Origin of the sequence: Micromonospora sp. WMMA1923 (assembly GCF_049179195.1) — a bacterium.
In the GTDB taxonomy this organism is placed as follows: domain Bacteria; phylum Actinomycetota; class Actinomycetes; order Mycobacteriales; family Micromonosporaceae; genus Micromonospora; species Micromonospora yangpuensis.
Map to the genome: position 1 here is coordinate 1426239 of NZ_JBMHLZ010000001.1, position 115343 is coordinate 1541581.

General features: G+C 72.4%; 95 protein-coding genes and 1 pseudogene (2 of these 96 cut by a window edge). 55 read left to right on the forward strand and 41 right to left on the reverse strand.

Features of this window, described 5'->3' with window-relative positions; translation table 11 throughout:
• Positions 1–554: the 5' portion of an ABC transporter permease gene (locus ACN28G_RS06470; RefSeq protein ID WP_091436164.1), read on the reverse strand. It extends 343 nt beyond the left edge of the window; 554 of the gene's 897 nt are visible here — the first part of the coding sequence; its start codon is at positions 552–554; the stop codon falls past the left edge of the window.
• A gap of 253 nt (positions 555–807) precedes the next feature.
• Between ACN28G_RS06470 and ACN28G_RS06475 the strand changes: the two genes are divergently transcribed.
• A complete protein-coding gene (locus ACN28G_RS06475; RefSeq protein ID WP_091436167.1) occupies positions 808–1404 on the forward strand; it encodes a TetR/AcrR family transcriptional regulator in 597 nt (198 codons plus the stop codon).
• Between the two features lie 37 nt (positions 1405–1441).
• Here the strand turns inward: ACN28G_RS06475 and lhgO are convergent, their stop codons facing one another.
• Complete coding sequence (gene lhgO / locus ACN28G_RS06480) at positions 1442–2638, reverse strand: L-2-hydroxyglutarate oxidase (protein ID WP_091436169.1); 1197 nt, start codon at positions 2636–2638, stop codon at positions 1442–1444.
• A 134-nt stretch (positions 2639–2772) separates the two neighbouring features.
• Here lhgO and ACN28G_RS06485 point away from each other — a divergent pair, with 134 nt between their 5' ends.
• The 9 genes from ACN28G_RS06485 (at position 2773) to ACN28G_RS06525 (ending at position 11404) form a co-directional block, all read left to right on the forward strand.
• Positions 2773–3912: a DegT/DnrJ/EryC1/StrS family aminotransferase gene (locus tag ACN28G_RS06485; protein ID WP_421478687.1), complete on the forward strand. Its 1140-nt coding sequence runs from the start codon at positions 2773–2775 to the stop codon at positions 3910–3912.
• 26 nt (positions 3913–3938) lie between these two features.
• Positions 3939–4871: an NAD-dependent epimerase/dehydratase family protein gene (locus ACN28G_RS06490; RefSeq protein ID WP_091436175.1), complete on the forward strand. Its 933-nt coding sequence runs from the start codon at positions 3939–3941 to the stop codon at positions 4869–4871.
• Positions 4868–5329: a DapH/DapD/GlmU-related protein gene (locus ACN28G_RS06495; protein ID WP_421478688.1), complete on the forward strand. Its 462-nt coding sequence runs from the start codon at positions 4868–4870 to the stop codon at positions 5327–5329. Before ACN28G_RS06490 ends, ACN28G_RS06495 begins: the two co-directional genes overlap by 4 nt.
• A 19-nt stretch (positions 5330–5348) precedes the next feature.
• A complete protein-coding gene (locus ACN28G_RS06500; RefSeq protein WP_091436177.1) occupies positions 5349–6536 on the forward strand; it encodes a glycosyltransferase family 4 protein in 1188 nt (395 codons plus the stop codon).
• A gap of 148 nt (positions 6537–6684) precedes the next feature.
• Complete coding sequence (locus ACN28G_RS06505; protein WP_091436180.1) at positions 6685–6924, forward strand: acyl carrier protein; 240 nt, start codon at positions 6685–6687, stop codon at positions 6922–6924.
• Entirely contained in the window at positions 6917–7672 is a 756-nt protein-coding gene (locus ACN28G_RS06510) for an SDR family NAD(P)-dependent oxidoreductase (protein ID WP_421478689.1), read from the forward strand. The genes ACN28G_RS06505 and ACN28G_RS06510 overlap by 8 nt, the downstream gene beginning before the upstream one ends.
• Positions 7669–9090: an AMP-binding protein gene (locus ACN28G_RS06515; RefSeq protein ID WP_421478690.1), complete on the forward strand. Its 1422-nt coding sequence runs from the start codon at positions 7669–7671 to the stop codon at positions 9088–9090. Before ACN28G_RS06510 ends, ACN28G_RS06515 begins: the two co-directional genes overlap by 4 nt.
• Positions 9087–10133, forward strand: coding sequence for an acyl-protein synthetase (locus ACN28G_RS06520; protein ID WP_091436188.1), 1047 nt, complete (start codon positions 9087–9089; stop codon positions 10131–10133). The genes ACN28G_RS06515 and ACN28G_RS06520 overlap by 4 nt, the downstream gene beginning before the upstream one ends.
• Positions 10130–11404 carry an acyl-CoA reductase gene (locus ACN28G_RS06525; protein ID WP_421478691.1) on the forward strand — a complete coding sequence of 425 codons (1275 nt, stop codon included), beginning with the start codon at positions 10130–10132 and terminating at the stop codon, positions 11402–11404. Before ACN28G_RS06520 ends, ACN28G_RS06525 begins: the two co-directional genes overlap by 4 nt.
• Positions 11405–11464: 60 nt before the next feature.
• On the opposite strand, the gene ACN28G_RS06530 is transcribed toward ACN28G_RS06525, so the two are convergent.
• Positions 11465–12529: a lysylphosphatidylglycerol synthase transmembrane domain-containing protein gene (locus ACN28G_RS06530; RefSeq protein WP_091436192.1), complete on the reverse strand. Its 1065-nt coding sequence runs from the start codon at positions 12527–12529 to the stop codon at positions 11465–11467.
• 202 nt (positions 12530–12731) lie between these two features.
• Between ACN28G_RS06530 and ACN28G_RS06535 the strand changes: the two genes are divergently transcribed.
• From ACN28G_RS06535 to ACN28G_RS06550, 4 genes are all read left to right on the forward strand, one after another.
• Positions 12732–13832 (forward strand): DegT/DnrJ/EryC1/StrS family aminotransferase, encoded by a 1101-nt coding sequence (locus ACN28G_RS06535; protein WP_091436194.1) that lies wholly within the window; start codon positions 12732–12734, stop codon positions 13830–13832.
• Positions 13829–14800 carry a Gfo/Idh/MocA family protein gene (locus ACN28G_RS06540; RefSeq protein ID WP_421478692.1) on the forward strand — a complete coding sequence of 324 codons (972 nt, stop codon included), beginning with the start codon at positions 13829–13831 and terminating at the stop codon, positions 14798–14800. Before ACN28G_RS06535 ends, ACN28G_RS06540 begins: the two co-directional genes overlap by 4 nt.
• 58 nt (positions 14801–14858) lie before the next feature.
• Positions 14859–17018 carry a DUF6077 domain-containing protein gene (locus ACN28G_RS06545; protein WP_421478693.1) on the forward strand — a complete coding sequence of 720 codons (2160 nt, stop codon included), beginning with the start codon at positions 14859–14861 and terminating at the stop codon, positions 17016–17018.
• A gap of 215 nt (positions 17019–17233) precedes the next feature.
• Positions 17234–18997, forward strand: coding sequence for a CDP-glycerol glycerophosphotransferase family protein (locus ACN28G_RS06550; protein WP_421478694.1), 1764 nt, complete (start codon positions 17234–17236; stop codon positions 18995–18997).
• A 108-nt stretch (positions 18998–19105) separates the two neighbouring features.
• On the opposite strand, the gene ACN28G_RS06555 is transcribed toward ACN28G_RS06550, so the two are convergent.
• Positions 19106–19648, reverse strand: coding sequence for an acyltransferase (locus ACN28G_RS06555; RefSeq protein WP_091436203.1), 543 nt, complete (start codon positions 19646–19648; stop codon positions 19106–19108).
• Between the two features lie 211 nt (positions 19649–19859).
• Here ACN28G_RS06555 and ACN28G_RS06560 point away from each other — a divergent pair, with 211 nt between their 5' ends.
• Positions 19860–20516, forward strand: a complete 657-nt coding sequence (locus ACN28G_RS06560; RefSeq protein WP_091436205.1) for a response regulator transcription factor — start codon at positions 19860–19862, stop codon at positions 20514–20516.
• 9 nt (positions 20517–20525) lie between these two features.
• Positions 20526–21896, forward strand: coding sequence for a sensor histidine kinase (locus ACN28G_RS06565; RefSeq protein ID WP_091436208.1), 1371 nt, complete (start codon positions 20526–20528; stop codon positions 21894–21896).
• Between the two features lie 29 nt (positions 21897–21925).
• Here the strand turns inward: ACN28G_RS06565 and ACN28G_RS06570 are convergent, their stop codons facing one another.
• The 4 genes from ACN28G_RS06570 to yaaA form a co-directional block, all read right to left on the reverse strand.
• Positions 21926–22558, reverse strand: coding sequence for an NAD(P)-dependent oxidoreductase (locus ACN28G_RS06570; RefSeq protein ID WP_421478695.1), 633 nt, complete (start codon positions 22556–22558; stop codon positions 21926–21928).
• A 26-nt stretch (positions 22559–22584) separates the two neighbouring features.
• The gene (locus ACN28G_RS06575) at positions 22585–23535 is read right to left on the reverse strand and encodes a TAXI family TRAP transporter solute-binding subunit (RefSeq protein WP_268239681.1); all 951 of its coding nucleotides are present in this window, start codon (positions 23533–23535) and stop codon (positions 22585–22587) included.
• 60 nt (positions 23536–23595) lie between these two features.
• Complete coding sequence (locus ACN28G_RS06580; protein ID WP_421478696.1) at positions 23596–24312, reverse strand: hypothetical protein; 717 nt, start codon at positions 24310–24312, stop codon at positions 23596–23598.
• 117 nt (positions 24313–24429) lie between these two features.
• A complete protein-coding gene (yaaA, locus tag ACN28G_RS06585) occupies positions 24430–25227 on the reverse strand; it encodes a peroxide stress protein YaaA (RefSeq protein WP_091436213.1) in 798 nt (265 codons plus the stop codon).
• 63 nt (positions 25228–25290) lie between these two features.
• On the opposite strand from yaaA, the gene ACN28G_RS06590 reads away from it, so the two are divergent.
• The 3 genes from ACN28G_RS06590 (at position 25291) to ACN28G_RS06600 (ending at position 29098) form a co-directional block, all read left to right on the forward strand.
• On the forward strand, positions 25291–26337 hold the full coding sequence (locus ACN28G_RS06590) for an App1 family protein (RefSeq protein ID WP_091436215.1): 1047 nt from the start codon (positions 25291–25293) through the stop codon (positions 26335–26337).
• Positions 26338–26456: 119 nt separating this feature from the next.
• The gene (locus ACN28G_RS06595) at positions 26457–28283 is read left to right on the forward strand and encodes an asparagine synthetase B family protein (RefSeq protein WP_091436218.1); all 1827 of its coding nucleotides are present in this window, start codon (positions 26457–26459) and stop codon (positions 28281–28283) included.
• A 161-nt stretch (positions 28284–28444) separates the two neighbouring features.
• Positions 28445–29098, forward strand: coding sequence for a hypothetical protein (locus ACN28G_RS06600; protein ID WP_091436220.1), 654 nt, complete (start codon positions 28445–28447; stop codon positions 29096–29098).
• Between the two features lie 30 nt (positions 29099–29128).
• Here ACN28G_RS06600 and glgB read toward each other — a convergent pair whose 3' ends face one another.
• A complete protein-coding gene (glgB, locus tag ACN28G_RS06605; protein WP_421478697.1) occupies positions 29129–31231 on the reverse strand; it encodes a 1,4-alpha-glucan branching protein GlgB in 2103 nt (700 codons plus the stop codon).
• Positions 31219–33402, reverse strand: coding sequence for a maltotransferase domain-containing protein (locus ACN28G_RS06610; RefSeq protein ID WP_421478698.1), 2184 nt, complete (start codon positions 33400–33402; stop codon positions 31219–31221). The genes glgB and ACN28G_RS06610 overlap by 13 nt, the downstream gene beginning before the upstream one ends.
• A gap of 85 nt (positions 33403–33487) precedes the next feature.
• Between ACN28G_RS06610 and ACN28G_RS06615 the strand changes: the two genes are divergently transcribed.
• From ACN28G_RS06615 to ACN28G_RS06625, 3 genes are all read left to right on the forward strand, one after another.
• Positions 33488–33943, forward strand: a complete 456-nt coding sequence (locus ACN28G_RS06615; protein ID WP_421478699.1) for a type II toxin-antitoxin system VapC family toxin — start codon at positions 33488–33490, stop codon at positions 33941–33943.
• Between the two features lie 414 nt (positions 33944–34357).
• Positions 34358–35221: a helix-turn-helix domain-containing protein gene (locus ACN28G_RS06620; RefSeq protein ID WP_421478700.1), complete on the forward strand. Its 864-nt coding sequence runs from the start codon at positions 34358–34360 to the stop codon at positions 35219–35221.
• Positions 35222–35378: 157 nt separating this feature from the next.
• Positions 35379–36740, forward strand: a complete 1362-nt coding sequence (locus ACN28G_RS06625) for an O-antigen ligase family protein (RefSeq protein WP_421478701.1) — start codon at positions 35379–35381, stop codon at positions 36738–36740.
• Positions 36741–36760: 20 nt separating this feature from the next.
• On the opposite strand, the gene glgA is transcribed toward ACN28G_RS06625, so the two are convergent.
• On the reverse strand, positions 36761–37960 hold the full coding sequence (gene glgA / locus ACN28G_RS06630) for a glycogen synthase (RefSeq protein ID WP_421478702.1): 1200 nt from the start codon (positions 37958–37960) through the stop codon (positions 36761–36763).
• A 72-nt stretch (positions 37961–38032) separates the two neighbouring features.
• On the opposite strand from glgA, the gene glgC reads away from it, so the two are divergent.
• From glgC to ACN28G_RS06650, 4 genes are all read left to right on the forward strand, one after another.
• Positions 38033–39265: a glucose-1-phosphate adenylyltransferase gene (gene glgC, locus ACN28G_RS06635; protein WP_091436233.1), complete on the forward strand. Its 1233-nt coding sequence runs from the start codon at positions 38033–38035 to the stop codon at positions 39263–39265.
• Positions 39266–39296: 31 nt separating this feature from the next.
• Positions 39297–40940, forward strand: a complete 1644-nt coding sequence (gene pgm, locus ACN28G_RS06640; RefSeq protein WP_421478703.1) for a phosphoglucomutase (alpha-D-glucose-1,6-bisphosphate-dependent) — start codon at positions 39297–39299, stop codon at positions 40938–40940.
• A gap of 94 nt (positions 40941–41034) precedes the next feature.
• On the forward strand, positions 41035–43221 hold the full coding sequence (locus tag ACN28G_RS06645; protein ID WP_421478704.1) for an acyltransferase family protein: 2187 nt from the start codon (positions 41035–41037) through the stop codon (positions 43219–43221).
• A gap of 10 nt (positions 43222–43231) precedes the next feature.
• Positions 43232–44782, forward strand: coding sequence for an oligosaccharide flippase family protein (locus ACN28G_RS06650; protein WP_421478705.1), 1551 nt, complete (start codon positions 43232–43234; stop codon positions 44780–44782).
• 112 nt (positions 44783–44894) lie between these two features.
• Here ACN28G_RS06650 and ACN28G_RS06655 read toward each other — a convergent pair.
• A pseudogene (locus ACN28G_RS06655) lies at positions 44895–45917 on the reverse strand (O-antigen ligase family protein); the annotation flags it as partial.
• A 198-nt stretch (positions 45918–46115) separates the two neighbouring features.
• Positions 46116–49223, reverse strand: a complete 3108-nt coding sequence (locus ACN28G_RS06660) for a M14 family zinc carboxypeptidase (RefSeq protein ID WP_421478706.1) — start codon at positions 49221–49223, stop codon at positions 46116–46118.
• 210 nt (positions 49224–49433) lie between these two features.
• Here ACN28G_RS06660 and ACN28G_RS06665 point away from each other — a divergent pair, with 210 nt between their 5' ends.
• Positions 49434–50690: a glycosyltransferase family 4 protein gene (locus ACN28G_RS06665; protein WP_421478707.1), complete on the forward strand. Its 1257-nt coding sequence runs from the start codon at positions 49434–49436 to the stop codon at positions 50688–50690.
• On the opposite strand, the gene ACN28G_RS06670 is transcribed toward ACN28G_RS06665, so the two are convergent.
• The 3 genes from ACN28G_RS06670 to ACN28G_RS06680 all read right to left on the reverse strand — a co-directional run bounded on the left by ACN28G_RS06670 (position 50643) and on the right by ACN28G_RS06680 (position 54148).
• A complete protein-coding gene (locus tag ACN28G_RS06670) occupies positions 50643–52001 on the reverse strand; it encodes a polysaccharide biosynthesis C-terminal domain-containing protein (protein ID WP_091436247.1) in 1359 nt (452 codons plus the stop codon). The genes ACN28G_RS06665 and ACN28G_RS06670 overlap by 48 nt on opposite strands.
• Positions 51998–53203: a glycosyltransferase gene (locus ACN28G_RS06675; protein WP_175440498.1), complete on the reverse strand. Its 1206-nt coding sequence runs from the start codon at positions 53201–53203 to the stop codon at positions 51998–52000. The genes ACN28G_RS06670 and ACN28G_RS06675 overlap by 4 nt, the downstream gene beginning before the upstream one ends.
• Before the next feature lie 105 nt (positions 53204–53308).
• Positions 53309–54148: an FkbM family methyltransferase gene (locus tag ACN28G_RS06680; RefSeq protein ID WP_091436251.1), complete on the reverse strand. Its 840-nt coding sequence runs from the start codon at positions 54146–54148 to the stop codon at positions 53309–53311.
• Between the two features lie 186 nt (positions 54149–54334).
• Here ACN28G_RS06680 and ACN28G_RS06685 point away from each other — a divergent pair, with 186 nt between their 5' ends.
• From ACN28G_RS06685 to ACN28G_RS06710, 6 genes are all read left to right on the forward strand, one after another.
• Positions 54335–55417 (forward strand): glycosyltransferase family 4 protein, encoded by a 1083-nt coding sequence (locus ACN28G_RS06685; protein WP_421478708.1) that lies wholly within the window; start codon positions 54335–54337, stop codon positions 55415–55417.
• Positions 55418–55485: 68 nt separating this feature from the next.
• A complete protein-coding gene (locus ACN28G_RS06690) occupies positions 55486–56919 on the forward strand; it encodes a hypothetical protein (protein ID WP_139135636.1) in 1434 nt (477 codons plus the stop codon).
• Positions 56920–56942: 23 nt separating this feature from the next.
• Complete coding sequence (locus ACN28G_RS06695; protein WP_091436257.1) at positions 56943–57983, forward strand: polysaccharide biosynthesis protein; 1041 nt, start codon at positions 56943–56945, stop codon at positions 57981–57983.
• Positions 57977–59104, forward strand: coding sequence for an NAD-dependent epimerase/dehydratase family protein (locus ACN28G_RS06700; protein WP_091436258.1), 1128 nt, complete (start codon positions 57977–57979; stop codon positions 59102–59104). Before ACN28G_RS06695 ends, ACN28G_RS06700 begins: the two co-directional genes overlap by 7 nt.
• 52 nt (positions 59105–59156) lie before the next feature.
• The gene (gene wecB / locus ACN28G_RS06705; protein WP_091436260.1) at positions 59157–60281 is read left to right on the forward strand and encodes a non-hydrolyzing UDP-N-acetylglucosamine 2-epimerase; all 1125 of its coding nucleotides are present in this window, start codon (positions 59157–59159) and stop codon (positions 60279–60281) included.
• 504 nt (positions 60282–60785) lie between these two features.
• The gene (locus ACN28G_RS06710) at positions 60786–61064 is read left to right on the forward strand and encodes a hypothetical protein (RefSeq protein ID WP_421478709.1); all 279 of its coding nucleotides are present in this window, start codon (positions 60786–60788) and stop codon (positions 61062–61064) included.
• A gap of 18 nt (positions 61065–61082) precedes the next feature.
• Here the strand turns inward: ACN28G_RS06710 and ACN28G_RS06715 are convergent, their stop codons facing one another.
• Entirely contained in the window at positions 61083–61775 is a 693-nt protein-coding gene (locus tag ACN28G_RS06715; protein WP_091436263.1) for a sugar transferase, read from the reverse strand.
• Positions 61772–62926, reverse strand: coding sequence for a DegT/DnrJ/EryC1/StrS family aminotransferase (locus ACN28G_RS06720; protein ID WP_421478710.1), 1155 nt, complete (start codon positions 62924–62926; stop codon positions 61772–61774). The genes ACN28G_RS06715 and ACN28G_RS06720 overlap by 4 nt, the downstream gene beginning before the upstream one ends.
• A 119-nt stretch (positions 62927–63045) precedes the next feature.
• Between ACN28G_RS06720 and ACN28G_RS06725 the strand changes: the two genes are divergently transcribed.
• Together ACN28G_RS06725 and ACN28G_RS06730 are read left to right on the forward strand one after the other, a co-directional pair.
• Positions 63046–64287, forward strand: coding sequence for a glycosyltransferase family 4 protein (locus tag ACN28G_RS06725; protein WP_091436266.1), 1242 nt, complete (start codon positions 63046–63048; stop codon positions 64285–64287).
• On the forward strand, positions 64284–64913 hold the full coding sequence (locus ACN28G_RS06730) for a GNAT family N-acetyltransferase (protein ID WP_091436268.1): 630 nt from the start codon (positions 64284–64286) through the stop codon (positions 64911–64913). Before ACN28G_RS06725 ends, ACN28G_RS06730 begins: the two co-directional genes overlap by 4 nt.
• Positions 64914–64939: 26 nt before the next feature.
• Here ACN28G_RS06730 and ACN28G_RS06735 read toward each other — a convergent pair whose 3' ends face one another.
• Both ACN28G_RS06735 and ACN28G_RS06740 read right to left on the reverse strand, forming a co-directional pair.
• Positions 64940–65371 (reverse strand): hypothetical protein, encoded by a 432-nt coding sequence (locus tag ACN28G_RS06735; RefSeq protein WP_421480870.1) that lies wholly within the window; start codon positions 65369–65371, stop codon positions 64940–64942.
• A gap of 76 nt (positions 65372–65447) precedes the next feature.
• A complete protein-coding gene (locus tag ACN28G_RS06740; protein WP_421478711.1) occupies positions 65448–67979 on the reverse strand; it encodes a Tex family protein in 2532 nt (843 codons plus the stop codon).
• Positions 67980–68028: 49 nt separating this feature from the next.
• On the opposite strand from ACN28G_RS06740, the gene ACN28G_RS06745 reads away from it, so the two are divergent.
• Positions 68029–69540, forward strand: a complete 1512-nt coding sequence (locus tag ACN28G_RS06745) for a deoxyguanosinetriphosphate triphosphohydrolase family protein (RefSeq protein WP_421478712.1) — start codon at positions 68029–68031, stop codon at positions 69538–69540.
• Between the two features lie 207 nt (positions 69541–69747).
• On the opposite strand, the gene ACN28G_RS06750 is transcribed toward ACN28G_RS06745, so the two are convergent.
• The 7 genes from ACN28G_RS06750 to ACN28G_RS06780 all read right to left on the reverse strand — a co-directional run bounded on the left by ACN28G_RS06750 (position 69748) and on the right by ACN28G_RS06780 (position 77784).
• Entirely contained in the window at positions 69748–70887 is a 1140-nt protein-coding gene (locus ACN28G_RS06750; RefSeq protein WP_421478713.1) for an MBL fold metallo-hydrolase, read from the reverse strand.
• A gap of 143 nt (positions 70888–71030) precedes the next feature.
• Positions 71031–72101: a serine hydrolase gene (locus tag ACN28G_RS06755; protein ID WP_091436272.1), complete on the reverse strand. Its 1071-nt coding sequence runs from the start codon at positions 72099–72101 to the stop codon at positions 71031–71033.
• 51 nt (positions 72102–72152) lie between these two features.
• On the reverse strand, positions 72153–73055 hold the full coding sequence (locus tag ACN28G_RS06760) for an SDR family NAD(P)-dependent oxidoreductase (RefSeq protein ID WP_421478714.1): 903 nt from the start codon (positions 73053–73055) through the stop codon (positions 72153–72155).
• Complete coding sequence (locus ACN28G_RS06765; RefSeq protein WP_091436274.1) at positions 73052–74236, reverse strand: zinc-dependent alcohol dehydrogenase; 1185 nt, start codon at positions 74234–74236, stop codon at positions 73052–73054. Before ACN28G_RS06765 ends, ACN28G_RS06760 begins: the two co-directional genes overlap by 4 nt.
• A 160-nt stretch (positions 74237–74396) precedes the next feature.
• Positions 74397–75158 carry a succinate dehydrogenase/fumarate reductase iron-sulfur subunit gene (locus ACN28G_RS06770; protein ID WP_091436275.1) on the reverse strand — a complete coding sequence of 254 codons (762 nt, stop codon included), beginning with the start codon at positions 75156–75158 and terminating at the stop codon, positions 74397–74399.
• Positions 75155–77092: a fumarate reductase/succinate dehydrogenase flavoprotein subunit gene (locus ACN28G_RS06775; protein WP_091436277.1), complete on the reverse strand. Its 1938-nt coding sequence runs from the start codon at positions 77090–77092 to the stop codon at positions 75155–75157. Before ACN28G_RS06775 ends, ACN28G_RS06770 begins: the two co-directional genes overlap by 4 nt.
• A 2-nt stretch (positions 77093–77094) precedes the next feature.
• Complete coding sequence (locus ACN28G_RS06780) at positions 77095–77784, reverse strand: succinate dehydrogenase cytochrome b subunit (protein WP_091436279.1); 690 nt, start codon at positions 77782–77784, stop codon at positions 77095–77097.
• Positions 77785–77856: 72 nt separating this feature from the next.
• Here ACN28G_RS06780 and ACN28G_RS06785 point away from each other — a divergent pair, with 72 nt between their 5' ends.
• Together ACN28G_RS06785 and rfbB are read left to right on the forward strand one after the other, a co-directional pair.
• The gene (locus ACN28G_RS06785) at positions 77857–78795 is read left to right on the forward strand and encodes a LysR family transcriptional regulator (RefSeq protein WP_421480871.1); all 939 of its coding nucleotides are present in this window, start codon (positions 77857–77859) and stop codon (positions 78793–78795) included.
• Between the two features lie 203 nt (positions 78796–78998).
• A complete protein-coding gene (gene rfbB, locus ACN28G_RS06790) occupies positions 78999–80045 on the forward strand; it encodes a dTDP-glucose 4,6-dehydratase (protein WP_091436284.1) in 1047 nt (348 codons plus the stop codon).
• A 12-nt stretch (positions 80046–80057) separates the two neighbouring features.
• Here rfbB and hrpA read toward each other — a convergent pair whose 3' ends face one another.
• Positions 80058–84092 carry an ATP-dependent RNA helicase HrpA gene (gene hrpA, locus ACN28G_RS06795; RefSeq protein ID WP_421478715.1) on the reverse strand — a complete coding sequence of 1345 codons (4035 nt, stop codon included), beginning with the start codon at positions 84090–84092 and terminating at the stop codon, positions 80058–80060.
• A 209-nt stretch (positions 84093–84301) separates the two neighbouring features.
• Between hrpA and ACN28G_RS06800 the strand changes: the two genes are divergently transcribed.
• Entirely contained in the window at positions 84302–84706 is a 405-nt protein-coding gene (locus tag ACN28G_RS06800; RefSeq protein ID WP_091436288.1) for a cytidine deaminase, read from the forward strand.
• Between the two features lie 81 nt (positions 84707–84787).
• On the forward strand, positions 84788–86656 hold the full coding sequence (locus ACN28G_RS06805) for a multicopper oxidase family protein (RefSeq protein WP_421478716.1): 1869 nt from the start codon (positions 84788–84790) through the stop codon (positions 86654–86656).
• Positions 86657–87236: 580 nt separating this feature from the next.
• Here ACN28G_RS06805 and ACN28G_RS06810 read toward each other — a convergent pair.
• The 4 genes from ACN28G_RS06810 to trmB all read right to left on the reverse strand — a co-directional run bounded on the left by ACN28G_RS06810 (position 87237) and on the right by trmB (position 92500).
• Positions 87237–88154 carry an endonuclease domain-containing protein gene (locus tag ACN28G_RS06810; RefSeq protein WP_421478717.1) on the reverse strand — a complete coding sequence of 306 codons (918 nt, stop codon included), beginning with the start codon at positions 88152–88154 and terminating at the stop codon, positions 87237–87239.
• A gap of 348 nt (positions 88155–88502) precedes the next feature.
• A complete protein-coding gene (locus ACN28G_RS06815) occupies positions 88503–89147 on the reverse strand; it encodes a hypothetical protein (protein ID WP_091436294.1) in 645 nt (214 codons plus the stop codon).
• A gap of 119 nt (positions 89148–89266) precedes the next feature.
• Positions 89267–91774 (reverse strand): DEAD/DEAH box helicase, encoded by a 2508-nt coding sequence (locus ACN28G_RS06820; protein ID WP_091436297.1) that lies wholly within the window; start codon positions 91772–91774, stop codon positions 89267–89269.
• Positions 91775–91870: 96 nt separating this feature from the next.
• Positions 91871–92500: a tRNA (guanosine(46)-N7)-methyltransferase TrmB gene (gene trmB / locus ACN28G_RS06825; RefSeq protein ID WP_421480872.1), complete on the reverse strand. Its 630-nt coding sequence runs from the start codon at positions 92498–92500 to the stop codon at positions 91871–91873.
• A gap of 242 nt (positions 92501–92742) precedes the next feature.
• Between trmB and ACN28G_RS06830 the strand changes: the two genes are divergently transcribed.
• Both ACN28G_RS06830 and ACN28G_RS06835 read left to right on the forward strand, forming a co-directional pair.
• A complete protein-coding gene (locus tag ACN28G_RS06830; RefSeq protein WP_421478718.1) occupies positions 92743–93420 on the forward strand; it encodes a hypothetical protein in 678 nt (225 codons plus the stop codon).
• A gap of 542 nt (positions 93421–93962) precedes the next feature.
• A complete protein-coding gene (locus ACN28G_RS06835) occupies positions 93963–94568 on the forward strand; it encodes a class F sortase (protein WP_091436303.1) in 606 nt (201 codons plus the stop codon).
• A gap of 106 nt (positions 94569–94674) precedes the next feature.
• Here ACN28G_RS06835 and ACN28G_RS06840 read toward each other — a convergent pair whose 3' ends face one another.
• Complete coding sequence (locus tag ACN28G_RS06840) at positions 94675–94827, reverse strand: hypothetical protein (RefSeq protein WP_421478719.1); 153 nt, start codon at positions 94825–94827, stop codon at positions 94675–94677.
• Positions 94828–95673: 846 nt separating this feature from the next.
• On the opposite strand from ACN28G_RS06840, the gene ACN28G_RS06845 reads away from it, so the two are divergent.
• Together ACN28G_RS06845 and ACN28G_RS06850 are read left to right on the forward strand one after the other, a co-directional pair.
• Positions 95674–96441 (forward strand): DUF5753 domain-containing protein, encoded by a 768-nt coding sequence (locus ACN28G_RS06845; RefSeq protein WP_091436307.1) that lies wholly within the window; start codon positions 95674–95676, stop codon positions 96439–96441.
• Positions 96432–96623, forward strand: coding sequence for a DUF397 domain-containing protein (locus ACN28G_RS06850; RefSeq protein ID WP_091436310.1), 192 nt, complete (start codon positions 96432–96434; stop codon positions 96621–96623). The genes ACN28G_RS06845 and ACN28G_RS06850 overlap by 10 nt, the downstream gene beginning before the upstream one ends.
• 169 nt (positions 96624–96792) lie before the next feature.
• Here the strand turns inward: ACN28G_RS06850 and ACN28G_RS06855 are convergent, their stop codons facing one another.
• From ACN28G_RS06855 to ACN28G_RS06865, 3 genes are read right to left on the reverse strand one after another with little or no spacing between them, the layout of a single operon-like run.
• Positions 96793–97113 carry an antibiotic biosynthesis monooxygenase family protein gene (locus ACN28G_RS06855; RefSeq protein WP_091436312.1) on the reverse strand — a complete coding sequence of 107 codons (321 nt, stop codon included), beginning with the start codon at positions 97111–97113 and terminating at the stop codon, positions 96793–96795.
• An 18-nt stretch (positions 97114–97131) separates the two neighbouring features.
• The gene (locus ACN28G_RS06860) at positions 97132–97929 is read right to left on the reverse strand and encodes an exodeoxyribonuclease III (RefSeq protein ID WP_421478720.1); all 798 of its coding nucleotides are present in this window, start codon (positions 97927–97929) and stop codon (positions 97132–97134) included.
• Between the two features lie 38 nt (positions 97930–97967).
• Positions 97968–98888, reverse strand: coding sequence for a proteasome assembly chaperone family protein (locus tag ACN28G_RS06865; RefSeq protein ID WP_091436317.1), 921 nt, complete (start codon positions 98886–98888; stop codon positions 97968–97970).
• Between the two features lie 246 nt (positions 98889–99134).
• On the opposite strand from ACN28G_RS06865, the gene ACN28G_RS06870 reads away from it, so the two are divergent.
• Together ACN28G_RS06870 and ACN28G_RS06875 are read left to right on the forward strand one after the other, a co-directional pair.
• Entirely contained in the window at positions 99135–99284 is a 150-nt protein-coding gene (locus ACN28G_RS06870) for a hypothetical protein (RefSeq protein WP_175440502.1), read from the forward strand.
• 76 nt (positions 99285–99360) lie between these two features.
• The gene (locus ACN28G_RS06875) at positions 99361–100212 is read left to right on the forward strand and encodes an EcsC family protein (protein WP_229688306.1); all 852 of its coding nucleotides are present in this window, start codon (positions 99361–99363) and stop codon (positions 100210–100212) included.
• Between the two features lie 14 nt (positions 100213–100226).
• Here the strand turns inward: ACN28G_RS06875 and ACN28G_RS06880 are convergent, their stop codons facing one another.
• Together ACN28G_RS06880 and ACN28G_RS06885 are read right to left on the reverse strand one after the other, a co-directional pair.
• Complete coding sequence (locus ACN28G_RS06880) at positions 100227–101078, reverse strand: GDSL-type esterase/lipase family protein (protein ID WP_091436320.1); 852 nt, start codon at positions 101076–101078, stop codon at positions 100227–100229.
• A 123-nt stretch (positions 101079–101201) separates the two neighbouring features.
• The gene (locus ACN28G_RS06885; protein ID WP_091436322.1) at positions 101202–101801 is read right to left on the reverse strand and encodes an antibiotic biosynthesis monooxygenase; all 600 of its coding nucleotides are present in this window, start codon (positions 101799–101801) and stop codon (positions 101202–101204) included.
• A gap of 114 nt (positions 101802–101915) precedes the next feature.
• Here ACN28G_RS06885 and ACN28G_RS06890 point away from each other — a divergent pair, with 114 nt between their 5' ends.
• The 6 genes from ACN28G_RS06890 (at position 101916) to ACN28G_RS06915 (ending at position 108085) form a co-directional block, all read left to right on the forward strand.
• Positions 101916–102179: a DUF6343 family protein gene (locus ACN28G_RS06890; RefSeq protein WP_091436325.1), complete on the forward strand. Its 264-nt coding sequence runs from the start codon at positions 101916–101918 to the stop codon at positions 102177–102179.
• Positions 102180–102191: 12 nt separating this feature from the next.
• Positions 102192–103604: an NADP-dependent succinic semialdehyde dehydrogenase gene (locus ACN28G_RS06895; protein ID WP_091436326.1), complete on the forward strand. Its 1413-nt coding sequence runs from the start codon at positions 102192–102194 to the stop codon at positions 103602–103604.
• Between the two features lie 141 nt (positions 103605–103745).
• Positions 103746–104711 (forward strand): TIGR03885 family FMN-dependent LLM class oxidoreductase, encoded by a 966-nt coding sequence (locus tag ACN28G_RS06900; protein WP_091436328.1) that lies wholly within the window; start codon positions 103746–103748, stop codon positions 104709–104711.
• Positions 104712–104736: 25 nt separating this feature from the next.
• On the forward strand, positions 104737–106308 hold the full coding sequence (locus ACN28G_RS06905; protein WP_091436330.1) for a Na+/H+ antiporter: 1572 nt from the start codon (positions 104737–104739) through the stop codon (positions 106306–106308).
• Complete coding sequence (locus tag ACN28G_RS06910) at positions 106305–106562, forward strand: UBP-type zinc finger domain-containing protein (protein ID WP_091436334.1); 258 nt, start codon at positions 106305–106307, stop codon at positions 106560–106562. Before ACN28G_RS06905 ends, ACN28G_RS06910 begins: the two co-directional genes overlap by 4 nt.
• Before the next feature lie 95 nt (positions 106563–106657).
• Positions 106658–108085, forward strand: a complete 1428-nt coding sequence (locus ACN28G_RS06915) for an Nramp family divalent metal transporter (RefSeq protein ID WP_091436337.1) — start codon at positions 106658–106660, stop codon at positions 108083–108085.
• Positions 108086–108168: 83 nt separating this feature from the next.
• Here the strand turns inward: ACN28G_RS06915 and ACN28G_RS06920 are convergent, their stop codons facing one another.
• Positions 108169–110784 (reverse strand): glycoside hydrolase family 9 protein, encoded by a 2616-nt coding sequence (locus tag ACN28G_RS06920; RefSeq protein ID WP_421478721.1) that lies wholly within the window; start codon positions 110782–110784, stop codon positions 108169–108171.
• 224 nt (positions 110785–111008) lie between these two features.
• Here ACN28G_RS06920 and ACN28G_RS06925 point away from each other — a divergent pair, with 224 nt between their 5' ends.
• Positions 111009–111737, forward strand: a complete 729-nt coding sequence (locus ACN28G_RS06925) for a PP2C family protein-serine/threonine phosphatase (protein ID WP_091436343.1) — start codon at positions 111009–111011, stop codon at positions 111735–111737.
• A 6-nt stretch (positions 111738–111743) separates the two neighbouring features.
• On the opposite strand, the gene ACN28G_RS06930 is transcribed toward ACN28G_RS06925, so the two are convergent.
• Positions 111744–112409, reverse strand: coding sequence for a GOLPH3/VPS74 family protein (locus tag ACN28G_RS06930; protein WP_091436345.1), 666 nt, complete (start codon positions 112407–112409; stop codon positions 111744–111746).
• 254 nt (positions 112410–112663) lie between these two features.
• Between ACN28G_RS06930 and ACN28G_RS06935 the strand changes: the two genes are divergently transcribed.
• Positions 112664–114178 carry an APC family permease gene (locus tag ACN28G_RS06935; protein ID WP_091436347.1) on the forward strand — a complete coding sequence of 505 codons (1515 nt, stop codon included), beginning with the start codon at positions 112664–112666 and terminating at the stop codon, positions 114176–114178.
• Positions 114179–114253: 75 nt separating this feature from the next.
• Positions 114254–114916 (forward strand): GNAT family N-acetyltransferase, encoded by a 663-nt coding sequence (locus ACN28G_RS06940; protein WP_091436351.1) that lies wholly within the window; start codon positions 114254–114256, stop codon positions 114914–114916.
• Between the two features lie 83 nt (positions 114917–114999).
• Here ACN28G_RS06940 and ACN28G_RS06945 read toward each other — a convergent pair whose 3' ends face one another.
• Positions 115000–115343 carry the 3' portion of a SigB/SigF/SigG family RNA polymerase sigma factor gene (locus ACN28G_RS06945; protein WP_091436355.1) on the reverse strand. 484 nt of this gene lie beyond the right edge of the window, so the window shows 344 of its 828 coding nt (coding positions 485–828); the start codon falls outside the window, past its right edge; it ends in the stop codon at positions 115000–115002.

Genomic DNA, 115343 nt, shown 5'->3' on the forward strand with positions numbered 1-115343 from the left:
AAGACCGCCTGCAACAGCACGGTGGGGATCAGCAGCAGCCACTGCCAGGTCAACGGCTCGCCGGTGACCAGGACGATCCCGGCCAGCACCACCAGCGCGCCCATCAACTGCTGGAACTGGGTGAGCATGGCGGCCAGCGGCAGGCAGGCCCGGGGGAAGTGCAGGGCCCGGATCAGCCCGAGGTTGCTGGTGATCGACTGGGTGCCGTTCTGCACCGTGGTCTGGGTGAAGTTGAAGATGAACAACCCGGTGGTCAGGTACGCGATGAAGTTCGGCACCCGGTTCTGTTCGAGCACGATGCCGAAGATCAGGTAGTAGACCGCCGCGTTGGTGAGCGGGGTGAGCACCTGCCAGAGCTGCCCCAGCTTGGCGTTGCTGAACGAGGACACCAGCTTGGCGTTGGCGTACGCGGTGATGAAGTGCCGGTAGGACCAGAGCCGGCGGCTGTACACGGCCAGCGGCGGCCGTTCGCCGGCGACCCGCAGCCCGTGCCGGGCGGCCAGTTGCGCCTGGGTCAGGCCGGCGTCTGGGTCGGCCAGCGCGGTGTTGGCCATTGGTGGGGCGCTCCGATCTTTTGTGCCGACGGGGTGCGCGTGACGACGGGGTGCGCGTGACGGAGTCGGCGTGACCGGTACGTGCGGCGTCGCCCCTTCGCTGCGTGGACGGTAGTCGAATTTACGTCGGGACGCAACCGTACCGTCGTTGCGCTACATTGGGTGGCGTGACAGGTGAGAAGAGCAGACGGTGACCAGGCCGGAGGAGGCGCAGGTGACGACCGGTAAGCGCCGCACGCCGGCGGGCGCGGCGGTGCTGCGCGACGACATCACCGCGGCCATCCGGCGCGCGTTGACGCAGGAGTTGGCCGCGGTCGGCTACGGCCGGCTCTCGATCGAGGCGGTGGCCCGCCGGGCCGGGGTCAGCAAGACCGCCATCTACCGCCGGTGGAGTTCCAAGCTGGAGCTGGTCCTGGAGATCGTCTCGGCGTCGGCCGGGCGCAAACTGCCGACCCTGGACACCGGCAGCCTCCGGGGCGACCTCCAGCTGCTCTTCGCCGCCGTGGTGCACGCCCTGCGGCATCCGCTGGCCGCCCAGATCATCCCGGACCTGCTCGCCGAGGCCGCCCGCAACCCGCAGATCGACCAGACCCTGCAGCAGGTCCTGCGGGCCCGGCAGCAGGAGATCGGCGGACGCCTGGTCGAGCGGGCGGTACGCCGCGGCGAGCTGCCCCCGCAGACCGATCCGGACGCGGCGGTGGACCTGATCGCCGGCCCGCTCTACTGGCGGCTGGCCATCGCCCGCACCCCGCTGACCGAGGCGTACCTGGAGACCCTGGTCGAGACGGTGGCCACCGGCCTCGGCGCGCGGCGGGCGCTGCCCCGCCAGGGCGGCACCGGCACCGACTGACCGCCCACGTCCGATCCGCACCGGTGCCGCCGCCGGCCTAGCGGGCCGGGGCAACTGGCAGCCGGGAGACGATGTGCCGGGCGATCTCCAGCGAGCTGGTCGCCGCGGGCGAGGGCGCGTTGAGCACGTGCACCTGCCGCCCGGTCTCGACGATCAGGAAGTCGTCCACCAGCGTGCCGTCCGGGCGGATCGCCTGGGCGCGTACCCCGGCGCCGGCCCGGACGATGTCCGCCCCGGTCAACTCGGGTACCAGCCGGGCCAGACTCGCCGCGAAGCGCCGACGCGACAGCGACCGGGCCACCTCGGTCAGGCCGTACCGGTAGTGCTTGCGGCCCAGCGCCCACAACCCCCGGTAGGACACCTCGTCGAGGACGTCACGCGGACTGATCCGTCCCCAGGAGTACCCCTCCCGGGAGGTGGCCAGCACCGCGTTCGGTCCGGCGTGCACGCTGCCGTCGATCATCTTCGTCAGGTGCACGCCGAGGAACGGGAACTGCGGGTCCGGCACCGGGTAGATCAGCCCCCGGACCAGCTCCCGCCGACCCGGGGTCAGCTCGTAGTACTCGCCCCGGAACGGCACGATCCGCACCGGGGTGGGCACCCCGGCCAGCCGGGAGATCCGGTCGGCGTGCAGGCCGGCGCAGTTGATCAGCACGTCGGCGGGCACCTCGCCCCGGGTGGTCTGCACCACCACCCGGTCGCCCCGGTCGACCACCCCGGTCACCTCGGTGCCGGTGCGCAGGTCCGCCCCGCCGGCGGCGAGCAGCTCGGCGAGCTTGCGGCAGACCGCGCCGAAGTCGACGATGCCGGTCGAGGTCACGTGCAGCGCGGCGACGGCGGCCACGTGCGGCTCGTACTCCCTCGCCTCGGCCGCGTCGATCAGGCGGACCGGCAGGCCGTTGGCCAGCGCCCGCTGGTGCAGCGCGTGCAGGCGGGGCAGCTCGGCCTCGGCAGTGGCCACGATCAACTTGCCGCAGATGTCGTACGACAGGTCGTGCGCGGCGCAGAACTCCACCATCGAGGCGCTGCCCGCCCGGCACAGGGTGGCCTTCAGGCTGCCCGGCGGGTAGTAGACCCCGGCGTGGATCACCCCGGAGTTGTGCCCGGTCTGGTGGGCGGCCCAGCCGGGCTCCTTCTCCAGCACGGTGACCTGGTCGCCGGGCCGGTCGGTGAGCAGCCGGTGCGCCACGGCGAGGCCGACGATCCCGCCGCCGACGACCACGTACCTCGTCATCACTGAACCCCCTGCGCGCCGGCGCCGTCGTCGGCGCCGCGAGCGATGGTAGCCAATCGACCCGGCGTGCCCGATTCGCGCCCGAGCCCCGGGATTGGCCTACACTGCTGCGGGTCCATCTTCACGGGAGTCACATGTCTGACGTCATCGCCCTCGGTCAGCCCACGGTCGGCGAGGCCGAACTCGCCGCCATCGCCGAGGTCTTCGCCTCCGGATGGCTGGCGGGCGCCGGGCCCACCTGCCGCCGGTTCGAGGAGCGCTTCGCCACCGTGGCCGGCACCGGGCACGCCCTGGCCACCGCCAACTGCGGCTCCGCCCTGCACCTGGCGCTGCTGACCCTCGGGGTGGAGGCCGGCGACGAGGTCATCGTCGGCGACTACACCTTCCCGGCCACCGGACACTCGGTGCTCTGGGCCGGTGGCAAGCCGGTCTTCGCCGACGTGCGGCCGGACACCTGGACGGTCGACCCGGCGGCGGTCGAGGCGGCGGTGACCCCCCGCACCGTCGGCATCATCGCGGTCGACGCGTTCGGCCAGCCGGCCGACTACGACGAGTTGCGGGCCATCGCCGACCGGCACGGGCTCTTCCTGGTCGAGGACGCCGCCTGCGCCGCCGGGGCCAGCTACCGGGGCCGGCCGGCCGGCAGCCTGGCCGACGTGGCCACGTTCAGCTTCCACGGCCGCAAGGGCATCACCGCCGGTGAGGGCGGGGCGTACGTCACCGACCGGGACGACCTGGCCGCGCACGCCCGCAAGCTGCACACCTACGGGGTCGAGGGGGCGCTCACCCGGGCCGAGCTGTCCCACCTGCCGATCCCGAGCTTCACCGAGCTGGGCTACAACTACCGGCTCTCCGACATCTCCGCCGCGATCATGCTGGCCCAGCTCGACCGGCTGCCGGACCTGCTGGCCGCCAAGCGGCGCAGTGCGGCCCGCTACGGTGAGCTGCTCAAGGACCACGAGCTGATCACCACGCCGTACCAGGCGCCCGACCGCGAGCACCCCTGGCAGTCGTACGTGGTCACCCTGGACCCGGCGGTGGACCGGGGCGCGGTGGCGCTGGCGCTGCGTCAACGGGGCGTACAGTGCACCTTCGGCACCTACGCCTCCCACCTGCAGCCGCTGTACGGCCAGAGCGCGCCCTGCCCGGTCTCGGCGGACCTGTTCGCCCGGCACCTGGCCATCCCGATGCACGCCAACCTCACCGACGCACAGGTCGAGACCGTCGCGGCGACCCTGGTGGACGTCGTCGACGCCACCGCCGCCGGTCGTTGATCCCCCCAGGAAGGACACTGTCCGACATGTCGAAGCAGACCGTCTTCATCACCGGCGGCGCGGGCTTCATCGGCCTGCACGTGGTGCCGATGCTGTTGGAGAAGGGCTACCGGGTCCGGATCTTCGACAACATGTTCCGCGGCGACCGGGACAAGGTCGCCGAGCTGGTGGCCACCGGTGACGTGGAGCTGATCGACCAGGACGTCCGCTACGGCGGCGCGGTGCACGCGGCGATGAAGGGCTGCGAGTACGTGATCCACCTCGCCGCGGTGTCGATCAACAAGAGCCAGGCCGACCCGTACGAGTCGGTCGACATCAACATCGTCGGCAACCACAACGTCTTCGCCGCCGCCGCCGACCACGGCGTCAAGCGGGTGGTCTACGCCTCGTCGGCCTCGGTCTACGGCGACCCGCAGAAGCTGCCGATGCACGAGGACGACCGGCTCGACCCGCTCACCCCGTACTGCATCGCCAAGCGGGCCGGCGAGGACCTGCTCGGCTTCTACCAGCGCAGCAAGGGCCTGAACTGGATCGCGCTGCGGTTCTTCAACGTCTACGGCCCCGGCCAGAAGCCGACCGCCTACTACACCTCGGTGATCAACCACTTCGTCAAGCGGTTGAAGACCGGCCAGCCGCCGGTGATCGACGGCAAGGGCGAGCAGTCGATGGACTTCATCCACGTGCACGACATCGCCCGCTCGGTGGTGGCCGCGCTGGAGGCCGAGCAGGGCAACGTGCCGGTCAACATCGGCACCGGGTTGGACACCTCGGTCGCCAGCCTCGCCGAGATCCTGATCAAGGCGGTCGGGGTGGACGTCGAGCCGCAGTTCAACCCGCGTGAGGTGCTGGTCAGCCGGCGGGCGGCGGACATCACCCGGGCCCGCGAGGTGCTCGGCTGGGAGCCGACCATCGCCGTCGAGGACGGCATGACCGACCTGATCAAGACCGAGGTCGTGTGACCCGGGAATCCACCGTCGGCGGTCCGCCAACCGGCGGGCTGCCGGCGAACCCGTACAATCCCCTGGCCTGGATCATCGGGGAGCCGGTGATCGGCGCCGGGACGTGGATCGGCGCGTTCACCGTCATCGACGGCTCCGGTGGGCTCACCATCGGCGCCGGCTGTGACATCAGTTGCGGCGCGCAGATCTACACCCACTCCACGGCCCGGCGGTGTGTCTCCGGCCGGGCGTACCCCTCGGTCGACCGGGCGCCGGTGTCGATCGGCGACCGCGTCTTCATCGGCGCGAACGCCACCGTGATGATGGGCGTCACCGTGGGTGACGGTGCGGTCGTCGGCGCCGGGGCCGTGGTCACCCGGGACGTGCCGGCGGGCGCGGTCGTGGCCGGGGCGCCGGCCCGGGTCGTCTCCACCGTCGAGACCGACGGCGGCGACGTCCGGTTCGTACCCGTGTCGTAGAGCTAGGAGTACCCCTCCCGTGCGTATCGCAGTGGTCAACAACTTCTTCCCGCCACGCGCGGGGGGAAGCTCACACCTGTCCGAGTCGTTGGCCCGGGGCTACGCCGCCGCCGGGCACGAGGTGCTGGTGCTCACCGCCGCCTACCAGGACGCACCGGCGGTCGAGGAACGCGACGGCCTGCGGATCGTCCGGTTGCCGGCGTTCATGTTGCCGCAGACCCGGCTGGCGGTGAGTTTCGACATCTCGTTCACCACCCGGCCGAGTGTGCTGCGTCGGGTCCGTCGGCTGCTCGACGACTTCCGGCCCGACGTCATCCACCAGCACGGTCAGTTCTTCGACCTGACCTGGGTGACCTCGCTCTACGCCCGCAAGCGCGGGGTGCCGGTCCTGCTGTCGGTGCACACCCGGTTGGAGAATCCGGCGGCCCGCTACGCGAAGGTGTTCCGGGGGCTGGACGCCACCATGGTCAAGCCGTTCATGTGGCGCTCCCGGCCCCGGGTGGTGGTGATGGACGTGCTCATGCAGGAGTACATCGAGTCCCGTTACCGGGGCGCGTACGCCGGGCTGGCGCCGATCCCGGTCGGGGTCGACCCGGACTGGGTGCTCGGTGGCAACGGTCAGCGGGTCCGGGACCGGCACGACCTGGGTGCCTCGCCGGTGATCCTCTCGGTGGGGCACGTGATCCCGCTGCGCGACCGGGTCGCCCTGGTGGAGGCCCTACCCGAGGTGCTCGCCGCCGTCCCCGACGCCAAGCTGTTGATCTGCGGACAGGTCTACTACGACGTGTTCGCGCAGCGGGCCCGCGCCCTCGGGGTGGAGCACGCCGTCATCGCCGCCGGCAAGGTGGCCAAGAGCGAGATTCCCGACTACCTGGCCGCGGCCACCGTCGAGTCCCACGAGCAGGGCATCGGCCTGGGCACGGCCACCCTGGAGGCGATGGCCGCCGGGGTACCGGTGGTGGCACCGGCCCGGCCGGACAACTTCCCCGGTGTCGAGCTGGTCGACGGCGAGAACGTGCTGCTCTGCCCACCCGGTGACGGCCACGGGCTGGCGGCCCGGCTGGTCCGCGCGCTCACCGATCCCGCCCTGGCCAAGCAGGTGGGCGTCAACGGTCAGGCGCTCATCCGGGCCCACTTCAGCCTGGAGCGGGTGCTCCAGCGGCACCTCGCGGTGCTCACCGAGATGGCGGCGGCCCGAGTGCGCTGACCCTCCGACGACTCCCGATGGCCCCGGTTCCCACCGGGGCCATCGTCGTCTCCGGCTGCTCGTTCGCCGTTCACCCCCCGGACAGTCGCGCGCCGTAGCGTGGCCCGGCGATCCAGCTGAGCCGACGAGCAACGGAGAAGCCCTCACCATGACCCGCACCGACCGGCTGCGTGCCGTCTTCGTCGACGCCCTCGAACTGCCGGAGGGCACCGACGTCGAAAACCTCAAGTACCGCGACATCGAGCAGTGGGACTCCCTCGGGCACATGACCCTGGTCGCCGCGATCGAGGACGAGTTCGGTGTCCAGTTGGAGACCGACCAGGTCATCGACCTGAGCAGCTTCAAGGTCGCGCTGGACCTGCTGCGGGGTCTCGGCGTCGATGAGTGAGCTGGCCGGCCGGGTCGCGTTGGTGACCGGCGGCACCCGGGGGATCGGGCTGGCCACCGCCCGGGCGTTGGCCGAGGCGGGCGCGACGGTGGTGCTCACCGGCCGCGACGCCGCCCGCGCCGAGGCGGTCGCCAAGGAGTTCGGCGGCCACGGTCTCGGCCTCGACGTCGGCGACTTCGACGCCGTCGGCGCGGTGGTCCGGCAGGTCACCGCCGACCACGGTGGCCTGGACGTGCTGGTCGCCAACGCCGGGATCATGGAGAACGGGCTGCTCGGCATGCTGCGCGCCGACGCGGTCCGGCGCACCCTGGAGGTCAACGTCGCCGGTACGGTCGCCGCCGTCCAGGCCGCCGCCCGCGCGATGGCCCGAAAACGGCAGGCGGCCGACGGTACGCCCCGCCGGGGCGGTGCCATCGTGGTGCTGGCCTCGGTGGTCGGCACCCACGGCGCGGCCGGCCAGTCGGTCTACGCCGCGTCCAAGGCGGCCCTGGTCGCGTTGGCCCGCTCGGCGGCCAAGGAGCTGGGACCCCGGGGCATCCGGGTCAACGCGGTGGCCCCCGGCGTGATCCGTACCGACCTCACCGCGTCCCTGCCGGCCGAGGTGCTCGACGGGCAGGCCGCCGCCGCGGCGCTGGGCCGGCTGGGCGAGCCCGCCGAGGTCGCCGAGGTGATCCGCTTCCTGGTCGGCGACGGGGCCCGGTACGTCACCGGCCAGGTGCTCGGGGTCGACGGCGGGCTGGTGCCATGAGGCTGGTCGCCGCGTCGGCCCGGCTGATCGACGCCGCCTCCGGCGCCACCCTCGGCGGCGACGAGCTGGCCGACCGGTTGGCCGGGGTGGCCGCCGCCTACGCCGCGTTGCCGCCCGGGGTGGTCTTCGCCCGCAGCGGCCTCACCGTCGACTCGGTGCTGCGCTACGCCGGCGCGGTCGACGCCGCCCGCCCGGTCGCCCTGCTCGACCCGGCGCTGGACCCGGCCGTGTTTGCCGACTTCGTCGTCCGCTTCGAGCCGGTCGCGGTGGTCGGGCTGGCCGAGGGGGGCGCCGGTGCCGGGACCGGGGAGCGCCCCAAGGGGTACCGGGAGGTCACCGACGCGGTGCTCGGCCCGATCTGGGTACGCGAGAGCGCCCCGGTCACCGGCTGCCATCCCGATCTCGCCGTCCTGCTGGCCACCTCCGGCTCGACCGGGGACCCGAAGTTCGTCCGGCTCTCCCGGACCGCCGTGCTGGCCAACGCCGCCGCCATCGGCACAGCGCTCGACCTGGGCCCGGACGAGATCGCACCGACCAACCTGCCGCTGTACTACAGCTTCGGCCTGTCGGTCCTCAACAGTCACCTGGCCGCCGGCGCGGCCGTGCTGGTGGTCGACGGCGGGGTGCTGGCCCGGGAGTTCTGGCAGGCCGTGGCGACGCACGGGGCGACCTCGCTGGCCGGGGTGCCCTACCACTACGAGATGCTGCACCGGATCCGGTGGAGTCCGGCGACGTACCCGTCGGTGCGGACCCTGACCCAGGCCGGCGGCCGGCTGCGCGACGAGCTGGTCCTGGCCTTCCACGAGCGGATCACCGCCACCGGCGGGCGGTTCCACGTGATGTGGGGCTGCACCGAGGCGGCACCCCGGATGAGCACCCTGCCGGCCGACGCGCTGCCCGCCCGGGTCGGCTCGGTCGGCCCCGCCCTGGCCGGCGGCTCGTTCACCGTGCGCACCGCCGACGGCACCGAGACGACCACTCCCGGCGTGGACGGCGAGCTGGTCTACCGTGGACCGAACGTCATGCTGGGCTACGCCGAACACGCCGCCGACCTGGCTCGGGGCGACGAGAACGGCGGGGTGCTGCGCACCGGTGACCTCGGGCACCTCGACGCCGACGGCTTCGTCTGGCTGCGGGGCCGGCTGGCCCGGTTCGGCAAGGTCTTCGGCGTCCGGGTCAACCTGCACGACATCGAGGAGCTGGTCGCCGACCGCGGGCCGCTGGTCGCGGTCTCCGGCCCGGACCGGGTGGTGCTCTTCGTCGAGGGCATCGACGCCGACGGGGCCCGGAGCATCGCCGGACGGCTGGCCGAGCGGCTGCGGACGCACCGCAGCGGGTTCGACGTCCGTGCCGTCGACCGCCTGCCCCAGCTGCCCAACGGCAAGATCGACTATCGAGCGCTGGAGGCGCGGGTATGACGCTGTTCACCCTGCCGCAGGCCGACCGGGAGGCGCGGCTGCTCCCGGAGCTGGTCGAGCTCACCGAGCACCACCGCGCCCACAGCCCGGAGTACGCCCGGCTGCTGGCCGCCCTGGGACACCCGCCGGGCCGACGCTACGACCGGGTCGCCGACCTACCCTGGCTGCCGGTCCGGCTGTTCAAGCACCACCTGCTCAAGAGCATTCCCGACGACGAGGTGTTCAAGGTGCTCACCTCCTCGGGCACCAGCGGCGAGGTCAGCCGGATCCACCTCGACAAGGACGCCGCGTCGGTGCAGCAGCGGATGCTCAGCGCCACCATGCGGACCGTGATCGGGGCGCAGCGACTGCCGATGCTGCTGGTCGACACCCGGGCGCTCTTCGCCAACCGGCGCTCCTTCTCCGCCCGGGGCGCGGGCGTGCTGGGCATGATGAACTTCGGCCGTCAGCACACCTTCGTCCTCGACGAGCAGGACCAGCCGGACCTGGCCGCGGTCCGGGCCTTCCTCGACAGGCACGGCGACCAACCGTTCCTGATCTTCGGTTTCACCTTCATGACCTGGCTCTACCTCTACGAACTGGCCAAGGAACACCGGCTCGACCTGAGCAACGGCATCCTGATCCACAGTGGTGGCTGGAAGAAGCTGGCCGACCGGGCGGTCGACAACGCCGAGTTCCGCCGTCGGTTCACCGCCGACACCGGGCTGAGCCGGATCCACAACTTCTACGGCATGGTCGAGCAGATCGGGTTGACCTTCCTGGAGGGCCCGGACGGCGGCGGGCTCTACTGCCCGGACTTCTCCGACGTCATCGTCCGGGACCCGCAGACCTGGCAGGAGGTGCCGGTCGGCACCCCCGGCGTGGTGCAGGTGATCAGCACCCTGCCCCGGTCGTACCCGGGTCACCTGCTGCTCACCGAGGACCGGGCGGTGGTGCACGGCGTCGACGACGGGGTGTGGCCGGGCAAGCGGTTCGAGATCCTGGGCCGGCTGCCGCGCGCCGAGGCCCGCGGTTGCAGCGACACCTTCGCGGCGGCGGCATGAGCACGGTGACCGGCGGCAGCCGGGAGGCCGTGGTCGAGCCGGCGGTGACCGGACGATTCCCGGCCGGCGGCCGGACCACCGTCGCCGACCTGCTGACCGGGCTACGGGCGACGCCTGTCGACGGACCGCTGACCGTCGGCGACGAGCGGGTGGTCGAGTTCCTGGTGGCCTTCGCCCGCCGGCTGCTGCGGCCGGCGGTGGCCCGCCGGCAGCCGGAACTGGCCTCCCTCGGCTTCTTCCTGCGCCGGGGCGAGATCGGCCGGGCGCTCACCGCCGTCGGCGACGAGCCCGGTCGACTGCGGTTCCCGCGCGGACTGGTCTTCCACGTGCCGCCGGCCAACGTCGACACCATCTTCGTCTACTCGTGGGCGCTGGCGGCGCTGGCCGGCAACGCCAACGTGGTACGGATCTCCTCCCGGTCGGCCGGCGCGGCGGACGCCGTCCTGGACGCGCTGAACGACACCCTGACCGAGGCGCACCCGGCGGTGCGGCAGACCCAGCGGATGGTGACCTACGGGCGGGACGACGCGGTGACCGCCGCCCTGTCGGCCGCCGCGGACCTGCGGGTGATCTGGGGTGGCGACCGTTCGGTCACCGAACTCCGCCGGCACCCGCTCGCCCCGCACGCCCGGGACGTCACCTTCCCGGACCGGTCGTCGTTCAGCGTTCTCAGCGTCGCCGGCTGGCTGGCCGCCACCTCCGCCGACCGCGACGGCGCGGCACTGGGCCTCTACAACGACGCGTACTGGTTCGACCAGGCCGCCTGTTCCTCGCCCCGGGCGGTCTACTGGGTAGGTGACCCGGCCGACAGCGACACCGCCCGGGCCGACCTGCTCACCCGGCTGCGCAGGGTGCTGGACGCCCGACGCCCGGAGATCGACGCCGCGATGGCGGTGGAGAAACGGGTGGCCACCTACGGGTTGGCGATCACCGGCGCCGCGACCGGTGTCCGGTTCCACGGCAACGACCTGGCCACGGTGGAGCTCGCCGACCCCGGTGACCTGCCGCGCCGCTGGCTCGGCGTCGGCACCTTCCCGCAGGCCCGGGTCGACGCGCTGGCCGACCTCGCCCCGGTGGTGGTCCGGCGGGACCAGACCGTCACCCACTTCGGCTTCGACGCGGCGGAGCTGACCGCCTTCGCCCGTACCGTCGCCGGCCGTGGGATCGACCGGCTGGTGCCCATCGGTGCCGCGTTGACCTTCGCCGCGACCTGGGACGGCTACGACCTGATGCGGGAGTTCACCAGGCTCACCACGCTCACCACCGGCTGAGCGGTCGCCCGGTACCGGCCTCGCCGCCGGGTGGGTCTGCGGTGCCGGCGGGCGGCCGGGTCAGGCGTTCGTGGTCGGCGAGGTGGCGACCACGTCGGGCGTGCTGCCGCGCAGTTGCCGCAGCCCGGAGAGGGCGGCGATGCCGGCGGCGAGCACGTCGGCGATGGTGAAGATCAGCCGGGAGGCCAGGGCGATGCCCATCGCCGCGCCCACCCCGCCGTGGTCGAGCAGGAACGGGGCCAGGGCGGCGACCAGCACCGCCTCCCGGACGCCGAGCCCGGAGGGGGAGAGGAAGGCGAACATGCCGACCGTCATCGCGATCGCGAACGCGCCCACCGACCGCAGCAGCCCCTCGAAGCCCGGCGCGGCCTGCGCGTTGGCCAGCAGCCAGAGGTGCACCCCGAACAGGCTGTAGCCCAGCGCGCTCCAGCCGATCACCCGGAGTACCCCCGGCCAGGTCAACCGGTGGGTCAGCGGTGGCCGGCGGAGCAGTCGCAGGGCGAGCTGCACCAGCGCGGTCAGCACCCGGGGCACCGCACAGAGCAGGGCGATCGGGAAGAGCACCGCCACGATCCAGAGCGCCACCCGCACCGAGTCGGCGTACGTCGAGTCGGAGCCGACCGCCTCCCGCAGCGACGGCAGCCCCACCACGCCGAGGCCGAGCGCGGCGGTCACCCCGAGCCCGAGCGCGATCAGCGAGGCCAGGAACGCCCGGGGCCGGGGCAGCCCGGCGCGTCGGCTCAGCTCGATCTGCAACACGTACGCCCAGACGCTGCCCGGGATGTACTTGCCGAGCTGACCCACCAGGCAGATCCGCAGGGCCGCGCCGACGGAGACCCGGTGCTCCAGATCGGCCACCGCGGCCCGCCAGGCCATCGTGTTGGCCACCATGCCGAGCAGCGCGGCGAGCACCGACAGCGTCACCGACGACCAGGCCAGGCCGAGCCAGGTGGCCCGGACCTGGGGCCACTGGTCGACGACGCTCCAGGTCATCCCCGCCACGATGGCGACGATAACCACCACCCGTACGGCCACGTTGAGCCAGCGCCGCCGCCCACCGGCCGCCGCGGACGGATCCGTCTCCGGTGCCTCGTCGACCGTACGGCGGGCTGCGGTTTCTACCACGGGTTAGTGCCTCCGTGTCGCATTTCACCCGCTGTGTGGGGGTGGGAAGGACCAAGCAAGGGATCACCCTAGCCCAGCCATCGACCGCGCGCGTACCCACCGCACCCCGAGGTGTCCTGCGCGCGACGGCCCTGTTTCGTTCTGGATTCCGCCGCTGTTAACGTCCGTGGGTGCTGCCACCGGACCCCGAGGAGAGTCATCCGTGATCCCGATATCCGTCGTCAAGCTCGACGAGGCGGCCGAAGAGCTGGCGGTCGAGGTGATCCGTTCCGGTCGGCTGGCCCAGGGCCCGATGGTGGCCCGGCTGGAGCAGGAGTTCGCCGCGCTGGTCGGTGCCGAGCACGCGGTGGCGGTCAACAACGGCACGACCGCGTTGGTCGCCGCCCTCGAGGTCTGTGACCTGCGCCCCGGTGACGAGGTGGTGACCAGCCCCTTCACCTTCGTCGCCACCCTCAACGCGATCCTCGAAGCGGGTGCCACCGCCCGCTTCGCCGACATCCGCGACGACGACTTCTGCCTGGACCCCGAGGCGCTCGCCGCCGCCGTCGGCCCGCGTACCCGGGTCGTCCTGCCGGTGCACCTGTACGGCCAGCCGGCCGACATGGCGGCGATCGTGCCGGTCGTCCAGCGGCACGGGCTCGGCCTGGTCGAGGACACCGCCCAGTCGCTGGGTGCCACCGTCGACGGGCGCGGCGCGGGCAGTTTCGGTCTCGGCACGTTCTCCCTCTACGCCACCAAGAACCTCACCACGGGTGAGGGTGGGATGATCACCACCAACGACGCGACGCTCGCCGACCGGCTCCGGGTGCTGCGCAACCAGGGCATGCGCCAGCGCTACCAGTACGAGGTCGCCGGGCACAACTACCGGCTGACCGACCTGCAGGCGGCGCTCGGCATCCCCCAGCTGGCCGGTTACGGCGCGAACGTCAAGCGGCGCAAGGACAACGCCGCCCAGCTCTCCGCCGGCCTGGCCGACCTGCCCGGCCTGCGGCTGCCGACCGAGCGGCCGGGTCGCTCCCACGTCTGGCACCAGTACACCGTGCTGGTCACCGCCGACGCCGCGGTCTCCCGGGACGAGCTGGTCGCCAAGCTGACCGAGCAGGGGGTCGGCTGTGGCGTCTACTACCCCCGGACCGTCTACGACTACGACTGCTACCGGGAACACCCCCGGGTGGTCGCCGACCCGGCGCCGGTGGCCGAGCGGGTGGCCCGGCAGTGCCTGTCGCTGCCGGTGCACCACCACCTCACCGACGACGAGGTGCAGCGGGTGGTCGAGGCGGTCCGGACGGCGGTGGGCGGGTGAGCGCCCCGGTCCGGTTCGCGCTGGTGGGCACGGGCACGATGGGGTCGCTGCACGCCCGGGTGATCTCCCAGTCGCCCCGGGCCCGGCTGGTCCGGGTCGTCGAGCCCCGGGAGGAGACCGGTCGCCAGATCGCCGACCGGTACGGCGCGCAGTGGGCGCCGGAGCTGGGTGACCTGGCCGACGTGGACGCCGTCGTGGTCGCCGCCCCCACCGAGTACCACCACGGACTGGCCGAGCGGGTCCTCGCCGCCGACAAGCCGCTGCTGATCGAGAAGCCGGTCTGCGGCAGCCTCGCCGAGACCGAGGAGGTCGTGGCGCAGGCCGAGAAGCGCGGCGTGCCGCTGCTCTGCGGCCTGCTGGAGCGCTTCAACCCGGCGGTGCTGACCGCGCTGGCGTTGGCCCACCGGCCGGTGCACCTGAGCGTGGCCCGGCACTCGCCGTACGCGCCCCGGATCCGTACCGGGGTCGCCTGGGACCTGCTCGTGCACGACGTCGACCTGGCGATCCAGGTCTTCGGCGGGGCCGCCCCCACGGTGGTCCGGGGGTCGCTCGGCTACTTCCATCCCGACTCGGTGGCCGGTGCCGAGGACGTCGCCGAGGCGGTGCTGACCTTCGACGGCGGCGCGCTGGCCAACGTCTCCGCCAGTCGGATCGGTCAGCGCAAGGTCCGTACACTGGTGGTCAGCGAGGTGGACCGGCTGATCGAGGCTGACCTGATCCGCAAGGACGTCACGATCTACCGGCACGTCTCGCTGGACGCGGCCACGCCGGACGGCCGGGGTTACCGGCAGCAGAGCATCATCGAGGTGCCGGAGCTGGTGTCGAACCGGGAGCCGTTGGCCGCCCAGCTCGACCACTTCCTCGACATCCTCGCCGGACGGCTGGACGCCGACGCCGAACGGCAACGGATCCTGCCGGCGCACCGTACGGTCGCCAGCGTGATCGAGGACAACCCGCCGCAGCGCTGAGGCGTTCTCCCGGCAGGGCCACCACCAACTCTCATCAGGGCCACCCCAAGGACGTTCTGTGTCGAAGGTCGGAAGTTCCGTCGTGATCGAGGTCGAGCCGACCCCGGTGGTCGTGCCGGCCGCGCCGGTGCCACCGCGTACCGGGATGCTCGAACGGATCCGCCGGTTCGTCGCGGCGGTGCCGCGCCGGCTCACCGACGCCGCGGTGGTGGCCTTCGCCCTCTACACCGTGCTGTACCACGCGGCGTTCCTGTTCCGGTGGGCTCCCTCGGTGACCTTCCTGGTCTGGCTCGGTGGCTGCGGGGTGCTCGCCGTCCTGCGGCTGGGCGTGGCCGTCCAGCGGGCCCGGACCGCCCGCCACCGACCGGTCGCCGCCCCGACCCCGACCACCACCACCACCGACGCCGCCGGGGCGACACCGGCCACCGCCGCCGACGCCGGGGCGGTCCCGGCGGACTCTCCGGTACCCGGCAGCGCCCGGTCCGGCCCGAGGTGGTGGTGGATGCTGGCCGCGGCGGCGGTCGGGGTGGCGGCGGCGGTCACCGCGAGCCAGGGCGGGGCCATGCCGTGGTGGGTGCCCGCGTCGCTCGGCGTGCTCGCCTCGGTCGCGGTGGCGCTGCTGGCCCGGCGTACCTGGTTCACCGCCGACGCCGACACCCCGACCGCGACCGCTTGGCAGACCTGGTACGTCCTGCTGGTCTCCGCCGGGGTGGCCGTCTCCTCGCTGTACGGGGCGCGCAACACCCCCGACGACGTCTTCTACCTCGGCAAGTCGGTGTGGGTGGCCGAGCGGGACAGCGTCCCGCTGCGGGACTTCCTCTTCACCGAGGAGATCATGCCGCCGCTGAGCACCCAGCCGCCGATCGCCTCCATCGAGGTCTTCGCCGGCTCGCTCGGCCGCTTCTTCGGCCTGCACGCGGCCACCGCCACCTGGTACGTCCTGCTGCCGGCACTGGCCGTGCTGGCGATCATCGCGCTGTGGCGCCTGGTGCACCGGTGGGCCCCCCGGCGGCCGGTGCTGGCCTTCACCGTCGCGGTCGCCTACCTCTACCTGGTGGCCGGCGGCGACGCCGCGCTGGGCACCTTCCACCTGCCCCGGCTCTACGAGGGCAAGGGGATGTTCGTCTCCGCCGCCGTACCGCTGATGTGGGTCTACCTGACCGACTGGTTCGAGTCGCGGTCGAAGTGGCGGCTCTTCCTGATCTTCGCGCTGTCGGTGGTCTCGATCGGGCTCACCTCCACCTCGGCGATCATCCTGCCGATCCTGGTCGGTGCGGCGGCGCTGGCGATGGCCCTGGTCGGGCGGTGGTGGCAGGCGGTGGCCACGTTCGCCGTGGCGCTGGTCTACCCGATCGGGGCGGTGGTGGTCACCCGGCTGGTGCTCGGCCCGGTCACCGAGGTCGGCGGGACCACCCAGTTCTTCGACGGTGAGGGCACCTACCGCCGGACCCTGCTGATCGGGACGCTGGGCGTGATCGGCGGGCTGGCCCTGTGGTGCGCGCCGCTGCTGCTGCGCCGGCGGGCGCCCCGGCTGCTCGCCGCGGGCGCGGCGGTGACCATGAGCGTGCTCTTCGTGCCGGGGGTGCTGGAGTTCCTCGGCTCGGTCACCGGGGTCTCGGCGGTGCTCTGGCGGGTGCCCTGGATCCTCGCCCTACCGGGTCTGGTCGGCATCCTCTGCACCCTGCACCCACCCCGGTTCGACTGGCTCGGTCGGCTGCTCGGCGCGCTGGTGGCCGCCGCGCTGGTCGCGTCGTTCAGCCTCTACGGCACGCCGATGTGGGACCGGGACAGCTACGTCGAGACCCATCCCCGGCCGGTCTGGAAGATGCCGCAGGACCGGCAGGGCCGGATCGAGTGGATCCACGGGCTGGACCGCCCGCCGGGCCTGCTGCTGGCACCCAGCACGCTGATGCGGATCGCGCCGATCATCAGCAGCCGGATGCGGGTCGTGCTGCCCCGCGACGGTTACCTGATCGAGTACGACTGGTCGTCGGAGTTCGCGCAGGACCGGCTGCGGCTCGCCGCGCTCGCCGACGGCACGGAGGTCGCGCCCCTGCCCGACATCGAGGCGGCGATCGACCGGCTGGAGGTGGGCACGATCTGCCTCTACTTCGGCAACCGGGCCGGCCGTCGGGCCGTCGAGCGACTCGGCTTCGAGGTGTTCGCCGAGCGGGAGAACCCGACCGGCTCGATGCGGTGTCTGCGCCGTACCGGCTGACCCGGCGCGGGGGTGGACGGCCGGGTCCGACGGGTCCGGCCGTGGGTGCCACGACGCTCGATACCCGAACGGCGACCCGCGTCGGCTTCGCGTTAAGGTCGTGTGCAGTCAGGCCGATAACGCCCAAACGTCGCCGGTTCTCACCGGCCGCGCGCAGCGGTCCCTTCCCACTCGTCCGGCCCGGCTCGTCGTCGATCTCGTAGGGAGAACCATCCTTGTTCGGCACGTTACTCCAGCGACTCGGGGTCCCCGCCCGCGGTGCGCTGCTGCTGCTGTGCTATCTGACCATGCTCGTCGCGGCCGTGTTCGGTGGGACCTGGGTCTTCGCCGTCGCCGGGCTGGCCGCGGTCGCCGGTGAGTTCGCCATCGAGCGCTGGTCCGCCCCGGCGCGGGTGCTGCTGGACAAGGTCGGCCTCGGCCGGCTCTACCGGCAACTCGCCCGGGACCTGGCGGTGGTCCTGCTGGTGGTGACCACGGTGCGCCCGGGTCTGGGGCAGCTCACCGCGGTCCTGCTGCTGCTGGCGGGGGTCTGGGGGACCGGGGTCTTCGCCGGGGCCTTCTCCCGCATGATCAACCGGCGTAACCCGGTCTCCGCGCTGGTCCGCAACATCGATCTCGGTCACATCACCGAGGCCCCACGTCCGCCGGCCTGGACCACGGCGCTGATGGGCAGCCAGATGGCCCAGCTGAACATCCTGCTCATCCCGGCCGTGGCCGTCGCCGCGTACCTCGGCGACGTGCTGCCGGTGCTGGTGGCCGGGGTGCTGGCCGCCGCGGTGGCCGCCGTGGTGGGGCTGCTCGTCGTGGTCACCTGGCTGCGCGGGCGGGGTCAGGGCACCGGCAAGAGCTCCGTGCTGGCCGCGGTGCAGGGCTGGCTGGACAGCTACCAGCCACAGGTGGCGCTCTACTTCGCCGGTCCGGCCAAGGACGTCTACCAGGCCAACATGTGGCTGGCCCCGACCGAGGCGCTCGACCAGCGCGGGGTCGTGCTGATGCGCAGCAAGGAGGCCTTCACCGAGCTGGCCGACACCCGGCTCCCGGTGATCTGCGTACCGGCCAGTGTGGACTTCATGAACCTCGAACTGGGCAGCGTGCGGGCGGCGATGTACGCGGCCAACGTGGGCGCGAACATCCACATGCTGCGCGAGCCGGGCATGAAGCACGTCTTCGTCGGCCACGGCGACAGCGACAAGCAGGCGAGCGTCAACCCGTACAGCAAGGTGTACGACGAGGTGTGGGTCGCCGGTCTGGCCGGACGGGAGCGGTACGCCCGCGCCGGGGTCGGGGTGCTGGACGCCGACATCGTCGAGATCGGCCGGCCGCAGCTCGCCGGGGTGCACACCTTCGGTGCCCAGTCGGTCGACCGGCCGTTCACCGTGCTGTACGCGCCGACCTGGGAGGGGTGGCTGGACGACGACCCCTACCACACCTCGGTGGTGCTGATGGGTGAGCGGATCGTGAAGAGCCTGCTGAAGGCGCAGCCGGGCGTCCGGTTGATCTACAAGCCGCACCCGCTGACCGGGGCCCGCTCCAAGGAGGCCAAGGCGGTGCACGACCGGATCGTGGCCCGCATCGGCGCGGCCGGCGGGGACGTCAACTCGACCAGTCTGGACGGACCCGGCCACCGGGTGGTGACCGGTCGGGTGCCGGGGCTGTTCGATTGTTTCAACCAGACCGACCTGATGATCAGCGACATCTCCAGCGTGGTCTCCGACTTCGTGCAGAGCCAGCGGCCGTACGTGGTGGCCAACCCGAGCGGGTTGCCGGAGGACGAGTTCCGGCGGCAGTTTCCCACCTCGCGCGGGGCGTACCTGCTCTCGGTGGACTGCGGCGAGCTGGCGAAGATCCTCACCCTCACCCGGGCCGGCGACGACCCGATGACCGAGGCCCGTCGGGAGCTGAAGACCTACCTGCTCGGCCCGGACGAGCCGAACTCGATGGAGCGCTTCCGGCAGGAGATCACCCGGCTCTGCTACTGACCGGCGTCGGTTCGACGGACGGGGGACGGCGACACGCCGTCCCCCGTGCCACGTCCGGCCACCGGAGACCGGCACCCGCCGCCGGGGCCGGGCCCGACAGCGGCCGGGTCAGCCGCGCCGGGGTGGGGTGTCGACGTCCCGGGAGACCACCTCGCCGCGCTCGTCCACCCAGCCCTTCGGCCGCGCCGGATTGCCGGCGACCAACTGGTACGGCGCGACGTCGCGGGTCACCACCGAACCGGCCGCGATCATGGCGTACTCGCCCACCTCGATGCCGCAGACCAGGGTGGCGTTGGCGCCGATCGAGGCGCCCCGACGGACCACCGTCGGGGTGATCTTCCAGTCCGGGTTCTGCGCGCGGGGGCGGAAGTCGTTGGTGAAGACCGCGCAGGGGCCGACGAAGACCTCGTCCTCCAGGGTCACCCCCTGGTAGACGGAGACATTGTTCTGGATCTTGACGAGGTCGCCGACGCGCACCCCGGCGTCGACGTACACGTTGCGGCCGATCACGCAGCCGGCACCGATCCGGGCGGTGGACCGGACGTGGGCCAGGTGCCAGACCTTGCTGCCCTCGCCGACCTGGGCGCCGGCTTCGACGTCGGCGCTGGGGTGCACGAAGACCGCGGGCGGCCGGGATTCAGTGTCAGTCACTCTCAACTCACCAGGATTCGCAGGTCGCGGGGGTACGCCGGACCGGCCGCCACCCGCACGGGACAGGCTGCGCCACGCGCACCCGGTACCGCGGGAGGTCACCGGCTGGGCGCGGGCTCGGCGTAGCATAGCGACCCCGTCGCCCCGGCCGCCGCGTCCCGTTGGACCGGTGCCATCATGCCGGGGCGACCGGTGCGACGAAGGGGGCGGGGTGCGGATCCTGCTGGTGGAGGACGACCGCCGGGTGGCGGCGGCCCTGTCGTCGGCGCTTACCCGCCGGGGGTACGAGGTCGAGCGGGCCGCCACCGTCGCCGCCGCCCTCTCGGCCGCCCCGTGCGACCTGGTGCTGCTGGACCTGAACCTGCCCGACGGCGACGGCGTGGACCTCTGTCGTGAGCTGCGTCGGCGCAGCAACCAGTTGGGCATCATCGCGGTCACCGCCCGGGGCGAGGAACGGGACCGGGTGCTCGGGCTGCGGTTGGGCGCCGACGACTACGTGGTCAAGCCGTTCTCGATGGTGGAGCTGCAGGCCCGCATCGAGGCGCTGCTGCGCCGGACCGCGCACACCCGGCCACAGCGGGACCGGATCGAGGCCGGGCCGCTGCGCCTGGACGTGGCGGGCCGGACGGTCACCGTCGACGACCGGGAGGTCGCCCTGACCCGCAAGGAGTTCGACATCCTGCTCTCCATCGCCCGGCAGCCGGGCGTGGCGGTGTCGCGCGACCGGATCCTGCTCGACGTCTGGGGCACCACCTTCGCCGACCGGCACACCGTCGAGGTGCACGTGGCGTCGTTGCGCGGCAAGCTCGGCGAGCCGGGGCTGGTGGAGACCGTGCGTGGGGTCGGCTACCGGCTCCGCGCCGGGTGAGGTGCCCCGGTGCGTCGTCGGCTGGTGATCAGCTACCTGCTGCTGATGGTGCTGGTGCTGCTGGCCCTGGAGACCCCGCTCGCGCTCACCCTGGCCAGCCGGGAGACCGACCGGGTACGCGCCGACCGGCTCGCCGACGCGACCCGGTTCGCCTCGCTGGCCGGCCCGGCACTGCGCGACGGGGCCACCGGACCGCTCGGCGGTGAACTCGCCAGCTACGACGAGCTGTACGGCATCGGCGCGGCCGTGGTCGACCGGGACCGCCGTACCGTGGTGGCCTCGGCGAGTTGGCGCGCCGGGGCGGGCACGGCACCGGCCCTGGACACCGCCCTGTCCGGGTTGCAGGTGAGCGAACCGGACTCGGTCTGGCCCTGGACGGACACCCCGGTGGTGGTGGCGGTGCCGATCAACGACGGCGGTGAGGTGCTCGGCGCGGTGGTCATCACCACCCCGTCGGACCGGATCGGCCGCAGCGTCGCCGCCTGGTGGGCGTTGCTGGCCGGGATCGGGGTGCTCGTCGTGGTGGCCTGCGTGCTGCTGGCCTTCGGGCTGGCCGGCTGGGTGTTGCGGCCGGTCACCGAGCTGGACGCGGTGACCCACGAGATCGCCGAGGGGGACCGGGGCGCCCGGGTGCAGCACCGGCTCGGCCCGCCCGAGCTGCGCCGCCTCGCGGTCAGCTTCAACGACATGGCCGACGTGGTCTCCGACGTGATGGACCGGCAACGGGCCTTCGTGGCCCACGCCAGCCACCAGCTGCGTAACCCGTTGACCGCGCTGCGGTTACGGGTGGAGGAACTCGGCCCGAGCCTGCCCGACGAGGACGGGCGGGCCGAGCACCAGCTGGCCCTGGAGGAGACCGACCGGCTGGCCCAGGTGCTCGACGCGCTGCTCACCCTGGCCCGCGCGGAGCGTACCGAGAACGAACGGGTCACCGTCGAGGCCGCCGCCGTCGCCGCGTCCCGGGTCACCGCCTGGGAGCCGCTGGCCCGGCACCGGTCGGTCACCCTGCGCCTGGTGACCGCCGACGCGCCGGCGTACGCCCGGACCGTGCCGACCGCCGTCGACCAGACCCTGGACGCGTTGATCGACAACGCGGTGAAGTTCAGCGGCGCCGGCGCCGAGGTGACGGTGACCGTCCGGCGCACCGCCGGTGGGGTGGCGGTGGCGGTCCGCGACACCGGCCCGGGGATGACGGCCAGCCAGCTCGGCCAGGCCACCGAGCGGTTCTGGCGGGCCCCGCAGGTGCAGAACGTCGACGGGGCCGGCCTCGGGCTGACCATCGTCGCGGTCCTGGTCGACGCCTCCGACGGCCGGCTGACCATGCGCCCCGCCGAGCCCCGCGGGCTGCTCGCCGAGGTCTGGTTCCCGGCGGGTGACTGACCGGGGCAGGACGGTTCAGTAGCCCAGGTTCAGTAGCCCACCGCGAGGGTGTGGCCGACGGTGGCGGGGTCGTCCAGGGTGGCGAGCAGGGCGTGGGCCAGGTCGGCGCGGGAGAGCGCGGTGCCGCCGCGCACGTTGCGGTCCAGCGCGGTGCGGTAGCGCCGGTGCCCGCCCCGGGTCAGCCGGGGCGGGCGCACGATCGTCCAGTCCAGGCCGCTGCCGGAGACGACCTGCTCGGCCCGGGTGAAGTCGGCGAAGGTGTCGCGCAGGAACAGCCGCAGCAGCGGCTTGTAGACACCCCGGGTCAGCGGGCCGTCGCCCTCGTCGACCACCGGCCCGGCGGCGGTGACCACGACCAGCCGGCGGGCGCCGGCGGCGCGCATCGCGGTGCTGATCGCCCGGGCCCCGTCGGCGCAGACGGTGGTGTCGGTGCGGGCCCGGGCCCCGAGGGTGGAGACGACCGCGTCGGCACCGGTCACGCTGGCGGAGATGGCGTCCGGATCCATGCTGTCGGCGATCACCGTGGTCAGTCCGGGCCGGTCGGCGTCGGGCAGCCGGGCCGGGTCGCGGACCACGGCGGTGACCCGGTGGCCGGCGTCGAGGGCGAGACGTACCAGGTGCCGGCCGGTGCCGCCGGTCGCGCCGAAGACGGTGATGCGCAAGACGCCCTCCTGAGGTCGGTCGGTGGTCAGGGCTTGTTCTCCCGGTACCAGGTGGCCGCGCCGGGGTGCAGCGGCAGCGGCGTGGTGGCGATCGCCGAGCGGGGGTTCATCCGACCGGCGGCCGGGTGCGCGGCGGCGAGTTCGGCCCGCCGCTGCATCAGCAGCCGGGTCACCTCGCGGACCAGTGGCTGCGGCAGGCTGCCCCGCACGATCAGGTAGTTCGGGTTGGCCACCGTGGTCACCGGCTCCATGCCGTACACCGAGCTGGGGATGTCCCGCAGCACGTAGACCTGGGGGTAGTTGCGGCGCAGCGGCTCGACCCACTCGCCGAGGTCGACCACGCGGGTGGCGGTGCCGGCGGCCAGTTGCTCGACGGCGCGTACCGGCAGGCCGCCGGAGAAGAAGAACGCGTCGATCTGGCCGGTCCGCAGGGCGTCGACCGACTCGTCCAGGCTCAGCGGTCGCCGGTCGACCGCGTCGTCGCTGAGGCCGGCGACGGTCAGCAGGCGGGTCGCGGTGATCTCCGTACCGGAGCCGGGCGCGCCCACCGAGACCCGTCGGCCGCGCAGGTCGGCCAGGGTGCGTACCGGGCCGGCGGCGGTGGTGACCAGGTGCAGCAGGTCGTCGTAGACCCGGGCCACGGCGACCACCTCGGGATCGGCGGCCGGGCCGGTCTCCAGCACGTCGGCCTGGGTGAAGCCCAGCTCCGCCTCGCCCCGGCCGACCAGCCGGACGTTCGCGGCCGAGGCGGCGGTGACCACCACGCTGGCCCGTACCTCGGGCAGTTCACGGTTGAGGATGGTGGCCAGGGACTGGCCGAAGGCGTGGTAGACGGCGGTCGGGCTGCCGGTGGCGATCCGGATCGGCACCGGTTCGCCGGGTTTCTCCCGGCAGCCGACCAGGCCGGCGGGCAGCATCAGCAGCACCACCAGCCCGGCGGTGTACCGCCGCCCGCGCGCAGACCAGCGACCGTTCACGGGCTGCACTGTGCGCCGTGGACGGCACGTACCGCAACCCGAGAACCAGTCGGGATGTGGTCAGCCGGTCGGCCGACCGGCGGGGTGAGCTGGGCCGGTCGGTCGACCGGTGGGGTCGACCGAGCCGGCGGGCAGTGTGGTGTGGGCCAGGATGCGGTCCCGGTCGGGGCCGTCGGCGACGCTGACCACGAAACAGCCGGCACCCGGGCGCAGCAGGGCCGGCACGTCCAGCAGCGCGGCGCTGCGGATCAGCACCGCGGCCAGGTCCCGGTCGGCCAGCCGGACCCCGAGGATGTGCCGGCGGACGTGCCGGCCACCGGCCAGCAGGGCCGAGCGCCACGCCGCCCCGGCCAGCCGGGACCGCCCGGTCCGGCGGGTGTTCGACGCGCCGGGTGCCGGCCCGCCCAGCAACTCCCGGCGGCCCTGGTGCCAGCCGGCCGCCAACAGCGTCAGGTACCGGTGGCGGTGCCCGTCGGGCACCCACAACCGGTGCAGCTCGTAGCGGCGGCGCAGGCCACCGACGGCGACCTCGTGGCGTACCGGCACGTCGAGCCGGTCGAGCAGCTGCCACATCCGGTGCGCCGCCTCCTGCCGGTTGAACTCCGCCGGCCCGGTCGGGCGCGGCTCGGCGCAGCGGCGGCGGCCGGGGTCCACCGGCGCGGGCGCACAGCGCAGCAGGCAGGCTGCCTCGAACGCGTCGACCAGGGTCGGCCAGGCCAGCGGCGGAGGCGGCACCGGCGGGCGGAACCGGTCGAGCAGGATGGATTCGCGGGCCACGCGGGCACTCCTTGTCGACAAGGGGAGTTCCCTCACGGTGGCAAACCGGCGGCCCGGAGGGTACCGGTCCGGGCCAGCCTTGAGGAAAACTTGCGGTGGCCGGCTTGCGGTGGCCGGTCAGAGTTCGGCCACCACCACGTCGACCTGCCGGGGGCGGCCGGCGGTCACCGGTGCCTCCTGCACGGTGTACTTCAGCTCCCGCAGCGCGCCGACCAGCTCGGCGGCGGTGCGTGGCCGGGCGCCGGCGGTCAGCAGGTCCCGGACCAGCCGGCCCTTGGTGGCCTTGTTGAAGTGGCTCACCACCGACCGGACCACGCTGCCGTCGACTACCCGTTCGTGCAGCACCCGGACGGTCACCGTGCGCTCGGCCAGCTCACCACGGGGGGTCCAGGTCGAGGCGTACGCCCCGGAGCGCAGGTCGAGCAGGGGTCCGTCGGCGGCCGCGGCGGCCATCGCCGACGGCAGCTCCCGTCGCCAGTACGCCGGCAGCGGCCCCGGACCGGGCAGCCGCGCCGAGATCGGGCAGCGGTACGGCGGAATCCGGTCGGTCAGCCGCAGCGCCCCCCAGAGGCCGGAGGAGATCAGCACCGACCGGGCCGCCGAGCGTCGGGCGGCCGGGGCGAGCGTGTCGAGGTCGAGGGCGGCGTAGAGCACCCCGGTGTAGACCTGTCCGGCCGGGGCGGTCGCCGCCCGGTCGAGCCGGGTGTTGCGGCGTACTTCGGCGCGCTGCCCCGGGCCGAGCCCGAGCGCGTCGAGCGCGGCCGTGTCGTCCGGTGCGGCGCAGAGTGCGCCCAGCGCGTCCAGCACCCGTTGCCGGGCCGGATTCAACTCGGGCAGGCTGAGTCGGGACAGGTCGAGCCGCCGGCCGGTGCCGGTGTCGATCTTGCCTTCCGAGGGCGGCAGCAGGATGAGCATGCGGGTCGGGGCTCCTCTCGCCTCGCGTGGCCGGGGTCGGCCGGGTGTGGCAGGGTGGCAGGCGTGTCACCGAAAAGCGTCGGCGAACTGGCCGTACCCACCCTGCACCGCGCCGCGCGGATCGAGGACGCCGTGCACCAGTTGGTCGAGCGTCGGCTGCGGCGTACCGGGTGGCGGATCAACATCATCGCGTACACCGGCTACGGCGCGCCCGGCTGGGTGCGGGTGATGTGCCGGGTGCTGCTCGGTCGACCGGATCCGGACGACCGCCGGCGGGGCCGGCTGGAGAAGGTACGGGGCTGGCGCAGCTTCGCCACCCTGCCGGCCAAGCACGTCACGGTCACCATCGACGCGGGGGGCGTACGGCAGCAGGCGAAGGCCGACCGCAGCGGTTTCGTGGAGACCGTGGTCAAGGCCGACCTGCCGCCCGGCTGGGGGACGGTACGGATCAGCCTGCCCGACGCCGAGCCGGTGGACGCGCCGGTGCGCATCCTCGACCCGGAGGTCCGCTTCGGCATCCTCTCCGACATCGACGACACGGTGATGGTCACCGCGCTGCCCCGGCCGCTGCTGGCCGCGTGGAACACCTTCGTTCTCGACGAGCACGCCCGTAACGCGGTGCCCGGCATGGCGGTGCTCTACGAGCGCCTGGTCACCGCGCATCCCGGCGCCCCGGTGTTCTACCTCTCCACCGGCGCGTGGAACGTCGCGCCGACGTTGACCCGCTTCCTCTCCCGGCACCTCTACCCGGCCGGGCCGCTGCTGCTGACCGACTGGGGCCCGACCCACGACCGGTGGTTCCGCAGCGGCCGGGAGCACAAGCGGGCCACCCTGGAGCGGCTGTCCCGGGAGTTCCCCGACGTGCGGTGGCTGCTGGTCGGCGACGACGGCCAGCATGACCAGGAGATCTACCGCGAGTTCGCCGCCGGCCACCCGGGCAACGTGGCCGGGGTGGCGATCCGGCGGCTCTCGCCCACCCAGGCGGTCCTCGCCGGCAGCCTGCCCGCGCCGCTGGACCGCCGGAGCGAGGGTACGGCGCGGCAGAAGTGGCTCTCCGCGCCGGACGGGGCGGGGCTGTGGCAGTTGCTGCGCGAGGCCGGCATGGTCTGACCGGGCTCGATTTCGCGGTTTGGCCGCCGGGTCGTCCTCTGCTCCGATTAGGGTAATGAAATGTCTGGTTTAATCCCGCGTGGGGTTATCCGGGGTCTCATCACCGTGGGGAGAGCACGATGTGCGGCGTCTGTGGGGTGGTCGGCGACTCCGGCCGACGCGCCGGTGGCCTGAACCTGGTCGTCGGGATGAACGCCGCCCAGCGGCACCGGGGCCCGGACGGTGACGCCACCTGGGCGGGGCCCGGGGCGGTGCTGGGGCACACCCGGTTGGCCGTGGTCGACCTCTCCGACGGCGGCCGACAGCCCTTCGTCAGCACCGACGGCACCGTCGCCGTGGTCTTCAACGGCGAGATCTACAACCACGGGGAGCTGCGTCGCCGGTACGCCCTGACCACCGCCGAGGAGTGTGACGGGGCCATCCTGCCGGAACTCTGGGCCCGCCTGGGCACCGAGATGTTCGGCCACCTGCGGGGCATGTACGCCATCGCCGTGCACGACGCCCGGCAGGCCACCACGACGCTGGCCCGCGACCCGTTCGGGATCAAACCGCTCTACTGGTCGTCGACCGGGCACGGGCTGGCCTTCGCCTCCGAGTGCCGGTCGCTGCTGCCGCTGCACCCCGACGCGGCGCTGCGGGCCGACGCGTTGCACCGGTTCGTGGCCTTCGGCGCGATCGGCGCGGACGCCTCGCCGTTCACCGGCATCTCGGCGGTACCGGCCAACGGCTGGATCCAGTGGGGTGCCGACCGCACGGTACGCCGGGGTGTGGCGCGACCGGATCTGCTCACCGACCTGCCACCGACCACGCCGGCCGAGCTGCGGGCGGCCTTCCTCGACTCGGTCGCCCACCATCTGGGCAGCGACGTGCCGGTGGCGCTGCTGCTCTCGGCCGGCTTGGACTCGGCCGCCCTGGCCTGGGCCGGCCGGGAACTCGGCACCGAGCTGGTCTGCGTCACCGTCGATCAGGACGGGGTGATGGGCGAGTCGTCCCGGGCGGCGCGCTGGGCGGACGAGCTCAGCCACCCGCACGTGTGTGTCACCACCCGGCCCGACCTGGCCGACGTGCGGCACTACCTTGCCGCGATGCAACGGCCGTCTATCGACGGGCTCAACACCTTCGTGGTCAGCCGGGCCGTGGCCGGGATCGGCCTGAAGGTCGCCCTTTCCGGCCTCGGCGGGGACGAGATCCTGGCCGGCTATCCCGTCTTCCGGATGCTGCGGGCGTTGCCCCTGCTGCGGGCCGCCGACCGGCTGCGGCTGTCCCGGCTGCTGGCCGGGCTCGCCCCCGCCGACCGGCGGAAACTGGCCCTGCTGGCCGGCCCCGGGGGTCCCCGGGACGCCGCCGGCCTGGGTACGCTGGCCCGCCGGTTGACCGCCGAGCCCGAGCTGCGGCGCCTGCTGCCCTGGGCCGGGCCCACGGTGCCGGCGGAGTCCACCGGTGACCGGTCGGCCCTCGCCCTGTCCCGGTACGAGATCCGGAACTACCTGGGCGCGGTGCTGCTACCCGACGGCGACGCCTTCTCGATGGCCTGCTCGGTGGAGCTGCGGGTGCCCTTCGTGGACGTGCCGTTCGCCCGGCGGGCCCTGGCCCTCGACCCCAGACGTGGCGTCGGCAAGCGCGGCTTCGCCGCCTGCCTCGACGATCGTGGGCTCCGCCGGGTCGCGGCCCGCCGCAAGCAGGGCTTCACCCTGCCGATGGACCGGTGGATGCGCAGCGGACCGCTGGCGCCCGTGGTGCGCGCCGCCGCCGCGCCGGACGCGCCGGTACGCGAGGTCCTCGACCGCGCCGGGGTGGACGCGGTGCTCGCCGGTTGGCGGACCGGTGCCCTGCCCTGGACCAGGGCCTGGCAGGTGGCGGTCCTGGACGGCTGGCTGCGTACCCTGGATACGTCCGTGGTCCGGCTGCGGCACGACCCGGCGGACTCGCCCCTCGTCGTGGCCTGACGCCCGCGCCCCGCTCCCGTCGTCACCCCTTTCCCCGTGCGGAGCCATGATCGCCTCGCGTGGCCGCTCCGGATCGGGTGTGGCAGGGTGGCGAAGTGCCACCGACACCCGACCAGCGTGTTGGCAGGTGTCGGCTGCCCGGGCGGTGACAGGAGCTGTTGATGGAGATCGAAGCGGAGATCCGGGACCTCACCGGCCAGTTGACCGAAGAGGCAGGCGAGGCCGTCCGGACACTCACCGACGACCAGAAGCGTCGGCTGCTCGACGACCAGGCGGTCCGAGACGGGCGGGCCGACCTGTCACAGGAGCGGTCCGCCCTCGCCAGTCACACCTGGGTTCGGGATCGGATCTTCCAGCTGCAGACAGAGCAGTGGCGACCCGAACAACCGTACCTCCACCACCACCACAACCTCGGAGCCGACGGTGTCTGGGTGCCCAACCCCGGTCATATCGCCGTCCGAGAGCAGGACGAGGGTCAGTGGCTCAAGTATCGCTACCTGACGAAACAGGCAGAGGCGAGGACGCAGCCGGAGGAGTGGGAGGAGTTCGACTACCTCCGTAAGCTGGGGCGCGGCACCTCCGAACGGCTCATCGAAGAGCAGCAGGAGCAGGTGACGACAGCGAAGACCAGACTCCGCGACGCTGTCGACACCGTGGTCGGCAGGCTGAGATCCACGGCGGGTGGCGTCGATCCGCGCGTGTCCCAACAGGCCAACGTACGGATCCAGGCACCTGTCGTTCCGACCGGCGGCAAGCACGGCCGGCCCCGCCCGGACGACACGCCGAGCCCAGCTCGGAAGCGTTCCCGAAACTGAGCTCCGGCCCCGACGGTGGCTGCCCCGGCGTCAGACCGGCCGTAGCCAGAGCGCGCCCAGCGGCGGGACCCGCAGCGTCACCGAGGCGGGCTGGCCGTGCCAGGCGATGTCCTGGGCGTGCACCTCGCCCAGGTTCCCCACCCCCGAGCCGCCGTAGTGGTGGGCGTCGGTGTTCAGCACCTCGGCCCAACGTCCGCCCCGGGGCACCCCCACCCGGTACTCCTCCAGCGGCAGCGCCGAGAAGTTGACCACGCAGACCAGGGTCTGGCCGTCCGGTGCGATCCGGACGAAGGAGATGGTGTTGTTGGCCAGGTCGTCCCCGGCCAGCCAGCGGAAACCGGCCGGCGAGGTGTCCTGCGCGTACAGCGCCGGGGCGTCCCGGTAGACCCGGTTCAGGTCGGCCACCAGCCGCTGGACGCCGGCGCGCGCCGGGTCGTGCAGCAGGTACCAGTCCAGGCCGCGTTCCTCGCTCCACTCCCGCTCGTCACCCAGCTCACAGCCCATGAAGAGCAACTGCTTGCCCGGATGCGCCCACATGTACGCCAGCAGTGCCCGCACGTTGGCCAGTCGCTGCCAGGTGTCGCCGGGCATCTTCGCCACCAGGCTGCCCTTGCCGTGCACCACCTCGTCGTGGCTGATCGGCAGCACGTAGTTCTCGCTCCAGGCGTACGCCAGGGAGAAGGTGAGCTGGTGGTGGTGGTGCTGGCGGTAGATCGGGTCCTTCGAGGTGTAGAGCAGGGTGTCGTGCATCCAGCCCATGTTCCACTTGAACCCGAAGCCGAGCCCGCCCTCGGAGGTCGGTCTGGTCACCCCCGGCCAGGCGGTGGACTCCTCGGCGATCATCACCACCCCGGCGTGCCGCTTGTAGACGGTGGCGTTGACCTCCTGCAGGAAGGCGATCGCCTCCAGGTTCTCCCGGCCGCCGTACTGGTTGGCGGCCCACTGGCCCTCCGGCCGGGAGTAGTCCAGGTAGAGCATCGAGGCGACCGCGTCCACCCGCAGCCCGTCGACGTGGAACTCGTCGCACCAGTAGAGCGCGTTGGCGACCAGGAAGTTGCGGACCTCCCGGCGGCCGAAGTCGAAGACGTACGTGCCCCAGTCGGGGTGCTCGCCCCGGCGCGGGTCCGGGTGCTCGTAGAGCGGGGTGCCGTCGAAACGCGCAAGCGCCCACTCGTCCTTGGGGAAGTGCGCGGGCACCCAGTCCAGCAGCACGCCGATGCCGGCGCCGTGCAGGGTGTCGACCAGGTGCCGGAAGTCGTCCGGGGCACCGAAACGGGAGGTTGGCGCGAAGTAGCCGGTGACCTGGTAACCCCAGGAGCCGCCGAACGGGTGCTCCATCACCGGCAGGAACTCCACGTGGGTGAAGCCCAGCTCCACCACGTACGCGGTCAGCTGCTCGGCCAGCTCCCGGTAGCCCAGGCCGGGTCGCCAGGAGCCCAGGTGCACCTCGTACACGCTCATCGGCTCCTGGTGCGGCTGGCGCTGCGCCCGCGCGGCCAGCCAGTCCCCGTCGGACCACTGGTACGTCGAGTGGTGCACCACCGACGCGGTGGCCGGCGGCACCTCCGCGTACGCCGCCATCGGGTCGGCCTTGTCCCGCCACTGCCCGTCGGCGCCGAGGATCCGGTACTTGTAGCGCTGCCCGGCGTGTGCCCCCGGCACGAAGATCTCCCACACGCCGCTGGATCCCAGCGACCGCATCGACCAGCCCTCGTACGCGCCCCAGCCGGTGAAGTCCCCGACCACCCGGACCCCCCGGGCGTTCGGCGCCCAGACCGCGAACGCCACCCCGTCGTCGCGTACCCGCGCGCCCAGGGCCTCCCAGAGCCGCTCGTGCCGGCCCTCGCCGATCAGGTGCAGGTCCAGCTCGCCCAGGCTCGGCGGGTGCCGGTACGGGTCGTCGACGACGGTGCCGTCCACGTCGAGCCGGTAGTCGAGCACCGTGCCGGGCAGGGTGACCTCGAAGATCCCCACGTCGTGCACCCTTCGGGCGGGGTGCCGCTCGCCGCCGACCAGCACGGTCACCGTCCGCGCCCCCCGGCGCAGGGTACGCAGGGTGGTCCGGCCGTCGGCGGGATGCGCGCCGAGGACCCCGTGCGGGTCGTGCGTCTCGCCGGCGATCAACTGGTCCATCGGGCGTCGTCCTTCGTCGCGGAGTCGGTCGGTGCGGGCGCGGTGGCTGTGGTGCCGGTCGGTGTGGTGCCCGTCTGGTCGCCGTCGGCGGGGGCGGGGGTGGTCGGTGCGGTGCCGCCGGAGAGGTCGTCCGGCACGTCCGCCGTGGTCAGCTCGGGCGGGGCGTCGGCTGCTTCGGCCGGCGTGGGCGACACGGCCGCGACGGTCCCCGGGCGGCGCAGCGTCAGCACGTGTGCCGGTTGAAGATACGGGTCGAGGCGGACCGCGTTGCGCTGGCCCCAGTCGTAGCTCGCCCCGGTCAGCTCGTCGTGGACGGTGAACCGGTCGTGCCAGTCCAGGCCGAGCGCCGGCATGTCCAGGGTGGTGTTGCCCCACTGCACGGCGCGCGAGTCGAACGAGCAGACCACCAGCACGGTGTTGCCGGTGGCCGGGTCGTGTTTGGACCAGCAGAGCAGCGCTGGGTTGTCGATGTCGTGGAAGACCAGGTTGCGCAGCCGGTGCAGGGCGGGGTTGTCCCGGCGTACCCGGTTGAGGGTGGCCACGAACGGCGCGAGGGACCGCCCCTGGGCCTGCGCGCCGGCCCAGTCCCGGGGGCGCAGCTCGTACTTCTCGTTGTCCAGGTACTCCTCGGCGCCGGGGCGGGCGACGTGTTCGAACAGCTCGAAGCCGGCGTACATGCCCCAGGAGGGGCTGAGCAACGCGGCCAGCACCGCCCGGATCTTGAACATCGGCGGGCCGCCGTGCTGCAGGGAGGAGTGCAGGATGTCCGGGGTGTTCGGCCAGAAGTTCGGCCGCATGTGGTCGGCCGCGGCGACCAGCTCCTCGCAGTACTCCCGCATCTGCGCCGCCGTCGTGCGCCAGGTGAAATAGGTGTACGACTGGGTGAAGCCGATCTTGCCCAGCCCGTGCATGATCGCCGGGCGGGTGAACGCCTCGGCCAGGAAGAGCACGTCCGGGTCGGTCCGCTTGACCTCGGCGATCAGCCAGTGCCAGAAGTCGAACGGCTTGGTGTGCGGGTTGTCGACCCGGAAGATCTTGACGCCCTCGCCTACCCAGTGCCGCACCACCCGCAGCACCTCGGCCCGGATCCCCTCGGGATCGTTGTCGAAGTTCACCGGGTAGATGTCCTGGTACTTCTTCGGCGGGTTCTCCGCGTAGGCGATCGTGCCGTCGGCCCGGGTGGTGAACCACTCCGGATGCTCGGTCACCCACGGGTGGTCCGGGGCGCACTGCAACGCCAGGTCCATCGCCACCTCCAGGCCCTGCCCGGCGGCGGCGGCGACGAAGTCGCGGAAGTCCTGCGGCGTACCCAGGTCGGGGTGGATGGCGTCGTGCCCGCCCTCGGCCGCGCCGATCGCCCACGGCGAGCCGACGTCGTCCGGGCCGGCGGTCAGCGCGTTGTTGCGCCCCTTGCGGTTGATCCGGCCGATCGGGTGGATCGGCGGCAGGTAGAGCACGTCGAAGCCCATCGCCGCGACCCCGGCCAGCCGGGCCGTGGCGGTGCGGAAGGTGCCCGAGCGGGCCGGGGCGTCCGCGGTGGCCAACACCGCCCCCTCGGAGCGCGGGAAGAACTCGTACCAGGCGGAGAAGAGCGCCCGGGGCCGGTCCACCCAGATCCGGTACGGCTCGCCGGTGGTCACCAGCTCCCGCACCGGGTACGCCCAGAGCAGGTCGGCCAGCTCCAGCGCCGGGGCGACCCGTCGGGACAGCGCCAGCCCGTCGTCGCCCAGCGCGGTGACCGCCGCCTCGACCCGGCCCCGGTCGGCGGCCTCGACCAGCTCGCGGGCGGCGGTCAGCACCCGCGCCCCCTCGGCCAGGTCGTTTGCCAGCTCGGCCGCGCCCTGCCCGGCGGCGACCTTCTTCGTCACCGCGTTCTGCCAGGTCAGGTACGGATCCTGGAACGCCTCGACGGTGAAGATCCATTCGCCGACCGCGTCCGGCACGATGGTGGCGTGCCAGCGGTCCTGCCCCGGCTCGCCGGGCCGCATCCGGGTGAACGGCCGGGCCCGCCCGTCCGGGCCGAGCCAGACCACGTTGCAGCCCAACGCGTCGTGGCCCTCGCGGTAGGCCCGCGCGGCCACCGGCACCACCTCACCGACCACCGCCTTGGCCGGGTAGCGACCGCAGGAGACGGCGGGGGACACGTCTTCGATCGGGAACCGTCCACTCACCCGATCAACCTACCTGTGCGAGATCCCTTCGCGCGCGGTCACGCACGTCGGTGGCCGCTTCCCGCGCCCCCGATGGAGCTGCTGCGTGGCGAGTGAACGGCTTTGGGTGCTGCCCTCGCGCGCGCCGGAGACGGTGACGACCCTGGTCGACACCAACGTGTTGCTGGATGTGTTGACCGAGGACCCGAAATGGGCACCGTGGTCGGAGGCGGCGCTGGCCGAGGCCCGCGACGCCGGCAACCTGGTGATCAACCCGATCGTCTACGCCGAGGTCTCGATCCGGTTCGAGCGCATCGAGATGTTGGACGAGGCGCTGCCCGCCGGAGACTTCCTCCGCGAGGAACTGCCCTACCCGGCCGGCTTCCTCGCCGGTAAGGCGTACGCGCGATATCGCCGCCTGGGTGGGATGAAACGGGCACCGCTGGCCGACTTCAACATCGGAGCGCACGCGGCGGTGTGTGATTACACCCTGCTCACCCGCGACGGCGCACGCTATCGGACGTACTTTCCCAGCCTCCGATTGCTTACCCCCGACGCCTGACTTCCCCCCGCCCAGAGGTAAGGAAGGGCCCCTTCTTAACACTCTTGCGGTCGTCAGGGCGGGCGTAGGTCCCCCCTTGAAAGCTCTTGGAAATTTGTGCCCCTCGGGGCCGCTTTCTTCCAAGATCTTTCTGTCCGTTCTGCACCCGATCTCGTTGCCGGGGCGTTCAGCCAGTCAGCCGCCCCGAGTGCTGCGAATGTGTCGATCAGGCGGGTGGCTCGGGGGCGACGAAGGACCCCTTGCCTTGGTGGACCGGTGCCCGGTGGACCGCCCCCGTTGCCCGACGGGGACCAGGTGCCCTGCCCGCCGTCGGGCCCGGCCCTCGTCGGTTTCCCGCCGGGACCACGTCTACGGGGTGACCGTCGCGGTGGTCGTGCTGGTCCTGGTGGTGGTCGGGGTCCTCGGGTGGCGGTGGTGAACGAGTTGCCGGTGGGCCGGCGGATGGCGCACTGGCGGGTCCGGCGGAACATGACGCAGCAGCAGTTCGCCGACCGGATCGGCAAGTCCAAGAGCTGGGTGGACAAGGTCGAGCGTGGGGTACGCCGACTGGAACGGGTGTCCAGCCTGCGGGAGGCCGCCGAGGCGCTGCGGATCGACCTGGAGCCGCTGGTGGCACAGCAGCCCGGCCGGCCCGGTCCGGTCGCCAGCGGCCTGGAGGCGGTACGGACCGCGCTGGCGCGGTACCCGGAGGTGTTGGGGTTGCTGCCCGACCTGCTCGACGGGGTCCGCCAGGCGCGGGCCGTCCGGCCGGGACGGTTGGTCGAGGGCCTGCTGGTGTCGGCGTACGGGCTGGTCGCGCTGGCCCTGGTGAAGGTGGACCAGAGGGAGTTGGCCTGGCTGGCCGCCGACCGGGGGATGACGCTAGCCCTGGCGGTGGACGATGCGCAGCTGGCCGCCGCCGCGACCGTACCGCTGTGTCAGGCGCTGCGGGCCGGCGGGCGGCGACACTCGGCGATGGAGGCGGCCCGGGTGGTCGCCACCGCCGCGCTCGGCGATCCGGCGGCGGCGATCCGGCGGCACGAGCGGTTGCGGGCCGGGCCGGGGTGGCGGTGGCTGCCTACCGAGCATCGGGCGGCGTACCTGCTCGACGCGGCCCGGGCCTACGCCCTGGCCGGCGACATGCGTCGGGCCGGGCGGAGCGTGCTCGACGCGGAGCGGACCGCCCGGGGCGAGGTCCACGACCGACCCGAGGTACGCGACCTGGTCGCCGTGGTCGCCCGCGCACCGACCGCCCCGGCGGACCTGACCCGCCTCGCCGCCGACCTCCGGGTCAGCTGATTCCCGATCGCGGCGTACCGGAACCTGAAGTTCCGCTAATCTGACAGATGAGGATGAATGTAGCGAAAAGGATTCGTGGCATGAATTGCTGGTACGTTCCGGAGACCCGCTCGACAGTCGGGGTCGTCAGCGAGTTGTTGTCCTGATGCCTGTCGACGTGCCGGACAGCGGGGAGCTCGTCAGCCTTCTGGTGCTGGTCGGGATCCTGGTTCCCCTGCTGTGTTTGATTCCGGTCAACGCGGTGGTGGTCCTCTGGGGAGCGGTGTTACCGATCTACGCCACCAGCGGCGTGCAGACGCAGTTCTTCGACGCCGCCCGGGTCGGTTGCGCGGTCGTGGTGCTGCTGCGGACCCGACCGTCCGGCACGACGACCGGGTGGCGCAACGCCCGTAGCTGGTTGTTCCTGGTCGGTCTGCTCGGCTGCTACGTCGCGGTGGTCGGCCTGCTCCACGGCGACACCAAAACCCCGACCCTCGGCGTGTCGATGGTGTGTTCGGTGCTGGTCGCGGCGGTGGCGGCCAGACGGGCCGGACTGGGGGGACAAATTCTGCTCGGCTACGCGATCGGGGTGTGCTGCAGCGCGTCGGTGGTGTTGCTACAGGCGTTGGATCTACCCAATCCCGCGCGATCGATGAAGTTCAACGGGCGGCTGTGGGGGCTCGGTAGCAACGCCCCCCGGGTGTCGCTGCAGTTGGCGATCGGATGTGTGCTGCTGCTGGTACGGGGGCTGGGCGCGAAACCCGTCATCCAGTTGGCGGCATTCTCCGGGATGGCGGTGTGTTTCTCGGCACTGCTGGCGGTCGGCGGTCGGGAGGGCATCGCAGCGTTGGCGTGCGCGCTGGTGGTGATCATGTGCCAACGCCTGTTGCGGTGGTGGCAACTGGTGACGGGGGCGGGGGTACTCGCCGCAGCCGCTGTCGTGATCTCTGCCGTTGGCATCGAGATGACCACCATTGACCGGTTCTCCGACCCGTACATGGGCTCAGAGCCCGGATCGGGGGATTTCACCACCGGCCGTGCCGCCCTGCTGGGGGAGTCCCTGACGGCGTTTTCGCGACACTGGCTGTTCGGCATCGGAACCGATCAGTTCCAGATCCTGTACAACTATTCGGGCAGGTTCCATGGCGCGACGACACCGCACGTCGCGCCGCTGACCTTCGCCGTCGCGGCCGGGATCGTGGGTGGTGCGATCGCCACCTACCTGTTCTTTCGGCTGGCCCACCTGGTGTTCACCTCGACCACCCGGCCCGGTGACGCGCGGACGGCGACAGCGGGAGCCGTCGGCGCGGCCCTACTGGTCTCGGCGCTGCTGGAGCCGACAGGTCCCTTCCAGGGGGTGGAGCTGACCGTCCTCTCCGTGCTGGCGGTGACCGTGCTGTCCGAGCGTCTCGCCGCGCGGGGCACCCCGCGAGGGCGCTCCCACCGACTCCCCGCCGTACCGGTCGCCGGTGTACAGCGGGCGCCGATGCCGTCCCAAGCCCTTGGTGAACGGGGCACCCTTCTCTACCCGAAGCGTTAACAGGGGGCCCTTCCTTACCGCTATCGGAGGGAGCGGTAGAGGTCGAGGGTGCGGCCGGCGACGGCGTCCCACGAGAAGTGCTCGACCGCCCGGGAACGGCCGGCCTTGCCCAGGGCGGCCGTCCGCGCCGGATCGGCAAGCAGTGTGGTGATCGCGAAGGCCAGGTCGGCGACGAAGCGCTCCGGGTCCAGCGGGGTGCCGGAGCCGTCGTCGGCCTGCTCGATCGGCACCAGCAGGCCGGTCTCGCCGTCGGCGACCACCTCCGGGATGCCGCCGGTGGCGGTGGCCACGACGGCGGTCTCGCAGGCCATCGCCTCCAGGTTGACGATCCCCATCGGCTCGTAGATCGACGGGCAGACGAAGACGGTGGCGTGCGTGAGCACCTGGATCACCTCGGGCTTGGGCAGCATCTCGGCCACCCAGACCACCCCGGTACGGCCGGCCCGCAGCTCGGCCACCAGCGCCTCCACCTCGGCGGCGATCTCCGGGGTGTCCGGGGCGCCGGCGAGCAGCACGAGCTGGGTGTCGGCGGGCAGCTCCCGGGCGGCCCGCAGCAGGTAGGGCAGGCCCTTCTGCCGGGTGATCCGCCCCACGTAGACCACGCTGGGGCGGGCCGGGTCGACGCCGAGCCGGGTCAGCACGTCGGTGTCGTGGTCCGGGGCGTACTGGACGGTGTCGATGCCGTTGTGGATCACGTGCACCCGGTCCGGATCCACCGTCGGGTACGCGGCCAGCACGTCGCGCCGCATCCCCGCGCTGACCGCGATCACCGCGTCGGCGGCCTCGTACGCGGTCCGCTCGACCCAGGAGGACAACGCGTACCCGCCGCCGAGCTGCTCGGCCTTCCACGGACGCAGCGGCTCCAGGCTGTGCGCGGTCACCACGTGCGGCACCCCGTGCAGCAGCTTGGCGGTGTGCCCGGCGAAGTTGGCGTACCAGGTGTGGCTGTGTACCACGTCGGTGCCGGCGCAGGCGGCGGCCATCTCCAGGTCGACGCCCATGGTGCGCAGGGCGGCGTTCGCGCCGGCCAGCCCGGCCGGGTCGGCGTACCCGGTGACGCCCGGTTCGGTGCGCGGCGCGCCGAAGCAGTGCACCCGCACGTCGGCGAGTCGGCGCAGCTCCCGGGCCAGGTACTCGACGTGCACCCCGGCGCCGCCGTACACCTCCGGCGGGTACTCCCGGGTCAGCAGGTCGACGCGCAGCGATGAGGAGTCGGTCATGACCTCGCACCCTAGTGCAGAAGACTCGTCGTACGAGTGGTGAAGTCGGACGCGGGTGGTTAGCGTCTGACCATGGCTGCGAAGGTGCTTGCGATCGTCCTGGCGGGAGGCGAGGGTAAGCGCCTCATGCCGCTGACCACCGACCGGGCGAAACCCGCTGTCCCGTTCGGCGGGATGTACCGGATGGTGGATTTCGTCCTCTCCAACCTGGCGAACGCCGGTTATATCAAGATCGTCGTGTTGACCCAGTACAAGTCGCACTCGCTGGACCGGCACATCACCAAGACCTGGCGGATGTCGACCCTGCTGGGCAACTACGTCACCCCGGTGCCGGCGCAGCAGCGTCGGGGCCCGTGGTGGTTCGCCGGCTCGGCCGACGCGATCTACCAGAGCCTCAACCTGGTCCACGACGAGCAGCCCGACCACGTGATCGTCTTCGGTGCCGACCACATCTACCGGATGGACCCGCGGCAGATGGTCGAGGACCACATCGCCTCCGGCGCGGCGGTGACGGTGGCCGGCATCCGTCAACCGCTCTCCACCGCCGACCAGTTCGGGGTGATCGAGGTCGGCGAGGACGGCCGCCGGATCCGGGCGTTCCGGGAGAAGCCCACCGACGCCGTCGGCCTGCCCGACGCACCCGACGAGATCTACGCCTCGATGGGCAACTACGTCTTCACCACCAAGGCGCTGCTGGAGGCGGTGGAGACCGACGCGGCGGACAAGACCAGCAAGCACGACATGGGCGGCAGCATCATCCCGATGCTCGTCGAGCGGGGCGAGGCCAACGTCTACGACTTCCGCGACAACGAGGTCCCCGGCAGCACCGACCGGGACCGGGGCTACTGGCGCGACGTGGGGACGCTCGACTCGTTCTACGACGCGCACATGGATCTGATCAACGTGCACCCGATCTTCAACCTCTACAACTTCGAGTGGCCGATCTACACCGAGCAGCCGCCGTACCCGCCGGCGAAGTTCGTCCACCAGTGGGGGGAGCGGGTCGGCCGGGCGGTCGGTTCGATGGTCTCGCCCGGTGCGGTGATCTCCGGCTCGCTGGTGGAGAACTCGATCGTCTCGCCCAAGGTCAAGGTCCACTCCTGGGCGCACGTCGACGGTTCGGTGCTGATGGAGGGGGTGGACATCGGCCGGCACGCCGTGGTCCGCCGGGCCATCCTGGACAAGAACGTGGTCGTTCCCGAGGGCACCGAGATCGGTGTCGACCTGGAGAAGGACCGCCAGCGCTACACCGTGTCCGACAATGGCATCGTGGTGATCGGCAAGGGTCAACGCGTCGAGCCGTGAGCCGTCCACCGAACTCAGGAGGTACCCCGAAGTGGCCCATCCCCGTGCCGGTCAGCCCGCCGAACCCGCCGACCTGGTCGACGTGCCGAGGTTGCTGACCGCCTACTACGCCGAGCACCCCGACCCGCAGGACCCGGCGCAGCAGGTCTCCTTCGGCACCTCCGGGCACCGGGGATCCAGCCTGCGACGGGCCTTCAACGAGCGGCACATCCTGGCCGTCACCCAGGCGCTCGTCGACTACCGACGGGCCAACGGCGTCGACGGGCCGCTCTTCCTCGGCCGGGACACCCACGCGCTCTCCGCGCCGGCCACCGTCAGCGCGCTGGAGGTGCTCGCCGCCAACAACGTCACCGTCCTGCTGGACAGCCGGGACGGCTACACCCCGACCCCGGCCCTGTCGCACGCCATCCTCCGGCACAACCGGGAGCGCCGCTCGGGGCTCGCCGACGGCATCGTGATCACCCCGTCGCACAACCCTCCCGACGACGGCGGCTTCAAGTACAACCCCACCCACGGCGGGCCGGCCGACACCGACGTCACCCGGTGGATCCAGGACCGGGCCAACGAGCTGCTCGCCGCCGACCTGGCCGGGGTCAGGCGGATCCCGTACGCGCGGGCCCGCGCCGCCGACACCACCGGCGAGTACGATTTCCTCGCCCACTACGTCGACGACCTGCCCGCCGTGCTCGACCTCGACGCGATCCGCGACGCCGGGGTACGCATCGGCGCGGACCCGCTGGGCGGGGCCAGCGTCGCCTACTGGGGCGAGATCGCCGAGCGGCACCGGCTCGACCTCACCGTGATCAACCCGACAGTCGACCCGACCTGGCGGTTCATGACCCTCGACGGCGACGGCAAGATCCGGATGGACTGTTCGTCGCCGAACGCGATGGCCTCGCTGATCGCTGCCCGGGACGCGTACGCCGTCAGCACCGGCAACGACGCCGACGCCGACCGGCACGGCATCGTCACCCCCGACGCGGGTCTGCTCAACCCCAACCACTACCTGGCGGTGGCGATCGGTCACCTGTTCCGTACCCGGGACCGGTGGGGCGCCGCCGCGGCGGTCGGCAAGACCCTGGTCTCCTCGTCGATGATCGACCGGGTCGCCGCCGACCTGGGCCGCCCCCTGCTGGAGGTGCCGGTCGGCTTCAAGTGGTTCGTCCCGGGCCTGCTCGACGGCACGGTCGGCTTCGGCGGTGAGGAGAGCGCCGGGGCGTCCTTCCTGCGCTGCGACGGCAGCACCTGGACCACCGACAAGGACGGCATCCTGCTCTGCCTGCTCGCCGCCGAGATCATCGCCACCACCGGCCGGAGCCCGAGCGAGCACTACGCCGAGCTGACCGCGCGGTTCGGCGCGCCCGCGTACGCCCGGATCGACGCACCGGCCACCCGGGAGGAGAAGGCGGCCCTCGGCAAGCTCTCCCCGGAGCAGGTCACGGCGACCGAGCTGGCCGGCGAGCCGATCACCGCGACGCTCACCACGGCACCCGGCAACGGCGCGTCGATCGGCGGCCTGAAGGTGACCACCTCGTCGGGCTGGTTCGCCGCCCGGCCCTCCGGCACCGAGGACGTCTACAAGATCTACGCCGAGTCGTTCCAGGGGCCCGAGCACCTCACCCGGATCCAGCAGGAGGCCCAGGACCTGGTCACGGAGGTGCTCAAGCAGGCCTGACCGACGTCACCACCGCTTCGCCCGGGTCGTTGGGTCTGCTGTCGGCACCGTACCGGTGCCCGCATCCCGACTCACGACCTGCGGCGAGGCAACGATGGCGTGGCGCACGGCGCCGACGGCGACGCGACCGGGCGTCCGCGGTCAGGGCGATTCCCGGGTCGGTTTCCCGGTCGGCTTCCGGGCCGACATCGAGGGCCTGCGGGCGGTGGCGGTGCTGCTGGTGCTCGTCGGGCACGCCGCCCCGGCGGTGCTGCCCGGCGGCTACGTCGGGGTGGACGTCTTCTTCGTCATCTCCGGTTTCCTGATCACCGGACTGCTCGCCGAGGAGCTGGACCGCACCGGGCGGATCTCGCTGACCGCCTTCTACGCCCGCCGGGCCCGCCGCCTGCTGCCGGCGGCGGGTCTCGTGCTGCTGGCCAGCCTGCTGCTCGCCCTCCTCTTCCTGCCCCGGGTGCGGTGGGCCTCGACCGGCTGGGACGTGGTGGCCAGCGCCCTGTACGTGATGAACTGGCGGCTGGCCGAGCGGGCGGTGGACTACCTGGCCGTCGGGCAGGCGGACAGCCTGCTGCAGCACTACTGGTCGCTGGCGGTGGAGGAGCAGTTCTACCTGCTCTGGCCGCTGCTGATGATCGTGGTGGCCACCGGCTTCGGTCGCCGTCGTGCCGCCCGGGTGGCCGGTTCCGCCGGCCTGTCGGGTCTGCTGCTGCTGGGCGTGGCCGCCGTCGGCATACCGTCGTTCGTCTGGTCGGTGCTGTCGACCGCCAGCGACCCGGAGCGGGCCTACTTCGTCACCACCACCCGGCTCTGGGAGTTGGCGCTCGGTGCCGTGGTGGCCGTACTCGGTCTGCGGTGGGGTCGGCTGCCGAGTGCGCTCGGTGCGACCCTGGCCTGGCTGGGTCTCGGCGCGATCGGCGTGGCGGCCGTGCTGTTCGGCGCGGACACCCGGTTTCCCGGGGCGCTCGCCCTGCTGCCGACCCTCGGGGCCGCCGCGGTGATCGTCGGCGGGCTACGGCCGGGCCGGGCCGGACCGGGCCGGCTGCTCGGGCTGCGGCCGATGCGGGCGGTCGGCGCGCTCTCCTACTCGCTCTACCTCTGGCACTGGCCACTGCTCGTCGCCGCCGGGGCGTACTTCGGCGAGCTGGCCACCCCGGCCGCGATCGGGGTCGTCGCCTTCGCCGTGCTGCCGGCCGTGCTCACCCACCGGTACCTGGAGCAGCCGGTACGCCGGGCACCGCTGTTCACCTACCACCCCGGTGCGGCCCTGCAGCTCGGCGCCACCTGCACCGGGTTCGCCCTGGTCGCCGGGCTGCTGTTCCAGTTCACCGTCTGGCCGCCCGCACCGCGCCCCGGTGCGCTGGTGCTGCCGCCGCTGGACGCCTCCTCCGCCGCGCCGGGCCGGAGCACGCCGGCCGTGCCACTGACCGGTGCGGCGGTGCTGGCGCAGGATCCCCGGGACGACCCGAAGGGCGCGCCGGTCGACCGGGTACCGACGATCACCCCTGACCCCACCGTCGCGTACCAGGACGTCGCGGACGTGTACCGGCAGGACTGCATCTCCCCGGGTGACGACGCCACCGTCCTGGAGTGCGTCTACGGCGACCGCGACGCGGAGTACGTCGTCGCCCTCGCCGGGGACTCCCAGGCGGCCCAGTGGGTGCCGGCGATGCAGGCGGTGGCCGAGGCCAACGGGTGGCGACTGGTCACCTACCTGAAGACCGGCTGCCCGTACCAGGAGATGCCGATACCGGTCGGCCGGGGTGACGCGCTCTACCGGACGTGCGTCGAGTGGAACGACCGGTTGCGGCCCCGGCTCACCGCGAGCGCCAAGCCGGATCTGCTCGTGCTCTCCAACGTGACGTACCGGCCGTTCGAGGACGGCCGCCTGGTCCCCGGTGAGGAGGGCCTGGCCAGGTCGGTGCGGGCGATGAAGGCGACCTGGTCGCAGGCGGTCCGGGCCGGCGTGCCGGTCGTCCTGATCAGGGACATCCCCTATCAGGACATGGACGTGTCCGAGTGCGTGTCACGCCATCCCGAGCGGTTGACCACCTGCACCACCGCGCGACGCGAGGCGCTGGAACCCGGCGAGGCGCAGGCCCGCGCCGCCGGGCAGGCGTCCGGGGTGCGACTGGTCGACCTGACCGACGCGATCTGTCCCACGCAGCGCTGCGCGCCGGTCATCGGGGGAGTGCTGGTCTACCGGGACACCAGTCACCTCACCGCCACGTACGTGCAGACGTTGGCGCCCCGGCTGCGCGACGCGCTCGAACGGGTCGCCTCGTGAGCCGCTGGGCGTGCCGGTCGCCGAGTCGCCGGGCGCGCCCGTGCCGGTCGCCGAGTCGCCGGGCGCGCCCGTGCCGGTCGCCGAGCCACTGAGCACGGTGTCGCGGGACGGGCGGCACCGCCGGCCGCCGGACCGCCGGGCGCCCTCGGCCGCGCGGAGCCGGCGGATGCTCTCCGGCGTCGTTGCCGCCGTGTTCGGACGCGGGGTCGCCGCGCTGATGCCGTTGGCGCTCGTCCCGGTCACCCTGCCCTACCTGGGGGCCGCCCGGTACGGGCTGTGGATGACGGTGACCGCGTTCACCGGCATGGCGGCCTTCGCCGATCTCGGGCTGGGCAACGGCCTGTTGACCAAGCTGGCCCCGTGCCACTCGACAGGCGACACCCGGCGCGGTCGCCGGTACGTCTCCACCGCCTACGCGATGCTCGGCGCGTTGGCCGGGGTCGGCTGCCTGCTGCTCTGGTCGCTGTCGGGTCTGGTCGACTGGGCCGGGCTGGTCAACGCCGACCCGTCGGCCGCGGGCGAGGCGCACGCGGTCGTGCTGGTCTGCCTGACCGCCTTCCTGGTGAACCTGCCGCTGGCCCTGGTGGTGCAGGTGCAGTACGCCTGTCAGGAGGTGGGGCGCAGCAGCCTCTGGCAGGCGGTGGGCGGGTTGACCGCCGTACCCCTGGTGCTCGGCGCGATCCAGCTGCGCCTGTCACCGCTGGTGGTGATCGGCGCCACGGTCTGCGCCCCGATCCTGACCAACCTGGCGAACAGCGTCTGGCTCTACACCCGACGGCTGCCCGGGTACGCCCCCCGGCCGGGTCACGTCGACCGCTCGGTGGCCCGCGAACTCGGGCGCCTCGGTGGGGTCTTCGTGGTCCTGGCCCTGCTGGGCGCGGTGGCTACCAACATCGACGCGCTGATCGTCGCGCACACCCTGGGCCTGGCGGCGGTGACCAGCTACTCCGTGCCGGCCAGGCTGTGCGCCCTGCTCGGCATGGTCGTCGCGGTGCTCAACGCGCCGCTCTGGCCGGCCACCGCCGACGCGCTCACCCACGGCGACGAGACCTGGGTACGGCGGACGACCCGCCGGATGACCGTCGTCTCGACGTCGGTGATGCTGACCGCCTGTGCGCTTGTGGTGTCCACCGGGGACCTGCTGCTCTCGGTGGGCCTGCCCGGCGGCCTGCCGGAGGTGGACCGCTGGCTGTTCGCGGGGCTGGCCGGCTGGTGGTTGCTGCTGGCCCTGATCTCGCCGAGGTTCATGGTGCAGAACGCGCTGGGGGTGCTCTGGCCGCAGGTGGTGGGCTGGCTCGGCTACCTCGCCCTGGCGCTGCCGGTGAAGTGGTACGGGGCGACCCGCGTCGGCCTGGTGGCGGTCCCGTTCGTCGGGGTCGCCGGCTACCTGGTCACGATCGTGCCCGCTGCGCTGGTCGGATACCGGCTGGCGCTGCGTGACCGGTGGCCGGCGTCGGCTGCGTCAGCGCGACCGGCGCCGGGTGGGCCAGCGCGACCGGCAGCATCGACACCAGACCCAACGTCAACAGGGCGACCGGTGACGTCTCCCAGTGGCCGGTGAGCCAGAGCGGCAGTTGGGTGACCAGCAGCAGGCAGGCCACCCGTCGGCTCGCGGACACGGTGTGCCGTAGCGGACCGGCCAGCGCGAAGATGAAGATCCCGAGGTAGAGCAGGACGCCGATCAGCCCCACGTCGTTGCCGAGCGCGAGGAGCAGGTTGTGCGCGCCGACGTGCAGTCGTCCGGTGACGACGAACATTCCGGGGCCGATGCCGAGCAGCGGCGCCGAGGCCCAGGAGGACAGCGCCTCCGGCCAGAGCAGCATCCGGCCGGACAGGTCGCCGGTGGGACGGCCCAGGACCGCGTCGAGCCAGAGCAGCTCCGGGGTGAACCGGACGTACCAGCCGATCGAGATGACGAGCATGGCGGCCGGGGTGACCACCAGGACCGCGGTGCGCATTCCCGCCGGGGCGAACCGGCTGAGCAGCAGGTAGCAGATGCCGAGGAAGGCACCGACCACGGCTCCCCGGGTCCCGGCGAGCAGGACCGCCCAACCGAGCACGGTCAGGGCCACCACCAGGCCGACCTGTTCGACCCTGGTCCTGGGTCGGAGCAGGAGCAGGAGGGTGGCGAGCAACATCCCACCCAGCAGCGTGTAGGCGGTGTAGTTGATGTTGCTGTCGTCCTGCACGTAACGGGTGGACAACTCGACCATCGAGGTACGGATCAGGGACTGGGTCGGATCACCGCCGGTGAGCAGATTGCCGGCGGTGATCAGGGTGCCCGCGATGCCACCGTAGGCGACGCAGAACAGGGCGGTGCGGGTGCGTACGACCATCCGGGTCGCCACGAAGACCAGGCAGGCCGTCGCGTACAACTGCGCCATCCAGGCGGCGGCCGTGGCGTCGGTCGACCACAGCACCGCGAGGTAGGCCCAGGCGGCGAGGACCAGGGCCAGCACCTCGGGCACCCGGATCACGCAACGCCGGCCGCTGACCAGGATGACCAGGATGGCCAGGACGGCGCCGTAGTGGCTGACCAGACTCGGTTGCCAGGCGGCGAGTAGGGCGAGCAGGGCGAGCAGGGCGATCCCCGGGCGCTGCCACCGTGAGCCGGAGGGCTTCCCGGCCGGCACGTCGTCGGTGCTGCCCACCTGCGCCCACGGGGCGGCTGGCACGAGTGCTGTCCTCACTGGCATGTCCTCCAGGGCAGCGCCCACCCGTGAGGAGATCTCACGGCAATTGGGACGCTATGGGCGATTGATTCCTCACCCTACTTCGCACCCGCACCCGGAACAGGCGAATGCGCCCGGTGGTCCACGAGACCACCGGGCGCAGCCGGGTCGTTCAACGGCGGGCGGTGCCCGCCCGGGGTGCCGTCAGGTTCGACGGCGGGGTCACCGGGCGGCTCCCTCCAGATGGGTCAGGGACCGGGCGACCAGATCGTCGCGGGCCGCCGGCGGCAACCCCTCCAGGCCGAACCCGAGGTAGACGGTGTCCGCGGTGACCACCGCCGAACCCTCCTCGAAGGCCTGCTGGCTGCGGGACCAGTCGGTGCTGTTGGGCGCGGTGCCCTCCGGCGGACCGGAGACCGTCCAACCGCCCAGGTCCTCGGTCTCGAAGGAGGTCTCCGCGACGGTGGCACCGTCCACGATCACCCGGGCGTCGTCGAGGAAGACGCCCAGCCCCTGGGTGGCCCAGTCGGAGACGTACGAGATGGCGACCTCGACCCGCTTGCCGGCGTACGCCGACAGGTCGATCGAGAACTCCTGCCACCCGTTGGACGTCCCGGTGACGGCGTGCCACTGACCGGTGCTGCCGGTCGGGGAGCAGTCGGCGCCCTGGTAGTGGCCGAGGAACGGGTGGATCTGGGCCACCCAGCCCGACTGGCAGCTCTCCCCGGTGGAGGTGGTGGTCCGCCCGCCGGCGTCGGGCAGGGTGGTCCAGTCGTCGGTGCCCACCTCGTGCGCCTCGACGATCATGAAGTCCCAGTCCGTCTCGATGTCGTACGAGGTCCAGAACCGCAGCTCACCGCTGCTGACCGAGGTCAGGTCGACAGTCCGGCTCAGCCGCTTGTACGCCTCGTCGGACTGCCCGCTGTGCAGGTACCACTGGCCGGTACGCGGATCGAACGGCGCCCCGCCGGGACGCTGCCAACCCAGCGGCGCGGAGCTTGCGAACTGCGGGAACTCGTCCGGCGGCAGGAAACTCGACGTGGTCAGGAAGGAAGCGGTGTGGTCCTGGTTGGCCGCCGAGCCCGGCGCGTTCAGCGTCCCGGAGAAGCCGGCGAAGGGCCCCGCCGAGCCGCTGACCGGGTACGGGTCACCGTCGGGCGAGGTGCCCCCGTCGCTCACGTAGTTGTACGCCCCCAGGTAGTACTGCTGGAAGTCGTTGAGCAACGGCAGACAGCTCGCGTCCGCCGGATCGGTGCACTCCGCCGGCGGCGTCGGCTGGTAGCCGTACGGGCCGTTGGCGGACTGGGCGTAGAGCGCGTACTTGCCGCTGAGCAGCAGCTTGCCGCCCTCGTTGAGGTAGTCCCGGACGAACAGCTCGGTCTCCGCCGCGGCCCGCGCCGCGGTGCCCGCGACCTGGCCGGGGGAGCGCGGGATGACGTCGTCCCCGGTCTCCCAGAGCACCGTGTCGTAGTGCGACAGCACGCCCAGGTGGTGCGGGGCCTTACGGCCGGCCGTGTCGAAGTCGTACACGTCGCTGGTGCGCCCGGCGGCGGTCAGCGACGCGGCCATCTCGTCGGCGTACTTCGCGCTGCTGCCCTCCTGGGTGGGGCTCAGACCGGTGACGTCCTCCACCGCCAGGATCAACACGTCACCGCCGATGTCGTCGTGCACCCGGTAGGTGAAGCGTTCGCTACCGACCACGCCGGTGCCCGGTTTGCGCCCGGAGAACCACACCTCGACCCGGTCACCGGGCTTGGTGCCGGTCACCCGGCCGCGCAGCTCGGCGTAGTAGTCGTCGTGGCTGCCGCCGTACCGCTCGCCGCCGCGCCATTCCTTGACCTCGACGCTCTTGGGGCGGCCACCGTTGACCACGAAGTGCATCTTGACGTTCTTCAGCGACCGCCGGGTGATCGCGGCGACCTGCTGGTTGCGACCGTACGAGGTGTCGAAGGCGTCCACCACGAAGTCCGGGGTGCTGCGCCCGACCACCGACACCGGCTCGTCCGGCTGCTTCGCGGACTTCGCCACGGCCAGCGCGAACGGCAGGTTCTTGGCCACCTCGGCGGCGATCAGCTTCTCGTCGTCGGGGAAGATGAACTCCGAGACGCAGTCCTCCGGCCGCCACTGGTCGTCCGGGTCGGACTCGGCCGCCGCCGTGCAGGTCGACATCTCCGGGGTGAAGCCGAGGGTGCCGTACTTGACGGTGGCGTAGCTGTCGGTGTCACCGTTGGTGGTGTACAGCTCCGCCGAGAGGTCCGGGTCGTAGCCGGGCACCGCCGGGTTGGCGTCGTCGCCGACCATCGCCTCGTAGATCACGTCGTCCGGGGTGGGGGTGGCCACCTGCCAGCCGACCCCGTAGAGCAGCAGCTGCGCGGCGGAGTGGTAGTTGACCAGGAACTCGAAACCGACCCGCTTGAAGAACCGGTCCAGCGCCTTGGTCTCCGGCTCCGAGTTCGGCGACGGACCCCGGTAGGTCTCACTGGCCGGGTCGGGCGAGGAGCCCTCGTTGTCGTAGCCCCACTTGTAGTCGAAGTTGCGGTTGAGGTCGACACCGTCGACGGAGGTGATCTGACCGTCGCCGTCGTTGTCCCGCAGGTTCTTGCGCCACAGCCGGTTGCCCGGGGTGAAGGTGTGGTCGTACCCGTCGGGGTTGAGCACCGGCAGGAACCACAGCTCGGTGGTGTTGACCAGCCGGGTGATCTCCTGGTTCTTGCCGTAGTTGTCGAGCACGTGGTGCATCAGCCGGCGGTTCATCTCCGGGGTGATCCACTCCCGGGCGTGCTGGGTGCCGGCGTAGAGCACCGAGGGCCGCGCGCCGTCGGCGAGGGTCTGCGCGTCCTTGGTGACCTTGAGCGCCAGGATCGGCTTGCCCTGCACCGAGCGGCCGATGGTCTCCACCTTGGTCAGCTTCGGGTAGCGGGCCGCGGTGGCGGTGATCTCGTCCCGGATGCCGCCCGGCTCGCTGTAGGACCGGAACGCCTTCCAGCCCGCTGCGGCCTGTTCCCGCAGCGCCTGCGAGGCGGCCTTGCCGCGGACCTTCTTCACCTGCAGCCGGACGCCCTGGGCCGCCAGGCGTTGCGCCTGACGCCCGCTCAACACCGTCTCGATCTCGGTGTTGCCGGAGCGGTCGGTGGCACCGTGGTCGTGACCCAGGTCCGCGCCGGTGGCCCGCAGTTTCTCCAACTGCTGCGGGTTCACCGTGCCGACGTACACCTCCAGGCTGTCGTGGCCGCCCGGCGCGGCCGTTGGCTTCGCGTTCGCCGGTGCGGTCAGCACCAGCGCGCCGACCAGAGTGAACACACTGGCGATCGCCAGCCGTGTGCGCCTCATCCCGCCCCCTGTCGTTCAAGGATCGATCACTGCCCGCGAGCCTTCTGCCCGACGTGATTCATGTCAATAGCTGGATCGGTTACCCGGCGGTCACCGCGTCGTTGCACCCTCCGGACGAATGACGGAGGTCGTCGAGCGTTCCCCGGGTGCCGGCGGCACCGCCGCCTCCGCCGACCCGGCGGTCCGGGATCGCGAGGGAGGGTGCGGCGGATGTCGACCGAACAGAACAGCCGGATCGCGTTGCTCGGGTTCACCGTGCCCGACGACGCCCTGGCCCGGGCCCTGGCGACCGACGCCCTCGACGCCACCCAGACGCACACCTTCGCCTGGGGGCTGACGCACGGCCTGCGGGAGGCCGGCTGCCCGGTGTGGCTGTTGTCGGTGCCGCCGGTGTCGACCTACCCGGGCAACCGCCGGATCCGGTTCTCCGCGGCCGGCTTCCAGCAGGACGGGGTCGAGGGGCAACTGCTGGGCTTCGTCAACCTGCCGGTGGTCAAGTTCGTCACCCGGCTCGCCTCCGCGCTGTGGCACGGCCGGCGGGTGCTGCGCCGGCGGCGTCCCGACGTCCTGCTCGTGCACGGGGTCCACGCGCCGTTCCTCTGGTGCGGCCTGCTGCTGGCCCGTCGGCACCGGATCGCCGTGGTGCCGGTGCTCACCGATCCGCCCGGCCTGGCGCAGCCCGGCGATCCCACCGTGGTCCGGCTGGTCCGCCGGGTCAACGCGGCACTGGTCTGCGCGGCGCTGCGCCGCTGTGCGGGGGTGATCGCGCTTACCCGTCCGCTGGCCGAGGACTTCGCACCGGGACGACCCCACCTGATCATGGAGGGGATCTTCACCCCACCGGCCGCCGTCGCCGCGCCACCGGCCGCCGACGGTCGGCGGGAGATCGTGTACGCCGGCCGGCTGAGCCGGGCGTACGGCGTGGACCGGCTGGTGGAGGCGTTCCGGGCGTTGCCGGGGCAGGAGTTGGCGCTGCGCCTGTACGGCCGGGGCGACCTGGAGCCGTGGCTGCGCGAGCAGGCCGTCCGGGACCCCCGGATCGCCGAGCCGGAGCTGCTGGAGCGGGCCCACCTGGCGCCCCGGCTGGCCCGGGCGGCGGTCCTGGTCAACCCGCGCCCGGTCGACCAGGACTTCGTGCCGTACTCGTTCCCCTCCAAGATCATCGAGTATCTCGCCGCCGGGACACCCGTGGTGACCACCCGGCTGCCCGGCATCCCGGACGACTACCGGCCGTACCTGATCCTCGCCGACACCGACGACGCGGCCGGTCTGACCGCGGCAATGCGGCGGGCGCTGGAACTGGCCCCGGAGCGGGCCACCGCCCTGACCGCCGCCGGCCGGAGCTTCGTCACCGAGACCCGGGACCGCCGCGCCCAGGGCCGGCGGATGGCCGCCTTCCTCGACTCACTCACCCGACGCTCAGCGCGCCCGGACCGGCTGGTCGACGTGCTCGGCGCCGACCGCTGACCGGCGGTGCCGGCCCACCCCGCCCGGCTCCGACGGACGCCGCCGCCGAAGCGGACCGGCCCGCACCGCCGCGACCACCACCAGGACGCCGACGGTCAGCACCTCCGCCACCGTGGTCGCGCCGGCCGCACCTGCCGGTCCCCACGTGGGCACCAGCACCAGCAGCCCGATCCCCGTCAGCCCGGCGGTCAGCACCGTCAGCCGGGTGGCCGCCCGGTAGTCCCCGTCGGCGATCCGGCGCAGCCCGACCGCCCGGCTCGCGGTCAGGAAGGGCAACGCCACGGCCAGCAGCTGCAGCCAGTGCGTCGACTCCGGCTCGGTCAGGCCGAGCAGCCCGGTGCTGAGCCAGGGCGCCCAGTACAGGCCACCCACCGCCGCCAGCACGGCCGCCGCGACCATCAGCGCCTCGCCCTCCCGGCCGCCGGAGTTGCGGAAGGCGGCCTGCCGGGTACGGACCCGGGCGGCCATCGGCACCCGCAGCCCCTGGTACAGCACGGCCACCAGCGCCACGTAGACGTTGTAGACCGCGCCGTAGGTGCCCACCACGTGCGGGCTGGCGACCGTGGACAGGGCCACCCCACCGGCCCGTCCGGTGAACACCTCGGCCAGGTTGTAGGCCATCAGCTGCCGGTTCATCCCGAAGGCGGCGACCGCCGAGCGCATCGACAACCGGTGCCAGAGCGGGCCACGGCCGGCGGCACCCCGGCTGACCAGGGCCTCCCCGGCCACCAGTTGCCCCACCGCGCCGACGGCCAGGGCCATGGTCAACGGCACCCCGGTGAGCAGCAGCACCAGGGCCGCCACCTTGGGCGCCGTGGTGACCACCGCGGCGGTGCCGAACCGCAGCCGCCGGGCCAGGTCACCGAGGTACAGCTCGCCGAGGTTGTTGCCGATCGCCACCACCGCGCTGGTGGCCAGGGCGGGCACGCCGTACCCCCGGGTGGCGAAGACCGTGGTGACGCCCACCGCGCTGAGCGCCATCACCGGCAGGACGATCAACAGCCGGTGGCTGCGTACCGCCTGCCGCTGCCGGTCGTCGCCGGTCAGGTACAACAGGGACGCGCCACCGGCGAGCAGGACCGTCACCACCGCCAGGGCCGACAGCATCACCGTGTAGGCGGCGATCTCGCCGGTCTGACCGGCCCGCGCGCTCAGCGCGAGGATGCCCGCGTTGAGCAGCCCGCCCAGCAGGCTGGCCAGCGCCGCGACCACGGTCTGCCCGCGTACCCCGCCCGGTGCCTGGCGGTCACCCGGATCGACCTGCCCGGTGCCGAGGGAGCGGAACCGACCCCGGCGGTGGTGTGGACTCACCTGGTCCCGGGCGAGGCCGCGGGCACCGGTTCGGAGGTCGTCGCCCCGGCGGGGAGCGCACCCTGACGCAGCCGGAGCCGGTCGAGGACGTTCGGCCCGTCCACACTGCTCCGCCAGGTGCGGTAGGCCGCTCCGGCGGCACGTCGGGCGTCGTGGCGGGCGGTGGCCGAACGGCCCAGCAGCCGGTCGATCTCCCGCGCCCACGCCTGTGGCGTCAGCTCCCGGATCACCGTCCCACCGCCGGCGGCCAACACCGGACCCCAGGGCGTGCGGTCGGAACAGAGGACCGGACACGACGCGGAGAGACTTTCCGCGATGACGTGCCCGAAGTTCTCGCCGAGCGTCGGCATCAGGAAGGCGTCGTACCTGGCGAAGGTCTCCCGGACCACCTCGGGTCGGAGCTCACCGTGGTAACGCAGGTCGACGTGGGCGGGCAGCCCGGCGATCAGCCGGCGACACCGGGCCCAGTACGCGGCGTCCTCGACCGGCCCGTACAGATCCACCGAGACCGGGGCGCCGACCAGCGCCAACGCCTCCACCAGCAGGGCCACGTTCTTGCTGGGCAGGATGCGGCCGACGAAGACCAGGCGGGGCACGCCGTGGTGCGGTGCCGCCTCGATCGGCTCGGCGGGCAGCGCCACCTGCACCGGGCTGACCTCGATGCGGGCCCACGGGAAGACCGCGGCGATCCGGGTCGCCTCCAGCGGGGAGGTCGCGTGCCAGGCCACGTCGGCGCGGTGCCTGAGCAGCCGCCCCCACCACCAGAGGAAACATCGCTTCTTCAACGGTCTCCGGGACAGGCACGCGGGCTCGAACTCCCCCCGGGGGGCGATCACCAGCCGGGTCGACCGGACGAGACCGTACCGGGCGGCGAGGACCAGGGCGATGGAGTACGTCGCGAACATCCCGTTGGCGTACAGCAGGTCGAAGTGGCCCTGCCGCAGCGCCCGCCACAGCGCCCACCACTGGCCGGGCCGGCGCGGGCACAGGTAGAAGATCCGGGCCCGGCCGCGCGTCACCCACCGCCCGGAGAGCCCCGGGTACGGCTCCCGCGCACCCAGGTCACGGTCACCGGTCACCATGGTCACCGAGGTCTGCTCCGAGCAGGTGTCGAGGATCCGGGCGATGGACCGGACCGGTCCACCGGCCCGGAACCCCGGTTCGAAGAAGTTGTACGTGGTGAGCACGCGGAAGGGCGCCACGGCGGTGTCGCGCCCCCCGGGGTCGTCGCCCGCGCCGGGCGGACAGTCGGCCATGCCCGGTCAACGAGCAGCGGCCGACGGCGGTGACGGTGCCGCCCGAGGCCGCTACCGGAGGCCGGGGCGGACCGCGAACAGGTCGGCGCCGTACCCGGACGCGTCGGTGGGCCGCAGCCGGCCCTGGTCGTCCGGGCGGAGCAGGTGGTAGCCGTGTCCCCGCAGCAGGTCCGCCAGCGGGGCCCGGGTCTCGCCGAAGAGCAGTTCGCTCTGCTCGTTCCACTCCAGCTGCAGCACGTCGATCCGGTGCTCGCGCAGGGCCCGTGCGGCACCGGCGAGCACCATCCGCTCGGCCCCCTCGACGTCGATCTTGATACCGGCGGCCCGGTCGTCACCGAGCAACTCGTCCAGGGTGCGGACCTCGACCAGGGTGCCGGATTCCTCATCCGGCGGCAGCAGGTGGTTGGTGGTGTCCCGGCCGCTGGTCAACCGCAGCCGGCCGGGCTCCGCCGCCAGCGCGCACTGCTGGACCTCGATCTGGTCCTGCAGGTCGTTGAGGGCGATGTTGTGCCGGAGCCGCTCCACGGCACCCGGATCCGGTTCGACCGCGATCACCCGGGCACCGGCCTCGGCGGCCCAGAGACTGTACGTCCCGGCGTTGCTGCCCACGTCCACGAAGAGGTCGCCGGGGCCCAGGAGCGCCTTCCACGCCTGCATCTCCGGCCAGTCCGGCGGGTTGGCGTAGAGCACCTTGGACGCGCCGTGCTGGTGCAGGTGCACCCACATCCGGTTGTGCTCGCCGATCGGGGTGAGCGCGGGGCGGCCGGTCAACCGGGCCCGCAGCTGGAAGGCGGTGGCCCGGGCGAGACTGGCCACCCGGTGCCGACGGTTGGCCGGGTGCGTCCAGATGTAGCGCACCACCTTCCGGCTGTCCTCGAGCGCGCTGGTCATCGGGTTTCTCCTGTCGCCGCTGGCCTGGTCAGGTGCCGTACCCACGGCTAACGACGACGCACCGGCCGTCGTGACGCTTTCGTTACACACCGGAGTGTCGGTCGTTGACCCGGATACCGGACGCGTACCGGAGCCGCCCACCAGCCGAGGAAACCCTCGGCGCGTCGCCGAAGGGTCCGCTGGAGCATGTTCCTGTTCGTTCTGCAGTGTCCGACCCCGCACCACACCCCCCTGTTCGACCGCCTGCACGCCGAGTGGCCGGGCCGGGTGCACGTCTACTACCGGTTCGACCGGGAGGAGCAGACCCGGGGTTGGGGCGACCAGCGGCCCCGGCACCCGTACACCGTCCTGACCAACCCGTCGGGTCGCCGGGCCCTGCTGCGGTCGCTGTCCGCCCCGACGCTGGAAGTGGTCTGCCTGTTCGGCTACCGGGGGTGGGCGCACATCCTGTCCGCGCTGACCGCCCGGGTCCGCCGGATTCCGTTGATCGTCAGGTGCGACAGCAATGTGCGGGCGGAACTGGCCCGCCCGCCGCTGCGGCGCTGGCTCAAGCGGCACTACCTGCGTGGGTTGCTCGGCCAGCCGGAGATCTGGGCGGTCGGTTCGGCGAACGCCGCGTACTGGCGCCTGCTGGGCTTCGACCGGCTGCAGCTGGTCCCGTTCGCCCTGCCCGAGCTGCCCCGGGGCGCGGAGCAGGCCGCGGCGCTGCGCGTCGGGTGGGAGCTGACCGACCGTTTCGTGTTCGGCTACGTCGGCCGGCTGGAGGAACTCAAGGGGGTCACCGACCTGCTCGCCGCGTTCGACCTGGTACGGAACCGGCTGCCGGCCGGCTCGGTCGGGCTGGTGCTGGTCGGTACCGGGTCGTTGACCGCGTCGGTCACCGCCCACGTGGCGCGGCGGCCGGCCGACTGCCGTTTCCTCGGACCGGTCGCCCACGACCGGCTGGGCGCGGTCTACGCCGCCGCGGACGTGGTGGTGGTCCCGTCCCGGTGGGAGCCGTGGGGGCTGGTGGTCAACGAGGCGCTCGGTCTCGGTACCCCGGTCGTCGCCTCCGACGAGGTGGCCGCCGCCGACGACCTGGTCGCTGCCGGCAACGGCCGCCGCTTCCCGGCCGGTGACGTCGGCGGGCTCGCCGAGGCCATGCTGGCCGAGTACCGCCTGGGCGCACGGCGGCTGCCCCGGCTGGTCGCCGCGGACACCGCCGGCATGATGGCCCGCCGGCTGCGACACCTGGTTTCCGAGGAGGCACCGGCCGACGCGCCGGTCTGAACGAGCCGGCCCGAACCCACGAACCCGCACGGCGCACGACGCCGCACTCACGAGAAGGTTCTCCTGTCATGCCAGATGTTCCCTCGGTGCTCCTGCTCGCCGGGCTGATCGCCCTCGGTGGTCTCGTGGAAGGGGTCCGCCGGTCCCGGCGGGCCGGACCGGTCGACCTGTTCCACCCGCTGATCTTCGGATCGGGGTACGTGGCCGCGGTCTGCCTCGTGCCCTGTGCCTGGTTCTGGACGGCCCCGGCCCGCGAGGCGGCCCGGGTGCCGATCCCGCTCGCCGACCTCTCGCCGGACACCCCCGCGCTGATGGCGCTGGCCGTGGTCGGGTTCACCCTCGGCTGCGCGGTGCCGTTCGCGGCCCGCACCACCGCCTCGGTGCGGTCGGTCGATCCGGGCCGGCTCCTGCTGGTGGGCCGGTTGCTGCTGCTGTTGCCGTTGGCCCTGGCGTGCTGGGGAGTCGTCAGCGGCGCGGTACGGGCCTACGGCTCGGCGCCGGCCGGCCTCGGGATCCACTCGTTCAACATCGTCCGGGACCTGGTCGCCCCGGTCGCGGTCGTGTTGATCCTGTCGGCGCGGCTGCGGGCGGGCCAGCGGCTCTTCTCCCCGCTCGACGGGGCGCTCGTCGCCGGGTACGTGGTGCTGGTCGGGCTGACCGGGGAACGCGGGGCGGCGCTGACCGTGATGATCGCGGTGCTGGTCTTCCTCACCCGGACCCCGGGCGGCACGGTACGGGCCGGGCTGGGTTTCCTGGCCGTGGCCGGTTTCGTCGTCGGGGTGGTGCTGTACCGCAACGCGGCGAACGGAACCCCGGGCTCGTCGGTGGTGGGCATGACGGTGCTGGACTCCGTCCCGTTGACCGTCACCACCGGCGTGATCGCCGAGCGGGTCACCGGCGACCAGGTGCTCGACGGTGCCACCATCCTGGCCGGCGTGCTACGCCTGCTGCCGGGCTTCCTCAGCCGGTCGCTGTTCGGCCCGCCGACCGACACCGGGGTGGCGAAGTTCCGGGAGATCGCCGAACAGAACGGCGACCTGGGTTGGAACTTCAGCCTGCCGGCGGAGGGCGCGCTCAACTTCGGCGCGGTCGGGGTCTTCCTCCTGCCGTTCCTGGTGGGTCTGCTGCTCGCCTTCCTGTACGCCCGCTTCGACGCCCGGGGCAGCCGGGTCGGCCAGCTGTTCTATGTGCTCGCCGTCGCCTCGTTGCCGGTGGTCTTCCGCACCGACGCCCAGTCCGCCCTCAAGGTCCTGCTGTACCCGGCCGCCCTGCTGGCGATGATCTGCCTGGGGATGTCGCTGGCCCAGCGGCACCGGACCGGTGGGCCGCAGGCGGCCGGGGCCGGCGGAGGGACGCTGCGGCAGACCGAGGGACGGAGTGCGGAAGTTAGTCCGATTTCTACCATTTCCCACTACTTGCCGGTCAGGTGGGTCGTTGAGTTGGGCAGGGCCCTCCAGGTCACCCGGCGACGCCGGGTGCCGGCACCGGGGCCCCGCCCGTGAGTCAACCCCGAACAGGAGCATCTGTGAGCGCTGTACCTGCCGGCAGCCGGGTCCTGATCACCGGAGGCACCGGATCCTTCGGCCAGACGATGACCCGTCGCCTGCTCACCCACGACGTCGCCGAGGTCCGGGTGTTCAGTCGGGACGAGGCCAAACAGGACGCGATGCGCCGCGTGGTGGCCGACGACCGGGTGCGCTACCACGTCGGCGACGTGCGGGACTTCGACTCGGTGTACCGGGCCACCCGGGACGTCGACTACGTCTTCCACGCCGCGGCGCTCAAACAGGTGCCGTCCTGCGAGTTCTTCCCGCTGGAGGCGGTCCGGACCAACATCCTGGGCAGCACGAACGTCATCGAGGCCGCCGACCGCAACGGGGTCGCCTCGGTGGTTCTGCTCAGCACCGACAAGGCCGTCCATCCGATCAACGCGATGGGGATGAGCAAGGCCCTGATGGAGAAGACCGCCCAGGCGTACGCCCGGAACAACCCGGCCAGCCGTACCGTCGTCTCCTGCGTCCGCTACGGCAACGTCATGTACTCGCGCGGCTCGGTCATCCCGCTCTTCGTCGAGCAGATCAAGGCCGGCCGTGCCCCGACCGTCACCGACCCGCAGATGACCCGCTTCCTGATGTCCCTGGCCGAGTCCGTGGAACTGGTCGAACACGCCTTCCAGTACGCCCGGCCCGGCGACATCTTCGTCAACAAGGCCGCCGCGAGCACCGTCGGCGACCTGGCCGAGGCGATCTGCCAGCTCTTCGACGTACCCACCAAGTTCGAGACGATCGGGGTACGCCACGGCGAGAAGCAGCACGAGACCCTGGCCAGTCCGGAGGAGTTGGCCCAGGCCGACGACTTCGGCGAGTTCTACCGGGTGCCGATCGACGCCCGGGACCTCAACTACGCGCTCTACGTCACCGAGGGGGAGTTGGGCGGCCGGTCGGTCGACGAGTTCAACTCCGCCAACGCGCGGCGGCTGACCGTACCCGAGATCGTGGAGCTGCTGCAGACGCTGCCGGAGATCCGGGCGGAGCTGGGCGCCCGCGACGCGGTGCTGGCATGCTGAGGCTGGCCGTCACCGGGGCGAACGGCTTCCTCGGCTGGCACGTGCGGGTGCTGGCCCGGGTGCTCGGCTGGCCCGAACCGGTGCTGATCGACCGGGCCGACCTTTCCGACGAGTCCCGCCTGGCGGCCCGCCTCGACGGCGTCGACCGGGTGCTGCACCTGGCCGGGGTCAACCGGGGGAACCCGGTGGACGTCGCCGCCGGCAACGTCGAGCTGGCCGCCGCGCTGGTCCGGGGCCTGCGCCGGTGCGCCACCGCACCCGCCACCGTGGTCTTCGCCAACTCGGTGCAGGCCGGCAACGGCACGCCCTACGGCGACTCGAAGGCCGTCGCGGCGGCGACCCTGATGGCGGCCCGGCCGGACCTGGTCGACCTGCGACTGCCCAACCTGTACGGCGAACACGGCCGCGCCTACCACAACTCCGTCGTGGCCACCTTCTGCCGGCTGCTCGCCGAGGGACACGTACCCGAGGTGCAGGAGGACCGCGCGATGGCACTGGCCCACGTCACCGACGCCGCCGCCCTGCTGCTCGGGGTCCCGGCCGGCGGCTCGTGGGACCCGGAGCTGCCGATGCTGCACCTCGGGGTCGCCGACCTGGCCGAGCGGTTGACCGGCTGGGCCGACACCTACCGCACCGGCGAGATCCCGCCGCTGGCCGACCGGCACGACATGCGGCTGTTCAACACCTACCGCTCGCACTGCTTCCCGGCGCACTACCCGATCCCGCTGGCCCGCCGCGCCGACGAACGCGGCGAACTGGTCGAGACGGTCCGGATGCACGGCGGCACCGGCCAGACCTTCTGCTCCACCACCCGCCCCGGCGCCACCCGCGGCGAACACTTCCACCTGGTCAAGATGGAACGGTTCGTGGTGCTGCGCGGCACCGCCGAGATCAGCCTGCGGCGCGTCGGCGACGACCGGGTGCTGCGCTTCGCGGTCAGCGGCCGGGAACCGGTGATCGTCGACATGCCGACCATGTGGGCGCACAAGCTGGTGAACACCGGCACCGAGGACCTGGTCACCCTCTTCTGGACCAACGAACTGTTCGACCCGGCCCGCCCGGACACCTACCGTGAGCCGGTCGAGGCCGACCGGGCCGCCCCGGTGGCGGTTCCCGCGTGAACGTGCGGATCTCCGCAGCCGTCCCGGTCGCCCCGACCCGAGGAGGAACGACATGACCCGGGTGATGACCGTGGTCGGTACCCGACCCGAGATCATTCGACTGTCCCGGGTGATCGCCCGGCTCGACGAGACCGTCGACCACCTGCTCGTGCACACCGGGCAGAACTGGGACAGCACCCTGTCCGAGATCTTCTTCACCGAGCTGCGGGTCCGCCGCCCGGACCGGTTCCTGCGGGTCGACACCTCCTCGCTGGGCCGGGTGCTCGGCGGCGTGCTGGTCGGCATGGAGGAGGCGCTCACCGAGCTGCGCCCCGACGCGCTGCTGGTGCTCGGCGACACCAACAGCTGCATCGCCGCACTGATGGCCCGCCGGATGCGGATACCCGTGTACCACATGGAGGCCGGCAACCGGTGCTTCGACCTGAACGTGCCGGAGGAGACCAACCGGCGGCTGGTCGACCACATCGCCGACTTCAACCTGGTCTACACCGAACACGCCCGCCGCAACCTGCTCGCCGAGGGCCTGCACCCGCGCCGCATCCTGCACACCGGCTCACCGATGCGCGAGGTCCTGGCCCACCACGCCGGCGAGATCGCCGCCTCCCGGGTGCTCGACCGACTCGACCTCACCCCCGGCCGGTACGTCGTGGTCAGCGCGCACCGGGAGGAGAACGTCGACCACCCCGACCGGCTGCGTCGACTGCTCGACTGCCTCGGCGCGGTCCGCGACCGGTGGGGGCTCCCGGTGCTGGTCTCCACCCACCCGCGCACCCGCAAGCGGCTGGAGTCGCTCGCACCGGACGCGTCCACCCTGGACGGCATCGCCTTCCACGAGCCGTTCGGGCTGCTCGACTACGTCCACCTGCAGACCCGGGCCTACTGCACCCTCTCCGACAGCGGCACGATCAGCGAGGAGTCGGCCATCCTCGGCTTCCCCGCGGTGACCCTGCGGGAGTCCATCGAACGCCCGGAGGCGCTGGACGCCGGCGGCATCATCATGACCGGCCTCGACCCGGCCGGCGTGGTCGAGGCGATCGAGGTCACCGTCGCCCAGGTCACCGCCGACGGGGTGCCCTGCCCGGCCGACTACCAGGTGACCGACACCTCCCGCCGGGTGGTCGACTTCATCCTCTCCACCGTCCGCCGCCACCACGCCTGGGCCGGCATCCGCACCTGAGACGCGGCCTAGCGTTTCCCCCGGCCCGGTACACCCGAGCGCCCGACCGGCCGGCGACAGTTTCCTTGTTCTGGTGGTCTGGCAGGCGTGGAAGGTTCGCCCAGCTCGCCAACCCGGTCGCCACCACCAGTGGTTCCGCATTGTCTGGACGCGTCCAGCGCTGATGCTGATCGCCTCCCCTGGTGGCTTCGAGGGCGGGAACGACTCCGCACGGGCCCGGCTGGATGTTGATCGACTCGGTTGGGCCGATATGGCGGTATCAAACCGCCTCGGACCCAGCCGTATCAGCTCAACCGAGTCGATCAACACCCAGTCCTGGGACGCCTCGGCTGGCGGGTCATCCTTTGCGGCGGAATTGTCCGGTCAGATGTCCGAGAGCCCTGCTGCTTCCTCGGGCGCTTGCGGTATGTCGTAATCATCGATGATCTCGATCCGGTCCGCCGGCCAGACGGACTCCGATACTTCCAGGAGGGTGTCGTCCTCTGCTCGGGCGACGTGGATCAGGTGGACGACGCCCGTGGCCGAGGACAGGTGCAGTGCGTCGCTCTCAGCTGCGGTGGGGGCACGCCACTGGCCCACCTGGTCGACGTGGCCCGCGCCTGCGTGTGGCGCAACGACCTGCCGGCGGCCGCCGACGCGTTGCTGCTCGCCGACCGGACCGCCCCGACCGAGGTACGGCACCGACCCGTGGCCCGCCACACCCTGCGTACCGTCGTGGGTCGGATGTCGCGGGCCGACGCGGCGCTGGTCCGCCTCGCCGAGAGCCTGCGCCTGCTCGGCTGACCGGCGGGGCAGGCCCGGTCAGGCGTCGCTGTGGGCGCGTACCCCGATCCGGTCGAAACCGTCGGGTACGGCGGCCGGCAACCCGGTCGGCCGGGTCGGGGCCTGCCGGGGCACGGGGACGCCGGCGGGGAAGAGCACCGCCCGGACGGTGGCCAGCAGGATGCGCAGGTCGCCGAGGATGGTGCGGGTCTCCACGTACCGCAGGTACATCTCCACTTTCTGCGGCAGCAGCACCGAGAGGTAGTGCTCCTCCGGGTTCACCTGGTCGGCCAGGTGTGCCGACTCGTTGCGGAAGGCGACGGCGGCCGGGTCGGTGATGCCGGGGCGGATGGACAGGATGCGCCACCGGGCCACCGACGGCCAGCAGTGGACGTAGCGGGGCACCTCCGGCCGGGGGCCGACCAGGCTCATCCGCCCGATCAGTACGTCGTAGAGCTGCGGCAACTCGTCCAGCTTGGTGGCGCGCAGGATCCGCCCGAGGCGGGTGATCCGGTCGTCGCTGTCCGAGGTGACCAGCACCCCGGGGCCGGCGCGCATGGTGCGGAACTTGTGGATCAGGAACAGTTTGCCGCGCAGGCCCACCCGTTCCTGCCGGAAGAACACCGGTCCACCGTCGTCGCAGCGGACCGCCACGGCGATCAGGAGCAGCAGCGGGGAGGCGAGCAGCAGCGCCAGCGCGGCGACGACGATGTCGAAGAGTCGTTTGCTCACTGGAGCACCTTGCTGACGGTCCGGATGACCAGCTCCACCTGGGCGTCGTCCATCGCCGAGAAGATCGGCAGGCTGACCACCCGGGGGAACTCCGCGCTGGCGACCGGGAACATCTCGTCGGTCAGGGCGTACCGCTGCTGCCAGTAGGTGTGCCGGTGCAGCGGGATGAAGTGGACGCCGCAGCCGACGCCGAGCCGGGCCAGCTCCGCGATGAAGCCGTCCCGCCCGACGGGGGCCTCGGGGCGCAGCCGCACCACGAACAGGTGCCAGGAGTGCAGGTCGGTCTCCGGGGCCGGTTGGGGCAGGTCGATCGGCAGGCCGGTGAACGCCTGCCGGTAGCGGGCGGCGATCTCGGCCCGGCGCAGGCGCATCGCCTCGGCGCGGTCCAGCTGCACCAGCCCCATCGCGGCGGCGGGATCGGTCAGGTTGTACTTGAACCCGGCCTCCACCACGTTGTACTGCCAGGCGGGCAGCGTGCTGCGGTACCTGTCGAAGCCGTCCCGGTCGAAACCGTGCAGCCGCATGGTGCGTACCCGCTGGGCCAGGGCCGGGTCGCGGGTGACCAGCATGCCGCCCTCGCCGGTGGTGATGGTCTTGGTCGCGTAAAAGCTGAACACGGTGGCCGCCGAGTCACCGCCGCCGACCGGCACCCCCGCGCTGGCCGCCGGGAAGGCGTGCGCGGCGTCCTCGACCACGGCCAGCCCGTGGTCGCGGGCGAAGGTCCGCAGCGCCTCGGCGGCTACCGGCTGGCCGGCGAAGTGCACGGGCATCACCGCGGCGGTGCGGGCGGTGACCTTCCGGGTGGCGTCGGCCAGGTCGATGTTCAGGGTCACCGGGTCCACGTCGACAAACACCGGGATCGCACCCACGTGCACCACGACCTCGGCGGTGGCGGTGAAGGTCCAGGTCGGCACCAGCACCTCCGCGCCCCGGGGCAGGCTGAGCGCCTCCAGCGCCAGGTGCAGGCCGGCGGTCGCCGAGTTCAGCGCGACGGCTGTCACCCCGGGGCCGCAGCGTTCGGCGAACCGCTGCTCGAACTCGCGTACCAGGGGACCGGCGGAGACCCAGCCGGAGCGGATGGCCTCGTTGACCGCCCTGATCTCGGCCTCACCGAGATCGGGAAGCGCGAACGGAAGAGTGCGGTCGCCCATGCCTGATCCTCCTGGTTGCCCCATTTGAGTCCGGTTTGTTGCGCATGAGGATAGGCTCCAATGGCGTAATCAGGGGCGATATTCACGAAAACCAGGCAGAGATCCGAGAGGTGAGTTAAATGCGGATTGGTCTGCTCAGTCAGTGGTTCGACCCGGAGCCGGGTCCGGCCGCGTTACCCGGCGTCCTGGCCCGGGGGCTGGCCGGTCGCGGACACCAGGTACGGGTGCTGACCGGCTTCCCGAACTACCCCACCGGGCGGCTCGCACCCGGCTACCGGATGTCCCGGCGGGCCGACGAGACCCGCGACGGGGTGGCCGTCCGCCGGGTCGCCCTCTACCCGAGCCACGACAATTCGCCGGTACGCCGACTGGCGTCCTACACCTCGTTCGCCGCCTCCGCCCTCGCCTCCGGCACCGGTACGCTGCGCGGACTCGACGCGCTCTGGGTGAGCAACTCGCCCATCACCGTCTCGCTGCCGATGTGGTTCGTCCGCTACGCCCACCGGGTGCCGGTGCTGCTGCACGTGCTGGACCTCTGGCCGGACAGCGTCGCGGCCAGCGGATTCCTCGGCGACGGGCGCGGCCGGGCGGCGGCCGAGAAGTGCATGACCGGCTGGTGCGCGGCGATGTACCGCAGCGCGGCCCGGATCGGCTACATCTCCCCGGGCGTGGGTGAGCTGCTGGCCCGCCGGGGCGTACCCGAGGAGAAGTTGGTCTACCTGCCCCTGTGGGCGCCGGAGGAGACACCCGCGCCGCCGCACACCGACCTGCGCGCCGAACTCGGCATCGGACCCGACCGGATCGTGCTCGTCTACGCCGGGACCATCGGCGAGGCGCAGGGGCTGGACGCCCTCGTCGACGCCTGCGCGCTGGTCGATGATCCCCGGCTGGTCTGCCTGGTCGCCGGCTCCGGCCTGGCCGAGCAACGCCTGCGGGAACGGGCGGCGGCCAGCTCCCGTGACATCCGGTTCCTCGGCCGCCTGCCCCGGGACCGGATGCCGGCGCTGATGGCCGCCGGTGACGTGCACTACGTGAGCCTGCGGCCCAGCGGCATGGGGGCGTACACCATGCCGAGCAAGGTGCAGGCGACCCTGGCCGCCGGTCGGGCCGTGCTGGCCGCGGCCGAGGGTGACGTCGCCACGGTGGCCCGCGACAGCGGCGCCGGGATCGTCGCCCGCCCCGGCGACCCCGACTCGATCGCCGACGGCCTCCGGGAGATCTGCCAACTGGGGCGGGAGAAGCTCGACCTGCTCGGGCTGGCCGGTCGGGAGTACTACCGGCGCACCTTCTCGGTGGCCACCGGCGTTGACCGGGTGGAGGCCGCGTTGCGGGCGGCCGCGGAGACCGGGAGGCGTCGATGACCGAGACCGGAGTGGTCGACACCGAGGAACTGACCGGGGCCGACATCCACGCCGCGGCGGCCCTGCACGTCCGGGCCTTCCCCCGCTTCTTCCTGTCCAGCCTGGGGGAGCGGTTCCTGCGGGAGTACTACCACGGGTTCCTGCTGGACCCCGACGCCGTGACGGTGGTGGCCCGGACCGCCGACGGCGCGCTGGCCGGCATCGTCGTCGGCTCGGTACGCCCGGAGGCGTTCTACCGTCGGTTGCTGCGCCGACGGGGCCTGCGGATGGCCGTGGCCGCCGCGTGGCCGGCGCTGCGCAGCCCCCGGACCGCGCTGCGCCTGCTGCGCGGGATCGCCTACCGCGGGGACGTGCCGGTGGCGGCCCACGGCGCGCTGCTCAGCTCCATCTGCGTGGACCCGGCGGTCGAGAACACCGGCCGGGGCCGCGCCCTGATCGACAGGTGGTGGCTCCGCGCCCGACAGCAGGGCGCCACCAGCGCCTATCTCGTCACCGACGCCGACGACAACGACCGGGTGAACGCCTTCTACCAGCGCTGCGGCTGGACGCCGGTGGGCAGCTACCTCACCCGGGAACAGCGGCGGATGAACTGCTACAGCATCACCGCACCGGCCGACGGGAGCTGAGCCCGGCCCGGGGCGGCGGTCGCCGGTCAGGTCGGTTCGTCGCCGGCCGCGAGCCGCCGCTGCAACGCCACCCGCAGCTCGATCGACTCGCCGTCGCGCCCGCCCCGGCCGATGACCAGCGGTGCCGGGTCCGGCTGCGGATCCGCGCCGAATAACCGGGCCCGCAGCCCACCGGGGACCATCAGCAGGTGGAACCGCCCGTCGGTGTCGACCGCCCGGGTGCGGGCCTGGTCGACGTACCAGCCGGTGAGGCGGGTCCGGTACCGGGCCCGCCCGTCGTAGGAGCGGGCGGTCAGCCGGGTGGGCCGCAGCCCACGGCGTACCGCCTCGGCGGCGAAGTCGGCCACCAGCCGCGCCGCCTGCGCCTGCTCCGCCGCCCGCCGGGCCTCGTCCGCCTCGGCGTGCGCCCGCACCGCATGCCGTTGCTGCTCCCGCCACCGCGAGTCGTCGTCGGTCACCGCCACCCCCCGACGGTACGCCGCCACCCCGGCCCGCCCGCGCGGACCGGGACGGCGGCGTGTGCCGGGAGTTGCCTCAGGCCAGGCCGGCCCGGCGGAGCGCCTCGGCCATCGCGTCGTTGGCCGGGCCCGGGGCGGAGCCGCCCCGGCCCTGACGGGGCTGCCCGCCCCGGGCACCGCCCCGCCCGCCGTCGCCACCCCGGCCGCCCTGACCACCGTCGCGACCGCGCGCACCACCCCGGCCGCCGTCACCGCCCCGGCCACCGCGAGTGCCGCCGTCGCCACTGCGACCGCCGTCGCCGCGCGCGCCGCCCCGGCCGCCGTCGCCCGTGCCCTGCCCGGACCCGGACCGGTCGCGCCGGTCACCGCCGCCGGTGCCGCCTGGCTCGTCCTCCAACCGCAGGGTCAGCGAGATCCGCTTGCGCGGCACGTCCACGTCGAGGACCTTCACCCGGACCACGTCGCCGGACTTCACCACGTCGCGCGGATCCTTGACGAAGGTGCGCGACATCGCCGAGACGTGCACCAGGCCGTCCTGGTGCACGCCGACGTCGACGAAGGCACCGAACGCGGCGACGTTGGTGACCACCCCCTCCAGGAGCATGCCCGGGGTCAGGTCGCCGATCTTCTCGACGCCCTCGACGAAGGTCGCCGTACGGAACGCCGGCCGCGGGTCACGGCCCGGCTTCTCCAACTCGGCCAGGATGTCGGTGACGGTGGGCAGACCGAACGTGTCGTCGACGAAGTCGGTGGCCTTCAACCCGCGCAGGATCGCACTCTGCCCGATCAGCGAGCGCAGGTCCTGCCCGGTGCGGGTCAGGATCCGCCGGACCACCGGGTACGCCTCGGGGTGCACGCTGGAGGAGTCCAGCGGATCGTCACCGGCCGGGATACGTAGGAAGCCGGCGCACTGCTCGAAGGCCTTCGGGCCGAGCCGGGCGACCTTGCGCAGCTCCGTGCGGCTGCGGAACGGGCCGTTGGCGTCCCGGTGCAGCACGATGTTCTCCGCCAACCCGGCGCCGATGCCGGAGACCCGGGTCAGCAACGGCGCCGAGGCGGTGTTGACGTCGACGCCTACCGCGTTGACGCAGTCCTCCACCACCGCGTCGAGCGAGCGGGAGAGCTTCAGCTCGGAGAGGTCGTGCTGGTACTGCCCGACCCCGATCGAGCGCGGGTCGATCTTGACCAGCTCGGCCAGCGGGTCCTGCAGGCGGCGGGCGATCGAGACCGCCCCGCGCAGCGAGACGTCCAGGTCGGGCAGCTCCTGCGAGGCGTACGCGGAGGCGGAGTAGACCGACGCCCCGGCCTCGGAGACGACCACCTTGGTCAGGTCGAGCTGCGGGTGCCGCTTGATCAGGTCGGCGGCGAGCCTGTCGGTCTCCCGGCTGGCGGTGCCGTTGCCGATCGCGACCAGCTCCACGCCGTGCGCGCCGGCCAACCGGGCCAGGGTGTCGATCGAGGCGTCCCACTGCCGGCGCGGCTCGTGCGGGTAGATCGTGTCGGTGGCGACCACCTTGCCGGTGGCGTCCACCACCGCCACCTTCACCCCGGTGCGCAGGCCCGGGTCCAGCCCCATCGTCGCCCGGGTGCCGGCCGGCGCGGCGAGCAGCAGGTCACGCAGGTTGGTCGCGAAGACCCGGACGGCCTCCTCCTCGGCCGCCTGCCACAACCGCATCCGCAGGTCCGCGCCGAGATGGATGAGCACCCTGGTACGCCAGGCCCAGCGCACCGTGTCGGCCAACCAACGGTCGGCCGGGCGGCCCGCGTCGGTGATCCCGAACCGGCCGGCGATGGCCGCCTCGTACCGGCTGGGGCCGGTGGCCACGGCGTCGGAGTCACCCTCGGGCTCCGGGGCCATGGTCAGGTCGAGCACGCCCTCCTTCTCGCCCCGGAACATGGCCAGGATCCGGTGCGAGGGCAGCTTCGGGTACGGCTCGGCGAAGTCGAAGTAGTCGGCGAACTTCGCGCCGGTGGTCTCCTGGCCGTCGCGTACCCGGGCCACCAGACGCCCCCGCGACCACATCTGCTCGCGCAGCCCGCCGATCAGGTCGGCGTCCTCGGCGAACCGCTCGATCAGGATGGCCCGCGCGCCGTCCAGCGCGGCGGCCGGGTCGGCCACCCCCTTGTCGCCGTCGACATAGCCGAGCGCGACCGCCTTCGGCTCCTGCGTCGGGTCGGCCAGCAGCGCGTCGGCCAGCGGCTCCAGCCCGGCCTCACGGGCGATCTGCGCCCGGGTCCGCCGCTTGGGCTTGTACGGCAGGTAGATGTCCTCCAGCCGGGACTTGGAGTCGGCCGCCATGATCTGCGCTTCCAGGGCCTCGTCGAGCTTGCCCTGGCCACGGATCGACTCCAGCACCGCCGCGCGCCGCTCGTCCAGCTCCCGCAGGTACCGCAGCCGCTCCTCCAGGCTGCGCAGCTGGGCGTCGTCCAGCAGGCCGGTGGCCTCCTTGCGGTAGCGGGCGATGAACGGCACGGTGGCACCGCCGTCGAGCAGCTCCACGGCCGCCCGTACCTGGCGCTCGGCGACGCCGAGCTCCTCGGCGATGCGCTGATGAACAGACTGGGTCACGATGATGATCCGCCTTCTCGGGTGGGGTCCGCCCTGCATTGTGCCGGCACCCCCTGACGGCCGTGACTCCTAGGCTAGCGTGGCGATCATGGAGACCCCCGCCGACGCGCGCGCCCGCCGACTCTTCGGTGGTAGCGCGCGGGCCCTCGGTGACCTGGCCGGCAGCCCGTTCCGGGCCGACCGGGACCGGATCGTCAGCTCACCGTTCTTCGCCCGGCTGGGCGGGGTCACCCAGGTGGTCAGCCCCGGCGGATCCGGGCTGCTGCTGCACAACCGGCTGACCCACAGCCTCAAGGTCGCCCAGGTGGCCCGGGCGATCGCCGAACGGCTCACCGCCGACGAGGACCGGCGCGCCCTACTGGTCGACCTCGGCGGCTGCGACCCGGACGTGGTGGAGGCCGCCGCGCTCGCCCACGACCTCGGCCACCCGCCCTTCGGGCATCTGGGGGAGCGGGTGCTGGACCAGCTGGCCCGGCAGCGGCTCGGGCTCACCGACGGGTTCGAGGGCAACGCGCAGTCGTACCGGATCGTCACCAGCACCGAGATTCGCGGCGCCGCCACCACCGGTCTCGACCTGACCGCGGCGGTCCGCGCGGCGCTGCTGAAGTACCCGTGGACCCGGCTGGACCATCCCGACCCGCACCCCCGCCACCTCGACCCGCCCCCGCGCGGGGCCACCGTGCCCCCCGACGACCCGGAGAGCGGCTCGTCGAAGTTCGGCGCGTACCGCACCGAGCTGGAGGACCTGCGGCAGGCACGGGCACCCTTCGTCGGCCGGATCGCCGACTGGCAGCAGACCGTCGAGGCGTCGGTGATGGACACTGCCGACGACATCGCGTACGCCATCCACGACGTCGAGGACTTCTACCGGGTCGGGGTGCTCCAGCAGGGGGCGGTGTCCGCCGAGCTGATGGCCTGGCAGCGGGAGAGCGGACACTTCCGGGCGGTCACCGGCCCGGCGCTGACCGGGGCGTCCCGGCGGCCCGGCGCGGCCATCGAGCTGCTCCGCCGGCAGCTGCACCACAAGGACGACTGGATCGCCGACGACGAGGCGTTCGCCGCCGCCGTCGAGCACGTCCGGACCGAACTGGTCGAGGGGCTGCTCGCGCTGCCCTTCGACGGCTCGATCGAGGCCGAGCAGTACGTGGCCCGCTTCTCCGCCCGGTGGACCAACCGGCTGGTCGACGCGATCACCGTGACCGCACAGCCGTCGATGCGCTCCGGGCACGTGCTGCTCGGCTCGGCCCAGTGGCACGAGGTACAGGTGCTGAAGTTCGTCCACCACCGGTTCGTGCTGGCCCGCCCCGACCTGGCCCTGCACCAGCGGGGGCAGGCCCGGCTGCTGGCCACCCTGGTCGAGGCGTTGTGGGAGTGGCTGCTCGACCCGGAGGAGGAGTCCCGGCTGCCGCGCCGGCTGCACGACCTGGTCGAACTGGCCGAGGCCGAGCTGCATCCGCGTACCGTCGACCGGATCTCCCGGGCCCGCGGTCGGGCGATCATCGACTTCGTCGCCCAGCTCACCGACGGCCAGGCGGTGGCCATGCTGGACGCCCTTTCCGGCCGTTCCGGCGCGCTCTGGACCGACGCCTTCGTCCTCTGACCCCCCGCCCGCCGCCGTGCCCGACCCGCCGCTCGCCGTCGTCGTGCCCGGCCCGCCGCCCGCCGCCCGCTGCCGCCCGCTGCCGCCCGCTGCCGCCCGCTGCCGCTGCGGCCCGCCGCCGTGCCCGGCCGGTCGTCCGCCCGCGGTGGGCGTGAGAAGGGTTCCCCTCTCTACCGGATGCGTTAACAGGGGGCCCTTCCTTACACGTCAGGCGATGGGTTGCCACCAGGGGTCTACCGGGGGTGGGTGGTCGACGACCACCCGTTCACCGGGGCGGGGGACGGCGATCGAGACGTCGCGGGCCTTGGCCTCGGCCCAGAGCCGGTCGACCGGCTCGGCCCAGTCGTGCAGGGCGAGGTTGAAGGTGGCCCAGTGCACCGGGACGAACAGGCCGCCGCGCAGGTCGAGGTGGGCGGTCACCGCCTCCTCGGGGAACATGTGGATGGCCGGCCAGGCCCGGTCGTACGCCCCGATCTGCACGAGCGTCGCGTCGAACGGCCCGTGTTCCGCGCCGATCTCGGCGTACCCGTCGAAGTAGCCGGAGTCCCCGGTGTAGAAGACCCGGCGGTGCGCCCCGGCCACCACCCAGGAGCTCCAGAGCGTGCCGTCGCGGCGTAGCCCGCGCCCGGAGAAGTGCTGCGCGGCGGTGGCGGTGATCGTCAACCCGCCGACCCGGTGGCCCTGCGACCAGTCCAGCTCGATGATCCGCTCGGCCGGCACCGCCCAACGGTCCAGGTGTGCGCCGACGCCCAGCGGGACCAGGAACGGCGCGGACTGGGTGCGGACCAGCTCCCGCACGGTGGCCATGTCCAGGTGGTCGTAGTGGTCGTGGGAGATCAGGATCGCGTCCACCGGCGGCAGTTCGTCGAGGGTCACCGGGGGCTGGTGGATCCGCCGGGGCCCGACCGCCGCCGAGGGGGAGCAGCGGTCGCTCCACACCGGGTCGATCAGCACCCGGTGTCCCTCGATCTCGATCAGCGCCGACGCGTGGCCGTACCAGACGATGTTCAGTTCCCGCTCGTCGGCGGCGGGTGCGGCGTCCGGGCGGCGCAGCGGCACGGCGGTGCGGGGGCGGCGGCGCTGCTTGCCGAAGATCAACTCCCGGAGCAGGTTGGGCCCCGGCTCGCTGAGCGTGCTGCGCAGGCCGGCCCGGTTGTGGAAGGTGCCGTCGCGGAACTGCGGCGAGCGGGCCGCCCGTTGCGCCCGGGCCCCGGTGAGCCGGCCGCCGAGCGCCGCCGGCACGTCGCGGGCCACCCAGGCCACCCCGGCCAGCGCCGCGAGCCCGGCGACCTGCCACAGTCGGCGGCCGGCGGCCCGCTCCAGTGCCTGCTCCGGTGGTGTCGCCATCGTCGCCCCTCCCGCCCACGGTTCCCCGGGATACACGTTAGCCACCCGACTGGCCGTCACACCTGGCAAGGACGGCGGTCGGCCACCGTCGGCGGCCGACCGCGACGCCGGCCACCGCCGGGCGGTGGCGGAAGGCCCGGCGCTCAGCCGCCGTTGCTCGGCCGGCGCGGTGCCGGCAGGTGGGCCCGGCCACCGCCACTGAGCTGCCCGAGCGCGTCCAGGAACCGGCGGCCCATCCGGGCCCGGGCCGCCACCGCCGGGTGGGTCGCCCCGAAGTCGTCCGCGCCGGGCTGACCGTCGGCGAAGAGGGCGTACGTCATCAGCGGCGCCCCGGCCGTGTCGAAGATCACCCCGGCCTCGTGCCGGGCGTCGACGAACCAGCCCGCCTTGGTCGCCACCCGGGCCCGCTCCGCCGAGGACATCGTGCGTCGGATGCCGTCGGTGAAGGCGACCGGCGAGCGCAGCAGCCCGAGCAGGAACGCCGTCGACGTCGCGCCGAGCAGGGTGCCGCCGACCAGCGCCCGGAGCAGGTCGTGGGTCTCCCGTGGGGTGCTGGTGCCGAGGTAGAACCGGTTCGGGTTGGCCACCGGCTCGACCTGGGTGTGCACGAAGCCCTTGGCCCGCAGGATGGCGTTCAGCTCGGCGGCCGGGCAGACCAGCCCGCAGAGTCGTACGGCGGTGTCGTCGGAGACGGTCAGCAGGTTGGCCAGCACGTGGCCGAGCGTCACCGAGCTGGGGTACGCCCCGTCCAGGCTGAAGATCCCGTCCCCGCCCGGCACCACGATCGACGCCGTCACCTCCACCCGCTGGGCCAGGGTCAGCAGGCCCCGGTCCACCTTGTCCAGCACCGCCGTGGCGACCGCGATCTTGTTGACGCTGTACGCCTCGATCCGCTGGTCCGGCTCGTCGGCGACGGCCACCGCCGGCGGACCCGCCGGATCGGTCAGGCTGACGTAGGACTGCCAGTTCCCGCCGGCCGCCGCGGTCTCCGCCTCGTAGATGGCCGTCACCCGGGGCACGGCCAGCCGGGGCGAGGCGGCGGGCCGCTCGGTGGCGGTCAGCTCAGCTCCCGGGGCGGGACGCTCGGCGGCGGCCAGCTGGGGCGCGGCGGCGGGTCGGCCGGCCTGGGCGAGGCCCGGGGTGCCGGCACCGAGCACGGTGCCGGCGGTCGCCATGGTGCCCAGGCCGATCGCCGCCCTCCGGTTGACCTTCATGTTCAACGTCGTCGCTCCCGTCGGGTCGCCGGATCGGCAGTGGTTGCCCGGTCACCCTAGGCGATCCGATCGACGCGCGTGATCCCGTCCGCCCCGCCAGCCGCCGCTTACCGTGCCGCCCGGCGCGGAGGTGAACACCACGCCCTCGTGCGGGGCCACCGGCTCGTCGGTGAGGCCGACCCGCCGCATCAGCGGGCCGACCAGCCGGTCGTACACCCCGGGCAGCACGGTGAAGCCGAATCGCATCAGCACGTTGACCCGCCCGACCGAGACCTCCCGCCGGGGCCGGTCGGCGCTGCGCACGATCGCCCGCGCCACCCGGGAGGCCGAGGAGACCGGCGGGGGCGGGCGGCCGATCCGCCCCAGGTAGTTCGCCGCCCGCTGGTAGACCGGCGTGTCCACGCTGCCCGGACTGACCAGGCAGACCTGGACGCCCGGCAGGTCCCGGCACTCCTGTTGCAGCGCCCGGGCCAGCCCGCGCAGACCCCACTTGCTGGCCACGTACCCGCTCATGTACGGCGCGGTGATGTGCCCCAGCACCGACCCGGTCAGCACCAGGGTGCCGGCACCGGTGGCCCGGAAGAGCCGCAGCGCGCTGCGGGCCACCGCCGCGGCGGCGATCAGGTTGGTCCGGACCACCTGGTCGAACACGTGCTCCGGTTGCCTGTCGAAACGTCCGTACGCCATCACCGCGGCGGTGTGCACCCACACGTCGACGCCACCGAAGGCCTCGGTGGCGGCCCGGGCGAGGGCGTCCGGGGCGCCGGCCTCGGCGATGTCGGTAGGCACCGCGACCACCTGTGCGCCGGCGGCCAGGCACTCGGCGCGTACCTCGGTCAGGGTGTCGGTGTTGCGGGCGGCGAGGACCAGCCGGTCACCGCGCGCGGCGAACGCCCGGGCCGTGGCCCGGCCGATACCGCTCGTCGCGCCGGTGATCACGACCGTCCGACTCACGGCGCGAGCACGACCTTGATGCACCCGTCGCTCTTCTCCTGGAACATCTCGTACGCCTGCGGCGCGTCGAGCAGCGGCACCCGGTGGGTACGCAGATCCTCCACGCCCAGCGGGTCGTCGTCGCCGGCCAGCAGCGGCAGGATCTCGTCGGTCCACCGGCGCACGTGGCACTGGCCCATCCGCAGCTGGATGCCCCGGTCGAACATCTCCATCAGCGGCAGCGGGTCGGCCTCCCCGCCGTACACGCCGGAGATCGAGACGGTGCCGCCCCGGCGGACCGCCTTCAGCGCGGCCTTCAGCACGACCAGCCGGTCCCCGCCCACCTTGTCGATCATCGGCTGGGCGACCGCGTCCGGCAGCAGCCCCGCGGCGGCCTGGGCGAACTTCCCGGTGTTCGAGCCGTGCGCCTCCATCCCGACCGCGTCGATCACCGCGTCCGGCCCCCGCCCGTCGACCAGGTCGATCAGGGCCTCCGGTACGTCGTCGAGCTTGCTCACGTCGAGCACCTCGATGCCGTGCCGGCGGGCCAGCTCCAGCCGCTCCGGCACCAGGTCCAGGCCGATCACCCGGCCGGCGCCCAGGTGCCGGCCGACCCGGGCGCAGAACTGCCCCACCGGTCCGAGCCCGAACACGGCGAGGGTGCCGCCGGGCGGGACGTCGGCGTACTTCACCGCCTGCCAGGCCGTGGGCAGGATGTCGGAGAGGTAGAGGTACCGCTCGTCGGCCCCGGTCTCCGGCACCTTGATCGGCCCGAAGTGCGCCTGTGGCACCCGCAGGTACTCGGCCTGTCCGCCCGGGACGGACCCGTACAGCGAGGTGTAGCCGAACAGGCTGGCACCCTTGCCCTCGGCGGTGACCTGGGTGGTCTCACACTGGGCGTAGAGCTGGCGCTGGCACATCCAGCACGAGCCGCAGGAGATGTTGAACGGGACCACCACCCGGTCGCCCGGCTTGAGGTGGGTCACCCCCGCCCCGACCTCCTCGACGATGCCCATCGGCTCGTGCCCCAGCACGTCACCGGACTTGAGGTACGGCCCGAGCACCTCGTAGAGGTGCAGGTCGGAGCCGCAGATCGCGGTCGAGGTGATCCGGACGACCGCGTCGGTCGGCTCCTCGATGCGCGGGTCCGGAACGTCGGACACCCGGACGTCCCGCTTGCCGTGCCAGGTCAGTGCCTTCATGGTCGTCGTCCCCTCTGTCTGCCGTCGGTGGACTGCTACCCGGCAGCGGGGACTTGAACCGGACCGGTGCCCGGCACCGGGCGCGGACGGACCGACCGCCGCACCCCGGGCGGGGGTACGGCGGTCGGTGGGTCGGTGTCGGCTCCGAGGGGCCCGGCGGTCAGGTGCCCGGGGTGTCGCCCCGCTTGGCGGTGGCCGTCAGGTAGTCCCGGTTGAGCCGGCCGATGGTGCTCAGCGGGATGCCCTTCGGGCAGACCACCGTGCACTCGCCGGCGTTGGTGCAGCCACCGAAGCCGGCCTCGTCGTGCGCGTCGACCATGCCGATCACCCGGGTCTGCCGCTCCGGCTGGCCCTGCGGCAGCAGCGAGAGCTGGGTGACCTTGGCCGCGGTGAAGAGCATCGCCGAGCCGTTCGGGCAGGCCGCGACGCAGGCGCCGCAGCCGATGCAGGCGGCCGACTCGAAGGCGGCGTCGGCGTTGACCTTGGCCACCGGCACCGAGTGCGCCTCGGGCGCGCTGCCGGTCGGCACGGTGATGTACCCGCCGGCGGCGATGATGTCGTCGAAGGCGTCCCGGTTGACCACCAGGTCCTTGATGACCGGGAAGGCGCGGGCCCGCCACGGCTCGATGTCGATCGTCTCGCCGTCGGAGAACTGCCGCATGTGCAACTGGCAGGCGGTGGTGCCGCGCTGCGGCCCGTGCGCGTCCCCGTTGATCATCAGACCGCACATGCCGCAGATGCCCTCGCGGCAGTCGTGGTCGAAGGCCACCGGCTCCTCGCCGGAGAGGATCAGGCGCTCGTTGAGCACGTCGAGCATCTCCAGGAACGACATGTCGGGGGAGACGTCGTCGACCTGGTAGGTGACCATCCGACCCTTGTCCTCGGGGCCGGCCTGGCGCCAGATGCGTAGGGTCAGGTTCACTTGTAGCTCCGCTGCGTCGGGTGAACGTACTCGAACTTCAGGTCTTCCTTGTGCAGCACGGCCGGCGTACCGGTGGCGGTGTACTCCCAGGCCGCCACGTAGGCGAACCGGTCGTCGTCGCGCTGGGCCTCACCGTCGGGGGTCTGGTGCTCGGCCCGGAAGTGGCCGCCACAGGACTCCTCGCGGTGCAGGGCGTCGATGCACATCAGCTCGGCCAGCTCGAAGAAGTCGGCCACCCGGCCGGCCTTCTCCAGCGACTGGTTGAGCCCCTCACCGGAACCGGGCACCTTGACCCGCTGCCAGAACTGGTCGCGCAGCGCCCGGATCTCGTCGATCGCCTTGGCCAGCCCGGCCGCGCTGCGCTCCATGCCGCAGTGCTCCCACATGATCTGGCCCAGCTCCCGGTGGAACGAGTCCACGGTGCGGTCACCGTCGACGGCCAGCAGCCGCCGGACCCGGTCCTCCACCTCGGTACGCGCCTCGACCGCCGACGGGTGACTCGCGTCGACCTTCTCCAGCGGCCCGGTCGCCAGGTAGTGGGCGATCGTGGTGGGCAGCACGAAGTAGCCGTCCGCCAGGCCCTGCATCAGCGCCGACGCGCCGAGCCGGTTCGCGCCGTGGTCGGAGAAGTTCGCCTCACCGATCACGAACAGCCCGGGGATGGTCGACTGGAGGTCGTAGTCGACCCAGAGGCCGCCCATCGTGTAGTGCACGGCGGGGTAGATCCGCATCGGCACCTCGTACGGGTCCTCGCCGGTGATCCGCTCGTACATCTCGAAGAGGTTGCCGTACTTGGCCTCGACGGCCTTGCGGCCGAGCCGGGAGATCGCGTCGGCGAAGTCGAGGTAGACGCCGAGCCTGGTCGGGCCGACGCCACGGCCCTCGTCGCAGACGTTCTTCGCCGCGCGCGAGGCGATGTCCCGGGGGACCAGGTTGCCGAAGGAGGGGTAGATCCGCTCCAGGTAGTAGTCCCGCTCGTCCTCGGGAATGTCCTTCGGGTTGCGCTCGTCGCCCTTGGTCTTGGGCACCCAGACCCGGCCGTCGTTGCGCAGCGACTCGCTCATCAGGGTCAGCTTCGACTGGTGGTCGCCGGAGACCGGGATGCAGGTCGGGTGGATCTGCGTGTAGCAGGGGTTGGCGAAGTACGCGCCCTTGCGGTGGGCCCGCCAGGTCGCGGTGACGTTGCAGCCCTTGGCGTTGGTGGAGAGGTAGAAGACGTTGCCGTACCCACCGGAGGCGAGTACCACCGCGTCGGCCATCTCGGTGCTGATCTCACCGGTGACCATGTCCCGCACCACGATGCCCCGGGCCCGGCCGTCGATCACGACCAGCTCCAGCATCTCGTGCCGGGCGTGCATCTCCACGTTGCCCAGGCCGATCTGCCGCTCCAGGGCCTGGTACGCCCCGAGCAGCAGCTGCTGGCCCGTCTGACCCCGGGCGTAGAAGGTGCGCTGCACCTGCGCACCGCCGAAGGAGCGGGTGTCCAGCAGGCCGCCGTACTCGCGGGCGAACGGCACGCCCTGGGCGACGCACTGGTCGATGATGTTGGTCGAGACCTCGGCCAGCCGGTGCACGTTCGACTCCCGCGAGCGGAAGTCGCCGCCCTTGACGGTGTCGTAGAAGAGCCGGTGCACCGAGTCGCCGTCGTTGCGGTAGTTCTTCGCGGCGTTGATGCCGCCCTGCGCGGCGATGGAGTGCGCCCGACGCGGGCTGTCCTGGTAGCAGTAGCTCTTGACGCGGTAGCCCTGCTCGGCGAGCGTGGCGGCGGCGGAGCCGCCGGCCAGGCCGGTACCCACCACGATGACCGTCATCTTGCGGCGGTTGGCCGGGTTGACCAGCTTGGCCTCGAAGCGGCGGGTCTCCCAGCGCTTCTCGACCGGGCCCTCGGGTGCCTTGGTGTCGGCGATCGGGTCGCCCTCGGTGAACAGTTCCATGGTCAGGACACCAATCCGGTGAGTACGGCGAACGGAACCACCAGGAAGCCGGCGCAGATCACGACGGCGAAGGCCAGGGCCACCGCGCGGGCCCGGCGCTCACCGCCGGGGGTCTGCTGGCCGAGGCTGCGCAGCGCGCTGAACACGCCGTGCCGCAGGTGGAAGCCGAGCGCGACGATCGAGACGGTGTAGAAGAGCGTGACGTACCAGCGCTCCGGTGCGAAGTCCGCGACCACGTTGGCGAACGGCCGGCTGGGATCACCGACCGGGTTCAGGTGGCCGGTGGTCAGGTCCAGCAGGTGGTAGATCACGAAGAGCAGGATGATCACCCCACCCCAGCGCATCGTCCGGGCGGCGTAGCTGCCCTGGACCTTCTTGCGGTGGGCGTACTTGACCGGGCGGGCGGCGCGGGCGCGCAGCGCGAGCACGGTGGCCGCCCAGATGTGCGCCAGCACGGCGACGACGAGGCCGGCGCGCAGGATCCAGAGCGCCCAGACCCCGGGCAGGGCCGGCTTGCCGAGGTCCCGCAGCCAGTGCGCGTAGTCGTCGAACGACGACGCGCCCGCGAAGACCTTGAGGTTGCCGAGCATGTGTGCGATCAGGAACAGCACCAGGACGATGCCCGACACCGCCATGACGGCCTTCAGGCCGACGTTGGAGCGGATGGGCGACCGGGTTCTCGTGACTACCACAACCACGAAGCTAGGAGTTTCCTGGATCAGTCGTCCAATGCATCGAACTCGCAGCCATGATAGCTATAGGCTATCGAGGTGCAGCTTCATCAGCTGAAGTACTTCGTAGCCGTGGCGGAAGTACGACATTTCACCCAAGCTGCCGATCTCGTCGGCATAACCCAGCCGTCGTTGAGTAAGCAAATTCACGCTTTGGAGGCCGACCTCGGGGCACCGCTCTTCGAGCGGGTACGGGGAAACATCACCCTCACCGCCGCCGGTGAGGTGCTGCTGCCGCTGGCCCGACGGATCCTGGCCGACGTCGACACCGCCACCCGGGAGGTGCAGGAGCTGGTCGGGCTGCGCCGGGGGCGGGTCCGGCTGGGAGCCACCCCGAGCCTGGCCACCGCGCTCGCCCCACCGGTGCTGCGCCGGTTCCGCGACGCCCACCCCACCGTCGACCTCCAGGTCGAGGAGGGCGGCTCCCAGGACCTGGTCCGTCACCTGCTCCGCGGTGACCTGGACCTGGCGCTGATCATCATGCCGGCCCAGGGCGCCGATCCGGCACTGCGGGCCGAGCCGATTCTGCGGGAGAGCCTGGTGGTCGCCTCGGTGGACGAGCTGCCCGCCGCGCGCCCGACCGGCCGGCTGCGGGTGACCGACCTGCGCGACCAGCCGTTGGTGATGTTCCGCGAGGGCTACGACCTGCGCGACGTCACCCTGCAGGCCTGCCGGGAGGCCGGCTTCGAGCCCTCGTTCGCGGTCGACGGCGGGGAGATGGACGCGGTGCTCAGCTTCGTCGAGGCGGGCCTCGGGGTGGCCCTGGTGCCCGGGATCGTCGTGGTGCGCCGCCCCGGGATCCGGGTCACCCCGCTCGCCCCGCCCGGGGTGCAGCGGACCATCGCGGTGGCCCGTCGGCGGGAGGCGGTGCCCACCCACGCCGGGCGGGAGCTGCGCCGGATCCTGCTCGACTACGTACGCGCCGCCACCGAGACCGACGCGCTGCCGCCCGGCGTCGAGCCGCTAGGTTAAATCCCCCTTAAGGTGTCGATATTACCCGCAAGGGCGCTTTGTTCACCTATCGTAGATCCTTGCACGGGGACTAACCTCCCACTTCTCCCATCGAGGCCCAAACCGCACGTGCGGCCGGGGAGTGACGGAGTAACCAGTCCACCCGGCGGGGCCGCGGTGGCCGGACAGACGATGCGCGGGTTCGCGTGGCAGGGAGGCCACAGATGAGAATCCTGGTGACCGGTGGTGCCGGTTTCATCGGGTCGCACTTCACCCGGTGCCTGTTGGACGGGCGTTACCCCGGCTTCGAAGACTGCGCCGTGACCGTGGTGGACAAGCTCACCTACGCCAGTGACCGGCGGAACCTGCCAGCCGTCCATCCCCGACTGACCTTCGTCCGGGGCGACATCTGCGACGTCGCGCTGCTGCGGGAGGTGGTGCCCGGACACGACGCCGTGGTGCACTTCGCGGCCGAGTCGCACGTGGACCGCTCCATCGACGACCCCGCGCCGTTCTTCGAGAGCAACGTGATGGGCACGCACCGGCTGATGGCCGAGTGCGCGCGCAGCGCGGTCGCCCGGGTGGTGCACGTCTCCACCGACGAGGTGTACGGCTCGATCAGCGAGGGCTCCTGGGACGAGCGCTGCGTGCTGGAGCCCAACTCGCCGTACGCGGCGTCCAAGGCGGCCAGTGACGCCGTCGTGCGCTCCTACTGGCGCACGTACGACCTGGACGTCTCGATCACCAGGTGCGCCAACAACTACGGGCCGTACCAGCACGTGGAGAAGGTCATCCCCCGCTTCGTCACCAGCCTGTTCACCGGCCGGGACATCACCCTGCACGGCGACGGCAGCGCGGTACGGGAGTGGCTGCACGTCGACGACCACTGCCGGGCCATCTCCCTGGTGCTGGCCAAGGGGCGCGCCGGTGAGGTCTACAACATCGGCGGCGACGTGGAGCTGACCAACCGGGCGCTGGCCGAGCGGATCCTGCGACTGGCCGGCGCCGACTGGGACCGGGTCCGGCACGTCGCCGACCGCAAGGTCCAGGACCAGCGGTACTCCCTGGACTTCCGCAAGATCTCCGAAGAGCTGGGTTACCAGCCGCAGATCCGGTTCGCCGACGGCCTGACCGAGGTCTACCACTGGTACCGGGAGAACCGCGCCTGGTGGGCGATGCCGTACCCGGAGCCCCGGTCGACCGCCAACGCCCTGGCCAACTCGGTTCCGGCGCTGCCGGCGGGCCGGGTGCTGCCGGTACAGGTCGGCTGAGCCGGCCGGCGCTCAGCGTCCCTCGGCGTCGTCCATCGCCCGGTAGATCCGTTGCTCCGAGACCGGGTACGGCGTCCCGAGCGCCTGGGCGAAGACGTTCACCCGGAGCTCCTCGATCATCCAGCGGATCTGCCGGACCGCCGCCGAGGACCGCCGGGTCTCCGGTAGCGCGGCGAGCAGGTCGGCGTACTCCTTCTGCACCACCGCGATCCGGTCCTGTTGCGACCTGTCCCGCTGCGGGTTGCCGGCTAGCCGGTCCAGCCGCCGCTCGATGGCGGTCAGGTAGCGCAGCAGGTCGGGCAGGCGGGCGTAGCCGGTCTCGGTGACGAACCCGGCGTGCACCAGTCCGGCCAGTTGCGCCCGGATGTCGGCCAGCGCGGCCACCACGGCCAGGTTCCGCGTCGCGCCGAGCCGCTGTTCGACGGCGTAGGCCGCGGCCAGCACCCGGCGGACCCGGTCCATCACCTCCACCACCGTGTCGACCAGGTCGGCCCGCACCCGGTCGCGCAACGCGGTGAAGCCCGCGGCGTCCCAGGCCGGACCGCCCGCGTCGCCGACCAGCTTGTCGATCGCCGCGCCCGCCGCGTCCTCGATGAGCTGCTGCACGTTGCCGTGCGGGTTGCGGCTCAGCGCCAACTTCGCCTCGTTGCTCAACCGGCCCTGCAGGATCTTCGCCGGAGACGCGACGGTCAACCGCAGCAACCGGCGGGTACCGGCCCAGTGCGCCGCCGCCTGCTCGGCCTCGGAGTCGAAGACCCGGACCCCCACCGTGGTGCCCTCGTCCACCAGCGCCGGGTGGCCGGTCACCGCGAAACCGGCCCGGACCTGCTCGACGGTGCGCGGCAGGGTGCCGATGCTCCACTCCCGCAGCCCGGTACGGGCCACCTCGGGCGCGGCGGCGGCCACCACCTGACGTACCTCCTGACGGAGCTGGCGTTGCAGCGCCGGCAGGTCCTTGCCCTCGGCGACCGGCTTGTCCTCCTCGCCGATCACCCGGAAGGTGACCCGCAGGTGCGGCGGGAGCCGGCTCAGGTCCCACGCGTCGGCGGGCACGCTCACCCCGGTCATCCGGCGCAGCTCGCGGGTGAGCGCGGTGAGCAGCGACTCCTCGCCGGGCCTGATCGCCGCCAGCGCCGCCCGCGCGTGGTCGGGCACCGGGACGAAGTTGCGGCGTACCGCCTTGGGCAGCGACCGGATCAGCGCGACGACCAGCTCCTCCCGCAGCCCCGGCACCTGCCAGTCGAAGCTCTCCGCCGGCACCTGGTTGAGCATCGGCAGCGGGATGTCGACGGTCACCCCGTCGGTCGACGTGCCCGGCTCGAACCGGTAGGTCAACGGCAGCGCCACCGGACCGGCGCGCCACTGGTCCGGGTAGTCCTGCTCGTCCACCCCGCCCCGGCCGGCGTTGACCAGCAGCTCACGGGTGAAGGTGAGCAGCTCGGGCCGCTCCCGCCGGGTGGTCTTCCACCAGGCGTCGAAGTGCCGGCCGGAAACCACGTCGGCGGGGATCCGCTCGTCGTAGAACTGGAACACCGTCTCGTCGTCGACCAGGATGTCCCGGCGGCGGGCCCGGTTCTCCAGCTCCTCGATCTCGGCCAGCAGCCGGCGGTTGTCCCGCAGGAACTGGTGGTGGCTCTGCCAGTCCCCCTCGACCAGGGCGTGCCGGATGAACAGCTCCCGGCTCAGGCCCGCATCGATCCGGCCGAAGTTCACCTTGCGGGCGCTGACCAGCGGGACGCCGTACAGGGTCACCTTCTCGTAGGCCAGCACCGCGGCCTGCTTCTTCTCCCAGTGCGGCTCGCTGTAGCTGCGTTTGACCAGGTGTTGGGCGAGCGGCTCGACCCACTCCGGCTCGACCCGCCCGGCGACCCGACCCCAGAGCCGGGAGGTCTCCACCAGCTCGGCGGCCATCACCCAGCGGGGTGGCTTCTTGAACAGCGCCGAGCCGGGGAAGAGCGCGAACTTGGCCCCCCGGGCGCCCAGGTACTCGTGCTTCTGCGCGTCCTTGAGCCCGACGTGGGAGAGCAGCCCGGCCAGCAGCGACTGGTGCACCTTCGGGGTGTCGATCTCCTCCGGCAGGTCCGCGCCGCCGGCCCGCCGGCCGCCGTCGGCCGCCGGGTTCTCCGCGCCCCGCCGACCCCGCCGCCCGGCACCCCCCTCCGGGGTACGCCCCACCTGACGCAGCTGGCTGACGATGTCCTGCCACTCGCGTACCCGCAGGTAGTTGAGGTACTCGGCGCGGCACATCCGGCGGAACGCGCTGGCGGAGAGGGCGCGTTGCTGCTCGCGCAGGTACCGCCAGAGGTTGAGCAGCGCGACGAAGTCCGACTCGGCGTCGGCGAACCGGGCGTGCGCCTGGTCGGCCTGGGCCTGCTTCTCCGCCGGCCGTTCGCGGGGATCCTGGATGGAGAGCGCGGCGGCGATCACCATCACCTCGGTGCCGCAGCCGTTGCGCTCGCCCTCCAGCACCATCCGGGCCAGCCGGGGGTCCACCGGGAGCTGGGCCAGCCGCCGGCCCAGCGGGGTGAGCCGCTTGTCCGGGTCGGTCTCGGTCGGATCCAGCGCGCCCAGCTCGTGCAGCAGGTTGACCCCGTCGGTGACGTTGCGCCGGTCCGGCGGGTCGACGAACGGGAACGCGGCGATGTCACCGAGCCCGATCGAGGTCATCTGGAGGATCACCGAGGCCAGGTTGGTCCGCAGGATCTCCGGGTCGGTGAACTCGGGGCGGCTGGCGAAGTCCTGCTCGTCGTAGAGGCGGATGCAGATGCCGTCCGAGGTCCGCCCGCAGCGGCCCTTGCGCTGGTTGGCCGAGGCCTGCGACACCGCCTCGATCGGCAGCCGCTGCACCTTCAACCGGCTGGAGTACCGCGAGATCCGGGCCGTGCCCGGGTCCACCACGTACTTGATCCCCGGTACGGTCAGCGAGGTCTCCGCCACGTTGGTGGCCAGTACCACCCGGCGGTTGCTGTGCGCGGCGAAGACCCGGTGCTGCTCGGCGGCGGAGAGCCGGGCGTACAGCGGCAGGATCTCGGTGCCCAGCAGCGACCGCTTCGACTGGACCAGCCTGCCCAGCGCCTCGGCGGTGTCCCGGATCTCCCGCTCGCCGCTGAGGAAGACCAGCACGTCACCGGGGCCCTCGGCGGCCAGCTCCTCGACCGCGTCGCCGATGGCCTGGATCTGGTCCCGGACGTTCTCGCCGTCCTCGTCCGCCTCGTCCCCGGTCACCTCGACCAACGGCCGGTAGCGCACCTCGACCGGGTACGTCCGACCGGAGACCTCGACCACCGGCGCCGGCTTCCCGTCGGCGTCGGCGAAGTGCTGGGCGAACCGGTCGGTCTCGATGGTCGCCGAGGTGATGATCACCTTCAGGTCGGGTCGGCGGGGCAGCAGCTGCCGCAGGTACCCGAGGATGAAGTCGATGTTGAGGCTGCGCTCGTGCGCCTCGTCGATGATCAGGGTGTCGTACCGGCGCAGCATCCGGTCGGTCTGCAGCTCGGCCAGCAGGATGCCGTCGGTCATCAGCTTGACCAGGCTGCGGTCGCTCACCTGGTCGGTGAAGCGGACCTTGTACCCGACCACGTCGCCCAGCTCGGTGCCGAGTTCCTCGGCGATCCGGTCGGCGACGGTCCGGGCCGCCAGCCGGCGGGGCTGGGTGTGGCCGATCAGCCCGGACACCCCACGCCCCAGCTCCAGACAGATCTTGGGCAGCTGGGTGGTCTTGCCGGAGCCGGTCTCGCCGGCCACGATCACCACCTGGTGGTCGCGGATGGCGGCGGCGATGTCGTCCCGGCGTTCGCTCACCGGCAACCCGGCAGGGTAGGTCACCGCCGGAACGGCTGCCTGCCGGGCCGCCAGCCGGGCCTCGGCCCGACCCACCTCGGCGGTGATCTCGGCAAGCGTGTCGGCGCGCCGCTGCGGATCGCGCAGGCGCTTGACGCCGTCGAGCCGCCGGCGCAGCCGACGTTGGTCGTCGAAGATCAGAGGGGCGAGGCGACGGTGCAGCTCGCGAACCGTGTCGGTCGCGGCCGGTGCGGGTGGAGTCTGCATGACGTCGCCAAGGATAGGCAGCCCGGCCCGGTACCGCCCGTGGGTTACCGGTTCGGCGTCACCGAACCGCCTGCGGTCGGCACGGCCGATGTCGGCGAACCGCCTGCGATCGGCGCGGCCGATGTCGCCGAACCGCCCGCGGTCGGCCGGGCATCGACCAGTTCCGCCGTCTAGAGTGGGCCACCGACCGAGTCGATCGTGGGGACGGGATGACGATGCGGGACACCGACCGGGCGCTGGTGCAGGCGGCCAGCGCGGTGGCCAAACTACGCTGCCGCAGCGCCAGCCACACGCTGGCCAGCGCGGCCCGGACCGCCCAGGGCCGGGTGGTCACCGGCGTGGACGTCGTGCACCCCGCCGTCGACGCCTGCGCCGAGGTGGTGCTCCTCGGCGCCGCCGCCACCCAGGGCGTCGGCGAGTTGGAGACCCTCGTCACGGTGGGGGACCGGGGGCGCAGCCTGGTGCCGCCCTGCGACCGGTGCCGTCGGCTGCTCGCCGACCACTTCCCGGCGCTGCGGGTGATCGTCGGCCCGCTCGAGGATCCCCAGGTCGTGCCGGTGACCGACCTGACCGCCCTGGTACCGCCTGTCGCAGGTGACCCCGATCCTGAGTAATATCCCGCTTTCGCACTGATTGGCAGCTTTGTGAGCCAACTTCTGTTTAGTCTCGGTTGGGAGCTACGGAGGGGGCGGCTCATGGTCACTCGGCGGCGGTTGCTGGTCACGGGGGCGGTCGGCACGGCGGCGGCGCTGGCCCCGCCCGGTTGGGCGGGCGCAGGGGCGGGGACGGGGACATCGGCCCCGACGCTGGCCGCCGAGACGATCCCCAAGTACGTCACCCGGCTGCGGGTGCCGGGGACCATGCCCACCGTCGCCCGCACCGACGCCGACGAGTACTCGGTCGGGCTGCGCCAGTTGCGGCAGCAGGTGCTGCCGACCTCCCTGCCCGGCACCCGGGTGTGGGGGTTCGGCTCCACGGCCCACCCGTGGACGTTCCGCTACCCGGGCAACACCATCGAGGCCCGGGTGGACCGCCCGGTCCGGGTCACCTGGCGCAACGAGCTGGTCGACGGCGACGGGCGGTACCTGCCCCACCTGCTACCGGTCGACCCGGCACTGCACTGGGCCAACCCGGCCGGCGGCACCGAGGGCCGGGACACCCACCCCGACCCCGACCGGACGCCGGCCCGCTACCTCGGCCCGGTCCCGCTGGTCGTGCACCTGCACGGCGGCCACAACCTGCCGGAGAACGACGGCTACCCCGAAGCCTGGTACCTGCCGGACGCGCGGGACATCCCCGCCGGCTACGCCCGGGTGGGCAGCTCCTACGAGGAGTTCGACGCCCTGGCGAACGCCGGAACGCACTGGTCGCCCGGCTCGGCCCGCTTCGAGTACCGCAACGACCAGCAAGCCACCACGCTCTGGTACCACGACCACAGCGTCGGGCTCACCAGGTTGAGCATGTACGCCGGTGCCGCCGGCTTCTACCTGCTGCGGGGCGGGGACGCCGACCTGCCGCCGGGCGTGCTGCCCGGCCCGGCAGCCGGGCCCGACGGAACGCCCCACGAGATCCCGATGCTGATCCAGGACCGCAGCTTCCGCGCCGACGGCGAGCTGTCCTACCCGTCGGGCCGGGCCGGGATGCCCTTCTTCGGTACCACCACGGTGGTCAACGGCAACACCTGGCCGGTGCTGCCGGTGCAGCGCCGCCGGTACCGGTTCCGCCTGCTCAACGGCTGCAACAGCCGATTCCTCCAGCTCTGCGTGGCGGCGCGGCCGACCAGCCGGCCGGCCCGCCCGGTGCTGCCGATCTGGCAGCTCGGCAGCGACGGCGGCTTCCTGCCCGCCCCGGTCGAGCAGGACCGGCTGGCCCTCTCCATCGGGTCTCGCTCCGACGTGCTGATCGACTTCACCGACGTCCCCGCCGGCACCGAGCTGTACCTGGTCAACGAGGGACCGGACGGACCGGACGCCCGCGGGGGACCGGCCGACCCGCAGACCACCGGGCAGGTGCTGAAGTTCGTCGTCACCGACCGGATCGGCCCGGACGACACCGTCCCCGCGCACCAGCTGCGGCTGCCCGCGGTGCCCCCGCTCGGTCCCGCCGACCGCGTCCGGCGACTCTCCCTGTCGTACGCGAACTCCACCGGGCACGGCGTTCTCCAGCTGGGCGTGGTCGACCAGCGCGGCCGACCCGTGCCGCTGCCCTGGGGCGCCCCCGTAACGGAGCAGGTGGGACTCGGCAGCACCGAGATCTGGGAACTGCACAACTTCACCTCGCAGACCCACCCGGTCCACCTGCACCAGGTGCAGTTCGAGCTGCTCGGCTCGGGCCGGTCGGGCGGCGGACCGGCCCGGGGCGACCAGGGTGGCCGGCACGACACCGTCCCGGTCTTCCCCGGCAGCGTGCGCCGGATCAAGGCCCACTTCGACCTGCCCGGCCGGTACGTCTGGCACTGCCACATCCTGGAGCACGAGGATCACGACATGATGCGCCCGTACGTCGTGACCCCCGCCGGTGCCCCCGAAGCCGGCGGCGGAGGCGCCGCCCACCTCACCCCCTGACCCAACTCCCCCCGACACCCATCGGACAGCGGGAACCCCGTTCAGGTCGACCGGGCCGCTCAGGTTGCGGTGGCCTCCGTCGCTGGTGGGGGCACTGGATCGTGGTTGTGGTGGTGTTTTGCGCTTGTTAGGGCACTGGATCGTGGATGTGGTGGCCTTCGGCGCTGGTGGGGGCACTGGATCGTGGTTGTGGTGGTGGTCGGGTTGCTGGATCCGGGATGTGGTGGTGTCTGGTGCCCGTTGGGTTACCTGGATCCGGGTCGGGGTGGGTGTCCCCGCCCGACCAGACGAGCGCACGCCGCTCCTTCCTGGATGTGGTGGCCAAGCCGACGAGCATCGGCCGCTCCTTCCTGAATGTGGTGACCTGACAGTCGGGTATGAATGGTGGGGTGCCAGTCTGCTGGCCGTCGTCGGCCGTCCATACGTTCGCCGCGAGCTTGATCCGGACCTGGCCGGGCTCATCGGCAGCAGCGACCACGCCCGCGGACCGGAGCCAGGAACGGAACGGGCACCACAGGGCACCACATTCCGGCGTAACGACGGGTGCCGCCAGAGACCGGTGTGCCGGTGGGGTGTGGTGTCAGAGTCGGGCGCCTCGGGATCGCAGGGCGATGTGGACCTCGCCCAGGAATCCGTCGAGGTCCTCCCGTAACCGTCGGGCGGTGACGTGCAGGACGAGCCAGCCTTCGCCGACCAGTTGGTTGAGTCGACGCCGGTCGCGGTGAAGTTGTTCCGGATCGTCGTGCCAGCGGCCGTCGTACTCGACCGCCACCTTGAAGGCCGGCCACGCCAGATCGACGCGTGCGATGAACCGCCCCTGACCGGTGATCACGTACTGGGTGACCGGCCGGGGCAGCCCTGCCCGCACGAGGTGCACCCGCGTCCGGGATTCCTGCGGAGACTCCGCACCGCCGTCGGTCAGCTCGACGACCCGCAGCAACGCCCGCCAGCCCCGCCGGTCGCGGTGCTCCCACGCATAGGCACGAAGGTCGTCTTGGCTGGTCAGCCGCTGTCTGAGTAGTGCGTCGACGACCACGACCGCCTCCATGGCAGTCAGCCAGCAGGCCAGGTCCCAGCAGGTACGGGTGACGGTCGTGACGAGGATGCCGTCCCGGTCTACGGCATCCGTCGCCTCGCGCAGGCCACGATGCACCCGTACACCCGAGATCGGACCCATCCGGACATCCGCGGGAGTCAGCACGTCGATCGGTTCCTCGTTGGCTGTGGCAGCCGCGCCGTGCAGGGCGGCTGCCGCACGTCCGGCGATGGCCGTGCCTGGGGGAGCCAGCCAACGGCTCACCGCCAGGCAACGGGCCCGGTGAGTCAGGGGCAGGTCGGTGTCGGCGTAGATGTCGCGGAACAGTCGCTGCCAGGCCGCACTGCGGAGGTCGTTGCGGCTGAGCAGGCCGTCGTTGACGACGGTGGAACCACGGAAGATGCGACCTCGCAGCTGCGGGGGCGCCGGGCGGTTTCTGCCATGCCCACCAGGCTGGCGCATCCACCGTCACCGCCGCGCCCCCTGTGGACAACGGCCAAGGGCCAGCACCGGTCACCTGTGGATAACTCCGAGAACCGCCCCCCTCTCTGGTATGACGCCTCCCCGCGCCGCCCCCACCCGAACACCCCTCGCTGCTTCCCGGATCCTGGTGTCGCTGGTGTGGGGGCCTGCTGTTTCTCGGATTCAGGGCCTCTCATGTGGTGGCTGTTCGCTGTTTCCGGGATTCAGGGCGTCCCGGTGTGGTGGGAGCCTGCTGTCTCCGGGACGTGGTGGCTTCCGTCTGGTGGGCCCTCACTCGTTCGGGATGTGGGGGCGTTGGGTGGCGGCTCTTGCGCGGGTGCTGTTTCGTCAGGCGGCGGTGGACCAGATGGCGCGGAACGCGGCGGCCTCGCCGGCCAGCCACTGCTCGACCTGCTCGGGCTTGACGGAATCCGGCATCCGGTGGGTCGTGCCCCGGCGGACGTCGACCAGGATCGGCTGGGCGTGCGGCAGGACCGCGTCCATGTGCCGGGCCATCAGGTGCAGGGTCGCCAGGGCGGCCTCCTCGCTGGGCGGAGCCTCGTCGAAGTGCAGTCGGACGGCCTCGGCGCGGCCGTCGGCGTACCGGATGCCGAAGTGGGGGTTGATCTTGACTGGGAGGTCGCCGAGCAGGGCGAGGGCGTCGCGGGTCTGCGCCAGCTCCACCTCGCGCGGGTCGCCGAGTGAGTGCAGCCACTGCGTCGCGCCGGGCACCAGCGCCTGGTAGAGCGGACGCCACCGGGGCTTGACGACGTCGACCACCTGGGCCAGGTGGGTGCCGCCGGTGTGGAAGGCGACGTCGGCCTTGAGCGCCTTGACGAACTGACCGTGCGGGTTGAAGCCGGAGCGGCTGGCCCGCTGCTTGCGCAGGCCGCCGACGAAGGTGGCCTTGGTGGGTCCGGTGCGGTCGACGTACCGGGTGAAACCCAGCAGGGTCGCGTACGGCGTGAGGGGGGTGGAGGTGGGCGCGTTCATGGGCGTCCTCCCAGCTCAAAGGCTCGATTAGTACACACATTCTAATCGACGGGTCTGACATCGCCCAGGGCAGAAAAGGGGCCGCCCGGACACTCCGGACGGCCCCGCGAAGAGAAATTTCAGAGCTGTCCGACGTCGGTGATCCGCACCACGGCGGCACCTGTCTCGTCCGAGGCGACCAGGTCCACCTCGGCGCTGATCCCCCAGTCGTGGTCGCCGTCCGGGTCGTCCAGGATCTGCCGCACCGTCCACCGCTGCGAGTTGCTCTGGTCGATCATCAGCAGCGCCGGTCCCCGGGCGTCCGGACCGGTCCCGATCCCGTCGTACGCCTCGAAGTACGGTGCCAGCGCGTCCGTCCACGCCCCGGCGTCCCAGCCGTCGGCGGCGTCCAGCTCACCGAGCAGGTCGTAGCGGCGCAGCGCGGCCAGCTCGACCCGGCGGAACAGCGCGTTGCGCACCAGCACCCGGAAGGCGCGGGCGTTGCGGGTGACCGCCGGTGGCCGGTCGTCCAGGGCGGCGGCCACCTCCTCGGCGTCCGACGGGTTGCGCAGCCGTTCCCACTCGTCGATCAGGCTGGAGTCGACCTGGCGGACCAGCTCGCCCAGCCACTCGATGAGGTCGACCAGCTCCTCGGTCTTGGCGTCCTCGGGCACCGTCTGCCGCAGCGTCTTGTAGGCGTCGGCCAGGTAGCGCAGCACCAGCCCCTCGGACCGGGTCAGGCCGTAGAACTGCACGAACTCGCCGAAGGTCATCGCCCGCTCGTACATGTCGCGGACCACGGACTTGGGGGAGAGCTGGTGGTCGGCGACCCACGGGTGCCCCCGCCGGTACATCTCGTACGCGGCGTCCAGCAACTCGGCCAGCGGCTTCGGGTAGGTCACCTCGTCGAGCAGTTCGAGCCGGGCCTCGTACTCGATGCCCTCGGCCTTCATCGCGGCGACCGCCTCACCACGGGCCTTGAACTGCTGCGCGGAGAGCACCTGGCGGGGGTCGTCGAGGATCGACTCGACCACGCTGAGTACGTCCAGGGCGTACGCGGGGCTCTCCGCGTCGAGCAGCTCGATCGTGGCCAGGGCCAGCGGGGAGAGCGGCTGGTTGAGGGCGAAGTCGAGTTGCAGGTCGACGGTGAGCCGGACCCGCCGGCCGGTCTCGTCCGGCTCGGGCAGCTCCTCGACCACCCCGCCGGCGCGCAGGGCCCGGTAGATCGCGATGGCCCGGCGGATGTGCCGGCGCTGCGCGGCGGCGTCCTCGTGGTTGTCGGTGAGCAGGTGCCGCATCGCGGCGAACGCGTCACCGGGGCGGCCGATGACGTTGAGCAGCATCGAGTGGCTGACCTGGAAGCTGGAGGTCAACGGCTCCGGCTCGGCCTCGACCAGCCGCTGGAAGGTCGGCTCGCCCCAGCCGATCGAGCCCTCCGGCGGCTTGCGGCGGACCACCTTACGCCGCTTCTTCGGGTCGTCGCCCGCCTTGGCCAGCGCCTTCTCGTTCTCGATCACGTGCTCGGGGGCCTGCACCACCACCCGGCCGATGGTGTCGAATCCGGCCCGGCCGGCCCGCCCGGCGATCTGGTGGAACTCCCGGGCCTTCAACAACCGGGTACGGACCCCGTCGTACTTGCTCAGGCCGGTGAAGAGCACCGTACGGATCGGCACGTTGATGCCGACGCCGAGGGTGTCCGTACCGCAGATGACCTTGAGTAGGCCGGCCTGGGCGAGGGTCTCCACCAGCCGGCGGTACTTGGGCAGCATCCCCGCGTGGTGCACCCCGATGCCGTGCCGGACCAGCCGGGACAGGGTCTTGCCGAAGCCGGAGGTGAACCGGAACCGGCCGATCGCGGCGGCGATCAGATCCTTCTCGGCGCGGGTGCTGACGTTGACGCTCATCAGCGCCTGGGCGCGTTCCAGGGCGGCGGCCTGGGTGAAGTGCACCACGTACACCGGGGCCTGCTTCGTCTGCAGCAGCTCCTCCAGGGTCTCGTGCATCGGCGTCATCGCGTACGAGAAGAGCAGCGGGACCGGCCGCTCGGCGGTGCGTACGACGGCGGTGGCGCGGCCGGTACGCCGGGTCAGGTCGTCGACGAAGCGGGTGGTGTCGCCGAGGGTGGCCGACATCAGGATGAACTGCGCCTGGGGCAGCTCGATGATCGGCACCTGCCAGGCCCAGCCCCGGTCCGGCTCGGCGTAGAAGTGGAACTCGTCCATGATCACCTGACCGACGTCGGCCCGGGCGCCCTCGCGCAACGCCAGGTTGGCCAGGATCTCGGCGGTGCAGGCGATCACCGGGGCGTCGGCGTTGACGCTGGCGTCCCCGGTGAGCATGCCGACGTTCTCCGCGCCGAAGATCTCACAGAGGGCGAAGAACTTCTCCGACACCAGCGCCTTGATCGGCGCGGTGTAGAAGGTGGTGCGGTTGTCGGCCAGCGCGGCGAAGTGCGCGGCGGTGGCCACCAGGCTCTTGCCGGAGCCGGTGGGCGTGTTCATGATCAGGTTCGCGCCGGAGACGATCTCGATGACCGCCTCCTCCTGATGGGGGTAGAGGTCGAGGCCGCGCTCCTTCGCCCAGCCGGCGAACGCGTCGTACAGGGCATCGGGGTCGGCGCTTGCAGGCAGCGCGGCGGTGAGCGTCATAGCCGCTCCATCGTGCCCGCCCACCGCCCCCGCGCGCCAACCGGGTGTAAGGAAGGGCCCCCTGTACAACAGAAAGCGATAGGAAGGGGCCCTTCCTTACACCCGGTGGTAGATCAGGTCGAAGACGTCGCGGCTGGCGGTGCGGGCCCGGCGTTCGAACTTGGTCACCGGCCGGTGCGCCGGGCGCGGCGCGTACCCGCGGTGGGCGTTGACCAGGCCCGGGTCGTCATCGAGGGTCCGGCGCATCGACTCGGCGTACTCCGCCCAGTCGGTCGCGCAGTGCAGCGTGCCGCCGGGGGTCAGTCGGGAACGCAGCAGGGCGACGTGCGCGGGTTGGATCAGTCGCCGTTTGTGGTGGCGGGTCTTGGGCCACGGGTCGGGGAAGAAGACGTGCACCGCGTCCAACGCGTCGACCGGTAGGCCGCGTACCAGCTCCAGCGCGTCGCCCTCGACGATCCGGACGTTGCCCAGCCCGTGCCGGCGGACCAGGTCCAACAGGTTCGCGATTCCCGGCGTGTGCACCTCGACCGCCAGATAGTCTCGGCTCGGGTCGTCGGCCGCCATGGCGGCCGTGGCGTCCCCCATACCGGAACCGATCTCCAGCACCACCGGTGCCCGGCGTCCGAACAGGTCGGCCAGGTCCAGTGGGCTGCCGGCAGGCTCCGGCACGGTCAGGCCGAAGACCGGCCAGAGCTGGTCCATCGCGTCGAGCTGACGGCCGGTCATCCGGCCACGGCGTGGGTGGAAGGTCCGGATCGGGATCGCGGTCGGGACGGGGGTCGACGACGTGGCCGGTGACGGCCCGGCGACGGCGGCGGGTTCGTGGTCGGTGGAGGTCACAGCGACCCGAGAGTACGCGACGCCGCGGTCGGATCGGATGTGATGTGCGACCCGGGATGAGAGGATCATCCCGTACGGCAGGCCGGGCGGTCGCCGCCCGGCAGGGGTGGACCGCGCCGGGAGGGGACATGGGGGCAGGTAGGCGCCTCGGCGCAGCGCTGGCGATCACACTCGCCACCTTCACCGTTTCGCTGGCCGGTGGCGCGCCGGCCCTGGCCGCTGCCCGTCCGCTGGCCCAGCCGGCCGATCCGCTGCCCGGTGACCCGCTGCCCGTCGACCCGCAGCCGGGCGATCCGCAGCCCGGTGGCCCGCCGCAGCCGGCACCACCCGCCCCGCCCCACCCGGACAACATCTTCGTCCAGGTCAGTCCGGCCGTGGTGCAGCCCGGTTACCTGGTCGGGATCAGGGCCAGCTGTCGGGACAACTCGGTCCCGGCGACCGTCTGGTCGGACGCCTTCGGCAAGGTCACCGTCCATCCCCAGTACGGCTACCTGACCGCCTCCCCGATGGTGGCCACGCGTACCCGGCCGGGCAACTACCGGGTGAAGCTGGAATGCCGTTCGGGGGCGACCGCCACCACGACCCTCCAGGTCACCAAGCACTACCCGCCGACCTATCCGCCGACTCGTCCGCCGACCCACCGACCCAGCCACGGCCCGGCCACCGGTTTCGGCGGCGCGGCCGGCGGCGGACCCGGTGACCTGCTGGTCCCGGGCGGGCTGGCGTTGACGCTGGCGGGTGCGGTGGCCGGTGTCCTGGCGGCCCGCCGACCGCGTGACGGCCACGGTGGTGGGGGCCCGTCGTGACCGTCGACCGCCGCGACGCGCCACCGGACCGCCTGCTCGGACCGGACCGCCGCGACGCGCCACCGGACCGCCTGCTCGGACCGGACCACCTTCCCGGGCCGGGCCGGTTCGCCGCCGCCACCTATCTGGCGTCCCGCCCGGTGGTGGGCAGGTTCGGTCGCCCCCGCCGACTCGTCGATCCACCCGACTTCGCCCGGCCCGATCCGTCGGGAGCGGAACCGGCCCGGCAGTCCCGGCCCTGGTCGGACCTGGCCCGGCAGGCCCTTTCGGGGAGTGTCGCTTCCCGCCCTGGCCAGGCCGGCGGGGACACGACCCGTCCCGGTCGGCCGGGCACCGGTGCCGGCGGGGGTGCGGCCGGTGCCGGCTGGGCCGGCTGGAGCGTGGCCGCTGCCGGTTGGACTGGCGGGAGTGGGGCCGGAGGTGGCCCGGCCGGCGGGGGTGCGGCCGGAGGTGGCCGGGCTGGCGGGGGTGCGGCCGGTGCCGGCCGGGCGGCAGGCGAGGCCGCCGGAGCGGGCCGGCCGGACGGGCGGCGCCCCTGGTCGGTGCCGTTGGCGGTGGTGCTGGTGCTGGTCGGGATCTTCGCCACCGGCGCGGGCCTCGGCCGTACCGTCGGGCCGTTCGACTGGGTGGCCGCGACGCCGGAGGCCGAACCGGCAGCGGGTGAGTCGGTGGCCGGCGGGTTGTCCGCCAGCCGGCCGGTGGGTCTGGCGGTGCCCACGATCAAGGTCAACGCGCCGGTACGGCCGGTCGGGCAGGCCCCCGACGGCACGATCGCCGTGCCGCCGCTGGAGCGGCACAACGAGACCGGTTGGTACGACCGCGCACCGACCCCGGGCGAGGCCGGTCGGGCGATCATCGTCGGGCACGTGGACAGCAAGGACGGCCCGTCGGTCTTCTACGAGCTGGCCCGGCTCACCCCCGGTGACCGGATCGAGGTGACCCGGGCCGACGGGTCGGTGGCCGTCTTCGCGGTCGACTCGGTGGAGCACTTCGCCAAGGACAACCTGCCTGCCGACCGGGTCTACGGCGACTCCGGCCCGCCCGAACTGCGGTTGATCACCTGCGGCGGGCAGTGGCTCGGCGGACGGACCGGGTACCAGGACAACGTGATCGCCTTCGCCTCGCTTGTCGACTCCCGCAGCCGGTGACCCGGCTGCTGCACTCGCGGTGCCCGGTAGAAAGCCCGCCCCGGGGGCGTCGCGGCGGCGGGGGACCGAAAGCGACGCCGCACCGGGGCGGGCGGTCCGGGGGAGGTCAGGTCACCGCGGGTCGGATGGCGTCCCGCGCCCAGGCGAGAAACCGTTGGTCGAGCGTCGCCGGGTGGGGGCGTTGGCCGAGTTGGTGAAGCTGGTCGCCCGCGTGGGCCAGCATCGCGCCGAGATACATCACCAGGGCCGTCCGGCTCACCCTCGTAGACGCGTAGTAGCGCCGCCTGGGCGGGCCCGCACGGCCAGTCCTTCCGGCACGCCGAGCAGCCCCAGAGTGGGCGCATCGGAGTGTGTCGGGTGCGGGTGATGTCGGGCAACGGCTGCCGTGAGCGCATCAGGTCGAGCGCCACCGCCCGCGCGTCGGCGTCGCTCAAGGGCGTGCAGAACACGAACCGTCGGACGACCTCGGGCGCGGGCAGGTAGCGCATGTCCCGGATAGCCAGCTGGGTCAGGTAGATCAGCGCGCCGACGATCTGCATCGACGCGTCGCCGGACCGGTACTCCGTGCACGGCCACGGCTCCGCGCACGCCGTGCAGTCCCACGTCGGTCGGGTCGGCACGTGTGAGGCGTCCGCGCCGTAAGTGATCGGGATCATCATCGCCAGCGCCCCCGGTTCGCCCGCCATGCCTGAGCCGGGGTCAGGTTCCCGGCGCTGCCCGGCCGCACGACCGGGTACACGGCGGTGCGCGTGTTCGCCCAGTCCGGGTGCGGGGTCGTGCGGTCGGTCGCCGGCTGGCGGGATCCTGCGGCGTGGCGCGGCCCGGGTCGCTGCCCGCGGTTCGTGCGCCGTCTGCGGAAAAGCATCGGGTACCCCTCTGTGTGGTCGCTTGTGGTCTGTGAGGGGGCCGCCTTCGAGCAAGGTGGGTGAACCGCGAGGCGGCCCCCGGGACGGCGCGGCCTGCCGGTCCCGACGGGCCGGGTCGGGATTCACCTTCCCGCCGGGAAGCTGCGCCGTCCTGTGACCACTATGGCTATCGAAGGGTAGGCGGCCACACCACGTTAGGTAAGATAGACAGACGTCGCAAACGTCGGGGAGGGTGCTTCGTGAACCACGTTCTGATTGAAGCCATGACGCAGTGCGGGGAGACCGCCGACAGCCTTGCGGCCCAGGTGGGGGTAGACCCGAAGTCTGTTCAGCGGTGGGTCAACCCTGGTGCCGTGCCGCATCCTCGGCACCGGTCGACCGCCGCGCGGGTGCTGGGCCGCGACGTTGGCGACCTTTGGCCGAGCACGGTGCGCCGCCGTGAGCCGGCATGGTTCCGGCGGTGGGCCGACATCGAACGCGCGGCGGTGTCCCTGCGGACGTTCCAACTCGCCTGGGTGCCCGGCCTGTTGCAGACCGAGGCGTACGCGCGGGCGACCCTCGCCGGCGAGGCGCTGAGCGTCGCCGAGGTAGATGGCCTGGTCGAGGGTCGGACAGCGCGGCAATCGATCCTGCGCCGGGACCGGCCGCCGTTGCTGGTCGCGGTTATCGACGAGACTGTACTGCGGCGGACGCTCGGCGGTGACCGGGCGATGATGCGCGAGCAGTGCGCCTATCTGCTCGCCTGCGCCGAGCTGCCGTCGGTGCGCGTGCACGTCGTACCGAGCACCGTCGGCATCTATTCGGGGCACGGTGGGCCGATCACGCTCGCTGAATTGGGCGACGGGTCGGCCTGGGCGCACGTGGACAGTCAGGGGCGCGGCGAGATCGTCGACAGCGCGACGGACCTTGCTACGCTGAGTCGCAGATGGGAACTCATCCGGGGCGTGGCGATGTCCGTCGACCAGTCCCGTGACCTGCTCGAAGAGGTGGCAGCATCATGGACCTGACCCGCGCGCGGTGGCGCAAGAGCACGTACAGCGGCAACAACGGCGGCGACTGTGTCGAGGTCGCCGACAATGTGCCCGGCGTCGTCGGTGTTCGGGACTCGAAGGACCCGGCCGGCCCGGCGCTGACCTTCGGTCCGGCCGCGTGGCGGGCGTTCGTCGGTATGGCGGCGGCTCAGCGCTGAGCGGAAGGTCCCTTCACGCCTCGCGGATTCTGGCGATCCCCGCAACACCCTGGATCCAGGGAGTTGCGGGGATCGTGGTTTTTGCGGACTCCCGCAGCCGGTGACCCGGCTGTTGCCCACTGCCGGCGGTGACCCGGTCGCTGCCCGTCGGGCCGCCACCCGCCTGCGGTCAGCGGGGGCCCGGCACCTGCTGGACCACCTCGAACTCCAGCAGGTTCGCGCCGGTGGCGACCGGCCGGCGGGGCGGCTCACCCTCCCCGGCGCCGTGTGCGGCGCGGGACGGCCCGGCGGCCCAGTTCTGGTACGCCTCCTCGCTCTCCCACCTGGTGTAGACGAAGTAGCGGCTCTCGCCGCCGACCGGACGCAGCAGCTCGAACCCGAGGAAACCGGGGGAGTTCTCCACCGCGGCGGCCCGGGCGGCGAAGCGCCGCTCCAGTTCCTCGCCGCCGCCGGGCGGTACGTCGAGCGCGTTGATCTTCACGATGGCCATGTCCTCCAGCCTAGGCGCTCACAACGACTCCACGGCGGGCACCAGGTCAGCGTCGACCACCACCGGGGCGTGGTCGGAGGGGCCCTTGCCCTTGCGTGCCTCCCGGTCGACGTACGCCGAACGAACCGCGTGGGCGAACGGCGCGGAGGCGTACACCAGGTCGATCCGCATGCCCTTGTTCTGGTGGAACATCCCGGCCCGGTAGTCCCAGTAGGTGTACGGGTGCGGCCCCTTCATCGCCGTCGGCACCACGTCCCGCAGCCCCAGGTCCCGCAGGGCGGCCAGGGCGGCGCGTTCGGCCGGGGTGACGTGGGTGGAGGTGACGAAGAGCGCCGGATCCCAGACGTCGGCGTCGGTGGGGGCGACGTTGAAGTCGCCGCAGACGGCCAGCGTGGGCGCCCCGGTCAGCTCCTGCTCCAAGGCGTCGCGCAGGGCGGCGAACCAGGCCAGCTTGTACGCGTAGTGCGGGTCCTCGGGCGTCCGCCCGTTCGGCACGTACACCGACCAGACCCGCAACCCGGCGCAGGTGGCCGAGATGGCGCGGGCCTCGGGGGCGGGGAAGCCCGGCTCACCGGGGAACCCGACGGTCACGTCGCCCAACCCCACCCGGGACAGGATGGCCACGCCGTTCCACCGGCCGTCGCTGTGACTGGCCACCGTGTAGCCCAGCTCGCCCACCTCGGCGACCGGGAAGGCCCCGTCGGGGCACTTGGTCTCCTGCAGGCACACGACGTCGGGGCCGGTGGTGGCCAGCCAGTCGAGCAGCCGGGGCAGGCGGGCCTTCACGGAGTTCACGTTCCAGGTCGCCAGGCGCATGCCTCCAGCCTGCCCCATTCTCGGCCCCGGCCGGTGGATCAGCTGCCCGGGGTGTCACCCGGGCGGCTCTGCTCGGCCAGGAAGCGTTCCAGCTCGGCACCGAGCTCGTCGGCGGTGGGCAGCGGACCGTTCTCGGCGGCGAGCAGGTTCTTCTCGCCACGTCCTCGGGCGAACGCGTCGTACTGCTCCTCCAGGGCCTGGACCAGCGCGGCGGCGTCCTCGGTCTGGCCCACCTGCCGGTCGATCTCGACCCGGACCACCTCGGCGGCCGACCGCAGGTCCTCGGTGGGCAACAGCAGGCCGGTGCTGCGGGAGACCGAGGTGAGCAGCACCTCGGCAGCGGCCGGGTACTCGGTCTGGGCGACGTAGTGCGGCACGTGCGCGGCGAAGCCCAGCGCGTCCCGGCCGGCCTCGCCGAGCCGGAACTCCAGCAGGTGGCCGACGCTGCCGGGGACCTGCACCCGCTGCAACCACGGCTCGTGGCCGGCGATCAGGTCCCGCCGGGTGGCGTGCGCGGTCACCCCGGTCGGCCGGGTGTGCGGCACCGCCATCGGGATCGAGTTGAGTCCCACGGTCAGCCGGACGTCGAGGCGGGTGGCGAGCCCGGCCACGGCGGCGGCGAAGCGCTCCCACTGCAGGTCCGGCTCGGGGCCGGTGAGCAGGAAAAACGGGGTCTCGTCGTCGTCGTGCAGCAGGTGCAGGGCCAGCTGGGGCGCGTCGTAGGACTCCCAGTGGTCCTCGACGAAGGTCATCACCGGCCGGCGGGAGCGGTAGTCGAAGAGCTGGTCGACGTCGAAGGTGGCCACCGGGCGGGCCTCCAGCGAGGTGAGCAGCTGTTCCCGGGCCAGCCTGGTGGCGCTGCCGGCGTCGACGAAACCGGTCAGGGCCTGGATGAGCACCGGCTGACCGAGGTCGGGCAGCTCGTCGGCGAGTTCGTAGAGCTCGTGTGGGTCGAGCACCGGACGGGACCTCCCTGGGGCTGTGCGTACGGCGACCGCGCGGGCGGCCACCCGAACGGGGGAACGTACCCACCATCCTCGTGCATTCCTGAGCCGGCCGTGTCGCCGGCCGGCACCTGGAGATATGGAGCCTATCGTCCGACTTCTGCCGGGCGGACCCGCTCCGCGCCGGCGACACAGTGGACGGTTGGTGGTTGCCCCCACGGGGTACACATGACTGCGGGGTCGTCGACAGGAGGATATGAGATGTCAGCACTGATGCAGCGGATCAGCCGGTTCCTGAGTTCGCCGAAGGGTCAGCAGATGGTCGACCGGGGTCGCCGTGAGCTGGCCAAGCCCGGCAACCAGGACAAGCTGCGGCAGCTGGCCAGCCGGTTGTCCGGTCGGCGCCGCTGAGCCACTTGCGCCGCGGAGCCCGTCCGCGGCCGTCCGACCAGGTCCGTAAGCGTTCATCCGACCAGGGGAGCCATCCTTGACCGACTCCGTGCCTGTCGACGGAGAGTCCACCCTGCCGACGCCGTCGTCGGCCACCGGAGGCCCGGGGCCGTCCGGCCCCGTCCCGCCGGCCCCACGGTCACCGCAGGACCCACCGCCACCGGCGGCCCCGGCGGGCTCGCGCCCACCGGCGCAACCGGCCGGGGCCGCCGAGGACGCCCCGGAGGGGCCACCGGCCCGGCTCTGGGACCGGATGCGGGAGGATCCCCAGTACGCCCCGGAGCACCTGGCCCTGGAGGCGGTCCGCCGGCTCGGTCCCGAGGCCCGGCAGTGGGCCCGGAAGGTACGCGCCGAGCGGCCGGGGGCGACCCCGGAGGCCCTAGCCGAACTGGCGGTGAAGCGGTTCGTCAACCGGGCCCGGCTCTCCGGTGCCGTCTCCGGTGCCGCCGGCCTGCCCGGCGCGGTGATCGACGTCGGCGTGCTGGCCTGGACGCAGGCCCGCATGGTGCTGCACATCGCGGCGGCCTACGGGGTCGACCCGGAGCACACCGACCGCGCCACCGACCTGCTGGTCCTGCAGAAGGTGCACAAGGCCGCCGCGAGCGCCCGGTTGGCCCTCGGGGTGGCCGCCGGCCGGGAACGCGCCGGTGCGCTGTTCGGCACCGGGTCGCAGACCCCGCTGGGGCGGGTGATGCTGCGGTTGGGGGTCAAGCTGGCGCAGATGGCCGGGGTACGTGCCGCGAAGCGGGTCTTCGCCAAGATGGTGCCCGGCGCGGCGATCGTCCTCGGCACCTGGGCGAACTCGTCGGCCACCAAGAGCCTCGCCGATCGGTCCCGGGCGCTCTACCGGGACGCCGCGGCCGGCGACCCGCAGGCCCGCCCGGACTGATCCGCCCGGCGCGGTCAGTCGGCGAGCCGGGCGGCCCGCCAGGTCACCTCGGCCAGCCGGTTCTGCCCGGCCACGCTGGGGTGGAACCAGTCCAGCCGGTTGACCATGTCCGGAGTGAATCGGACCCGGTGGGCGGCACCGCCGTCGTACCGGCAGCGGGAACCGTACGCCCGGCAGGCGGCGGAGAGTTGGTCGTTGTACGCGTCGATCCGCTTGCCGAACCTCGCCCGGCGGTTCTTGGCGGCCTGCTCCGTCGAGGTCGGGTCGGCTAGCAGGGCGGGACAGATGCCGGTGCGCCAGGCCCGTACCGCGCGACTGTCGGTGTGCCCGATCTCCCAGAGCCGGTTCAGGTCCGGGATGCTGACCACCAGCACCCGGGCCTTGGGCCGCCCCTTGCGCAGCGTCCGCAGGCCCTGGTCCACCTGCTCGCGGAAGGTCGCCACCGGGGTCATCTGGTCGATGTCCTGTCGGCAGGCGTCGTTGGCGCCGATCAGTACCGTGACGTAGTCGGCCTTGGCGCGTACGGCCGCGTCGGCCTGCTTGGCCAGGGCGGCGGCCCGCGCGCCCGACTCGGCGTGGTTGGTCGCCCGGCCGCGGATCTTCGGATCCTGGTCGACCAACCGGCGGTAGAGACTGTCGACCCGGACGCCGTCCCCGGTCGACCAGGAGTTGCGTTCGCACGCGGTGAGCACCAGGCAGGAGGCGAAGCCGGTGGTGACCGAGTCGCCGAGGGCGGCGATGGAGCCGGGGCCGCCGCTGCCCGGCGGGTCGTCCGACGGGCGGGGAGCGGCGGTGCCGTCGCCCTCGCAGGCGAGCGCGGCCAGCGCCAACAGGCAGACGACGGCGGTGGCCCAACGTCGAGGCATGGCTTCCCCGGCTGGCATGGCTTCCCCGTCCGGCATCGAGAGCTACGGGCAGGTAACCCTATGTGTCCGACCGGGGTGGCGGGGTGGTCGATGTCGGGTATCCGGCACTTTCTGGCGGAAAGGTCAGCGGTCTGCTACCCGCCAGGGGGCGGGCTGGCCGTGCAACCACCAGTGCAGCCAACGGGTGATCCGGGGCAGCACCAGGTAGGTCATCAGCGGCGTCAGGCAGAGGGTGATCAGCAGGGTCCGGGCGGCCAGCGCGGCGTCCGGAAGCAACCAACCGACCAGCAGGTTGGCGGCCAGACTCAGCGGAAAGAACGCCAGCCAGATCGTCACCGCCTGTTTCCACCGGGGCGGGGACGGGATCGGCCCGGCGGCCAGGCCCGGCTCGTGCACGACCTGCTCCAGCGGCGGGTCGAACCAACCCTCGATCCCGGTCCGTCGCTCGACCCGGGTGTGCTCGACCATGCCCTGCGCGGAGGTCAGCCACCAGTTCCGCTGCGGCGATTCCTCCCAGTGCCGCAGCGTGTCGGCGTCGGCGAAGCGGTAGAGCATGTGCCACTGGGCCGAACCGGGCGCGTTGCGGACCCACCCCGCGCCGAGGAAACCGGGGAAGGCCTCCGCCAGCGCCGTGCCGGCCCGCATCCACGCCACCATCTCACTGGTACGACGAGGATCGGCGCGTCGGGTGATGGCGACGGTCACCGGTACCAGGTGGGTCATGGCATCATCTTCGTCGCCACCTGCCCGGACCACCACGGCGACGCGGTGTGATCCTGGCCCGCCGTGCGTCGCCGGGCGTTGGTTAACGGCGACGATCCGGGGTAGCTCGACAGGATGACGCGATCACAGCCCCGGCGTGCCCGAGGCACCGTCGGTCACGCCAACAGTGCGCTCAACCTCCGGTTCGCCCTGGCCAGCTTCGGTCTGGTCAGCATGACCGTCTTCGCCGTCCTCGCCTTCACCGCCGGGGTGGCGTGGCTCGGCGTGGCCTGCGCGGTCCTCGCCGTGGTGGCCGTGCTCGACCTGGTCGTCATCCAACGCCGCCGGATCGCCCGCCGCCGCGAGGAACCCGGCACACGCCACTCACTCTTCGAGTGACAGGAGTACGAGATGTCCATCGCCACCGTCAACCCCGCCACCGGTGAGGTGCTCAAGACGTACGACCCGATGTCGGACGAGCAGGTCGACGCGGCCATCGACCGGGCCGACCTGGCCTTCCGGCAGCTGCGCGGCACCTCGATCGCCCAGCGGGGCGACTGGTTGCGCGCCGCCGCCGACCGGTTGGAGGCCGACCGCGACGAGATCGCCCGACTGATGACCACCGAGATGGGCAAGACGTACGCCGCGGCGAAGGCCGAGGTGACCAAGTGCGCCGCGGCCTGCCGGTTCTACGCGGCCAACGCCGCCCGGATGCTCGCCGACGAGCCCGCCGACGCCCGCGCCGTGGGCGCCACCCGGGCCTTCGTCCGGTACCAGCCGATCGGGCCGGTGCTGGCGGTGATGCCGTGGAACTTCCCCCTCTGGCAGGTCATGCGGTTCGCCGCACCGGCCCTGATGGCCGGCAACACCGGCCTGCTCAAGCACGCCTCGAACGTGCCGCAGACCGCCCTGCTGATGGAGGACCTGTTCCGGCGGGCCGGGTTCCCCGAGGGGGCGTTCGGCACCCTGCTGGTCGGCTCGGACGCCGTGGACCGGATCCTGAGCGACCCCCGCGTACGGGCCGCCACGCTTACCGGCAGCGAGGCCGCCGGGCGGTCCATCGGCGCGATCGCCGGTCGGGAGTTGAAGAAGACCGTGCTGGAACTCGGCGGCAGCGACCCCTTCGTGGTGATGCCCTCGGCCGACGTGCGGCGGGCCGCCGAGGTCGCCACCACGGCCCGCTGCCAGAACAACGGGCAGTCCTGCATCGCCGCCAAGCGGTTCATCGTGCACACCGACGTCTTCGACGACTTCGCCCGGGCGTTCGCCGAGCGGATGTCCGCGCTGCGCCTCGGCGACCCGATGGACGAGCGCACCGACGTCGGTCCGCTGGCCAGCGAGCGGGGCCGCGACGAGATCCACGCCCAGGTACGCGACGCGGTCGAGCACGGGGCCACCGTGCTCTGCGGTGGCGAGGTCCCCTCCGGCGCCGGGTGGTTCTACCCGCCGACGGTGGTGACCGACCTGACCCCGCAGATGCGGATGTGGGCCGAGGAGGTGTTCGGCCCGGTCGCCGGCCTCTACCGGGTGTCGTCGTACGACGAGGCGATCGAGGTGGCCAACGGCACCAGCTTCGGCCTGGGCTCGAACGCCTGGACCACCGACCCGTCCGAGCAGGAGCGCTTCGCCACCGACCTGGACGCCGGCAACGTCTTCGTCAACGGGATGACCACGTCCTTCCCGGAGCTGCCGTTCGGCGGGGTGAAGAACTCCGGGTACGGCCGCGAGCTGTCCGCCCTGGGCATGCGGGAGTTCTGCAACACCAAGACCGTCTGGGTGGGCGACGGCTCGGCGGTGGCCGGCGCCGGCTCGCACGCCGAGTAACCCACCCCGCACCCGCCGCGCACCGGTGCCGCCCGCCGCGCCGCACCTGTAAGGAAGGGCCCCTTCCTATACAGAAAGCGTTAACAGGGGGCCCTTCCTTACAGGTATGGGTGGGGGGTGGGGTGGGTAGGAGTGGCGGCCATGACGGTGTTCGGCTTTCACGCGTCCCACGAGCAGATCCACCCGCGCGCCCTGCTGGAGGCGGTGATCCACGCCGAGCGGGCCGGTTTCGACGCCGCCATGTCGTCGGACCACTTCGCGCCCTGGAGCGAACGCCAGGGCCAGTCCGGGTTCGCCTGGTCCTGGCTGGGCTCCGCCCTGCAGGCCACCAACCTGTCCTTCGGCGTGGTCAACGCGCCGGGGCAGCGCTACCACCCGGCGATCATCGCCCAGGCGATCGGCACCCTCGGCGCGATGTACCCGGGCCGGTTCTGGGCCGCCCTGGGCAGCGGCGAGAACGCCAACGAGCACATCACCGGCGAGGTGTGGCCCCGCAAGGAGCTGCGCAACGCCCGGCTGCGCGAGTGCGTCGAGGTGATCCGGGCGCTGCTGGCCGGCGAGGAGGTCAGCCACGACGGGCTGGTCCGGGTCGACCGGGCGAAGCTGTGGACCCGGCCGGAGCAGCCGCCGGCGCTGATCGGCGCGGCCACCAGCGTGGCCACCGCCCGCTGGTGTGCCGAGTGGGCCGACGGGCTGATCACCGTCAACGCCCCGGTGGCGCACCTGCGGCAGATGATCGACGCGTACCGGGACGCCGGTGGGCGGGGCCCGCTGCACCTGCAGGTGCACCTGAGCTGGTCACCGGACGAGCGGGAGGCCTTCGAGCTGGCGTACGACCAGTGGCGCAGCAACGTCTTCGCCCCGCCGGTCTGCTGGGACCTGGCCACCCCGGAGCACTTCGACGTGGTGTCGCAGGAGATCTCCCGGGAGAAGCTCGCCGAGGTGGTCCACATCTCCGCCGACCTGGGCCGGCACGTGGGCTGGTTGGAGGAGTACGTGGCGTTGGGCTTCGACCAGATCGCGCTGCACCACGTCGGGCAGGAGCAGCGGGCCTTCATCGACACCTTCGGGGCGGAGGTGCTGCCGAAACTGCGCACCGCGGGGTGAGGGTCGCCGCCTAGGCTCATACCTCATGGAGGCCCTCTTCGAGGTCGTGGTCCTGCTGGCGGTGGCCGCCCTCGGCGCGGCCCTGGCCCGCCGGTTCGGTCTGCTCGCCCCGATCGTGCTGGTGGTGATCGGCCTCGCGCTGTCCTTCGTGCCGGGCTTCCCGCACCTGCGGATCGAGCCGGACTTCGTCCTGGTCGGGGTGCTGCCACCGCTGCTCTACGTGGCGGCGCTGGAGACCTCGGTACCGGCGTTCCGGCTCAACCTGCGGCCGATCCTGCTGCTCGCGGTCGGGTTGGTGATCTTCACGGCGTTCGCGGTCGGTCTGGTGGTGCACCTGCTGTTGCCGGCGGTGCCGTTCGCGATCTGCCTGGCCCTCGGCGCGGTGGTCGCCCCGCCGGACGCGGTCGCGGCCAGCGCGGTGGCCCGGCGGATCGGGCTGCCGCGGCGGGTGGTGACCATCCTGGAGGGGGAGAGTCTGGTCAACGACGCCACCGCGCTGGTGCTGCTGCGGGTGGCCTCGATGGCGGCGATCGGCTCGGCGGTGAGCGTCGGCGAGGTGGCGCTCGAGGTGGTCCGGGCGGCCGGTGGCGGCGTCCTGGTCGGGGTGGTCGGCGTGGTCCTCTTCAGCTTCCTGCACGGGCGGATCAGCGATCCGCTGCTGGACAACGCGCTGTCGCTGCTGATCCCGTTCGCGGTCCTGCTGGCCGCCGAGACGATCGGCGCCTCCGGGGTGGTCGCCGTGGTGGTGACCGGCCTGGGCATCGGGCACAAGCTGCCGGTGCTGCTCTCGGCGGCCTCCCGGTTGCAGGTAGGCGCGTTCTGGCGGCTGGTCCGGTTCGTGTTGGAGGGCCTGGTCTTCCTGCTGGTCGGCCTGCAGCTGCGGGACCTCGTCCTCGGCCTCGGTGAGCCGTTGGGCACCCTGGTCGGGACCACCCTGGCGGTGCTGGCCACGGTCTTCCTGGCCCGTTACGTCTGGGTCTTCCCGGCGACCTACCTGGCCCGGCTGGTGCCGAAGGTGCGCCGGCGGGACCCGGCACCGCCGGTGCGGATCCCGATGGTGGTCGGCTGGGCCGGGATGCGGGGGGTGGTCACCCTGGCCGCCGCGCTCGCCCTGCCACTGACCCTGGACGAGGGGGAGTCGTACCCCCGACGGCTGTTCATCTGGTTGGCCTTCGCGGTGATCGTGGTGTCGCTGGTCGCCCAGGGTGCGACCCTGCCGGCGGTGGCCCGGCGACTGCGGCTGCCCCCCGACGACCCGGTGCAGGACGCCCTGGCCGCCGCCGGGGTCCAGCAGCAGGCCAGCCGGGCGGCCCAGGAGCGGCTGGACGAGTTGGCCGGCAGCGCCCCCGACTCGGTGGTGGAGCGGTTGCGCTGGCTGTCGGAGTTCCGGGCCAACCTGGCCTGGGAGCAGTTGGGTGGTGGCGCCCAGGAGACCCCGTCACAGGCGTACGGTCGACTACGACAGGAGATGATCGACGCGGAGCGGGAGGTCTTCCGGACCGCCCGCGACTCCGGTCGGATCCCCGAGGAGGTGCTCGTGCGGGCCTACCGTGACCTGGACCTGGAGGAGTCGTTGTTGCGGCGGGACGACCAGTGAGCTGTCGGCACCTGACCGAGGCGGGCACCGCCGAGCCGGAGACCACCGAGGTCTGCCCGGAGTGCGTGGCCATCGGCAACGACCACTGGGTGCACCTGCGCTCCTGCCTCACCTGCGGGCACGTGGGGTGCTGCGACTCGTCGCCGTACCGGCACGCCCGGGCCCACTTCGAGCAGTCGGGTCACCCGGTGATGCGCTCGGTGCAGCCCGGCGAGGCGTGGCGCTGGTGCTTCGTGGACCAGGAGATCGGCTGACCTCACCGTCGGGCGGCCATTCATACATCGGCAAGGTTTCATGTCCGGTCGGGGGCGGGTAGCCAGGGGCACACCCCACCCGTCGGAGGTCCCCGATGCCGCAGACCGCAGCCGATCGATTTCCCACCCGCCACCTGCCCGGTGTCACCGTCCGGGAGCTGCCACCACCGCCGGGCTCGGCCTGGCCGATCATCGGCCCGGGGGTGATCGCCGCCGGGGTGGGGCTGGCCTCCGGTGAGTTCGTCCTCTACCCGTACATCGCCTCGCAGGTGGGGCTGGTCTTCCTCTGGGCGGCGGCGGTCGGCATCGTCACCCAGTGGTTCCTCAACATGGAGATCGAGCGGTACACCCTGGCCACCGGGGAGACCGCGCTTACCGGCTTCTCCCGGTTCTGGCGGCACTGGGGACTGGTCTTCGCCGTGATGGTCTACTTCGCCAACCTCTGGCCCGGCTGGGCGTCCAGCTCGGCGACGATGGTGACCTACCTGGTCGGCGGGGACGTCACCTGGATCTCGATCGGCATGCTGCTGGTCATCGGCGCTACCCTCACCCTCGCCCCGGTGGTCTACCAGGCGTTGGAACGGGTCGAGTTCGTCAAGGTCGGCCTGGTGGTGCTCTTCATCGGCGTGGCGGTGGTCTTCGCCATCTCCGCCGACACCTGGGGTGAGCTGCCGCGGACGGTCACCGCACCGGACTTCCCGACGGAGCTGGGCTTCGCCCTGATGCTCTCCGCGCTGGTCTTCGCCGGCGCCGGCGGCGGGCAGAACCTGGTGCAGTCCAACTGGATCCGGGACAAGGGCTACGGCATGGGCGCGTACGTGCCCCGACTGGTCAGCCCGGTCACCGGGCGGGAGGAGGCGGCCGGTGGCGCGGCCGGCTTCGTCTTCGAGCCGACCGAGGAGAACCTGCGCCGGTGGCGGCGCTGGTGGCGGCTGGCCAACCGGGAACAGCTGGTCACCTTCGTGCTGATCTCGTTCGTGACCATCACCCTGATGTCGATGCTCGCCTACTCGACCGTCTACGGGGTGCCCGGCCTGGCCAACAGCGTGTCGTTCCTGGAGGTCGAGGGCAACCGCCTCAAGGAACTGGTCGGACCGTGGTTCGGCACCCTGTTCTGGCTGATCGGCGCGCTCTCGCTGTTCGCCGCCGCGCTCGGCATCGTCGACTACACCAGCCGGCTCGCCGCCGACGTGCTCAAGACCTCGTACCTGCGGGGACGCTCGGAGAGCCGGATCTACTTCGCCCTGGTCTGGGGCCTGGTCGTGATCGGCTGCCTGATCCTGCTCGCCGGCCTGAGCCAGCCCCTGCCGCTGCTGGTGATCTCCGCCTGCGTCGGTGGGCTGATGATGTTCGTCTACTCGATCCTGCTGCTGGTGCTCAACCGACGGGTGCTGCCCGAGCAGATCCGTCCGCGCCGCTACCGGGTGGCCGCGCTGATCTGGGCGGTGCTGCTCTTCGGCGTCTTCTCCGTGCTGACCATCTGGCAGCAGGGCGGCGAGCTGCTGCGGTGGCTGGGCCGCTGAGGCCCGGGGCGCACGCGCCGGTGCCGCCGCCCGACGAGTTGCGGGAGGCGGCACCGGCCGTGCTCGGTGGTGCCGGTGGGAGGTCAGGAACAGGCCTTGCCGTTCAGGGTGATCAGACCCGGTGCGGGGTTGGCGCCGCCGCCGGTGGTGGCGTTGAACCCGAACGTCACCGTGCCGCCGGGGGCGATCCGGGCGTTGTACGACTCGTTCTTCGCGCTCAGCGTGGCCCCGCTCTGGCTCGCCCTGGCCAGCCAGGCCTCGCGCAGCTTCTGGTCACCGGTGAAGGCGAACCGGGCGGTCCAGCCGTCGACCGTGCTGGTGCCGGTGTTGCGGATGGTCACCTGGCTGGTGAAGCCGCCACCGCCGGCCCAGGTGCCGTAGTTGACGTACTCGGCGGTGCAGGTGGAGCGGGCCGGCGCCGGGGCGTCGTCCTGGTCGGCGAGGAAGGAGGCGATCCAGGCCAGCGCCGAGTTCCAGTTGATCGCCACCTCGTTCGTGGAGTACGAGGCGATGTCGTCGACGTAGCAGAACATCGGCTCGCAGCCGGGCAGCAGCGCGGCGACGAACGGGTCCTGCAGGGCGGCGTTGGCGCCACCGGCGAGCGAACCGGCGGGCGGGTTCGGCAGGGACGGGTCGGACTGGTTGCCGAACATCCGGCTGTGCTGGTTCTTGGCGTGGTGCTCGCCCCAGCCGGTGACGTAGGAGATGTTGAGCGCGTTGCGGCCGAGGAGGTAGTCCATCGCCTGCACCGCGCCGTCGCGGTACTTCGCGTCACCGGTCAGGTCGAAGGCGGTGGCCAGCACCACCGCGTTGTTGATGATGTTGCCGTTGGCGCCCCAGAAGTAGCTGTTCGCATCGCCCGGCATCGGCAGCCCGTACGCCTGGTCGGCGATCTCGGCCAGGTACTCGTCGGCGGCCCCGGTGACCGAGGCGCGGATCCGGGTGCGCTCGGCGGCCGGCAGGCCACTGGGCACGGTGGCCAGGTCGAGCCGGCCGAGGGCCGCGACGCCCTGCCAGCTGAAGCCGCGCGCGTCGAAGACGTCTGCGGTGTGGTGCGGCGAGGCGGTCAGGTCGGTCAGGTACTTCTGCTCGCCGGTGGTGAGGTACAGCTCGGCCGCCGCCCAGTAGAACTCGTCGGTGACGACGCTGTCGTCGTACGCGCCGCCGCCGGTGGAGTCGGCGGGGCTGGCGTACCGGGCGGGGTTGGCCTTGGCCGCCGCGTAGGCGGTCCTGGCCGCGGTGCCGCAGCGGGTGGCGAACGCCGCGTCGTAGGGGGCGAAGAGCCGGGCGCACTGGGCGGCGGTGGCGGCCATGTTCAGCGTGGCCGCGGTCGACGGCGGGTGCAGCTCCCGGGGCTCCGGATCGTCGGCCGGGTCCAGCGGCAGGCCGGTCCAGTTCCGGTCGTGGATCTTGTGGTGCACCATCCCGGCCAGCGGCTTGCCGGTGGGCACCTGCATGCGCAGCAGGAACTCCAGCTCCCAGCGGGCCTCGTCGAGGATGTCCGGCGTGCCGTTGCCCCGCTCGGGCACCCGCAGGGTGTTGTCGCCGAGCGCCGCCCCGCCGTCGGCGGTGGCCGCGGTCTTGGTGCGCTCGAAGGTGTTCAGCAGCTGGTACGTGGCCAGGCCGCCGTTGACCACGTACTTGCCGTGGTCGCCGGCGTCGTACCAGCCACCCCGCACGTCCAGCCGGTAGTCGCAGACCCTGGCCTGGCAGGGCACGTCGACGTCACCCTGGTTGGGGGCGACGCCCAGGTGCCCGGCGGGCCGGGCGTACTCCTCGCCGATCAGGTCGCCGTCGATCTCGATGCCGCTGCGCTGGGCGTAGAAGAACTGCAACGAGTCGGAGCGCAGCTGGTCGTAGACGGTGCCGGAGATGTCGAACGGGTGGCTGGTCTCGCCGTCGGCGACCAGTGTCAGCCCGGTCCCGGCGGTGCGGTAGGCGGAGAAGTCGACGCTGTGCACGTTCTGCCCGGAGGCCTCGTCGACCCCGCGCGGGGTGCTCCGGCCGCTGGCCAGCACCGCGCCGGTCGCGGAGGTGAGCTGCCAGGGCAGCGCCTCGGTGGCCGCGGTGACGATGGTGGCGTTCTTCGGGCCGCCCGGCAGGTAGCCGACCTGGTTGACCCGGACCCGGGGGCCGGTGTCCGGCTCGTACGGCTCGGGCGCCTCGCCGCCGCGCAGCGAGACGTTGTCCAGGCAGAAGGTCTGCGCCGCGGCGCTGCCGCCGATCTGGAAGATCAGTTGGGCGGAGGGGTTGCCCTCCGGGACGGTGAAGGTCTGTTCGACCCGCTCGCCGGAGTTGCCGGCGGTGGCGTCCACCGTGGCGTACGAGGTGTACGGCGGCCCACCGAGCTGCAGCACCGCCTTGATGGCGGTGCCCGGGTCGGCGGTGGCGTCGAAGCCGAGGGTGTACTCGGCGCCGGCGATCAGCGGGATGCCCTCCTGGCCGATTCCGGCGTCCCAGGGGTTGGCCAGGCCACCGGGTACCGTGGTGCAGAGTTTCCCGTCGGTCACCTGCAGCGCGCCGGTGCCGAAGGAGAACCAGGGGCTGACCCCTTCGCCGAAGTCGCCGTTGCGGACCTGTTCGGGGGCGTCCGGTGGGACTTCGGCGCCGGCCACGCCGGCGGTGGTGCCGGTGAGGGCCAGTGTGCTCGCGGCGGCCAGCAGCGCGAGCCGGCCGCTGCGGCGTCTCAGTGACGTCACGTGGGTTCCTTCCGGGGGTGGCAAGGTGGGGGAGATCGCCTGGGAGCGCTCCCAGGCGATGGATCGATATTTCCAGCAGGTGACGGGCGTGTCAATTGACGCAGCTTGATTTCTTCCCCGACCTGCCCGAACCGGTCCGTCGGTCAGTGAGATTCGCCGCGCCACGCCGGGTCGTCGTGATCTCCTAGAGACAACTACGCCCTTCGCCTGGCAGGCTTCCTCCCATGACCCTGAAGCTGCGTTCCGTGGGGGCGAGCGACCGTGGGCTGATCCGCAGCGGAAACCAGGACGCCCACCACGCCGGATCCTGGCTCGTCGCCGTCGCCGACGGCATGGGCGGGATGGCCGCCGGTGATCTCGCCAGCACCATCGCCATCGAGGCGGTCGGGCCGTTGGACCTGGAGACACCCGAGGACGCGCTGGTGGCCGCCCTGCAGAGCGGCATCGACCTGGCGACCCGGCGAATCCGGCAGGCGGTCGACGAGGACTCCGACCGGCGGGGCATGGGCACCACCCTGACCGCCCTGCTCTTCGCCCGTACCGGCAGCTGCCTCGCGCTGGCGCACATCGGCGACTCGCGGGCGTACCTGTTCCGGGAGGGGGTGCTCAAGCAGATCACCCGCGACGACACCTTCGTGCAGATGCTCGTCGAGCAGGGTGTGATCACCGCCGACCAGGCCAGCAGTCACCCCCGTCGGGCCGTGGTGACCCAGGCGTTGCAGGGCGACGAGGTCTCGCCCACCTACGCGACCATGGTGCCCTGGGCCGGTGACCGCTGGCTGCTGTGCAGCGACGGTCTGTCCAACGTGGTGCGCCCGGACACCCTGGCCGAGGTGCTGGCCGGGCATCCCGACCGCACCGAGTGCGCCGGGACGCTTATCGACCTGGCCCTGCGGGCCGGTGGGCCAGACAACGTCACCGTCGTCGTGGCCGACGTGGTCGACGAGGCGTGAGCCGGGTCAGCGGCGTACCTGCACGGCGGTGCTGGCCACCGCGGAGTCGACCGCGCTGAGCAGTGACTGCAGCACCATCGGCAGGTGCTGCCGACCCGCGTCGATCCGGTCGGACACCGACCGGTCCACCAGCGTCAGCACCTTGACCAGGTTGCCGGCCCGGGTCAACGCGGCCAGCGTCGCGGTGGTGGTGTCCAACGGGCGGTGGTCCTGCTGGAGGCTGGCCGCCAGTCGTACCCGGGGGGCGGCCACCTGGTTGGGGTTGACCCCGGGCCAGCGTACGGACATCCGCAGGCTCAGACCCCGGCTCTCCTCCCGGCGTACCCACCCGCCACTGACCAACCGGGTGCCCACCCGTTCCCGAATCTGCATCTCGTCGCGGATGAATGCCAACCAGAGCCGGGTCGAGTGTCCGCTGCCCCGCCGGAGAATCTCGCCGAGCACGAGGTCGGTCAGCGGTTCCTGACGGGGTTGGTTGTCCAGGGCGACCACCGCGGCGTTCTCGATGGACAGTCGCCCGTCGAGAATGAGTTCGGCGAGGGCCGCGCCGGCCAGCGCGGTGTCGAGAACTTTCGCCGCCGCCAGGGGCTTGCCGGTGAAGTCGTCGTGCCCGATAAGGAAGAGTTCATCGGCCAGGCGCATTACGGACGGGCCGTAATTGGCATTGGTCATCCTCAGCCTTCCGAGGGAATGGGCATACGGGTGCAGCAGCCGACATCGGATCGTACGGCAAGATCACTGAAGGTTCAACCATGTTGATCCAAAGTGACGAAACGAGTAGGGAATGACCGAGTTGTCCTAGCTTCCGGTTCGTCCGGACGGAATGAACCACAGTGGACGAACATCTTGTGAGGGGCTGAAAACAGCCCTACTCTTCGATGGTTCCAGTCCGTGGATCATCCCTGCCCCCATCTTGGAGCCAATCCATGTCTGCCGACGAGTTCCCCTTGGACAGCGGCCTGCGTCGCGGCCGGTTGGGAACAGCACACCTCGTCTTCTTCACCGTCGCGGCATCCGCGCCACTGACCGTTCTCGGTGGTGGGGTCACCACCATGTACGCCGTCAGTGGAAACGTCGGGGCGGCCCTTTCCTACCTTCTGCTCGCCGTCGTCCTGGGGCTTTTCGCGGTCGGTTACGCGGCGATGAGCAAGTACGTCGCCAACGCCGGCGCCTTCTACGCGTACATCGCCAACGGAATCGGGCGCTCCGCCGGAGTGGCCGGCTCGTTCATCGCCCTGGCCGCCTACAACGCCATTCAGATCGGGCTCTACGGACTCTTCGGGGCGATCTTCGGCGACTTCATGGCGACGAAGTTCTCCGTCGAGTTGGACTGGTGGGTCTGGGCCCTCGTCTCCTGGGCGGTGGTCGGCGTGCTGGGCCTGCTGCAGGTCGACCTGAACGCCACCGTGCTGGCGATCCTGCTGGTGCTGGAGTGCGTCGCGGTCGTCATCTTCGACGTGGTCGCCCTGGGCAACCCGGCCGGCGGCAGCATCACCCTGGACGGGCTGGCACCCGGCAACCTCTTCGCCGCGGGACTCGGCGCCGTGCTGGCACTGGGCATCGCCTCGTTCACCGGCTTCGAGTCCGGCGCGATCTACAGCGAGGAGGTGAAGGACCCGCGGACCACGGTGGCCCGGGCCACCTACATCACCGTCGCCTTCACCGGCCTCTTCTACGCCTTCTCGGCCTGGGCGCTTACCGTCTCCACCGGCCCGCAGAACGCCCAGGCCGCCTCCGCCGAGGCGGGACCGGGAGTGATCTTCGGTGCGCTGGCCGAGCACGCCGGCACGACGGTCGCCGACATCGCCAACGTCCTGTTCATCACCTCGGTACTGGCCGCGCTGCTGTCGTTCCACAACGGCGTGGCGCGGTACCTGTTCGCGTTGGGCCGGGAGCGGGTGCTGCCGGCCTTCCTGGGGCGCGCCGGCCGGCGTACCGGCGCGCCGGTCAGCGGTTCGCTCACCCAGAGCGTGCTGGCCGTGGTGGTGGTGTTGGCCTTCGCCTGGGCCGGACGGGACCCGATCATCGACCTGTTCACCTGGTTCAGTGGGGTGTCCGCGGTCGGCGTGGTGCTGCTGATGACGCTGACCTCCGCCGCGGTGGTCGGCTACTTCCGTAGTCGGCGTTCCGGCCCGGAGACCGCCTGGCAGCGGGTCGTAGCACCGGTGGCGGCCACCGTTTCGCTGCTGCTGATCCTGGTCGTCCTGGTGGTGAACTTCGACGCGTTGCTCACCCCGGACACGCCGCCCGCGCTGCGCTGGCTGCTGCCGGCAATCGTGCTGCTGGCCGCCGCCGTCGGGCTGGCCTGGGGGGCCGTGCTGCGGGCCAACCACCCCGAGGTGTACGCCGGAATCGGTCGTGGCGCGATCGAGGAGGGGCTGCCCGAGCCCAGCCTGCACCCGACCCCCGCGCCGGCGCACCCGTACCCCGCCCGGCGGTGAGCCCGTGCGGGCCGGCCCGACAGCCGGCCCGCACGGCCCCGCGTCCGTCCCCCTGGTGTTTGGAGCAAGACGACGATGTCCCGTTCAGTTGCTGCCGTCCGGCCGGCCACCTCGGTCGCCGACGTCGAACAGGCCACCCGGATCTTGGCGGAGGCCTTCCTGCCGGACCCGGTCAGCCGGTGGATCTTCCCCGACGACGCCGCCCGTGCGCGGCTGCATCCGGCCTTCTTCCGGCCCTTCGCCGAACTGGCGCTCGCCGACGGTGAGCTGCACCTGACCGACGACGGCAGCGGGGTCGCCCTCTGGCTGCCGTTCGAGGGTCACCCCACCCCGTCCGGTGGACCAGCCGGCGCTGGTCCGGCGGACGGGGGCGCACCGGGCGACGGTGAGTCCGGCGACGACGAGTTGTCCGCCGTGCTGGCGGCGGCGATCGGCCCGGAGCACGCCAAGCGGTTCGCGGTGCTGGACGCCCTGATGGCCGCCGACCATCCGACCCGGCCGCACAGCTACCTGCCGTTCATCGGGGTGCGCCCGGACCGTCAGGGTGCCGGCGCCGGCGCGGCACTGCTGGAGCACCAGCTCGCCCAGCTCGACGCGACCGGCACCGCCGCCTACCTGGAGGCGAGCACCCTGCGCAGCACGAACCTCTACCACCGGTACGGCTTCCGCCGGACCGCCACCACCCTGGACGTGCCGCAGGGGCCGACCCTCTACCCCATGTGGCGGGACCCGACCTGACGAGACACGACGGTGGGCCGACTGGTCGTGGGACACGACGGTGGGCCGGGTCTCCGTTGACCCGGCCCACCGTCGAACCTGTGTCAGTAGGTGCCGTCGAGCTGCCCACGCAGCTTGGTAAGCGCCCGGGCCAGCAGCCGGGACACGTGCATCTGCGAGACGCCGATCTGGCCGGCGATCTGCGACTGGGTGAGGTTGCCGTAGAAGCGCAGGGTGAGGATCTTCTGCTCGCGCTCGTCGAGGGTGGCCAGCGCCGGGCCGAGGGCGACCCGCAGCTCGGCCAGCTCGAACTCGCCGTCCTCGCCGCCGAGCATGTCGCCCAGCTCGGTCGCCCGGTCACCGTCACCGGTCGGGGTGGAGAGCGACACCGCGTTGTAGGCGCGGGCACCCTCCAGGCCTTCCAGGACCTCTTCCTCGGTGAGCTTGA

What these genes read in the sequence shown, in the direction of transcription:
- lhgO (WP_091436169.1), bottom strand. Translation starts at nt 2,638, where the DNA reads ATGACGAGGTACGTGGTCGTCGGCGGCGGGATCGTCGGCCTCGCCGTG.
- ACN28G_RS06485 (WP_421478687.1), top strand. Translation starts at nt 2,773, where the DNA reads ATGTCTGACGTCATCGCCCTCGGTCAGCCCACGGTCGGCGAGGCCGAA.
- ACN28G_RS06490 (WP_091436175.1), top strand. Translation starts at nt 3,939, where the DNA reads ATGTCGAAGCAGACCGTCTTCATCACCGGCGGCGCGGGCTTCATCGGC.
- ACN28G_RS06505 (WP_091436180.1), top strand. Translation starts at nt 6,685, where the DNA reads ATGACCCGCACCGACCGGCTGCGTGCCGTCTTCGTCGACGCCCTCGAA.
- ACN28G_RS06510 (WP_421478689.1), top strand. Translation starts at nt 6,917, where the DNA reads ATGAGTGAGCTGGCCGGCCGGGTCGCGTTGGTGACCGGCGGCACCCGG.
- ACN28G_RS06515 (WP_421478690.1), top strand. Translation starts at nt 7,669, where the DNA reads ATGAGGCTGGTCGCCGCGTCGGCCCGGCTGATCGACGCCGCCTCCGGC.
- ACN28G_RS06520 (WP_091436188.1), top strand. Translation starts at nt 9,087, where the DNA reads ATGACGCTGTTCACCCTGCCGCAGGCCGACCGGGAGGCGCGGCTGCTC.
- ACN28G_RS06525 (WP_421478691.1), top strand. Translation starts at nt 10,130, where the DNA reads ATGAGCACGGTGACCGGCGGCAGCCGGGAGGCCGTGGTCGAGCCGGCG.
- yaaA (WP_091436213.1), bottom strand. Translation starts at nt 25,227, where the DNA reads ATGCTCATCCTGCTGCCGCCCTCGGAAGGCAAGATCGACACCGGCACC.
- ACN28G_RS06595 (WP_091436218.1), top strand. Translation starts at nt 26,457, where the DNA reads ATGTGCGGCGTCTGTGGGGTGGTCGGCGACTCCGGCCGACGCGCCGGT.
- ACN28G_RS06600 (WP_091436220.1), top strand. Translation starts at nt 28,445, where the DNA reads ATGGAGATCGAAGCGGAGATCCGGGACCTCACCGGCCAGTTGACCGAA.
- glgB (WP_421478697.1), bottom strand. Translation starts at nt 31,231, where the DNA reads ATGGACCAGTTGATCGCCGGCGAGACGCACGACCCGCACGGGGTCCTC.
- glgA (WP_421478702.1), bottom strand. Translation starts at nt 37,960, where the DNA reads ATGACCGACTCCTCATCGCTGCGCGTCGACCTGCTGACCCGGGAGTAC.
- glgC (WP_091436233.1), top strand. Translation starts at nt 38,033, where the DNA reads ATGGCTGCGAAGGTGCTTGCGATCGTCCTGGCGGGAGGCGAGGGTAAG.
- ACN28G_RS06645 (WP_421478704.1), top strand. Translation starts at nt 41,035, where the DNA reads ATGGCGTGGCGCACGGCGCCGACGGCGACGCGACCGGGCGTCCGCGGT.
- ACN28G_RS06660 (WP_421478706.1), bottom strand. Translation starts at nt 49,223, where the DNA reads ATGAGGCGCACACGGCTGGCGATCGCCAGTGTGTTCACTCTGGTCGGC.
- ACN28G_RS06665 (WP_421478707.1), top strand. Translation starts at nt 49,434, where the DNA reads ATGTCGACCGAACAGAACAGCCGGATCGCGTTGCTCGGGTTCACCGTG.
- ACN28G_RS06680 (WP_091436251.1), bottom strand. Translation starts at nt 54,148, where the DNA reads ATGACCAGCGCGCTCGAGGACAGCCGGAAGGTGGTGCGCTACATCTGG.
- ACN28G_RS06685 (WP_421478708.1), top strand. Translation starts at nt 54,335, where the DNA reads ATGTTCCTGTTCGTTCTGCAGTGTCCGACCCCGCACCACACCCCCCTG.
- ACN28G_RS06690 (WP_139135636.1), top strand. Translation starts at nt 55,486, where the DNA reads ATGCCAGATGTTCCCTCGGTGCTCCTGCTCGCCGGGCTGATCGCCCTC.
- ACN28G_RS06700 (WP_091436258.1), top strand. Translation starts at nt 57,977, where the DNA reads ATGCTGAGGCTGGCCGTCACCGGGGCGAACGGCTTCCTCGGCTGGCAC.
- wecB (WP_091436260.1), top strand. Translation starts at nt 59,157, where the DNA reads ATGACCCGGGTGATGACCGTGGTCGGTACCCGACCCGAGATCATTCGA.
- ACN28G_RS06720 (WP_421478710.1), bottom strand. Translation starts at nt 62,926, where the DNA reads ATGGGCGACCGCACTCTTCCGTTCGCGCTTCCCGATCTCGGTGAGGCC.
- ACN28G_RS06725 (WP_091436266.1), top strand. Translation starts at nt 63,046, where the DNA reads ATGCGGATTGGTCTGCTCAGTCAGTGGTTCGACCCGGAGCCGGGTCCG.
- ACN28G_RS06730 (WP_091436268.1), top strand. Translation starts at nt 64,284, where the DNA reads ATGACCGAGACCGGAGTGGTCGACACCGAGGAACTGACCGGGGCCGAC.
- ACN28G_RS06740 (WP_421478711.1), bottom strand. Translation starts at nt 67,979, where the DNA reads ATGCAGGGCGGACCCCACCCGAGAAGGCGGATCATCATCGTGACCCAG.
- ACN28G_RS06745 (WP_421478712.1), top strand. Translation starts at nt 68,029, where the DNA reads ATGGAGACCCCCGCCGACGCGCGCGCCCGCCGACTCTTCGGTGGTAGC.
- ACN28G_RS06750 (WP_421478713.1), bottom strand. Translation starts at nt 70,887, where the DNA reads ATGGCGACACCACCGGAGCAGGCACTGGAGCGGGCCGCCGGCCGCCGA.
- ACN28G_RS06755 (WP_091436272.1), bottom strand. Translation starts at nt 72,101, where the DNA reads ATGAAGGTCAACCGGAGGGCGGCGATCGGCCTGGGCACCATGGCGACC.
- ACN28G_RS06765 (WP_091436274.1), bottom strand. Translation starts at nt 74,236, where the DNA reads ATGAAGGCACTGACCTGGCACGGCAAGCGGGACGTCCGGGTGTCCGAC.
- ACN28G_RS06775 (WP_091436277.1), bottom strand. Translation starts at nt 77,092, where the DNA reads ATGGAACTGTTCACCGAGGGCGACCCGATCGCCGACACCAAGGCACCC.
- rfbB (WP_091436284.1), top strand. Translation starts at nt 78,999, where the DNA reads ATGAGAATCCTGGTGACCGGTGGTGCCGGTTTCATCGGGTCGCACTTC.
- hrpA (WP_421478715.1), bottom strand. Translation starts at nt 84,092, where the DNA reads ATGCAGACTCCACCCGCACCGGCCGCGACCGACACGGTTCGCGAGCTG.
- ACN28G_RS06800 (WP_091436288.1), top strand. Translation starts at nt 84,302, where the DNA reads ATGACGATGCGGGACACCGACCGGGCGCTGGTGCAGGCGGCCAGCGCG.
- ACN28G_RS06805 (WP_421478716.1), top strand. Translation starts at nt 84,788, where the DNA reads ATGGTCACTCGGCGGCGGTTGCTGGTCACGGGGGCGGTCGGCACGGCG.
- ACN28G_RS06810 (WP_421478717.1), bottom strand. Translation starts at nt 88,154, where the DNA reads ATGCGCCAGCCTGGTGGGCATGGCAGAAACCGCCCGGCGCCCCCGCAG.
- ACN28G_RS06815 (WP_091436294.1), bottom strand. Translation starts at nt 89,147, where the DNA reads ATGAACGCGCCCACCTCCACCCCCCTCACGCCGTACGCGACCCTGCTG.
- ACN28G_RS06820 (WP_091436297.1), bottom strand. Translation starts at nt 91,774, where the DNA reads ATGACGCTCACCGCCGCGCTGCCTGCAAGCGCCGACCCCGATGCCCTG.
- trmB (WP_421480872.1), bottom strand. Translation starts at nt 92,500, where the DNA reads ATGACCGGCCGTCAGCTCGACGCGATGGACCAGCTCTGGCCGGTCTTC.
- ACN28G_RS06830 (WP_421478718.1), top strand. Translation starts at nt 92,743, where the DNA reads ATGGGGGCAGGTAGGCGCCTCGGCGCAGCGCTGGCGATCACACTCGCC.
- ACN28G_RS06850 (WP_091436310.1), top strand. Translation starts at nt 96,432, where the DNA reads ATGGACCTGACCCGCGCGCGGTGGCGCAAGAGCACGTACAGCGGCAAC.
- ACN28G_RS06855 (WP_091436312.1), bottom strand. Translation starts at nt 97,113, where the DNA reads ATGGCCATCGTGAAGATCAACGCGCTCGACGTACCGCCCGGCGGCGGC.
- ACN28G_RS06860 (WP_421478720.1), bottom strand. Translation starts at nt 97,929, where the DNA reads ATGCGCCTGGCGACCTGGAACGTGAACTCCGTGAAGGCCCGCCTGCCC.
- ACN28G_RS06870 (WP_175440502.1), top strand. Translation starts at nt 99,135, where the DNA reads ATGTCAGCACTGATGCAGCGGATCAGCCGGTTCCTGAGTTCGCCGAAG.
- ACN28G_RS06880 (WP_091436320.1), bottom strand. Translation starts at nt 101,078, where the DNA reads ATGCCTCGACGTTGGGCCACCGCCGTCGTCTGCCTGTTGGCGCTGGCC.
- ACN28G_RS06885 (WP_091436322.1), bottom strand. Translation starts at nt 101,801, where the DNA reads ATGACCCACCTGGTACCGGTGACCGTCGCCATCACCCGACGCGCCGAT.
- ACN28G_RS06890 (WP_091436325.1), top strand. Translation starts at nt 101,916, where the DNA reads ATGACGCGATCACAGCCCCGGCGTGCCCGAGGCACCGTCGGTCACGCC.
- ACN28G_RS06895 (WP_091436326.1), top strand. Translation starts at nt 102,192, where the DNA reads ATGTCCATCGCCACCGTCAACCCCGCCACCGGTGAGGTGCTCAAGACG.
- ACN28G_RS06900 (WP_091436328.1), top strand. Translation starts at nt 103,746, where the DNA reads ATGACGGTGTTCGGCTTTCACGCGTCCCACGAGCAGATCCACCCGCGC.
- ACN28G_RS06905 (WP_091436330.1), top strand. Translation starts at nt 104,737, where the DNA reads ATGGAGGCCCTCTTCGAGGTCGTGGTCCTGCTGGCGGTGGCCGCCCTC.
- ACN28G_RS06915 (WP_091436337.1), top strand. Translation starts at nt 106,658, where the DNA reads ATGCCGCAGACCGCAGCCGATCGATTTCCCACCCGCCACCTGCCCGGT.
- ACN28G_RS06925 (WP_091436343.1), top strand. Translation starts at nt 111,009, where the DNA reads ATGACCCTGAAGCTGCGTTCCGTGGGGGCGAGCGACCGTGGGCTGATC.
- ACN28G_RS06930 (WP_091436345.1), bottom strand. Translation starts at nt 112,409, where the DNA reads ATGACCAATGCCAATTACGGCCCGTCCGTAATGCGCCTGGCCGATGAA.
- ACN28G_RS06935 (WP_091436347.1), top strand. Translation starts at nt 112,664, where the DNA reads ATGTCTGCCGACGAGTTCCCCTTGGACAGCGGCCTGCGTCGCGGCCGG.
- ACN28G_RS06940 (WP_091436351.1), top strand. Translation starts at nt 114,254, where the DNA reads ATGTCCCGTTCAGTTGCTGCCGTCCGGCCGGCCACCTCGGTCGCCGAC.